Raw genomic sequence first — 114,062 nt, 5'->3', positions numbered from 1 at the left:
GAAGATCTTGAATAACCTCACCACCTTTACCGATCAATGCTCCAATGAATTCACCAGGAATGATTCGGGTAATGATTTTTGGTGCGTAAGACTTCACTTCTGGTCTTGGCTCGGCAATGGTTTCAACTAGCTTGCCCAAAATATGCAATCTTCCATCCTTGGCCTGCATCAAGGCTTTCACCAAGATTTCATAGGAAAGACCTTTTACCTTGATGTCCATTTGGCAAGCGGTGATACCATCTTCGGTACCAGTTACCTTAAAGTCCATATCACCCAAGTGGTCTTCATCGCCTAAGATATCGGACAGTACGGCGAATTTGCCAGACTCCGTATCAGTAATCAATCCCATGGCAATACCAGAAACTGGTTTTTTCAATTGAACACCTGCATCCATCAATGCCATGGTACCGGAACATACGGTTGCCATAGAAGAGGATCCATTGGATTCCAATACTTCGGATACCACACGAACGGTATATGGGCAATCTTCAGGAATCATGCCCTTAAGGGCGCGTTGTGCCAAGTTACCGTGACCAACTTCTCTACGTGAAGTACCTCGGATAGGTCTTGCCTCACCAGTGGAGAAAGGAGGGAAGTTATAGTGTAAATAGAATGTTTCTTCGCCCTCGTAAGATGGCATGTCAATTTGGTTGGCCTCTCTTGAGGTTCCCAAAGTAACGGTGGCCAATGCTTGGGTCTCGCCACGGGTAAAGATAGAAGAACCGTGAACGCTTGGCAAGTAATCAATCTCACACCAGATAGGACGAATGTCAGTGGTCTTACGACCGTCCAAACGAAGTCCTTCTTCCAAGGTTAGATTACGAACGGCCTCTTTTTCGGCCTTGTGGTAGTATTTGGAAACCAAACCACCAATTTCTTCCAATTCTTCTTCGGAGAAAGTAGCTTTGATTTCTTCTTTGATAGCAGCAAAAGCTTCGCTACGCTCTTTTTTGGAAGAACCGGCTTTGGCTACGGCGTATACTTTGTCATAAGCCAAGTCGTATACTTTCTTTTGAAGATCTTCGTCTTCAACTTCAGGTTCGTACTCACGGGTTTCTTTTTTACCGAAAGCTTCGGCCAATCTAACCTGTGCGGCACATTGAACTTTAATGGCTTCGTGGGCAAATTTGATGGCTTCCACCATTTCCTCTTCGGAAATTTCACTCATTTCGCCTTCCACCATCATCACAGAATCTTCGGAAGCACCAATCACCATGTCAATATCGGAGCTTTTCAATTGCTCCATGGTTGGGTTGATGATCAACTCACCATCTACACGACCTACACGAACCTCAGAAATTGGACATTCAAAAGGAAGGTCAGACAATTGGATGGCTGCGGAAGCGGCCAATCCTGCCATGGCATCGGGCATTACATTTTCGTCGTGAGACATCAATTGGATCATCACCTGGGTTTCAGAGTGATAATCTTTTGGGAACAACGGTCTTAATACCCTGTCTACCAAACGCATGGTCAATACCTCACCATCGCTGGGTCTTGCTTCACGCTTAAAGAATCCGCCAGGATAACGTCCTGCAGCGGCAAATTTTTCACGATAATCCACGGTAAGTGGCAAGAAATCCACATCCGAAGCTTGATAATTGGAGACAACTGTACATAGCAACATACATTTGCCTGATTGGACTACTACAGAGCCATGGGCCTGTTTCGCCAATTTTCCGGTTTCAATAGAGATTTCCCTACCGTCACCAAGGTCAATGACCTCTTTAAAAGTTTTTGGAATCATAAGAATTAGTCTTACCCGTTAAAAAAGATACTACGGGCAGTTAAACATTTGGTCTACCGTCATCCGGACGGTCGGGTTGTGTTGTTGTTGTGTTTGCCTCTCGGCACTGACCAATGAAAAACTATTTGAAGCTTTTTGTGTTTGCCCAATCGAATGGGACTTTAAGTCGTTGGAGTTCGTCCAACTAAAACAAAGGGGAAGCCAAAGCCTCCCCATCGTTTTTATTTTCTAATACCAAGTTCCTTGATCAAGGCACGGTATTTTTCAATATCTTTTTTCTTTAGGTAATCCAAAAGACTACGTCTTTTACCTACCAACGCCACCAAAGAACGCTCGGTGTTATAGTCCTTATGGTTTCTTTTTAGGTGACCAGTTAAGTGGTTGATACGGTGCGTGAACAAAGCAATTTGTCCTTCCGTAGAACCGGTGTTGCTCTCAGAGCCGCCGTGTTTTTTAAAAATCTCGGCTTTTACTTCTTTTGTTAAATACATTCCAATATTTATTTAAATGATTTTTATGTATTGATTGACTTTCAATCAGCGTGCAAAGATAAGTCCTTTTTTTGAATTTGAAGGGAAAGTAAACAAAAAAGCCCCGAGTTCGGGGCTTTTCTTATTTTCTGATAGGCTGATTGGTGATCAAGTCTATATATTGGTTTACTTTCTTTTTCAAGTCCCTACGATGGGAAATGAAATCCAAGAACCCATGTTCTTTTAAAAATTCAGCTGTTTGAAAACCTTCGGGAAGGTCTTTCCCAACGGTGTCCTTTACCACCCGTGGTCCGGCAAAACCTATCAAAGCACCTGGTTCCGCAATGTTGATGTCTCCCAACATGGCGTAAGAGGCAGTGGTTCCTCCAGTGGTGGGGTCGGTACATAACGAAATGTAAGGAATTTTAGCTTCGGCCAATTGGGCCAATTTAGCTGAGGTCTTTGCCAATTGCATCAGCGAAAGTGCAGCTTCCATCATACGGGCCCCACCTGATTTCGAAATCATCAAGAATGGGATTTTCCTCTTTTTGGCCTCGTCTATGGCGCGGGAAATTTTTTCTCCCACAACACTACCCATAGATCCACCAATAAAGCCGAAGTCCATACAGGCAATGACAATATCCTTGCCCATGGATTTACCCACAGCGGTACGAACGGCGTCCTTTAATCCTGTTTTTTGTTGAACTGTTTTTAAGCGATCGGAATATTTTTTGGTATCCACAAACTTCAAAGGGTCTTTGGAGGTCATGTTGGCATCGAGTTCTTTGAACTTGTTGTCATCGAACAGGATTTCAAAGTATTCCTTGCTGCCTATCCTAACATGGTAATCATCTTCCGGACTTACATAGAAGTTTTTGGCAAGGTCTTCGGACTCTACTATTTTACCAGTGGGGGATTTATACCATAATCCCTTTGGGGTATCCTTTTTTTGCTCAGTTGTGGTCTGAATTCCTTTTTCCTTTCTTTTAAACCAAGACGACATGCAATCAAAATTAAATTAAACGAAAGTCTTATAAGGTATTTACATTGTTCAAATCTTCGAAGGCCTTTTTCAATCGCTCAGAGAATGTTTTTTCTCCTTCACGCAGCCAAACTCGCGGATCGTAGAACTTTTTGTTGGGTTGATCGTCACCTTCAGGATTTCCTATTTGTGATTGAAGGTAACCTGATTTTTCTTGGACATAGTCCCGAACCCCTTCCAAAAACGCATATTGCAAATCGGTGTCGATGTTCATTTTAATAACACCATATCCTATAGCTTCCCTGATTTCTTCCAAAGTGGAACCAGAACCTCCGTGGAATACAAAATCGATATGGTTTTCCTCCACACCATATTTCTTGGTGATGAACTCTTGGGAGTTTTTCAAGATCTTGGGTGTCAATTTTACGTTCCCTGGCTTGTATACACCGTGTACATTACCAAAGGCAGCGGCTATGGTAAATCTATGGCTTACCTTGGACAATTCTTCGTAAGCATATGCCACTTCTTCGGGCTGGGTATACAATTTGGAGTCATCAACATCACTATTGTCCACACCATCTTCTTCACCTCCAGTAATACCCAACTCAATTTCCAAGGTCATGCCCATTTTGCTCATACGCTCCAAATAGGTCTTGCAAATTTCAATGTTCTCCTCGATGGGTTCTTCCGAAAGGTCAATCATATGCGAGCTGAACAGGGACTTGCCTGTGGCCTTAAAATGTTCTTCACTGGCATCTAAAAGTCCATCTACCCAAGGCAATAGTTTTTTGGCACAGTGGTCTGTGTGAAGAATTACAGTGGCACCGTAGGCTTCGGCCAATTGATGCACATGTTTGGCGCCAGACACGGCTCCTAGAATGGCAGCTCTCTGGTTTTCGTTGGAAAGACCTTTGCCAGCATTGAACTGACCTCCACCGTTGGAAAACTGTATGATAACGGGCGAGTTTAACGAAGCGGCTGTTTCCAATACCGCATTAATGGTGTTGGACCCAATCACGTTAACTGCCGGAAGGGCATACCCGTTTTCTTTGGCGTGGTTAAAAATTGCTTGTACTTCATCACCGGTAGCAACGCCCGGTTTTATGTTGTGGGACATAATTTTTGTTGATTACGTTTATAAGTCAAGTTAGGGCACAAAAGTAATAAAATATTTACTCTAGAAGGGATAATTAATTCCGATGTTAAAAACCGCACTTTTAAGGTTATAGCCACTGAACCAGCGATTGGACCCTTCTTTGGATGGGTCGTAGGTTTTAAATCCGGTATCCAGTCTGAAGACGAAATAGGTGAAATCATAGCGGAGGCCAATCCCGGTTCCTAGGGCAATATCGGCCAATGAGGAGAAGCCATTAAAAATGGCATCGGGATTGTCCTCATCGTCAAAAACATTCCAAATGTTTCCTGCATCGGCAAAAAACGCGCCTTTTACATCACCGGCAATTGGGAAGCGATATTCAACATTCATGGCTAGTTTTAGGTTGGCCTCGTTAAAGTCGTTGAGGTTGTCGGTCTTTCCAGGTCCCAATTCATATGCGTTCCAAGCCCTGTTGTCATTGGAGCCTCCACCAAAATAACTTCTAACAAAGGGAATGTTGTCCGAGTTGCCATAGGGAACAGCAAGTCCTAAAAAAGTCCTGAAGGCAATCACCTTGGAATCATCCACATCCCAGTGGCGGATAAAATCAACCTCTGTTTTGAGATATTGGGAAAAGGGGACACTGAATACCAAAAGTTGGTCGCGGTCATTTTTATTATAAGGAACCACATTGGAAAGCAATGAGAGCAAGTTTCCAGCTCCCTCCAATTTTACCCTAAACTGATAGAAATTGTTATCGTTGATATCAACCCTGCTATTTTTAAAAAAGGTATAGTTTGATGCAAAGATGAGGTTGTTCTCGGTCAAACGTTGTCTCCTTTCCTCAATACGGTTTACCTCACTTCGTTCTTCCTCGTCTAGTGGAACTTGATTGTTCAGCACTGCTTCCACAAATCCATTGGCCCCATCTGGTATGGATAGCCTAAAGGGATCGTCCTCATTATCGACCTCCTCAAAGAAATCCGCAAATTGTAGGTCTTCTTCAAAAGCATCTGCAATATTATCCAGGCTTCTATAGCTGTTTCTATAGACATTGTAAAAATTGCCTTGGTTGGTATTACGAACAAATTCAACATTCAATAGTTCCACATTGTGTTTCAATTGTATTGTTGGTGACCAATTGTAAGACAAAACAGAGTTAAGGGATTGTTTGTCCAATCCCACATTTTGCTGAAAATTGGTACCTGCGGACAATCTACTTTGGGGAAGCATGTAGTACGGAATAATCTTTTCGGTATTGAACGGGAACCATATTCTGGGAAAAGTAATGTTGACATCTCCTCCAAGTTCAGAAGTGAAAGGTTCATCCGAGAACGCAGCGGCATCACTCAGTAAACCTATAGAGCCCCTTGCGGAAATATTTAAGGTTTCGGCACCACCAAACACGTTTCGTGTAATGACCGATGTACTGAAAGCCGTTCCTACCTGTTGAATGTTGGAATGTGTAACATCAAAGTTGAGATTCAAGGAAAATTTTGGTCTTGGCGCCAAATAAATGTTGGAAATAAGTTGGGCTTGGGTAGTATCCGGAATAAACTCTATGTTCGGATATTTGAACGTATTCAGGTTGGTAATCTGCCGGTAGGTTCGGATACGGTCCAAATCCCTATAAATACTATCCTTTTGAAAAAAGATGGCATCGGTCAATGCCTTTGGATTGTACCTGAGCTTGTCCTTGTAGAAAATGGTATAATTGTCGTATTCCATTGACTTTAGGGAGTCTGTTCCACCACCTATCAAATAATCGGCATAGATGTTTATTTTTTTTAGGCGATGGATTCTATATGGACTGTTGACATCGGAACTGTCCGTGGCGCTCCTGAATTTTTTAATGTTCAACTTTACGTCCATTAGTTGGTCATCGGCCAGTTGGGTGGTGTCCCTGAGAATATCATAGCTAATGGAGCTTTCTTGAAAATTATAAACCCCTGAGTTTCTGAAAAGGGTGGTCAAACGCTCCCGTTCCAAATTAAAATTGGCAAGGTCAAATTGATCTCCTTTTTTTACAAGGGTAAGGTCGGAAGATGCATCATAAACAGAATCCAGTTCGGGAGAAGTAATGTTTTTTTGAACGGTATCAATGATAAAAGGTTTCCCTAAATTGAGCTTATAGTCCAATTCGGCTCTTTTTTTCCGTTTGCCCTCAACAATGTCATAGCTCCCAGAATTATTAAAATATCCTTTGCTGCGATAATAGGCCTCCAATCTATTTACGGATTTTTGGGATAGGGCCGTATCAATGACCACAGGAGCTTCGCCAATTCTTTTTAGGAAATCGCTGGCCCCTTTTACAACAAAGGATTCTTGTAGTCGATTCACTTGTTTTTTGGAAAGAAAGTTGTTCAAACGTTTTTCACGCTTTTCTTTTCGGTGAAGCCAATCCTGAAAAGATGAATCTGGGTTTTCCTTGGCCAAATTGTACAGGTTGAGTCGCAATGGATATCCCAATACATTGCTGTTCGGTTTTTGGTAAATAAGACTTCGGATGTCACTGTCAGTTACCTTTTCTTCATCTATATAAATAGAGTTCTTGGTGAGCAGCAATTCATCTTCCCCCACTTTTTTAAGGGTATTACAACCGGCCACAATCAATATAAGCAACAATAACCCTATTTTTGTCCAGTTGGACAATAGACGTAAAGAACCCCTCATAGACGCCAAAAATACACGATTTAGATGGTTACGAAAAACCAAATTAAACTAGTTGTAAACCTAAAGCAAAAAAAGTACCGAACTCAACATGGATTGTTTGTGGTGGAAGGTGAAAAGTTGGTCAATGAGCTTTTGGATGCTGGTATTCAACTGCTTGACCTTTTTGTGGATACAGAAAAAAAGGCAAAACATTTTCAGGAAGCTAAACTGGTTTCAAAAGCAAATATGAAGCAGATGAGCAGTTTGTCCAACCCCAATGGAGTGTTGGGAGTCTTCAAGGTGCCCAGCCCCAAGCCCATTGGTGAAGATGATTGGGTGCTAGCCTTGGATGCTGTCCGCGACCCGGGTAATTTAGGGACCATTATTAGGTTGTGCGATTGGTTTGGCATAAAGTACTTGATTTGCTCTTCGGATACGGTGGACTGCTATAATCCAAAGGTATTACAAGCCACTATGGGGTCTATAGCCCGAGTAAATATCGTTTACACAGATTTGGAAGCGTACTTAAAACAGACATCATTGCCAATGTATGGAGCTTTTATGGATGGTAATTCAATATATCAGCAAAAATTACCCACTAAAGGGATTTTGGTAATGGGTAATGAGGCCAATGGTATTTCCGAAACTATTGGTGGATTGATCACTTCGCAAATTTCCATTCCCCAATATGGGGAAACTACGGCCGAAAGCTTGAATGTAGCCACGGCAACGGCCATATTATTGAATGAGATTAGAAGATAGTTTTTTGAATTTATGGATGATTGTTCTAAGATTCTTGGATTTTTTTGAACCTCACTATCCAACACTATCTCATTTGTTATTCAAAGGTGAAATTAATGAAAATACCACGGGTTCTCATGGCTTCAATGTTACCTGTCCATGGACTGTTGGGGTCGTCATCCGGGACCAATTCATCAGATAAAGCAAAAACACCACGAATGGAAGGTGAAAACTTGAAGTATTCGGTATAAAAATCAATGCCAAAACCCAATTCGTATCCGTAGACATTCTTTTTCATCCGAAACTCACCACTGCTGTTATCGTCCAAACTATCTTCTTTGCTTCCCAAGTTCATTGAAGTATATACGCCTCCTGTGATAAAGGGTTTCCAGTTGCCAATACGTCTGGTACTGGCTTTGATGAGCAATGGAAAACGAATGTAAGTGGAACGCACCTCACGAATGGCATCGGTTTCATTTGCAAAACCAGGAAAACCCAAAGTTCTTGAGGTGTACAAGAGGCCAGGCTCAAAACGGGCATCCAAGAACTCGTTGATGCGCATTTCGCCAATCAAGCCCACATTGAAGCCAATACTTTTGTTCACCAAGATATCCCGGCCAATGTCGTTCTTGTACTCAAATTGAAAATCATATTGATTCAACCCAAGGTAGTATCCCCAGTTCAAAAACTTTTTGTCCTCGTTCTGAAGGTTAAGGATGGGGTCTTCCCTAAACTGGGCCAAGGAAGTTGGGCATGCCAGCACCAGCAGGCCAAACAGAAGAAAGATGTTTTTCATCAAACTATTTTGTAGCGACATAAATGGAAGCTGCTCCAAATGTCTGGGGTTTGTTCTCTATTCCTATAAACCCAATTTTGGCCAAAATATTGTTGAAAGCCTTCCCATGTGGAAAAACAGATGCTGATTCACTGAGGTAGGCATATGCAGAACGGTCTTTGGAAAAGAGTTTTCCTATGGCCGGAAGAATGAACTTGCAATAAAAGGTATACCCTTGTTTAAAGGGTGTTTTGGTGGGCACGGAAGTTTCCAAAATCATTAATGTGCCACTAGGTTTGAGCACCCGATGAATTTCTTGTAGACCTTTTTCGAGATTTTCAAAATTACGTACCCCAAACCCCACAGTCACCGCATCAAAACTTTGATCTTCAAAAGGAAGGTTTTCGCTATCGCCTACCATCATCTCAATGGTATCTTGAAGATTTTTTTCCTTGATTTTGGTCTTTCCTACCTCCAACATGCCGGGAGATATGTCCAATCCGATGATTTTTTCAGCTCCAGTTCCCATCATGGCAATGGCCAAATCCCCAGTTCCCGTGGCAATATCCAAGAGGGTTTTTGGTTTCTTGGCAGCAAGAAGCTTTACCATTCGTTTGCGCCATTTTAGGTCTATTCCAAAGGAAATCACCCGGTTCAATCCGTCATAATCCCCAGAAATAGTATCGAACATTTGCCGTACCTGTTCCTTTTTTCCCAGTTCAGATTCCTTATATGGCGTAACTTTTTTTGACATTTCCTGATTTTGCTGGCAAATATACAATATAGCCTTATGGGAGGTGCACAAAAAAAATTGTGTAATTTTGCCGGGCAACGGGGAACTTTTTCCGTATTATACTAAGAATATGTCTTTTAGGCCACGGTCACTATTCTTTGTGTCACTTACAAGGCACAAATTGAATCGATTTAACAACACATCTTATTTCAATCAATGAAAATCATTATTGCAGGAGCTGGTGAGGTAGGGTTTCATTTGGCAAAACTTTTGTCTTATGAGGCTCAGGACATTACGTTGATTGATACAGATAAGGAAAGCCTAACGTATGCTGATAACCATTTGGATATACGGGTGCTTCGCGGTGATGCCACTTCGGTTCAGGTGCTTCGGGATGCCCAAGTGGATGGTTCGGATTTGGTGATTGCGGTGACGGCTTCCGAAACCACAAACATTACCCTTTGTTTCTTGGCAAAGCAGTTGGGGTGCAAGAGGACCATAGCCCGGATTTCCAATACGGAGTTTATGGACAATCGCGGACTCATTAAATTTGAGGAATTGGGGATTGATGAATTGATTTCCCCGGAGCGATTGGCCGCTATGGAGATACAGTTGATGCTGAACCAATCAGCTTTTAATGACACCTATGAATTCGAAGGCGGATTGTTGACCATGTTTGGGGTAATTTTGCCCAAGACAGCCCCATTTGTTGGAAAAATGGTAAAAGAAGCTGCCCGGATTTTTCCTGAGCTTCACTTTATGCCCATTGCCCTACAGCGTATGGGAACACAGTTTACACTGATTCCGAGGGGGGATACGGTGTTCAAGGAAGGCGATCAAGTGTATTTTATTACTTCGGATAAGGGAGTGGAAGAGTTGTACAAGCTCACTGGGATGCAAAAGCAAGAGATTAAAAATGTGATGATCTTGGGGGGTAGTAAAGTGGGCTTCAAAACCGCTCGGGACCTGTGCAACAAAAAATTCAATGTAAAGCTCATCGAAAAGAGTAAGGAAAAAGCCTTTGATATTGCCGATGAGTTGCCCCATGCCTTGGTCATTAACGGTGATGGCAGAAATGTGGAGCTTCTGGAAGAAGAAAGTTTGGAGTCCATGGATGCCTTTATTGCCGTGACCGGGAATTCCGAGACGAATATCATGTCTTGTCTGGTGGCCAAGAACAAGCGCATTAAAAAGACCATTGCCCTAGTGGAGAACATGGATTATTTTCAGTTGTCCCATTCCATTGGGGTGGATACATTGATCAATAAAAAACTATTGGCCGCCAATAGTATATTCCGATATATCCGAAAAGGGGAGGTGCTGGCATTAACCCGTTTAAATAACCTTAATGCAGAGATTCTGGAATTTGAGGTCAAAGCAACATCACTGGTAAACGGCGAAATCATCAAAGAACTTAATTTTCCAAGGGAAGCCAGTATTGGGGGCGTCATCAGAAATGGAGAAGGAATCATTGCCCTTGGTGATTTTAGAATCACCCAAGGAGACCGTGTGGTGGTCTGTTGTCTTCCCAAGGCCATTCCACGTATAGAAAAGCTGTTCCTGTAATGAAGCTCAATACACGGATCATTGTACACATCATGGGACTGCTGCTGCTTTGCAACGGTTCTTTTATGCTTTTGGCCGCCTTTACGAGCGGGGTCAGTAAGGATGGTGCCACGTTGGACATTACCCTTGCGGCCATTGTGACCATGCTTTTTGGTATGATGGCCATGTTCTACACCCGTGGGCACAAAAAAGAGGTAAAGCGGAAGGAAGGCTATATTATTGTAACATTTGGGTGGGTTGTAATGTCCATTTCGGGAATGTTGCCCTATCTCTTTTCAGGTGCCATCCCCTCTATTACAGATGCCTTTTTTGAGACCATATCTGGATATACCACTACCGGAGCGTCCATTCTTGATGATATAGAGTCCCTGCCCCAAGGAATCCTGCTCTGGAGAAGCCTGACCCACTGGATCGGGGGAATGGGAATTATTGTATTGGCCATTGCCATCCTGCCCCTTTTGGGAATAGGGGGCATGCAGTTGTTTGCTGCCGAAGCACCTGGGCCTGGTGGCGATAAGCTCCATCCCAGAATTACCGATACGGCCAAGCGCTTGTGGTTGATTTACTTTGGCTATACCGTAGCTGAAACGCTATTGTTGAAATTGGCAGGAATGTCATTTTTTGATGCCATCAACCATGCCTTGGCAACCATGTCCACTGGAGGATTTTCTACCAAGAATGCCAGTTTGGCCTACTGGAACAACCAACCTGTAATCCAGTATATTACCATTATTTTTATGTTCTTGGCCGGAAGCAATTTTGTACTCAGCTATTTTGCGTTTACAGGACGGGTACAACGTATCTTAAAGGATGAGGAGTTTAAATACTACTTCAGCTTTGTGGTGATTTTCTCTATTTTGGCCGCTTTGGGCATCTACTTTAAGGGTGATGTACCTGCGTCCGATTTTCATCCCATGGTTTGGGGTGAAGCCGAAAGTGCTTTTAGGCATGCCCTGTTCCAGGTCATAGCTGTGATCACTACCACTGGTTTTGTTACGGCAGACTTTACCTCATGGACCCCATTTTTGACCGTTTTCTTTTTTGGGTTGATGTTCTTGGGAGGTTCCGCGGGATCTACGGCTGGGGGGATTAAAGTGATGCGCCATTTGATCATCATCAAAAATGGAATCTTAGAGTTTAAACGGACCTTGCATCCCAATGCCATTATCCCGGTTCGCTATAATGAAAAAACAGTGACAGAACATATCGTGTACAACGTTATTGCTTTTTTTGTTTTGTACATGCTTTTGTTCATAATAGGTTCTTTGGTATTGGGCTTTTTAGGGTTGGATTTTGTTTCGGCTGTAGGTGGAGCTGCCTCATCCTTGGGGAATGTGGGGCCAGCCTTTGGCGACCTTAACCCTGTGAGCAACTACAACAGTTTGCCACCTGCCGGGAAGTGGTGGTGTGGCTTCTTAATGCTGTTGGGTCGTTTGGAACTTTTTACGGTCTTGATTATCCTCACCCCTTATTTCTGGAAGAAGACATAAAAAAACCTCTTGAAGTTGATACTACAAGAGGCTTTTTATTATTCTATTGTTTTTCTGGATTTGCCACCCTGAATAAGTTTCAGGGTTTCATCTTAGTTTTTCAGATGAATAAGATGCTGAATCAAGTTCAGCATGACGTCAAATTAAACCACTGCCTTGATGCGAGAAATGGCTTCCTTCAATTCTTTTTCTGATGCTGCGTAAGAGATACGGATACAGTTGGGGTTTCCAAAAGCTTCCCCGGTTACCGTGGCCACATTGGCATGTTCCAAAAGGTAAAGGGCAAAATCGGAAGCATTGTTGATGGTGGTCCCGTTCAAAGTTTTTCCAAAGAAAGCTGAAATATCTGGGAACACATAAAAAGCTCCTTCGGGAACGTTGAGGTTAAACCCATCGATTTCTCCCAAAAGTTCCAATACAAGATCCCTTCTTTTGTGGAACTCATCGATCATATACTGGATTTTGCTCACAGGAGCTTCCAAAGCGGTAATGACGGCACGTTGGGCAATGGCATTGGCACCACTGGTCACTTGTCCTTGAAGTTTGGTACATCCTTTGGCAATCCATTCGGGAGCGCCAATATATCCTATTCTCCATCCGGTCATGGCAAAAGCTTTGGAAACACCATTCACGGTAATGGTTCGGTCATACATTCCATCAATGCCAGCTATACTGACATGCCCTCCAGCAAAGTTGATGTGTTCATAAATTTCATCAGAAACCACATAGATATCTGGATGCTTTCTCAAAACTTCAGCCAATCCTTCCAATTCAGCCTGACTGTAAACAGAACCACTGGGGTTGCAAGGTGAACTGAACCAAATCATTCTGGTTTTTGGCGTAATGGCCGCTTCCAGTTGGGCAGGTGTCATTTTAAAATCGGTTTCAATACCGGTCGTTACTTCAACGGGAACACCTTCGGCCAATTTTACAATATCGCTATAGCTTACCCAGTACGGGGCAGGAAGAATTACTTCATCCCCAGGATTTAGAACCACAAGGGCCACATTGAAAAGGGATTGTTTGGCTCCTGTGGACACAACAATTTGGTTGGGTCCGTATTCTAAGTTGTTGTCTCGCTTGAATTTTAATGAAATGGCTTTTTTCAGTTCAGCATAACCATCAACAGGGGTGTAGCTGCTAAAATTGTCATCAATGGCCTGTTTTGCGGCCTCTTTGATAAAATCGGGAATATTGAAGTCCGGTTCACCCAAACTCAACCCAATAATATCCTTTCCTTCATTTCGTAACTCCCTGGCTTTTGCAGCCATGGCCAAAGTTGCTGACGTGGACATGTTCTTGATCCTGTCAGATAAATGGTTGCTCATTGATTTTGCTATTTTACTGGTACTGAAGTGCTGGGTTTTTACCCAGTTCCTTCAAATGTTTGAAGTGCGAAATTATAGCTTTTCTGGTAGTTTTATACTCGTTGTATGGTAAATTAAATTCCTTGGCAGTCTGTTTCACAATTTTGGAAATTTTTGTGTAGTGGATATGACTGATATTGGGGAAGATATGGTGTTCTACCTGATGGTTCAATCCGCCGGTAAACCAATTTACGATTCGGTTTTTTGTGCCAAAATTCACCGTGGTGAAGAGTTGGTGGATGGCCCACGTATTTTTCATGTTTCCACTTTCATCGGGAAGGGGCGTTTCGGCATGATCCACGATATGTGCCAATTGGAAAACAACGCTCAAAATTACACCGGCCACATAGTGCATGATAAAGAAGCCCAAAAGCACTTGCCACCATGTAACACCACCAAAAATCATGGGAAGAATGATCCAAATGGTCAGGTATATGATTTTGGTAATTACCAAAGTACTCCAATTGATTACTGGATTAGGCAGCTTTCCGTAGCTCAACTTGCGTTTCATGTAACGGTACATTTGCTGGAAATCTGTGGTCACGGCCCAGTTGAAGGTCAATAGGCCATATAGGAAAATGGAATAATAGTGTTGAAACTTATGGTGTTTCTTCCATTCGGCATGTTCGGAAAAACGTAGAATTCTTCCAGCTTCCATGTCTTCATCATGCTCATGGATATTGGTATAGGTGTGGTGCAATACATTGTGCTGTACCTGCCAGTTGTATACGTTACCAGCCAAAATATAAATGCTGCTTCCCATGAGTTTGTTGACCCATTTTTTATTGGAATATGCGCCATGGTTGCCATCGTGCATCACATTCATGCCCACGCCGGCCATTCCAACACCCATAACAATGGATAGGATGATGTAGGCCCAAAAGGGAAGGTTAAGGGTTAAAATCAAAAAATAAGGGGTCAAGAATAAGGCAAACATCACTATGGTCTTTAAGTGAAGTTTCCAATTCCCGGTTTTCTTTATTCCATTTTCATTGAAGTACTCGTTAACTCTTTTGTTCAAGGTCCTGAAGAATTGTGCAGAATCCTTTCTTGAAAACCGGATGGTGCTTTTGTCCATAAAAAAAATTTTAGCAAAGGTAACCAAATAGGGCTTTTAGGCCCAACACCTTAACATAAGAACGGTAATTACCTGTTTAAAAGTATTAGATTTGCTAAAATTAACAAACCTTAGATGAACACCGAGTTAATCTACAAATATTTTACGACGCTCACTGATACACAGAAAGAGCATTTTCAAGGTTTGGAGGCGCTATACCAAGATTGGAACAAAAAAATAAATGTGGTTTCCCGAAAGGATATCGATGAACTTTATCTTCGTCATGTGCTTCATTCTCTGGGGATTGCCAAGATTCAGTCGTTTAATGAGGGTGCTCGCATTTTAGATGTTGGTACGGGTGGTGGATTTCCAGGAATTCCGTTGGCCATTCTGTTTCCTGAGGTACAGTTTACCTTGGTGGATGCCATTGGAAAAAAAGTAAAGGTGGTTCAAGAAGTCGTGGAAGGTTTGGGGCTCGAGAATGTAACGGCACACCATTCAAGAGTGGAGGATTTGGACGGACAGTTTGATTTTATTGTCAGCAGGGCTGTTGCGGCCATGCCTACATTTGTGCATTGGACCAGAGGAAAAATCAAGAAAGATTCTGCCCACGAACGCAAAAATGGGATTCTTTACCTTAAAGGAGGTGATTTAGAGGAAGAATTGAAGGAATACAAAACCGTCCAAATCTTTGATTTGGGGGAATACTTTGAAGAAGATTTCTTTGAAACAAAAAAAGTGGTCTATTTACCACAAAAATTCAAGGGGTAGCGTTCAAATGCTCCACATCCTTTCATAGACCAACCTACACTTCCTGCAATAGGTCTTTGCGTTTGACCAAATCCGATCAAACTTATTGGACACATTTTCTACCCATGTATTGATTCGCTTTCTCATGTTGTATGGGATTTATACTACAAAAATACCAAATTACGTTTAGTTTACAATTAATTAACGTTAAATTTACATTTGAAGTATGTCTATACCTTCCAAAAGCGTGTATTTTTAAAACAAACCTTGTTTTATGCAGTTTAAAAGCATTGATAATTAGTGATTTAAGAATAGCCTATTCGTATAGGTATGAGCCTGCTGCTTGACTCATTTTACGATAATCATGCCCAATTTTTGGGACGATTTTGATTTCCCAATTGAACATCGCACCTAATTTTTTGGAATTATTTTGTGATAACTGGTAGGAATATTGCGCTCTCTCCAGACGATGGTAACCTTGTTGGTCTGCTGATTTTGAACGCAACAAAGTACCTCCCGTTTCATTCTCGTTGTCCATTTCTCCAATGAAAAGAATCAATTTTTTGCCAAATGATGCTTTTAGGTCATCAACAGTAAGCGAACTATTCTTAAGACCAAATGGTAATGGAGGCCCAAAGTCAGGCAACGTATAGAAACCTGAATTGGAAGCCAAAATCCGGTCTGCTTTTGAAAAAGGATGGAACAAGACGAACCTGTGAAGGATTTGTCCGCCAGCTGAATGCCCAAAAATATCATAGGAAGTTTGGTTTGATTGAGTTGCTGTAATGGCAAAGTCAAAAATTGCATCAAAATCCTTAAAGAGCCATTTTCTTTTTTCAGGATTTATGTAGTAGACGAGTTTGTCCTCATCCAAAATAGCTTCATTGGTACCCTCAACCCACGATATACATTCGGAAATATTTAGATTCTGGATGATACCACCAAGGTGATAGTCCTCGAATCCGTATTCGCTTTTTGGATACATAGGGGAGAGAACCAGTACATTGTATTTTTCGGAATTTACGATCCAAGCATCCCGGTAAGTATCAGCATTTCTCCCCGCTCCTGGAATCACCAAGATTACTTTTGAATCAGGATTGAAGTTTTTAGGTCTATGATAATACACATTTATTTTACGGGTGTCATCCAAGTTGCCTACTTCCATTTGAAAATAACCAGACCCTTCTTGAATGGGGTCTGTGTTCTGTCCCCGAAGGTTTAGAATCGATATGAAAAAGGCAAAAGCAAGGAAAAATGGGTTTGAATGAATCATGGTATGCATTGGAGTTTAAAAAGTGAGGTGATTATTCTAAAATCCCGATAGTGATCAACCAAGGTTTTATATAAGAGAGAAGGTCATAACGCTCATTGGTTTGGGTGTTGAGAAAGTTGTGGTCTCCGTGCGGAAGGATTACCACTTTAAAGTTGGATTTGTTTAAGCGTTGCAATTCTTCAATTGTGGCATCTACAGGAATTACGGGGTCATTGGTTCCTAAAAACCAAAGTGCATCTGTTTCAAGTTGCTTTAGAATGTTTCTGGGGTCAAATCCCTTTTCACCGTCAAAATGCTTAAGTTTTTTATGGGCCTTGGCGATGGTAATCCCGCTTTCATCCCCATCTCCCGTAAGTTGACTGAAATAGTGTTCTTCACCAGCAGAAATGGAAACGCCTTCCCCAATGATCATAAAATCAATAGCCTTACTTTTTGAAGCTGCCAATGGCATGATCCATCCAGCTTGACTTCCACCCAATAGACCTAGCTTGGCTTTTTGGAGTTCTGGTTTTTCTTTTATCCAGTTTACGCAGGCCAGCACGTCAGAAGCTAAAAGGTTGAACCATGCTTTGCTACGTGCCACAGAGAAAGATTCGTATGTGCCACCAGATTCCCCAACCCCTCTCTTGTCGAAAGCCAATACGGCCATTCCCAACTGTGTTCCCAATCCGGTATAGTAGCTTACGTCATTGTAGGTCGAAGGCGCAGACCCATGAACAACAATCAAGACCCCATTTATACTATCCCGGTTTATGGGAGAGTAATAAGCAGCATTAAGCATTATGGAATCGTTGGGTATCTGAACCTCTTCCATAGCATAGCCTTTATATTGACTTTCTTTTTGAAAGATTAGCTCCATATTGCAAACTGGGCATAATCCGGGATGGAAGTAGCTTTCTTTATGGCAATCGGAGGCACAGGGAGGACATCGATATAGCTTCTCTTGACCAATGATGCACTGCAAAAAACAAACGCCAACGAGGAGAAAAGGAAATAGGCGGTTGAGTATCATAACTTTTTAAATAAGGGTCCATTTTCGGAAAGTGAATATCCAATGATTTTGCCATTCCCGTCTCTTTTGAAAAAAACAGGCTCGTTCCCTGAATCAGAAAACAAATCCCCACTTTCATGCAGGACAGGTTGTAATCCTCCGTCTTTCACAACAGCAAGATTTCCCAGTTTTGGGTCAAATACCAGATTCAGTTCAGTGTCATTCAGGTATTCATAAGTGCCTTCAAAATCCTTATAAAAAGATTGGTCTTTCCTATTGGAATAGGGGTTATCGTCCGATAGGATCAATCCATCGCCCAACTTCCAATTGTCATACTCCATGTAATATGCGGTTCGCTTGGCTGCATTCAGGCCTTGTAGTTTGGCCACTAAATGCAAGGCACCGTCTATTCCGGCAGAAATGCCTGCTGTGGTAATGACATTCCCATTATCCACGAAGCGAACATTCTTTCGTACATCAACTTTTTGGTAGTTCGTTTCAAGCCCATCGAGGGCATTATGAAATGTGGTCGCTGTTTTTCCATCCAAGATGCCAGCTTCTGCCATTACAAAAGCTCCAGTACAAACCGAAAAATGATATTGTACATTTTTCTGCTTTTGAATCCAATCAATGACTTTCGGGTTTTGGGAAGCGGCACTGGAGTTTCCTCCGAAAAAAGCTAAAATGTCAGCTTCTGGTGCATTTTCAACACTGTAGTCAGGTATTATCTTTAAGATACCTTGCGATTTTATGGGCTTTTGGGTGGCCGAGACGGTAAAAACACGGTATCCTGCATAGGCAAAGACTTCCATGGGGCCTGCAAAATCCAACACTTCCACACCATCTTGAAGATAAAAGGCAATGGTTTTGGAATCACTTTTTTTAATAAGCACCATATTACAGTGCGAGCATACGCCAGGGGCATCATGCACTTCTTGGTCACATGTTGCGCCGCAGGGTGGGCAAATGTATTTGGTTTGTGTGGAAAGAGAGGTTTGGGCCATGGCGAAGTAAGAAATTAGAAAACTTGCGAATAGGAAAATTGACCTTTTCATGATAAATGATTTTGGTCAAAATTAGGTCAAAACAAAGGGGGTGTAAAGGACAACTGTCCGCAGTATTGGGACAATCAATCCTTCCAATCGGAAGGGAGGGAGGCGGTGTGTTTTTTTAGAAGAGACCGTAATTGGTTACTGCTTTGCAACCCACAGGATTCTGCGACTGCACTTACTTTTGAGCCAGTTGAAAGGAGTTGGGTGGCCCGTTCCACCCGTAGTTTATCCAAATAGTCACCAATGGTAATGCCTGTGGTTTTTTTAAATAGCCGGGTAAGGTTTCTTGGACTCATGTGAACAGCATCCGCCAAATCCTCTATGGTGCTTTTGATGCTGAGGTTTTTGGCCAGCAGATCTTGAACTTGATGAACCCTTGTATCGATATGGTTCCGATATTGTAGAAAAACACTGAGTTGCGGGTCGTTTTCAGTTCTTCGGAGGTAGATGACTACCTCTTTGGCAATTTTGGCAGTAAATACGGGTCCGAATAGCTCTTCCATCAAAAAAAGAGCTAAATCGATCCCTGAAGAGACCCCTGCACTGGAATATAAGTTCCCATCTTGGACGATCAAGCGGTCTGAAAGTACCTGCGCTTTGGGAAATCTGGATTGAAAGTCTTCCAAATACCTCCAATGGGTAGTGCATTTTTTTCCATCAAAAAGACCGGACATGGCCACCAAATAGGCACCGGTGCAGACAGAACAAATTCGAGCTCTGTTTTTATGCTGTTCCTTTAGCCAATCAAGAAAAACCGCGTATGTTGTCTTGAAATCACTTTTAAGGAACAAATGGGATTCCAGCCCTGGAATAAACAGTAGGTCGTCCGATTTGAGCGTATGGGCATGGAACGGCGTAAGGTTGCCCAAGGATACTCCGGCACTGGAGGTTTGCTCCGAATTGCCTTCAAGGTTCAAATAATAGGTTTCTACTTCAATACCATAGTCCTTGGCTTCATAAAAAAGGTGTGCTGGTCCCGTTAAATCCAGCAGTTGAACTTCGGGAGGCACCAGAAAAAATGCTCGATGTTTAGATTTTTGGTGCATGTTTATGCATAAAGATCATTAACATTGGCTTGGGCAATATCAATAAATAATTGGCTCATTTTCTCGCATACCAAGGAGAAAAACTTCTCTCCTTTCTCTTTGGTGGCCATACTGGGATTGCCAACTCCAGTATCTTTACTGATTTTGGACCATGGTCTTTCGGTCCAGGCCCAACCTTCGGAAAAGGCCTTTATTTTGTTCTTTAGTTCCTCACCATCTCCCCATTCTTGTTTGGGAAGTACCAATTCCGGTGCCAAATGGAGTATAAGGCTGGTTTCCATTTCATCGGCATGATCACCAGGATGATCAAATATCTCTTTTTTTTCTGCCATTCCCGGCCAATGGGTGGTACAAAGGAACATGTTCGGGAACAGTAGGCCCAATTCCCTAATGATGGCTTTCCAGTTGTTGCCGCCGTGGCTGTTTAAAATCATAAACTTACGTATGCCTTGCCTTTCCAAGACGGTGATGACATCCTTTAGGATGGCAAATTGGGTGCTGGGGTTGAGGTTCATGTCCAAATAAATATCGGATTGACCGGTATTTACCCCAAAAGGAATTGTTGGAAGGGCTATTACCTTACAACCTTGTTCCCATGCCAGTCTTGCAGATTCTTCGGCAATGGCCGTGGCTTCAATGGTATCGGTGGAATATGGTAAGTGGTAGTTATGGGCTTCGGTGGCGGCCCAAGGCAGAACGGCCAGATCAAAAGATTCATCTTTTAAATGTTTCCAATTGGTGTCGGCCAATACGTAAGGTCTAGGCATTTTTTAAGGTTTAGAGATATTGGATAAAAAAAGACCGCTATTCCAAATAAGGTATAGCGGCCATGAAATTATGGATTTATTGAGTTACCCCAAAAAAGGATAGCGATAATCTTCAGGAGTTACAAAAGTCTCTTTTATAAGTCGTGGAGACACCCAACGCAACAGGTTTTGCATGGAACCTGCCTTGTCATTGGTTCCAGAAGCTCTTGCTCCTCCAAAAGGCTGTTGTCCTACTACGGCACCTGTAGGTTTGTCGTTGATATAGAAGTTTCCAGCACAATTTTGCAGTGCTTTTGTGGCTTCATCAATGGCATAACGATCTGCTGACAGAACTGCTCCGGTCAATGCATATTCCGAAGTGCCATCCACCAATTCCAACGTTTTGCTCCAATCGGCGTCCTCATAAATATATACTGTCACCACTGGTCCAAAAAGTTCAGTGCACATGGTGGTGTACTTGGGGTCGGTGGTTAAAATAACCGTTGGTTCAATAAAGTAACCCACAGATTTGTCATATCCACCACCTGCAACGATCTCTGCGTTGGAGTCGGCCTTGGCCTGTTCAATATATTTGGCCAATTTATCAAATGAGCCTTCGTGGATCACCGCGGTGATAAAGTTGCTCATATCGGCAGGAGAACCGGGTTTGTTGAAAGAGGCGATATCGGCCTTGACCAAATCCAAAATTTCATTTGCGGTTGATTTTGGCAGGTACACACGTGAGGCTGCACTGCATTTTTGACCTTGGAACTCAAAAGCACCTCGGGTAATGGCGGTGGCCACTTGCTTGGGTTTTGCGGTTGGATGCGCAATGATAAAATCCTTTCCGCCAGTTTCCCCAACAATCCTTGGATAGGTTTTGTAGTTGTGGATGTTGTTTCCTATCTGTTTCCACAATTCTTTGAACACATGGGTGGAACCTGTAAAGTGGATTCCAGAAAAATCAGGACTTGATAGTACGGTGTCCGAAATCATGACCGGATCTCCATAGACCACATTGATGACCCCATCAGGAAGACCTGCCTCCTTGAAGACATCAACAATGACCTTTGCGGAAAAGATTTGACTGTCACTGGGTTTCCAGACCACCACATTGCCCATCATGGCGGCACTTGCAGGCAAATTCCCGGCAATGGCGGTAAAGTTGAATGGGGTTATGGCGTAGATAAAACCTTCAAGCGGTCTGTATTCCACCCGGTTCCAGATACCTTCGGCGGACTCGGGTTGTTCGGAATAGATCTGCGACATGTATTCCACATTGAAACGTAGGAAGTCTACAATTTCACAGGCAGAATCAATTTCGGCTTGAAAAATATTTTTGGATTGTGCCAACATGGTGGCGGCATTCATTTTGGCACGATAAGGGCCGGCAATCAATTCCGCAGCTTTTAAAAAGATGGCGGCACGTTGTTCCCAAGTAAGGTCGGCCCAAGCTTTTCTAGCTTCCAAACAGTTGGATATGGCCTGTTCCACATGCTTTTTTTCTGCTAAATGGTAGTGGCCCACCACATGTTGGTGTTCGTGGGGGGGAGACATGGGTTTGGTATTTCCAGTCTTTATTTCCTCACTACCTATGTAAAGAGGTACCTCAACTTTTCCGTTGTAATAGGCGTTGTACTGTTGCAGTACTTCTTCGCGCTCAGGAGTACCTGGCGCATAACTTTTTATAGGTTCATTGATCGCAGTCGGAACTTGAAAGAATCCTTTTCCCATGATGCTTATTTTAGGAGATTAAAAATTCCACCAAAGGTACTAAAAGGAAAATCGATTTTAAAAACGGGAAGGTCAGTTTACTGCAAAAGGTGCAGAGAACTTGAATGTGGGTACGTCTACTTCAAACTCTTCCGAAGTAGTGAAATTAACCATTTGGTAATGCCCCCGCATGGCGCCAATAGGGGATGCCAATAAGCATCCTGAGCTGTAGGTGTGGGATTTGCCGGGTTTGATGACCGGTTTTCTGCCAATAACGCCTTCGCCGTCAATGGTCTCCAAATCTTTAAGTGCATCAAAAATGTCCCAATGTCTGGCTGTTAATTGAACGGTGTCCTGACTTTGGTTTTCTATGGTGATGGTATAGCCAAAGGCATAGTGCATCTTGTAGTTTTTGAAAAAAGTGCCCTCAAAAGTGGTTTGTACCGATACCTTGATTCCTTTAGTGACTTGAGTGAACATACCCTAATACATAAAAACACTTCCTGTAAACAAAATAATGACCGCAATAAATGCCAATATGGTAAATATAGTGTTCAGAAAGAGATATTTAACAATTGTTTTAAACGTTCCTTGCCCGTAGAACCTTTTCATGGCCATGAACAGATATACGCTGAAAATAGTTATGAACAGCATTGCACTGGACATGTTGAAAATAGCATCTATTACCAAGCTAAGGATGAGCAAGATAAATAATAAAGATTGGTTGTGAAAGCTGAAAATAAGATGATCGGTGTAGGTGTGTTTTTTTCTGATGTACACCAACCAAATGAACACCGTAAACAGTGGTAAAAAGAGAAAAATGACAAAGGGCATCCTAGAAATGGATGAATTCAGGAATGTTCCAGGTCTACTGATAACCTTTAATAAGCTATTTGCCGAATTAAAGGCCATTCTGTTGCCAACGGAAGGTTTAACATTGTATTTGGCCTGTGTTTCGCTAAAACTGAAGAGGGTGTCCCTTTTTATCATTTTGGAAAAAAATCCCACCTTCTCCATAAAATTATTGATTCCGGATTTGCTTTCCAGCGTTGCATAAAACTTAGTGGGGTTGGCCAGGATCAATGAATCCTTACGTTGATCTTCCAGACTAGAAGTCTCGGCAAGGGACTCCAGAATATGCATGCCTTTGATTACTTCATTGGTGCTAACCTTGGAAGAATCCAATTTTTCCAAAACCTTGGCCGTTTCTTCCTTGAGTTTTGTGCTGTCTGTTGTGAAAGTTCCGGACTTGACATTGTAGGATACCGGGGAATTTGAAATAAGATTGCCATCAAACCTTGAAGCCGCCTTATCCAAACTGGAAAATTCATTGTTGAAGGTAAACATCAAAAAATAGATAAAGGCCAAGCTTAGTAAAAAACGGAACGGATTGGTGTAGGAGACCCGTTTCCCCTCAATATAATCTTTAGTGATTTTTCCGGGGCGCCACAATAAGGCCGAAAGTGTTTTTAAGAGTCTGGAGTCATAATTGAACACTCCAGAAAAAAACTCATGGACAAAATCCTTGAGGGTCAGTTTTTTGGTACTGTTGGCTTGTGAGCAATTTGGGCAATATTTATCGCTCATGTCCAAGGGGTGGCCACAATTTAAACACTTGATGCCCCTGAACTGAAGTTCGTACCTGCCTTTGCTGATCAAACTATTTTTCTTGGCCATGCCCTTTTGGGATTTGTAGCTAAGATAATTAATTGCTTATTGTTCTGGAATTTACTGATCCTATACCTATTATACTGTCGTACATGTCGCCAAAATCCCTATAGTAGACCAAGATAAGGTAATTGTTTTCGGTGAAGTGAAAATCTCCGCTAACAAAATTAGGGTCAATAGAGCCATCTGCCCGCTCCACCACATATTTATAATTGTAGAACCCTTGCTTGATGGGCAGTTCCAGTTCCATTTTCCCGCTATCAGCATTAAAGATCATTTTGTTTTCTTCCTCCAATTGGTAATTGTTGAACTTTCCTACTACGTAAACATTGTCCAGGCCTATTTCATTGGAGTAGGGAAGGCTAAAGTGTACCATGGAATACTCTGCTTCGCGGGAAACATCATCGCCCTGTAATGTCCTCACGACAAAATCCCCATTAATATCAGGAAAATAGGTGTAGGGTACGTCATTGCGATATTCATTGGTAAACAGGAGGTGGTGGTACAGGTTCCTAAACTCCACTTTGGAAATGGCAAAGGTGGGAGACCTAAGATCTTTGGTGTCGAAATTTAGATATTCGTTGCCGCCAAAGAAACTGGTTTCTTGGTCATATTTGTAGACCAACTCGGTACCAATGGTAAATTGTGGTTTAATGTTGTACAGGGCCGTGGGCCAAAAATGGTTTTGTAAAATGGCCACTTTGATTTCGTTCTTCGGGTTCACTACTGGAAAACCTGCTGTATTAATGTTGAACTGAACCACCTGCTTTTCATTCAAAAAATTAAAATCCCGGGAGCGTTTTACTGTTCCGCCAACCCTAACGGCATTTCGGTAAACTACAAACCTTCTTGAAAACTGAAGGTCGCCATAACTGTTATAAATCTCAAGGACGTAGTTCCCACTTACCTTCAGCTGAACATTTTCATTGGGAATCGTTAATCTATAATTGGAGTAAGGCTGTAAGGTGTTATAGCTGTTTTCATAATCAATGATGCGTTGGTTGTCCGCACCTGACAAATATTGGGATTTTAGGAGCTGGGAAGGTGTCCAGTCATAATCGCAATGGATAATTTTATAGTAATAGTCCTGCTCCCTGGCGGTAAGGTCATCAAACTCCAAAGTCATGGTTTCACCAAGTTGGATTACCGGGAACTGGTCTTCCGTAGGGCCTCTAAAAATAATGGTCTTGATATTTTCTGGGGGATTTATTTCTTCCTGTACTTGTGCAAAAGCACTTGAGCTAACTAATAAGAAGAACATTGATTTGGTCAAGAAGCGCATGCTAAGCGTGTTTTGGGGTAAAGGTAAACAAAAAGTGTGCCTTGGAAATTTAGTTCGATGTAATCCCATTTTTATGGGCAATAATTATGAAAACTATCCTTTTAGTGCTAAATTTGCCACCGATTTTGATAACAAAAGGTCTACAACAATATGTCTAAAGACATCCGGATTAAGAAAGGGTTGAATATCAACCTTGTCGGGGCAGCAGAGCAGACTACTTCCAAAGCCGTTTTAAGTAACGTATATGCCCTAAACCTAGATGATTTTCATGGTATCACCCCCAAAATGCTCGTAAAGCAAGGGGAAGAAGTAAAGGCGGGAGAACCGCTCTTTTACAACAAAAACAAAGAGGAAATGCACTTTGTTTCACCTGTAAGCGGTGAGTTGGTGGAGATAGTCCGTGGCGCTAGAAGAAGAATCTTGACACTAAAGATTCTTGCTGACAAGAATCAAGAATATGTGCAGAACAAAGTGCCCGATATGGATACGGCCGATGCTTTAGCCATAAAGAGCTTTTTGCTGCAGTGTGGGGGATGGCCCTTCATTAAGCAACGTCCTTTTGACGTAATTGCCGATCCAGATGTAACGCCAAAAGCCATTTTTGTATCGGGATATACCACGGCGCCCTTGGCGGCAGATGTAAATTATGTGCTAAAAGGCAAGGAGCAAGAATTGCAGATGGCCATTACGGCCTTGGGCAAACTTACCCCTGGGAAGATACATGTTACAATAGGAAAGTCAGGGAGGTCTCCATTTGCAGATCTTAATGGAATAGAGCTTCATGAAATATCAGGCCCACATCCAGCAGGATTGGTGGGTACCCAGATCAATAGAATAGATCCAGTGAACAAAGGAGAGGTGGTATGGACAATTTCACCCCAGGATTTGGTTATGTTGGGCGAATTGTTGTTGACGGGAAAATTCAACGCCGAACGTACCATTGCCTTGGCAGGGTCTATCATTAAATCCCCAAAATACTATACAACCAAGATAGGGGCCGAAATATCTACCTTTTTATATGCAAGTGGTGTAAATGAAGATAGATTCAGGTTGATCAATGGGGATGTGCTTACCGGTAGAAAAACCAATACCGAGGGCTATCTAGGATTTTATAACAATACGGTTACAGCCATTCCGGAAGGAGATGATTATGAGTTTTTTGGATGGAACAAGCCTGTGTTCAATAAAATTTCAACAACAAGGGCATTGACTTTCTCATGGTTGCAGCCCAAAAAGAAATATGATTTGAATACCAATACCAATGGCGAGCACAGGGCTTTTGTGGTCACTGGCCAGTATGAAGAGGTGTTCCCATTGGATATTTACCCAATGCAGTTGCTAAAAGCCTGTATGGTTAAGGATTTGGACGAAATGGAGCAGTTGGGACTTTACGAGGTTGCTCCTGAAGACTTCGCATTGACAGAATTTATATGTATCTCAAAACAACCTCACCAACAAATAATCAGGGAAGGTTTGGATTTGTTGCAAAAAGAACTTGGATAATATGGGCTTGAAAGAAAAATTACACACGTTCAGAGTAAAGAATCAGGATAAAAAATGGTTTCCTGTTTTTAGTGGGTTCCATACCTTTTTGTTTACTCCCAATGAAACTACCCACAATGGGACGCACATAAAAGGGGCGGATGACCTAAAGCGTACCATGAACACCGTGGTCATGTCACTTGTTCCCTGTTTGATATTTGGAATGTTCAATACCGGATATCAGCACTATTTGGCATTGGGTGAGATTGAGCCCGTTGCCAATGGGTTCTTTAGTGCGGGTTTTTGGACCATGGACAATTTTCTCCTAGGTCTGTGGAAAGTACTTCCGTTGGTGATTGTTTCCTACGGAGTTGGACTTGCTATTGAGTTCTTGTTCTGCGTGATCAAGAAACATGAGATAGAAGAAGGATATTTGGTCACCGGTATGTTGGTGCCATTGATTGTCCCTGTTGATTTGCCCCTTTGGATGTTGGCCGTGGCCGTAGCCTTTGGTGTGGTCATTGGAAAAGAGGTTTTTGGAGGTACGGGGATGAATATCTTGAACCCGGCGCTTACTATTCGAGCCTTCTTGTTCTTTGCCTATCCTACTTGGATGAGTGGAGACAAAGTTTGGGTGCACGGAGCTGTGGATACCGCAGGTACGGCCGATGCCATTTCCGGAGAGACCGTATTGGGATTCTTGGCACAGGGAAGAACCGCCGAAATGGGGTATTCCCTTTCGGATATGTTCCTTGGATTTATACCGGGTTCCATTGGGGAAACATCAACCCTATTGATTCTTTTGGGAGGACTCTTCTTGGTGTTCTCTAAAATAGCCTCATGGCGTATTATGTTAAGTGCCGTTATAGGTGCTTTGGCCATGGGATTGATCTTTAACGGAATTGTGGAAGCTGGTTGGATACCAGAGTACAGCAAGTTCTATACTTTGATGAGTTTTGAATACTGGCAACACCTATTGGTGGGAGGTTTGGCCTTTGGTATCGTATTTATGGCTACCGATCCCGTCACAGGTTCACAAACCAACCAAGGGAAATGGATCTATGGATTTTTGATAGGTTTCTTGTCCGTGATGATTCGTGTGTTCAACCCAGGGTACCCGGAAGGTGTCTTCTTGGCTATCTTGTTGATGAACGTTTTTGCTCCTACCATTGATCACTACGTGGTACGTGGCAACATTAAGAAACGAATGAAGCGATTGAAAACGGCAACCATTTATCCAAAACCATCGGATGAGGTTGATGCATTAAAAACGGAAACAGCGTAAGTTATGGCAATGAATACGGAAAAAAATAGCTATACGGTAATTTTTGCAGCAATCATGGTGATTGTTGTGGGGTCCATACTTGCCTTTTTGGCAACCGGTCTCAAGCCAAGGATTGATGAGAATGAACGCTTTGAAAAACAACAGAACATCCTCTATGCAATGGGAGTTAACCAGAACGAGGGAGATGGGAGCGTAACTTTTATACCTACAAACGAAGTAGAGGCCGAGTTTTCCAAGTATATTAAAAAACAGTTGGTTGTTCAAGGAGATAAGGTCACTGAAAAAGAAGAAGCCTATTTGATTGATTTGAAAAAGCAACTGAGCGAAATCAAGGCTGGAAATAATGCTGAATTACCTTTACTCATTGGTGAGAAAGATGGTAAGGAATTCTACATCATCCCCATGTACGGAAAAGGACTTTGGGATGCCATTTGGGGTTTCATATCCTTGGATGGGAACATGGTGGTACAAGGCGTTTATTTTGATCATAAAAGTGAAACCCCAGGTCTTGGGGCTAATATTAAGCAGCGTTTCTTTATGGATGATTTTGTTGGAGAATCCATATTGGACGGAAACAGCTATGCAGGGATTGGCGTGGTGAAAGGAAACAACGACCCCCTCAATCAGGATAAGGAAGACAATGAAGTGGATGCATTGGCAGGCGCTACCATTACAGGCAATGGGGTTACTGCGATGATCAAAGAAAGCTTGAAGCTTTACAAACCGTATTTAGAAACCATTAGAAAGAAATAATATGGCGCTACTATCAAAAAAAGATGCAAATCTGATATTGGATCCGTTGGCGGACAACAACCCCATTACCATTCAGGTATTGGGAATATGTTCTGCATTGGCAATCACGGCTGAACTTAAAGCGTCTGTAGTGATGGCTCTTTCAGTACTTTTTGTATTGGGAGTTGGTAACGTGGTAATTTCCTTGTTGCGCAATGTGATTCCGTCAAAAATTAGGATTATTGTGCAATTGGTCGTAGTGGCTACCTTGGTGATCATTGTGGATCAAGTGCTCAAGGCCTTTGCTTATGAACTGAGCAAGACCCTCTCTGTTTTTGTGGGGTTGATTATTACTAACTGTATCATCATGGGCCGATTTGAGGCCTTTGCCTTGGGTAACGGACCATGGAAATCATTTTTAGACGGTATTGGAAATGCCCTCGGATATGGTGTTATTTTGGTTATCGTTGGATTTTTTAGGGAGCTTTTGGGTTCTGGAACCTTGTTTGGGATTCCTGTTTTGGGAGACCCCGTAACAAAAACAGGGCTTTACTCCATTGGATATGAAAACAACGGTTTTATGATTATTCCACCAGCAGCTTTGATCGTGGTAGGAATCATTATCTGGGTACAACGTTCCAGAAATAGGACATTAATAGAAGAAGCATAAATAGGAGAGTATGTTAGAGCATTTAGAACTGTTTTTTAAGTCGATCTTCATAGATAACATGGTATTCGCGGTCTTTTTGGGAATGTGTTCCTACTTGGCCGTATCCAAAAAAGTATCTACAGCCGTAGGTTTGGGAGCTGCCGTAATCTTTGTATTGGGGGTTACCGTTCCCTTGAACTGGTTGTTGGACAAATATTTGTTGCAAGACGGTGCATTGGTTTGGTTGGGCCCTGAGTATGCCGATTATAATCTGGGATTCCTTTCCTTCATCTTGTTTATTGCCACGATTGCTACCATGGTGCAATTGGTGGAAATAGTGGTGGAGAAGTTTTCCCCTTCACTCTATAACTCCTTGGGTATCTTTTTACCGCTGATCGCGGTGAACTGTGCCATCTTGGGAGGGTCTTTGTTTATGCAGACCCGTGAAATCCCCAATTTAGGATTGGCACTCAATTATGGGGTGAGTTCGGGAATTGGATGGTTTTTGGCCATTTTGGCCATCGCCGCCATTCGTGAAAAAATTAGATATTCCAATGTGCCTGCGCCATTGCGTGGATTGGGAATCACGTTCATCATCACTGGATTGATGGGAATTGGTTTCCAGAGCTTTGGAGGTATGTTGACCGGTGACAATGAACCACCTGAACCAACAGAAGCCACAACGGCTAAAGCAGACTCCAAAGAAGAAGAGAAAGAAATTAAAAAGGAGATTGAAGACGAAAAAAGAACAGTTTCCTATAACGACGTTATAAACAAATAAAGATGATATTAGCCGCAAGTACCGGAGGTACTATTCTTATTACCGTAGTAGCATTTCTTGTGTTGTTGTTATTGTTGGTGGCTTTATTGCTGTTCACCAAGGAAAAATTGTCACCTTCCGGTCCTGTGACCATTACCATAAATGGTGAAAAGGAAGTAGAAGTGGCTTCTGGAAGTTCCTTGTTGTCAACACTTGGAAATCAAAAAATATTTTTACCATCAGCTTGTGGTGGAGGTGGAACCTGTATACAGTGTGAGTGCCATGTACTTTCTGGTGGAGGGGAGGCTTTGCCAACCGAAACACCACACTTTTCCAAAAAGGAACTGGAGCATGGCGCACGATTGGCCTGTCAAGTAAAGGTAAAACAGGACATGGAGATTACCATTCCTGAAGAAGTGTTTGGGATTAAAAAATGGAATGCCAAAGTGGTTCGTAACTACAACGTGGCTTCTTTCATTAAGGAGTTTGTAGTTGAAATTCCAGAAGAGATGAACTACAAGGCTGGAGGATATATTCAAATTGAAATTCCGCCTTGTGAGGTTAAGTACTCGGACATTGATATCACTGCACACCCTGCGGAACACGAAACTCCGGATAAATTCCAAAATGAATGGGATAAATTTAACTTGTGGCCCTTGGTGATGAAGAATCCAGAGACAGTGGAAAGAGCCTACTCTATGGCTTCTTACCCTGCTGAGGGACGTGAAATCATGCTGAATGTGCGTATTGCAACCCCGCCATGGGACCGTTCCAAAAATGGATGGATGGATGTGAACCCCGGTGTGGCTTCATCCTACATCTTTAATTTGAAGGAGGGAGATCCTGTTACCATTTCAGGACCATTTGGTGAGTTCTTTATCAACGAGTCTGATGCCGAAATGCTATACGTTGGTGGTGGAGCCGGTATGGCACCGATGCGTTCGCATTTGTACCACTTGTTCAAAACCTTAAAGACAAACAGAAAGGTGACCTACTGGTACGGAGGTCGTTCCAAAAGAGAATTGTTCTATTTGGAACATTTCAAGGAATTGGAGCGCAGCTTCCCCAACTTTAAATTCTACTTGGCCCTTTCTGAGCCTTTGGAAGAAGATAATTGGAAGGTTAAAAAGGATATCAATGATGAAGAGGGCGATGGTTTTGTAGGATTCATTCACAATTGTGTTATCGATAACTATTTGAATCATCATGATGCCCCGGAAGACATTGAACTATATTTCTGTGGACCCCCATTGATGAACAAAGCCGTTCAGAAAATGGGTGAGGATTTTGGTATTCCAGATGAGAATATCCGATTCGATGACTTTGGAGGATAAACAAACTGTCCTTTTCACCTCAAGCGCAGTCGAGAGGTAATTAATTATAAAACCAACCGATGCCCTGGCATCGGTTTTTTTGATTTTATGGGAAGAGAATTAACAGAGCAGGAACTGCACAATCTGGCCATGAATATTGTGGGACGGGAACTGGAAGCCAATGGTTTTGAGTTTATGGCTATCAATAGTGAGCTTAAGAAAAATCCGCAGTATGTCTGCCTCAAAGAAAAAATATTACATTTTATTGTGGTCCGCAATGTGGAGTTTCCAGAGAACCCAAGGCACTATGATGAGGAATTGATGAAAACGGTGAAGGATCATGCCATAAAATTTGAGGCCAGGACGTATTTTGCAGGGGTAGGGCTTTCCAATGCATCAAATAGGGATTTGCCTTTGTACTTGGATGAAGAATATATTGTGGATTATCAAGGATTAATTGAGATAGAATGAGAGGTATATTGTTTTTATTGTTCGGGATAATCCTACTATGGGGATGCGGTTCCGATACATGGATAAAAAATCAAAATAGAGGCAACGCCCTGGGAACTACCTATTCCATTACCTATATTGCAGGGGAGCATTTGGCTTATCAAAAGGAAATTGATTCTGTTTTTCAAGTGTTGAACCAGTCCATGTCCACGTATATTCCAACTTCAGACATTTCAAAAATAAATAATGGGGATTCCACCATTGTAGTGGATCAGATGTTTCAAGAAGTTTTTGAAGTTTCAAGCAAAGTCTACAAGGTTTCTAATGGCTATTTTGACCCCACAATTGGTGTTTTGGCCAATGCATGGGGATTTGGTCCGGGAGAGCAAATCCAGCTCGATAGTCTTAAGGTAGATAGTTTATTGAGCTATGTGGGATGGGACAAAGTACAGTTGAACGGTGATCATACCATCACCAAAAAACATCCGGCCATCCGGTTTGATTTCAATGCGGTGGCCAAGGGATATACCATTGACCGTTTGGGAGCCCTGTTGGATGCCAAGGGGATTCAAGATTATTTGGTGGAAGTTGGGGGCGAAGTGCTTGCCAAGGGCACCAATTTGGTTTCTGGAAAGCAGTGGACCGTGGGGATTGATGACCCCCAAGTGGAAACGGGAAGGTCTCTAAAATTGATCGTGTCCTTGGAAGATAGGGCCATGGCATCCTCGGGAAATTACCGAAAGTTTAGAATAGACCCTGAAACCGGGGAAAAATATGTCCATACCATCAATCCTAAGACAGGTTATACCAAGAATTCTTCCATTTTGGCAACAAGTGTAATCGCTAATACCTGTGCTGTTGCCGATGCCTATGCCACTACCTTTATGGCCATGGATTTGGAAGAATCCAAAGAAGTCTTGAAAAAGCATGACGAATTGGAAGCCTACATTATTTATTTGGACGGAGAGGGAAATACTAAGGAGTTTATGACCGATGGGTTTGGGGCTTTGATCAAGAAATGATCACTTTTTTACAAGGGGAATGATTTCGCCTTGCGCCAATCGGTATTTTTGAACCGCATCAGGAGGTAGGATTTGGGTGTAATCCACTTCTTCAACCGTAAACCCTATGCTTCTTAGCTTATCAAAATAATCCCTGCCATAAATACGCACATGGTCGTACTGCCCAAAAATACGGGCCCGCTCCTTTTTATCAGTAATGGAATCGTCTTCAAAAGTTTTTTCCATTTTTAGGTCTTGGGGAATCTGAAAAATGCCCCATCCACCGACCTTCATAATCCTGTAAAGCTCTTGCATGGCCTTGGTGTCGTTGGGAATGTGTTCCAAGACATGGTTGCATAAAATCACATCAAAAGCATTGTCAGGAAAAGGAAGGTTGCAGATATCGGCCTTTACATCGGCCAAGGGAGAGTTCAAGTCGGTTGTGGTGTAATCGATATTCCTCATTTTTTTGAACCGCTTATAAAAAGCCTGCTCAGGAGCAAAATGTAAAACTTTGAGGGGTTTAGTAAAGAACTCCGTTTCATTTTTGAGGTAAAGCCATAAAAGCCGGTGCCGTTCCAAGGAAAGGGTAGAGGGGGAGAGCACATTTTCCCTTGGAGTTTCATAGCCATAAGGAAGGAATTTACGAAAGCTTTTGCCGTCAATGGGATCGGTGAATTTACTTCCCTTAAGGGAAAAGGCAATCAAGGGCCTTACCCAATAGCTCAATCGAATGAGTAAAGGTCTAGGGATTAGGTTAAGGATGTATTTGAATAGTTTCGACACGAATTTTCACTAATTCATTTTACAATAGTACTCTTTTGTAGGCCAAACTATCTTCCCCGAAGTTTATGATTAAACCCAATTTCATTTTTGATGCGGCCAAGTAATTTAAAGTTTGTTTTACATGGCTACTACTGATTTTTTCTACGGCTTTTAATTCTAGGATTATTTTGTCGTCTACTATGAAATCAGCAAAATAGTGATGTTTTAACTTCTTTCCTTTGTAGATAATGTCAAATTTGACTTCTTTTTTAAAAGGGACACCGTTGGTTTTCAATTCAATTTCCAAAGCATCGCTGTAAACCCCTTCACTAAATCCTTTGCCTAGTTCATTATGGACATCCATACATAAACCGATTACAAAATAGGACTCATTTTTATAAATGATTTGGGACATTTATTTGAGCAATTGGTGAAATTCGTGTCGAGCAAGATAAAGTATTTTATAATACTAATTTCTTGGCCCGGAATTCCTCCTCTTCGTCACTGGAGATTCCCAATGCGTCATAAATATACTGGAATGTGGACAACAGTTCGGGTTTTCCATGAATCAGGGCCACATCATGCTCAAAATGTACACTGGGCTTGCCATCGGCGGTCAAAATGGTCCAGCCGTCGTTCAACTGTTTTATCCTCCGTGTTCCCATGTTGATCATGGGCTCTATGGCAACCACCATACCGTTGACAAATTTTTTGCCACGTCCCCGTTTTCCATAATTGGGCATTTGTGGGTCTTCGTGTAGATCTTTTCCCAATCCATGGCCTACCAACTCACGAACCACACCATACCCATGGTCTTCACAATACTTTTGAATGGCGTATCCCACATCGCCCACACGATTACCTTCTTTGAATTCACGAATACCAACATAGAGGGATTCTTTGGTCACCTTAAGTAACTTTTTGGTTTCCTCGGCCACTTCACCTACTTCAAAAGTGTAGGCATGGTCTCCATAAAACCCATTCTTCTGGGCGCCGCAATCCACCGAAATAACGTCACCTTCCTTAAGAGCTTCGTTATTGGGAATGCCATGGACCACTTGGCTGTTAGGGCTCCAATTGAGGGTATTGGGAAAGTCGTACATCCCCAAAAAGCCAGGTTCCGCACCCTGCTCCCGGATATACTCCTCGGCCATTTTATCCAATTTCAGGGGGTTGGCCCCTGGTTTTATTTCCTTGGCCAACATGCCCAAGGTCCTGGAAACGACCAAGGCACTTTCGCGCATCAATTCAATTTCCTCTGCTGTCTTTATGTGAATCATAGGGGCAAAGATAAACTGAATCTATGGATTTTAAGAAATTCTGGGCTAGACCAATGGTTTTTGTGTCATTAACTCGGGTTGTGGAATGCCTATCATCTTTAAGATGGTCGGGGCAATATCACCCAAAACACCATCCTTGATTTGCTTGATATCGGTGTCTACCAGAATCAAGGGTACGGGATTGGTAGTGTGGGCCGTGTTTGGGCTTCCGTCGGGATTGACCATGGTGTCACAGTTACCGTGGTCCGCAATGACAATGGTGGAGTACCCGTTTTCCAGTCCGGCAGTAACCACGGCCTTGGCACATTCATCCACGGTCTCGCAAGCTTTGATGGCGGCGGACATAACCCCGGTATGGCCCACCATATCTGGATTGGCAAAATTGAGACATACAAAATCGGTCTCACCTTTTTGAAGTTCGGGAATAATGGCATCCCTTATTTCGTATGCACTCATCTCAGGTTGAAGGTCGTAAGTGGCCACTTTTGGGGATGGGCAAAGGAGACGTTGCTCCCCTTCAAATGGTTCCTCTCTTCCTCCATTGAAGAAAAAGGTGACGTGGGGGTATTTTTCCGTTTCCGCAATGCGGATCTGTTTCTTGCCATTTCGGGCGAGTACTTCCCCTAATGTGTCTTTTATATTTTCTTTGTCATAGACCACCTTGATGCCTTTGAACGAATCATCATAATTGGTCATGGTGACATAATATAGGTCCATTTTGTGCATGTTCTGCTCATGGAAATCCTGTTGGCTCAAGGCTTGGGTAAGTTCTCTGCCACGGTCTGTCCTAAAATTGAAGAAGATGATCACATCACCTTCAGCGATTTGGGTCAAAGGCTCACCATTGGCATTGGTCATCACCAAAGGTTTTATGAATTCATCGGTGACGCCTTCGTCATAACTTTCTTGCATGGCCTTGCCAATATCCTGTACTTTTTGGCCTTGGGCATTTACCATGACATCGTAGGCCAGTTTTACCCGCTCCCATCGTTTATCGCGGTCCATGGCATAGTATCTACCCACCACTGTGGCCAGTTGGGTGTTCTTGTCGGAACAGAATTGATCTAGGTCAATCAAAAAACCTTTCCCACTTTTGGGATCTACATCCCGGCCATCGGTAAAGGCGTGTACAAATGATTTCTCTACACCGCTTTCTTGGGCAGCCTTGATGAGTGCTTTTAGATGGTCGATATGACTGTGTACCCCTCCATTGCTGAGCAAGCCCAGAAAGTGAACGGATTTGTTATTGGATTTTGCATAGGAAAAAGCGTCCTGAAGCACTTTTTCATCCTTTAGGGTATCTTCTTTGACGGCCTTGTTGATTTTGGCCAAATCTTGGTATACGATGCGCCCAGCACCCAAGTTCATATGGCCTACTTCACTGTTGCCCATTTGCCCTTCGGGAAGACCTACGTTCATGCCATCCGTGAGCAAATTGGCATTGGGATATTGGGTATATAACGAGTCAATGAAGGGAGTGTTGGCTTGTGCTATGGCCGAAACCTTTGGGTCGGGAGATTTGCCCCAACCATCCAAAATCATAAGAATTACCTTTTTGTCCATACTGCAAAATTGTACCCCAAAAATAAAGTGATTTGCTTTGATGCGCTAGTTTTCAGGTAGTTTTCTGGTTTAGGATTTGATAATTATTCCACCTCAAAAATGAAGACCTGTTAAAATTAAGTTATTTAACTGTTAATGCTGTAACACTTGCCCAACTCGGTAGTCTACTTTTATATAAGTTTATTAGTCATTAATCAAAAACGATTCATCATGAAAAAAACAATCCTATCGCTAGCAGCGGTTTGCATGCTGGCCACAACGGGCGTTTCCGCCGCTGAAACTTCATCAGATTTAACCCTGGATGCAACTATGATCACAGCTGAACCTAGCATATTTTGCAAAGCCATTATGCAAGGTGATGTTGAAACGGTTACAAAAATGATTCAATTGGGCGAAGATGTCAATCAAAAATCTTTGGGGATGACCCCTTTGCATTTTGCTGCCCGTTACAACCAAACCCAGATTTTACAATTGCTCATTGATAATGGTGCCAATGTAAAAGCACGTTCTGACCGCGGTTATACGGCTAAGAAATATGCCGAGATGTCCAATGCCGATGAGGCACTTGCCATTTTGGAAACTGCTATGAAAAAATAGAAAGGAGTTTATTCATCCAATAAAAAGGCCCATCCAATTGGATGGGCCTTTTTGGCTCATTTACCTATATGTGTGTTCCTGTAAAAGAGTATATCTCTGGCTTAGAAATCAAAGCCAGTAAATGCCCTGTACAAAAATGCGTACAAAGCCATAAACAGCATTATACCACAAAAAATGGAGTACCCCTTTAGAAAAAGTACCACAAAGCTTGGTTTGCACTCGTCGAAAGCCTCTTGATAGAGGTGTTTAAAATGTAATAGTGTTCCCATGTGTTCTCTCTTTTATGGGCACAAATAAGAAAAGAACGTTGGTTTGATTTGGGTTAACCCAAAGGTACACAAATCTGATGAATGCCATTTTATTCTCGATGAACGTACAGAATCTATCGACCTGAATATTTTTGAATGGCCTCTTTTATTTTGTCGATGCGGTTCTCAGGGTCTGGATGCGTACTTTGAAATTCGGGCACACGGTTGGGGCCGGCAGCGGCTTTCAGGATTTCCATTACCTTGATCATCTCGTAAGGGTCATAACCGGATTGAATCATAAACAACACGCCCAGTTCATCACTTTCCAGTTCATCGCCCCGTCCATTTTTGAGCAAGGTGTTCTGACCAATGCCACTAACCAAGCTTCCCATGTCACCACCAACGGAAGCTCCTGTTGCCAAGGTTTGCCAAAAACCGCTCTCGGCAATACGTTCAGCGGAATGTCTCCCGATAACGTGGCCAATCTCATGTCCCAAAACTCCTGCCAATTGTGCTTCGTTAAGCTGGGAAAACAGCGCATAGGTGATAAAAATCTGTCCTCCGGGCAAGGCAAAGGCATTAATGGTCCGGTCATCGGCCAATAAATGAAAATTATATTGATAAGGGGTTTCCCGTGCAATGCTACTTTTTACCAATTTGTTGCCTACGGCATCAACTAGGCTTTGCATTCGTTCATCAGGATAAAGACCACCATGCTGCTGGGCCATTTCAGGAGCACTTTGAAGGCCAATGGCAATTTCTTGTTCGGCAGTCATATCTATGTTCTGGACCCTTCCGGTATAGGGGTTTTCTTCTTGATTGCTACAGCGACGGACAAAGGCAAAAGCCACAATGGCCAGTCCAATCAAGATACGGACCCTCCAACTTCCTCTTCTCATGGTGTTAGTGTTCTAGGGGAATTAAGATACAAAAAAAAAGAACTACAATAATTTGGGATTGATGTCCAAAATATTGTCTTGGATATAGCTTCTTACAAATCCGGTAGTGAAGTGTTCGCTGCCCAAAAATTCCTCTTTCTGGAGCATTTTTAAGATATTCAGCTTTCGGTATGCGGTGAGCATAGGGATGGATAGTGGGGCATAGCTGTAATGCCAAGGTTCGTATTTAAACCCTCTTCTCTTGGGTTCGTTGGTGTAGACCAGATAGAACCCAAATTTCTCCGAATTTTCATCCAGCCACAATTTAAAACCTTCAAAAGGACCTCCACTTTCAAATTTTTCGGGGACAAGCACGTCGCCGGTGACTTTGGGATAGCCATCGATGATGTCTATATCGGTTCCCCAGTGGTGCCTGCTGGTACCCGGTATGGTGGAGTATTCAATGATTTTATCAATGGCATCAAGGGAATCCATTCCATCGTCCTCAGTAAAACGCAGGTATTTGCGTTCCCAAATGCCTTCTTGCCGATAAAAATCCCTAAAACTGGAAACCATTTTTATGTCGAAACCATCTGTAAAAGCGGCTTTTTTCATTTCCAGAAAGGAATCACAAGCTTCTTTTCTCAGGTTGATGCCTTCGCCATAGAGTTCTATATTGGCCTTGCCCATCAATTCCTCAATGGAGTAATCGGAAAGGGAAAGGTTGGGGAAAACAGGGGGTAATGCACAGGCCAAACTTGAAACAGATGCTGTTTTAACGAAGGTCCTTCTTTTCATGGAAACGATTTTCGTGCCAATTTAAGAAGTATTTTCAGTCCTGCGAAATAGTCTTGTACCAGAAATGGGAAAAATCAACGGTCTAAAAATAGAAAACCGGTATACTCCAACTGAAGGTCATCCAAGGTAACCAGATAGTAATAAATGCCCTCGGGAAGACCAATATCTTGGCTCATGATCAGACTTCCGGTGTTGGACATGCCGTAAAACTCATCAACATAGTTGATTTTTTCATACACTTTTTGGCCAAAACGGTTAAAGATGAGCAAGCTGTTGTTGGGAGATTCCTCCATTCCGTCTATCACCAATACATCATTCACCCCATCTGCATTTGGACTAAGAAAATAATTGCCTAAAGTAGGGTAATCCACAGCAAAAGTGTCTGTAGGCAAGGGGATGGTGCCAAAAGTTATGACTTCATATTCATTGGGTACAAAGGTCTCGGATACCACAAAGCCGTTGGCAACATCGCCACTGATGGCTGAATTTCCTATGGGTACCCACTGGTTGGATGCTTTGCTCCATCCTACCACAATTATAGACTCCAAAGTGGCATTGGGAATAAGTCCAAGACCGCTTCTCGGGTTCCAGCTGATGGTTACCCTGGCAGGCACATCACTTTGAATGAACCAAAACTCCTGATTCGAAACCGTTCCTATATCCCTGACCTTTTCATTGACATTAAAGCTTTGCGAAATAGAGAATGGATTGGAAGGGTTTTCAAAAAAGTAGGCACAAATGGCAAAAGGAGTATTGGTTTCCGATTCCAAAATCAAGGGACGCAATTGGTTTTGGTCACCTACCGGAAACGAAAAAAGGCTTCTATTGCTCGCTGCGGCAAAGCCGGTTACCTTGGAAGCGTTGCTCTCCCCTGTAAAAAAGCCATTGTCCGTAAAGTTGAGAAAGATGGTCTGATCACTTTTTTGGGTCTGAACGTTGCCCTCCAAAAAATTGACATTGTTCTCTACTAGTACTGTGTTCTGCAAAAGGGCATTATTGGCGACCATAAACTCGGTGTCCCAAAGCCGAAGGGGAATACTTCCCATAACCTGTATCACACCATTGCCATAAAAGCCTACAAGACCTTGATTATGATCAAGGGTGCCTTCGTTGATGACATTGGTATGTAGTCCCAAACCCATATCGCCTCCTCTGGCATGTACACGTAGGTTGCCACTGTTGTACAAGGCAGTCTGTGCTTGGGCGAAGCAGGCCATAAGGAATAGGGGTATGTAGTGGATGGGTTTCATGCTATGGGTTTACAACTATGTATTGCCAATTTGCATTTGCGGCTGTAGGCACAAACCCAGGAGCAATAAACTCATATATCTGTACTGAAAAAGACCCGGCAACTTGATTGGTAAGTTGAATCATTACTGGATTTCCTACGGTGTTTTGTTCTACAGTTAATTGTATAATGGAATTTGCAGCAATAGCTGCATTAAATATAGTGTATGCACCAGCTACCCCAGTTCCAGTTGGGACTTGAGCTGAAAGTGCGATTTCTTCGGCAAAAGTATCTACATAACTCATCGTTGCTGCATCCTGCGGGTCTGTTGGGTCGAGTACGTTTGTGATCCTGCTGTTCCCTGCACTTGGGTCGATTGCGATGACGTCAGCGAGGTCTTGGGCTTCGGTTCCGGTGACGACATATGGGTTTCCGGTTGAACCGTCCCCGGTCACAACATTGATTCCCGCGCCGTTTACCGATGTTTCGGTCCCGTCGGCCGCGTTGTTCGTGATCTCCGTGTCCACGTAGGCCATCGTTGCTGCATCCTGCGGGTCTGTTGGGTCGAGTACGTTTGTGATCCTGCTGTTCCCTGCACTTGGGTCGATTGCGATGACGTCAGCGAGGTCTTGGGCTTCGGTTCCGGTGACGACATATGGGTTTCCGGTTGAACCGTCCCCGGTCACAACATTGATTCCCGCGCCGTTTACCGATGTTTCGGTCCCGTCGGCCGCGTTGTTCGTGATCTCCGTGTCCACGTAGGCCATCGTTGCTGCATCCTGCGGGTCTGTTGGATCGAGTACGTTTGTGATCCTGCTGTTCCCTGCACTTGGGTCGATTGCGATGACGTCAGCGAGGTCTTGGGCTTCGGTTCCGGTGACGACATATGGGTTTCCGGTTGAACCGTCCCCGGTCACAACATTGATTCCCGCGCCGTTTACCGATGTTTCGGTCCCGTCGGCCGCGTTGTTCGTGATCTCCGTGTCCACGTAGGCCATCGTTGCTGCATCCTGCGGGTCTGTTGGATCGAGTACGTTTGTGATCCTGCTGTTCCCTGCACTTGGATCGTTGGCTATTACGTCGGCGAGGTCTTGGGTCTCGGCAAAGGTACTGTTGATTACATAAGGGGTGGCCGCTGTGCCGTTCCCTGTGATGTTGATGTCGGTTCCTGCATTGACGATGGTCTCGGAGCCATCGGCAGCATTGTTCGTGATCTCCGTGTCCACGTAGGCCATCGTTGCGGCATCCTGCGGGTCTGTTGGATCGAGTACGTTTGTGATCCTGCTGTTCCCTGCACTTGGATCGTTGGCTATTACGTCGGCGAGGTCTTGGGTCTCGGCAAAGGTACTGTTGATTACATAAGGGGTGGCCGCTGTGCCGTTCCCTGTGATGTTGATGTCGGTTCCTGCATTGACGATGGTCTCGGAGCCATCGGCAGCATTGTTCGTGATCTCCGTGTCCACATAAGCCTTGGTCGCTGCGTCAGTGGCCACCGTGGGTGTTCCAAGTCCGGTGATTACTGCTCCGTTGGCATTGTTTCCATCAGCAAGCACTTCCTCTATGTTCTGGATTTCGTTAGTAATGTCTAGATCAAGATCATCTGCAATATGATCATTAATTGCAGTTGTGTTGGCAGTTATGTTAGCGGTATTGGTGGCTATATCTGCACTTTCCTCCAAAGCGGAAAGGTCGGCAGAAAAAGTTGTCGTCCCTTCGTTTACGGTAAGTTGATTGGTGGCGGGCGTAAAGATTACCCCTGTAATGTCGTCATCCGCACGTGCGTCTACATAGCTCATGGTGGCAGCATCCTGCGGAGCTGTTGGATTTACCAAATTGGTGATTCGTGCAGCATTGCCCATGCTTACATCAGCAGTAGGAATGCCAAATCCACTTAAGGGAATGTTGGCCTTGTCCAACTTGGGATTGGTCACTGCACCATCCTGTAGTTGTTGTTGGCCAATGATTCCAAATGAAAGGTCCTCCCTTAACACGGTATTGTTGGCAATATTTTCACTGGTGATTTTGTTTACCTCAAAATTGTAGTTGATGCCGTCTGGGGTATCCTCGGATGTTATGACTACGGTACTGTCCCTTGACGTAGGATTGAATAGGGCCAGTGTGCTAAAGGTAATCCTATTGTCTTCACACAAATTAACCCATTCGGTTCCGTTGTAATAATGTAGGCAATCTTCTTCAATGTTATAGACCATGGCCCCATCCAAAGGAACAATGTTGTTCATTTCGGCAGTGGTTACCCTGCTGATCACAAGGGCACCTGTATTGCTTTCCAATTCTAGTATTGAGGCAGGGTGTATGCTTTGCGGGTTGTCGCCAATTTTAACTTGTCCACTAAGGGTGTTGATCATAAGTAGGCCAATGGCCCAGTAGATGATATGCGTCTTCACAGTGTTTGTATTTGAGGATTTCCAAACGTAAACCACAAAACTAAGCCTATGATCGGATTATTGGTACATTTCCCGTCAAAATACGTAGTTCAAGGGTGAACGGATACCGTTTTTGTGCCAAAACCTGTGGTAGAATTAACAAAAGTTTAGAATGCGTTTATTTTTTTATATCGGCTTCAAAGGTTTTCTTTAACTTGAGTTAAATTTTTTTTATGAGAAATGCACTAGTCATCCTGTTTTCATTGTTCCTTTCTGGGCTATCCATGGCACAGGATAACCGCCAAATTTTGCGTGGAAAGGTACTCTACAGAAACAGCAATGTGCCCAATGAGAACGTTATCAATTCCAACACAGGAATGGCTACCATCACCAATGAAGATGGCGAATTTGCCATTTCTGTAAAGGCAGGGGACCAAGTGGTCTTTACAGCAATCAACTATCAGTTGGAAGTGGTGGTGATCACAGAGGAAATTTTACGGAATAACCGATTGGTGGTTGAGGTGAACGAAAAAATCAGGGAATTGGATGAGGTGGTCGTGACTCCGGAAAATCAAGAGAAGTTCCTTGAGGTAAAAAACGATGACTTTAAGGAATATAATTATGAAATAGATCGTAGCACCGAGGTTCAAAATATTGCAGAATCCCAAAGCGTCCGGGGTATGCGGGATGGACTCAACTTTGTCAATATTTTTAAGGCGCTTTTCAAGACCCAACAGACGGAAGGACAGCAAAGGGCGCCCCTTAAGGTCAGTGAGGTGCTAAGACATGTTTATGACGATGAATTTTTTGTGGCCGATCTGCGATTGCCGCAAGATAAGATAGATGCGTTTCTGTTTTACTGCGACGATAAAATTCCTTCGCAGACCCTATTGCGAAAGGAAAATGAGTTTCAACTCATAGATTTTTTGGTTACCCAGAGCAAGGCCTATTTGGCCACCTTGAATGAAGAATGAAAAATATTCTTTTCGTATTCGGATGCCTTTTTGTTCTCTCGGCTTATGCCCAAAATGGAACTTCCAAAGCGTTATTGGGTAGGGTTACCAGTCCAGATGGTGATGTTACTGGGGTGGTGGTGCAGAATATCAGTACGGAGCAGGCCGTGATTACAGATATTGATGGTAATTTCTCTATTACAGTTAGGCGAAATGATACTTTGGTGTTTTCAGCGGTACAGTATCAAAGAAAGGTACTTCCCATTACCGAAGTGCTCTACAATACCAGTTTTGTCATGGTACCCATGGAGGAGTTTGTAAATGAATTACGGGAAGTGGTGGTGCGGCCGTATGATCTTTCCGGGGACCTTAACCAAGATTTGGGAAAACTCACTTTGGAAAAGGACGTGAGTGCCGAAGCCTTGGGGTTGCCCAATGCAAAACGTAAGATACCCACCCAGAGCGAGCGAATGTTACAACAGGCAACAGCCGGGAAATTTAATATAGGAATGATTCTAAGTCCGCCATTGGACCCTATCATCAATGCCATTACGGGACGTACCAAAATGCTGAAGAACCGGGTGAAGGTAGATGCGACCTATGCAAAGACCCAAAAGGTCCAGGATTTTTATGTGGATTCGCTCTTTGTGGCCACCTTAAAAATACCTCAGGAAAAAATAGATGATTTTATGTATTTCTGTGAAGTTGATGAGGTCTTTCAACAGACTGTAGATTCACAGGATAAACTCAAAATCTGGGACTTTATGATCCAAAAGAGCCGTATATACCGAAAGAACAATAATCTGGATTGATATCTTTGCGTCCCTGTGGCATAAAAATTGAGCATACTGTAACACACTCCTAAATCTTGAGTCTAATTACTATACATGATGAATACCAGCATAACAAAAAGAATAATGTTGCCTTTGGTAATGGTACTTTTTTTGTCTTTTATCGCGGCGCACAAATTTTACATTAGTGTAACCAATGTGGTGTATTCTGAAAAGGATGATGCCCTTCAGATAACCAGTCGCATCTTTATAGATGACCTGGACAGGTTGCTAAATGAACGCTATGGTATCAAGGCTAAATTGGCAACACCCAATGAAGCAAAAGTTGCCAATGAGTATATAGAAAAATACTTCCGGACCAAATTTGTGGTGGAGCTCAACGGCGAGCCTGTAGCGTACAATTTTTTAGGAAAAAGCTATGACAATGATGTGGTCATCTGTTATTTGGAGATTGCCAATACCAATTTCGAAGGATTAAAAACACTTTCCGTACAAAACGAGATTCTTACCGATCTTTTTGAAGAACAACAAAATGTGGTCCACCTAAAATGGAAAGGACAAAAAAGAAGTTTTGTGCTCATCAAGGAAAATAATAAAGGAATGTTAAACTTATAACGTATTGTTAAGAGTTGGTTAAAATATCCTATTTTTCACCGTTTTAAAATCAAATTGAAAATGAACAGAGTCAAGTATTATGTGGCTTCATTCTTGTTTCTTTTTGGTGCTGTTACCTTATCGGCCCAAGAAGAGGGAGAAGTGAAGCAGGAGCGACAGCCCGGTCATTATAACCAGAGTAAATTTAAACAGTTGTACGAGGAGTTTGCTACTCCCAATACCTACAGAGCAGCGTCAGGGGCACCGGGACCCGATTATTATCAACAACAAGCAGATTACGTGATCAGTGTGGAACTGGATGACAAAAACGCACGTATTCATGGTGATGAAACCATTACCTATCACAACAACTCCCCGGAAGATTTGGAGTTTCTTTGGGTACAGTTGGACCAGAATGTCAGGGCCAAAGATTCAAAATCACCACTTCGTGACGGAAATGGAGTGAACATTGCCTACACGGCAGATAATTTTACCCAGACCTATATCAATGAGCCATTTGATGGTGGTTTCAATATTGAGCATGTAAAAGATGCCAACGGAAAACCATTGTCCTATACCATAAACCAAACCATGATGCGGTTGAACATTCCGCAACCGCTGAAAAGTGGCGAGAAGATTTCTTTCTCCATCAAATGGTGGTACAACGTACCCGACCATACCGTGAACAGGGCCCGTTCTGGTTTTGAATATTTTGCAAAAGACGGCAACCGTGCTTATGTGATTGCCCAATTCTTTCCAAGAATGGCGGTTTATAGCGATGTGGAAGGATGGCAAAACCATCAGTTCTGGGGAAGTGGGGAATTTGCACTGCCCTTTGGGAATTATGATGTAAGCATTACCGTTCCTGCCGATCACGTCTTGGATGCAACAGGAGAGTTGCAAAACCGCGAAGAGGTGTTCTCCAAAGACATGATGAAGCGCTACAAGGAAGCCAAAAAATCATATGACAAGCCAGTTATTATTGTGACCCAAGAAGAGGCCGAGGCCGCAGAAAAAGGGTTCTCAACCGATAAAAAGACATGGAAATTCAAGGCTACCAATGTTAGGGATTATGCCTTTGCCACTTCCCGAAAGTTTATTTGGGACATGCAGGCCGTAAAAATAGGGGGAAAAGATGTTATGGCTGTTTCCATGTATCCTAAAGAAGGAAATCCTCTTTGGGAAGATATGTCCACCAAGGCGGTGGTACAGACCCTACAGACCTATTCAAAGCATACCTTTGATTATCCATACCATAAAGCTATTTCAGTCCATGCCAAGAACCAAGGAATGGAATACCCCATGATTTGTTGGAACTATGGTCGCCCCAATGAGGACGGTACCTATTCCGATAGGACCAAATTTGGGATGATCAGTGTGATCATCCATGAGGTAGGCCATAACTTTTTCCCAATGATCGTAAATTCCGATGAGCGTCAATGGGGATGGATGGACGAAGGTTTGGACACCTTTATGCAATATTTGGCCGAGCAGGAATTTGGAAGGAACAATCCAAGCGTCATTGCTCCAAATGAGAATTACCCATCAAGAAGAGGTGTTCCCGCAGATATTGTACCCTACATGGGCGGGGACCAAAGCTTTATTGCTCCGATCATGTCCAACCCAGAGAACGTGTACCAATTGGGAGCCAATGCCTATGGTAAACCCGCGACTGCCCTTAATATCCTAAGGGAGACTGTTATGGGTAGGGAGCTTTTTGATCATGCGTTCAAGACCTATGCACAGCGCTGGATGTTTAAACACCCAACGCCGGAGGATTTCTTCCGTACCATGGAAGATGCTTCCGCAGTAGATTTGGATTGGTTCTGGAGAAGTTGGTTCTACACTACCGATTATGTTGATATTGGTGTGAAAGGAGTTAAAAAATACTATGTGAGCAGTGAGCCAACGGCCCAAATGAAAAAGTACATGGCAGACAGAAACCTTACTGAGGCAGATTTGCCACCATTGGTTTACTTGGCCGAAGAGAATAGTGAAGATTTTATGCCAGAACTGAAAGGTAAGGCTCCTTCTGAAACATCACAGAACCTTAAGGAATTTATGATGGACAACATGACAGAGGCTGATAGGGCCAAGGTCAAGGAGCCAAAGTACTTTTATGAGGTTACTTTTGATAAGCCGGGAGGAATACCCATGCCATTGATTGTAGAGTATACCTATGCCGATGGTACCAAGGAAAATATCACCTATCCACCAGAAATTTGGAGAAAGAACGATGCCGAAGTGAAAAGGGTCATCTCCTCACAAAAAGAATTGGTGGGCATTGTTGTGGATCCCAAATTGGAAACTGCTGATATTGATACCACCAATAATGCGTGGCCCATGAAGGACGAAAAATCCGATTTTGATAAGTTCAAAGAGAACATCAAAGGAAAATAATACAAAACTCTTGAAAAGAGCCTCGTGATTTCACGAGGCTTTTTTTATTTTCCCAACAACTTCTGATTATATTTGTTGCATGTATTTTCTATTCATTAGCGGCGGCGAGATTTTTTTCATCCTATTTATAGTGGTGATGGTCTTTGGTGCCGATAAAATCCCCGGAATAGCCAAGGGACTTGGCAAGGGAATGCGTCAACTGCGGGATGCTACAGACGACATTAAGCGTGAAATCCAGAAAAGTGCCGAAAAGCAGGGCATTGATACCGATTTCACCAAGGATATCCGAAACGAGTTGAATGAAGTCAAAAAAAATGTGGATGAAGTTACGGGTTCCATCAAAAGGGGAACCAAGTAATCCATGTTGGAACGACTGCTGGAATGGGATCGGGACACCTTTGTCTTTCTAAATGGTCTAGGCATTGAAAAATATGATGGTTTTTGGACCACTGTAACCAATTTCGTGACCTGGGTTCCGCTCTTTATCCTCTTTATCTTTCTACTGTTCCTCAAATTCTCTAAACGCGAGGCTTTTTTTAAACTATTGACTGTTTTGGGATTGGCCCTTTTTATTACAATTATTACCCATTGGACCAAGGTTTCTGTTGCCAGATTGCGACCCAACAACACTGAAGAGATCAACTTGCTCATACGGATCCTTAAAAGCCCTACTGATTATAGTTTTTTCTCAGGACATGCTTCAAGCTCATTTTCCTTGACGGTATTATTGTTTCTTTTTTTGAGAAAGAAGGTAAGATGGGCCTATCTATTTTTTGTTTGGCCCATACTTTTTACCATGAGCCGTATTTATGTAGGCGTCCATTATCCTATAGATATTATTGTGGGTGCCTTGGTGGGCTTGTTGTCAGGGGTGCTTTTTTATAGCCTGTACCAAAGATTTATTTCACCCTACACAAGGTAAGACCATCCCTTATGGGTAATAATACGGTCTCAACCCTGGGGTCGTTCTTCAGTTTTTCGTTATAGGCAAGTAGGGAAGCCGTTGCTTTGTCGGATGGGTCAAGAGGTTCCACAACTTTTCCCGACCACAGCACATTGTCTGAAAGGATGACACTGCCTGGTTTGGTTTTTTGGATGACTGCTTCAAAGTAGGCATCGTATTCCACTTTGTGGGCATCAATGAACACCAAGTCAAAAGTAAAATCAAGCTTAGGTATAATGGTGAGTGCATCACCTGTATGTTGTATGATCTGGGTAGCATAACCACTTCTTTCAAAGTACCTACGTTGCATATCGTACAGTTCCTCATTGACTTCAATGGTATGTAGTTGACCATCATTTTGAAGTCCTTCGGCCAAACAAAGTGCTGAATAACCGGTATAGGTGCCAATTTCCAGAATATTTTTTGGGGCGATGATTTTTGAAAGCAAACTCAATACCCGTCCTTGAAAATGCCCCGTGATCATACGGGGGCGCACCACCTTCAAGTGGGTTTCACGGGATAGTTCAGCCAAAAGGGCAGGCTCATCTTCAGAATTGGCCACTAGATAATTTTCGAGTGTGGAAGAAAGAAAATGCATGTTTTTATTTTTACAAAAATAGAGAAAGAACTACATTGAAATCCCAGTTTAGAAAAGGAAAACATGTCAGAAAAGAATATACAGATCAGAAGTGCCCGTTTGGGAGATTTGCCCGTGCTTTTGGAGTTTGAACAGGAAATCATAAAAGCGGAACGCCCCTTTGATGTTACCCTCAGGGAGGATCCCATCAGTTATTATGATCTTAAGGCAATGATTTTGGATCAGGAAGCCTCCGTGGTGGTAGCAGAAGTGGATGGGAAAGTAGTGGCTTCGGGCTATGCCATTTCCAAAAAGGCCAGACATTATTTAGATCATGAGTACTATGCCTATTTGGGATTCATGTATACGGATGATGAGTACCGGGGAATGGGCATCAATGCAAAAATTGTGGAGGCCTTGAAAGCTTGGTCCATGGAAAGAGAGTTTAAGGAAATCAGGCTTACGGTGTACAATGATAATCTGCCGGCTATAAAGGCCTATGAAAAAGTGGGCTTTAAAAAGCACATCATTGAAATGCGTTTGGAATGACCCATCCAAAGGAAATCCTGATACAAGTTGTATTTTTGAAACAAATCAAAAGCATAATATGACCTTTAAAAACACCTTGGAATTCGCCCAACGATTGGATGCGGAGGACGTACTCTCTCACTATAGGGAAGAGTTTCATTATCCGCAGGTAAATGGGAAAGATGTCATTTATTTTACAGGCAATTCTTTGGGACTGCAGCCCAAGCGTTCACAAAAATTTGTGGATGAGGTAATGAAAGACTGGCGGGAACTCGCTGTTGAAGGACATTTTTATGCAGATAAACCCTGGTGGGATTATCACGAACGATTGGCCGAAGGTCTTTCCAAAGTAGTGGGGGCAAAACCAGAGGAGGTTTCGGTCATGAACACGCTTACCGTAAATCTACATTTGTTGATGGTGTCTTTTTATCGACCCACAGCCAAAAGGTTCAAGATTATTTGTGAAGAAAAGGCATTTCCTTCCGATCAGTATATGCTGCAAAGTCAGGTCAGATTTCATGGTCTGAATCCCAACGAGGCCATTGTCGAGGTGAAAAAGCGCGATGGGGAACATTCTTGGAGAACCCAAGATATTGTTCAAACCATTGAAGAAGTAGGGGAGGAACTTGCGCTGGTTTTGATGGGTGGCGTAAATTATTACAATGGACAGGTTCTGGACATGAAAGCCATAACAGAGGCTGGAAAGTCCGTTGGAGCTTTTGTAGGATGGGACTTGGCACATGCTGTTGGTAATGTAAAACTCCAACTCCACGAATGGGGGGCCGACTTTGCAGCTTGGTGCAGCTACAAATATATGAACAGTGGTCCAGGAAATGCTTCGGGTATTTTTGTGCACGAAAAATACCTTGGTCAGAAAGATATTCCCCGTTTTGAGGGATGGTGGGGCACCAAAAAAGAGACCCGTTTTTTAATGGAACCCGAGTTTGACCCGATTGCATCCGCGGATGCATGGCAGTTGAGCAATCCACCCATTTTGTCCTTAGCCCCATATTTGGCTTCCTTGGAACTGTTTGATGAAGTGGGTATGGCCACCCTTATTGAAAAACAACAAAAAATAGTGGCTTATTTGGAATTTATCCTTCATGAAATTGATAAGCAGGTGGAAAGTTCGTTTGAAATTATCACCCCCAAGGATAGAGGCTGTCAGCTTTCCGTTTTTCTTCATGGAGAGGGTAGACCTTTGTTTGATTATTTGATGAAAAATGGGGTAATCACAGATTGGAGGGAACCCAACGTCATTAGACTGGCACCGGCACCATTTTACTGCTCTTTTGAGGATATGTACAATTTTGGACAGATTCTAAAGCGTGGCATCCTGCAAAAGTAGATCGCCGTATTTGGACTTTAGATAATTGGAAGGTGTAGTGCCCTGATATTTTTTAAACTGACGGGAAAAATAAGAAGGGTCATTAAAGCCAGATTGATACATAACTTCAGTAATCAGGGTGTTACTTTCATTAAAAAGCTCCACTGCTTTGTTGATTCGAAATTCATTGACAAAATCGATGAAGGTACGCTGGGTCATTTTTTTGAAGAACCGACAAAATGAATTTGGTGTAAGTCCCAATTGAGTTGATATTTCACTCAAAGAAATGGTGCTGGAATAGTGATTGTTCACATACTCAAAAATTTCTTCCAGTCGCTTTATTTCATCCTTTTTAAAATTGTCCAAGGCAAAAGTTTCAAATAGAAGCTCATGGGGTGTTTCCCTTGACAGCTGATCCAATATGAAAAGAAGATTGATCAATTTACTTTGATGATCCAAATCCCCGAACTTTTTAAAATCGGGCCAAAGTTTTTTCTGTATCTCAGAATCAAAAATCAAAACTTGTTTTGACTTTTTTATCAAGGAATTGATTCTTCCCAATTCGGGAAATACCTTGAGTTTTTCATCAATAAACTCTTTCTTGAACTGAACCACAATTTCCAGATTGTCTGAATATTCCCGGTTCCCAAAATCGGCATGGGGAATATTTCCTCCCAAAAAGACCAGAACCCCATTGGTGTAGTATCTTTTTTTGGAACCAATGCGCAATACGCCAGAGCCGTTCTTCACATACACCATTTCATATTCAGGGTGAATGTGCCAACCAGCAGATTCACAATAACTGTCGTTTGAGTAGGCTTCAATCTTTAAGGATGCATTCCTAGCTACATTTATGGACTCCAGTATGGGCTTCATAAAGTAAAATTACCTCAAATTTAAATATTTGAATATAAATTGGAATAAATCATCTTGCTATTGGAATATTATGGGCAAGTTAAATTGATTGGGGATTGGTTACTTTGTATCCACAGTTTGCTATGAAATCACTAGCTCTTATTTTTTCCAACTCAAGATACTTTGCTCCGGCCTGGGTTTTTACCAGTCTTAATATTTGGTTTGGTACATGGGCCATTTATATTCCAACCGTAAAAGAAAAGCTGGGAATAGATAAAGCCGATTTGGGTATTGCCCTATTCTGCTTATCGCTTGGAGTTTTTACCATATTTCCAATGGCATCCAAGATCATCAACAAATTAGGGGTTGGAAAGGCCACATGGATAGGGGTGCTCTGTACAACTTGTGCGGCCATGTTGCCTTTATTGGCTCCAAATTATCATCTTTTGATGGGCAGTCTTTTTCTTTTTGGATCTTGCACTGGGTTTACCGATATTTCGATGAATACCTTGGTCACCGAAATTGAAAAAGAGGATAAGCAAAACTTTATGTCCGCCGCCCACGGTTTTTTTAGTTTAGGTGGAATTTTGGTAGGCTTGGGTAGTTTCCTCATTCCAATAATAGGAAACCCGCTGCTGCATATGGGAGTCACCGTGGTTGTGGTTCTTCTTATAAACGTAGCCTTCTATAAAAAATACGTGCATATTGTAGCGGCGCCGGTAGAGAAGGAGCCCTTCAGCCTAAAGCTGTTCAAACCTTTGCTTTTTCTGGGTATTATAGGTTTTGTTTCTATGGGTAGCGAGGGTGCCATCATAGATTGGAGCGGCCTTTATCTTAAAGAGGTCACTTTGGCCCCAGAAGTACTTATTGGTTCTGGATTTTTGGCATTTTCCAGCACCATGACACTGGGACGCTTTTTAGGGGACGGTATCAGTGCAAAGATAGGGTCTGTAAAAATTGTGGGCATGGGAGCATTGATCGCCATTTCTGGGTACGCAATGGTGCTTTCAGGACAGACGATGCTGGCCATAATCGGTTTTGCATTCAACGGACTCGGATTCTCCGTAATGGTCCCCGAATTGTTTCGAATTGGAGGCAATGTAAGAGGCGTGGATTCTGCGCAAGGGGTTTCTTTTATTGCAGGAACAGGATACGCCGGATTTTTAATTGGCCCTGTGATTTTAGGTTTCATGGCAGAGGAATTCTCCCTTACCCATAGTTTTTATCTCTTACTGGCCTGTGCGGTTCTGGTATTGGGAATTACTTTTTTTCTTTATCAAAACCGGAAGTAGACTTTCTAGTCCTCAATCTTCAATTCCGTAAAGTAGAGATGAAAACTGCCGTCAGCTTTTTTATGGCTTTGTGATATTTGCATACCGTTGATTTTTACGTAATCCTCCCAGGTGGTAACAAGGGAAGGCTCTTCCTGATTGGCCTTGCGGTAGGTCCATTCACGAATAAGGTAATCATCCTTAAAATAAAAATCATAGGCATCCCCTGGGGTATAACCTCCCTCATTGGCATAAACAATCGTCAGTTTTTGCATGGACTCCCCACTAATCGGCGCTTTATCACTTTCTGTGTGCTCAAAAGTATAGCTATTGGCATCCCACATAAGATTAAAAGGAGCCAAAAGCCAATATCTGTCATTAATGAACCCCCCATTTGTTTTTTGGGCGATACTGTCCATGGATTTTCGGTTATAGGATAAAGTATCCGTCCTAGAGATAGCCGTAATCTCATTTTGTTTGGGTTTCCACACCCAACTACGTTCAAAATGGGTGCTGTCCCTATCTACATTGAACATGAAAGTTATTTGCTTCACAGAGCTCCAATTTTGGTATCCGTGGGCTTCGGCAATCAACTCTGGAATACTTCTTTCAGAGGAAACTTCAGTAGTAGGTGATGTCTTTGGTTCGCTTTTGCAGCTTGCCAATACCATTAAAAAGGATAAACTAAGTAAGGTCAATGTCTTCATGTCTGATTTTTAACCAAATATACCACGTTTTTAATGTATCTTGCGCTCCTTTTTTTGGTAAAAAACCATTTCTTAGATCGGCAAAAAAACAAATCAACCTAGGTGTGACTTTTCTAAAAAAACTGTTTCTAATACTTATAAGTAACCCCGACAAGGAATATTTGGAAACGGAAGACCATTATGCCCATCTATCTGATGAGGAATTAGTGAAGCGTATTGTGGCGAGTAACGACCCCTTATTGTTTGAGAGGTTGTACGACCGTTATGCTAAAATGGTGTACAATAAATGTTATGGTTTTGCCAACTCCAGTGATGAAGCGGAAGATCTGACCCAGGATGTTTTTCTACAACTCTTCATTAAGTTGAAGATGTTCAAAGGAAAATCTAAATTTTCAACATGGCTATATTCCTTCACCTACAATTTTTGTGTCAATTACGTCAACCGGAACAAACAGCGGAAGATGAGAGATCAATCCATCCCAGTGGAGGATACGGAATATAAACTTTCTGTAGAGGTCCCAGATGAAAGTCTCTATGAAATGAAGGCGGATAAACTCAAAAAGGCTTTGGAACTCATAGCTCCAGAGGATAAGTCCATTATGTTGTTGAAATATCAGGATGGAGCATCAATAAAGGACCTTGTAGGTATTATGGAGATTGGGGAAAGCGCGGTCAAGATGCGATTGAAGCGAGCAAAGGAGAAACTATTGGAAATCTATAACACCCTACAATAGATGGCAAAGAAAGAAAGGAATCCGTTTAAGCAACTGGAGGCTTCCCTACGGGAGGCACCACCGGGAATGAAGAAAAAGGTGATGAACGACATTGCTGCAGCAAAGTTAATCATGGACATGGCATCCCTATTTTCCATTAATGTGGGGAGCACTTTGCGAAAATTGTTCAGGACACTGGGAGAAAACTAAGACGAACACTATAAAGCTATATGTATGGAAACACTAAGTAATTGGAAAAATGTGACTTTGGACTCACTGTCTTCAATGGGCAAGAATATTGGTGCCGCGCTTCCCAAGATTGTTGGAGCCATTGCCATTCTTATTTTGGGCTGGTTGATTATTAAGATTGTACTTTTTATTCTAAGCAAGATTCTAAAATTGGCCAAAATGGATGCCCTAAGTGAGCGAATCAATGAAATGGACTTGTTGGGCAATGGAAAATTTAAGATTGATATCATTAAAATTACCCTGGGATTTGTAAAGTGGTTGCTGCTTTTGGTGTTCTTTATAGTTGCGGCCGATATTCTTGATTGGGGTATTATATCCACAGAAATAGGAAATCTACTACGTTATTTACCAAGATTGTTCACAGCGCTGGTGTTGTTTACCATAGGACTGTATTTGGGCAGTGTGGTAAAAAATGCCATAAAGAAGTTGTTTGAATCGTTTGAGTTTGGTGGCGGAAAGATCATAAGTGGGCTTATGTTTTATGTGATTGTCATTTTTATGTCGATTACCGCCTTGAACCAAGCTGGGGTGGACACCACCATCATTACCAATAACATTACGCTTATTTTAGGTTCCTTTTTATTGGCATTTGCACTGGGTCTTGGTCTAGGATCAAGGGAAATTGTTACAGACCTATTACGGTCTTTCTACACCCGAAAGAACTATGCTGTTGGGGATAAGATTGCCATCGGGGGGGATGAAGGTACTATTGCAGCCATAGAAAACAACAGTCTTACCCTGGTTACCAAAACAGGAAAATTTGTTATTCCCATTAAAGACGTGGTTTCTCAGAAGGTTGAAATAAAGTCGTAATGGACTTCTTGGAGAAACTGTAACTGTTCAAGCTGTAACTTCCTTGGAATTTGATTATTTTTGAAACTTTCAAGACATAAAAAATGAGTTCAAAAAAAGGAAAAGTTCAAGAATTGATTCAGGAAAAACTTCTGGAAGAGCGTAAAGTGTTCCTATGGGGCATGGTGGATGATGATTCTGCAAAGCATGTCATAGACCGCTTACTCTATTTGGATTTGCAGAACAATAAGGAAATACAACTGATCATCAATAGCCCAGGGGGGTATGTTACCTCTGGATTTGCCATATATGATACCATTAAGCAGATAAAGAGCCCCGTTTCTACGGTGTGTTCAGGTTTGGCCGCTTCTATGGGATCTATTCTACTTTCAGTAGGAGAGAAGGGTAGGAGGTTTATTCAGCCCCATGCCCGTGTTATGATCCATCAACCTAGTGGTGGTGCTCGGGGACAAGCCTCAAATATAGAGATCCAGGCCAAGGAGATTATCAAAACCAAGGAATTGGGTGCCCAGATTTTGGCAGACAATTGTGGCCAGTCTTTCGAGAAAGTGATGAAAGATTTTGATCGTGATTATTGGATGGGTGCAGAAGAATCTGTTGAGTACGGTATAGTGGATGGAATTCTAGAGTAGAATATACATGTAAAAGGGAAAAAGTCCTTCGCAAGTTTTTGTGAAGGACTTTTTGCATATATATGGACGCCTAAGCGGAATATTCTATATATATACGGCAAGAGTGGTACCAAAAGTTTTTAAAGAAGTGTTAAAAATGATTTTCATGACCTCTTTGTTCCTTTTAGTGCCCAAGATTTAAGGGAGTTGCCCAATACACGAATAAGGGTTAAATTCCGTATTTTTGAAGTTTAACCACAACGGGCCTAAAGGGCATTTATGACAAAGACCTCTAAAAATATAGCCATCATCGGTTCCGGATTGGTGGGCTCGCTCTTGGCTGTTTACCTTCGAAAAAAAGGGCATTCAGTTACTGTTTTTGATAGAAGACCAGACATTAGGACCATTGAGTTCTCCGGAAGGTCCATCAATTTGGCCATGAGCAATAGGGGATGGCGCTCCTTGCAAAAAGTTGGTCTAGAAGAACAGATAAAAGAAATTGCCATTCCATTGGATAAACGGGCTATGCATGTGAATGATAAACCGGTTTATTTTCAAAAATATGGGAAAGACGGAGAGGCCATTTGGTCCATTTCCAGAGGTATTCTTAACAAGCGGATGATTGATTTGGCAGAAGATACAGGTGCTGTGTTTAGGTTCAATGAAAAAGTTTGGGACGTAAACTTGCCCGAAGCCAAAATTTATACTGGAGAATCGGAAAAGAGTGAGTGGAAAGAATACCAATACGATATCATATTCGGCTGTGATGGAGCTTTTTCCCGTGTGCGTCACAAAATGCAGCGTCGCAGTAGGTTTGACTACTCCCAAGATTTTTTGGATGTGGGCTATAAGGAACTGACCATTCCGGCCAACGAGGACGGAACCCATAAACTGGATAAAAATTCCTTTCATATTTGGCCTAGGGGAAAGTTTATGCTCATCGCCATGCCTAATATCGATGGTAGTTTTACCTGTACCCTATTTTTACCTTTTGAGGGCGAGGTGTCTTTTGAAAAGATTACCACACCGGAGGAAGCCAAGGCCTTTTTCAAGGAATATTTTCCCAATGTGAAAAAGGAGATTGAAAATCTGTCCCAGGACTTTTTCAAGAACCCTACCAGTGCTATGGTTACCATGAAATGTTACCCGTGGACTTATTGGAACAAAGTGGCTTTGGTGGGTGATTCAGCCCATGCCATTGTACCGTTTTACGGACAGGGTATGAATGCTGGTTTTGAAGATATTTATGTACTCAATGAACTTATGGAAACCCATGGTGATGACTGGGATACCATTTTCTCTGAGTACCAAAAGACCCGAAAGCCCAATGCTGATGCCATTGCGGAACTCAGCTACCGGAACTTTGTTGAAATGAGTAGCAAGACGGCCAATCCCAAATTTTTATTGCAGAAAAAGATTGAGAAATGGTTTGCCAAGAAGCATCCAGAAAAATGGATTCCGGTATATAGCCGGGTAACCTTTTCGGATAGACCCTATGCAGAAGCTTTGGCGATTGGTGATAAGCAGGAAGCGATCATGAAAGAGGTAATGCAGATGCCCAATATCGAGGAGAAATGGGATTCCAAAGGAGTGGAGGAAATGATTATTGGATTATTGGATAATCAGATTTAGTTGTCATTTCAACCGAATGGGAGAAATCTTTTTTCAGCCCATGGATATTGCAAAATCGTTTGTAATACTTTGTGCCAATTGGTAGAATAGGTGTTCAAAAGTTTCCTTTTGCCTTATATGTGCTGATACTGATTGCACGAATTTTCTCGAAGACAGAGCCAGTTCCATGACTCTATGTTTGTCCGGGGTCATTTCGACCGAATGGGAGAAATCTTTTTTCAGCCCATGGATATTGCAAAATCGTTTGTAATACTTTGTGCCAATTGGTAGAATAGATGTTCAAAAGTTTCCTTTTGCCTTTATATATCGACACTAATCGCACGAATTTTCTCGAAGACAGAGCCAGTTCCATGACTTTTATGTTTGTCCGGGGTCATTTCGACCGAATGGGAGAAATCTATTTTAAGAGATGTCCCAATTACTCTGCCCATTTCGAAGGACATAAAAAAGCCACCTTTTAGGTGGCTTGTATTTTTTTATGCAGTACAATTGCTAAAGCTTGGTAAAAAGCTCTTGCATTCTTTCTTGTTCCTCTTCAGCCAACAATGGGTCTACCAAGATTCTTCCGCTGTGCTCATCTGTGATGATTTTTTTGCGTGAAGCAATCTCTACCTGTACCTGTGGTGGAATGGTAAAGAAAGAACCTCCAGAAGCACCACGCTCCACAGGAACAACGGCAAGACCGTTCTTCACATTGTGTCGGATTCTTTTGTAAGCCTGAATCAATCTATCCTCAATTTTTTCCTCGAACTCTTCAGATTTTTTCAAAAGAGCCTTTTCTTCCTTTTCGGTTTCGGCCAAAATAGCGTCCAGCTCACCTTTTTTATGCTTTAGGTGGCCCTCACGTTCGGTCAATTTTTCCTTGGTGTCGGCAATAACCTCTTTTTTCTGCTCAATCTGTGCCTTAAATTCCTTAATGTTCTTTTCGGCCAATTGAATCTCCAATTCTTGGAACTCAACTTCCTTGCTCAAAGAATTGAACTCACGGCTGTTTCGTACATTCTTTTGTTGCTCGGCGTATTTTTTTATTAAAGCTTTGGCCTCCTCGATAAGGTTTTTCTTGGCCGTAATCTCAAAATTGACGGTTTCCACATCGGTCTTGAGTTTGTCCATACGGGTTTTAAGGCCAAGGACCTCGTCCTCTAAATCCTGTACTTCCAAAGGCAATTCGCCCCTAACATTGCGTATCTCGTCAACCCTGGAATCAATAAGCTGTAAATCGTACAGTGCTCTCAGCTTTTCTTCCACGGTGCTTTCTTTTTTATTCGCCATAAATTATAAATACTTGATGGGATTCGTTATACTCTCCGATAAAGAGACTGCAAAATTAGGAATTTTTTTCGTAAGATAATCAACCAATAAATCTTTTGTAAACTGCTCAGTTTCAAAGTGCCCAATATCGGCGATCACAAGTTGACCTTCAGCTTCATAAAATTGATGATATTTTAGGTCCGAAGTAATAAAAATATCTGCCCCTGCCTTTTTTGCCGCTCCAATCGCAAAGGCACCACTTCCTCCCAAAACAGCAACTTTCCTTATCTTTTTTCCCAAGAGTTTTGAATGTCTCACCACAGAAGCATTCATGATTTTTTTCAATCGCTTTAAAAAGGTGTCCTCCTCTATTTCTGATTCAAGTTCACCAACCATGCCCATGCCCAAATCTTGATTTGTATTTTGCAAAATCACTATTTCATATGCCACTTCTTCATAGGGATGTGAGTCAAAAAGTGCTTTTAAAATGCGATTTTCCTTTTCAAAGGAGTAGATTACATTGATTTGAACTTCTTTTTCCAAGTGAACTTCTCCAATTTTACCAACACTCGGATTAGCAGTATCACCCGGTTTAAAACTGCCCACACCTTCAACAGTAAAGCTGCAACTGCTGTATTTTCCTATTTCGCCGGCACCCGCTTCAAAAAGAGCGGATTTTACCCTTTCGGTATCTTCCAATGGGGCATACGTGGTCAATTTCCTGATGGAACCTTTTTTTGGAATAAGAATTTTTGGATTTTGAATGCCCAACACTTCACAAATCTTGGCGTTCACACCCAAATTACTATTGTCCAATGCGGTGTGCATGCTGTAAATGGCAATGTTATGTGTGATGGCCTTCATGACCACCCGTTCCACATAGGTGCGGCCCGTTAGCTTTTTTAATCCGCTGAAAATAATGGGGTGGAAGCTAATAATAAGATTGCAGTTTTTTTCAATGGCCTCATCCACTACATTTTCCAAAGTATCCAAGGTCACAAGGGCACCTTGAACCTCCATGTTGGGATTCCCCACCAATAATCCTACGTTGTCAAAATCCTCAGCATGAGGTAATGGAGCAAGTTCTTCCAGTATTTTTGAGATATCCTGTACGGTCATTTCACATTTCTTAAGTAGGCTAAAGATAAAATATTATATTTTCGTCCCATGGTGCAATTGCTGCGCAAAATAGCGTTTCCTTTTTCCTTGCTCTATGCCTTGGTGGTGCATGTGCGTAATTTGCTGTACGATGTAGGTGTATTCAGTTCAAAATCATTTCAAACACCAACTATTTGTGTGGGCAATCTGAGTGTGGGCGGAACCGGAAAAACTCCCATGGTTGAATATTTGATTCGGACTTTGGAGGGGCATAAGGTGGCGGTTTTGAGTAGGGGATATAAGCGAAAATCCAAAGGATTTGTGTTGGCCGATCAAAACAGTTTGGTTACGGATTTGGGTGATGAACCCTTTCAAATCCATCAAAAGTTTCCTGAGATTTCTGTTGCTGTTGATGCGGACAGAAGAAACGGCCTGACCCAATTGGAGGTACAGGTACAGCCCGAAGTGGTGTTGTTGGATGATGCATTTCAGCATAGGCGTGTAAAACCTAAGTATTCCATTTTGCTTACGGCTTACGGTAATTTATTTGTGGATGATTGGTATCTGCCTACGGGAAATCTTCGGGACAGTAAAAGGGAGTATAGGCGAGCAGATATAATTATTGTTACCAAATGCCCTGAAACATTGACCAAAGCGGAGCGAAAAACAATCTTGCAAAAATTGAAGCCCAAGTCTCACCAGCATGTATTGTTTTCCTCGTTGGCCTATGGCAACCAACTGAAACAAGGCCAGACAGATAATCATGGGTTTGATGAAATAAAGGGAAGAAAAATAGCTTTGGTGACTGGAATTGCTTTTCCAGAACCTTTGGTGAAGTATTTACAATCCCGAGAGTTGTCATTTGAACATTTTGAATTTGGTGACCATCATGATTTTACGAGTGAAGAAATTGCAACGTTCAAAGATTACGAAGTGATTTTGACCACAGAAAAAGACTATGTTCGGTTAGAAGGTCGATTGGAAAATTTATACTATTTGGAAGTTGCCCACAGTTTTGCGGCTGATGACCACGCTATACTTCAAAAGAGCATCAAGGGATTGCTCTAGACCAAACCTTCCATTTTGTTCTTGAAGATATTTTCTCCAATTTTTTGATAGAAGACCTCAGGTTTAAAGGGTTTTGTGACCACATCGTTACAACCTGCCTGATAGAAACTATCCAAACTATCATCCAATGAAATGGCTGTCAGGGCAATAATAGGAGTTTCTTGATCAAACTTCCGAATTTGACGTGTGGCTTCCTCACCACTGATACCAGGCATGTGAATATCCATTAAAATGGCATCATATCTATTGGCCTTGGCATGATCAATGGCTTCGTTTCCATTATTGGCAATATCACAGGTAATCTCTTTTTTGGTGAGCATCTTTTTGGTGATGACCTGATTAATCTTGTTATCCTCAACAATCAAGATATGCAAACCTTTAAAGTTGAATTCTTCTGGGTCAAGTTCGAAGGCAACATCATCCAAGGCTTTCGCATCACACTTAAAGTCCATTTCAAAAAAGAATGAACTACCATGATCAAGTTCGCTTTCCAGATGGATGGTACTTCCAAACAGACCAAGCAAACTTTTTACAATGGTCAATCCTAGACCAGTGCCTCCATATTCCCGGTTGATCTGTATGGAACCTTGCTCAAAACTGTCGAAAATATTTTTCTGTTGATCTTCGGAAATTCCTATACCATTGTCCCTTACCTCAAAATAGAGTTTTACTTGATCTTCTTCTTTCTGCAACAGTTTGGCTATGACTTCTACCTTGCCATTTTTGGTGAATTTTAGAGCATTGCCCACCAAATTCATGAATACTTGGGACAGTTTTATGGGGTCTCCAAGAAGTTGTTGGGGAATAGAGGGGTCATAGTCAAGAATAAGCTTGGTTTTATTCTCGTTGGCGTTTTGTTGAAGCGATTCAACAACATCCGTAAGAATCTTTTGCAATTTGAACTCAATGCTCAAAGGTTCCAATTTATCCGCATCAATTTTATTGATTTGGAGAATATCGTTGATAAAATTCAACAGGTATTCACCGGAGAACTTCAAGGATTTTAAATGCTCTTTTTGGTGTTCGGCAGGGTTTTCCTCCAATAAAAGGTGGGTCAGGCCTGTAACAGCATAAAGTGGTGTCCTGAGTTCATGGGTAACTGTTGAAAGAAAATTGGTTTTTGCTTCCATGGCAGATACTGCAGCATCCCTGGCCAACTCCAACTCTTTGTTTTTGGTGTACAACAGATCATTGGTCTTTAGCTTGATCTGATTGTTTCTGAAAAGGGATACGGCAAGCAACGAAATTATGGTCAAGAATGCCGAGGTGAGTATGGCGGTGATTTCTGAACGGTTTTTGGATTCGCTCAACTCCTCGTTCTTGGCGGTGAGCTTGTTTATTTCGTTCATTTGGTGCTCAAAGCGAATCTTGTCTGCTGTCTTGGCCTCCAACTTTGCTTTTTCTATGGTAAAAACGGAATCTTTTATTTTTTCCAAGGCTTTGTTATAGGTCAGGGCCTCGTTGTACCTTCCAAGAGTTTCATAGATGAAGGAAAGCTCTTCGTTGGCTTTTCTTATTTCTTTGGCAAAACCATGCTTTTGCGCCAATTCAAGTGCTGCCTTGGAGTGAACGATACCCTCATCCAAATCATTCAACTTAACACTTATTTCCGCTAATTGGAGGTTGGCCCTTGTGGCCAAATAAGCTCGTTCCTTATCATCTGAATTGACGATTAGGGCATGGAGGTTCTTTATGGCGTTATCATATTTTTCAATATTGGTAAAGATGCTGGCTTCCAAGAGTAGAATGTTATTACTCAGATTTCTGTTGTTGCTCAACATCCTGGATTCTTCCAATGATTTTAAGGATTGGAAGTTGTTCCCTTCATCGAAAAGAAGTGCTGCATCCAAATAAAGATGAAATGCCTGTCCGTAAGAATATGAAATGTCTTTTAGCAAAATGCTTGCCCTGTCCCAGTAAAATATAGCAGTTTCCTTATCTCCTTCATCCAAAAACAATCGGGAATATTGGTGGTAGGTATCCAGTAAAAGCTTGGCGTCTTCGTTATCTTCAGCAATTTTGGCAGCTTGATCTAAAGTTTCGAGGGCCTTGTCTATTTTGTTCTCATGTCTGTAGACCATGAAATCATCAAAAATAGACTGTATGGTAGCGGTGGAATTGGTATCGGTTTGACCAAAAGATATCGTGGTGCACAACATAATGCACAGTAGAAACAGCATTTTAATGCCTATCCATTTGTGTGGTAAGCTCTTGATCAAACGTAATTCTTCTTTATAAGCAAAACTATTAAATCAATAATTCTGGAGCAATATCCAGTCTCATTGTCGTACCATCCGATAATTTTCACCATTTTGCCAATAACGGAGGTCATCAAAGAATCAAACGTACAAGAATGGCAACTATTGTTTATATCGATGGAAACAATGGGGTCTTCTGTGTAAAAAAGGATGTTTTTGAGTCCATTTTCAGCGTAACTCTTAAAGGTAGCATTAATTTCTTCAATAGAAGTCTCCTTTTTAACATTGAAGGTTATATCAGTCAACGAACCGTTGGGAACAGGTACCCTAATGCCACATCCGCCTATTACATCAGATAATTCAGGGAATATTTTGGTCAATGCCTTGGCTGCACCCGTTGTAGTGGGAATGATGGATTGGGTTGCCGCCCTGGCACGCCTGAGGTCGCGGTGTGGGGCATCGTGCAAACTTTGATCCGAAGTATAGGAATGTATCGTGGTAATGTATGCTTGTTCTATGCCACAAAGCTCGTTTACGACCTTTATCATGGGGGCCGCATTGTTGGTGGTACAAGATGCATTGGAAATGATCTGGTCCTGAGCCTCAATATCGCCTTCATTTACCCCAAGGACCACCATTTTTATAGTATCGTCTTCAGGAGGAACGGATAAAATCACTTTTTTGGCCCCATTTTTTAGGTGAAAGGCCAATTGTTCCTCTTTTTTGAATTTTCCGGTAGCCTCTACCACTAAGTCAACATGGTGTGCTGCCCAATCAATATCTTGTGGATGGCTGTGGTTTAAAACAGCTACTTTTTTTCCATTGACCACGAAGCCATCTTTTTCCGGAGTAACATGGGCATGGAACCCACCATGGATACTATCATATTTTAAGAGATGGGCCAGGGTAGGGGCGCTGGCCAAATCATTGATGGCCACAACGGAAATTTGGGGATGATCCTCCAATAATCTAAATAGGGTTCTGCCAATGCGTCCAAAGCCGTTGATGCCAATGGAAATCTGTTTCATTTGATAGGGATGATTAGATAGGTTTGGAACTAGTGAATATGTTTGTGGGCTTTGTACGAGGAGCGCACAAGCGCACCACTTTCCACATGTCTAAAGCCCATTTCCAAGCCTATTTCCTCATATTTTTTGAATTGCTCCGGCAAAATAAACTCTTTTACGGGCAAATGTTTTTTAGAGGGTTGAAGGTATTGTCCAATTGTTACTACATCCACATTGGCTCTGCGGAGGTCTTTCATTGTTTCAATAACTTCATGTTCTTCTTCGCCCAATCCCAACATGATACCGGATTTGGTTCTATTGGCGCCATTTTTCTTTAGATATTCCAACACGCCCAGACTTCGTTCATACTTTGCCTGTATCCGAACCTCTCGGGTAAGCCTTTTTACGGTTTCCATGTTGTGCGAGATAACTTCTGGAGCCACTTTCAAAATTCGATCCAAATGGGTTTCAATGCCTTGAAAATCTGGAATAAGTGTTTCTAGGGTGGTTTCAGGGTTCATTCTTCGTACTGCCTTAACGGTCTCGGCCCAGATAATGGATCCCATGTCCTTTAAATCATCCCTGTCCACAGAAGTGAGCACGGCGTGCTTAATGTTCATGATCTTTATGGAGCGTGCCACTTTTTCAGGTTCCGCCCAATCCACGGTTTCTGGTCTGCCGGTTTTTACACCGCAAAATCCACAAGAACGGGTACAGATGTTTCCCAAAATCATAAAAGTAGCGGTACCTTCTCCCCAGCATTCGCCCATATTGGGGCAGCTTCCTGAGGTACAGATGGTATGAAGGTCATACTTCTCCACCAATCCGCGTAGCTGGGTATATTTTTTCCCAGTAGGCAATTTTACCCTAAGCCATTTGGGTTTTCCTTTAGGTGGTAGAACGCTTTCGGCTACACTTGTGCTCATACATACAATTTGAAGTACAAAGATACGAAACTGGGAAGTAAACTTTGACTGTAGTGAAGGCTCACTTTTTTTTGATGATCTCTGCCAAAAGCTTTTTGGCCCGTAGAAGTTTAACCTTGATGTTATTCACAGGTTCGTTGAGTTCCTTGGCAATGTCGGCATAACTCAACTCATTAAAGTATCTAAGATTTATTACCTTTTGGTAATGGGGTTTTAATTTTTTGATGTCTTGCAAAAGATTGGCCAAGTTTTGCTCGATAATAAGCTGATCCTCAACCGAGGGACTCTCATCCAATACCTTTTTTACAACATCCCCTTGGGAATCCATATCGTCCAGAAGGCTTCTTTTTCGCTTCCGGATTAAGTCAACATGAAGATTTTTGGAAATGGTGATGAGCCATGTTTTAAATTCATAGGCTTCATCATAGGTGTTTATTTTGTCAAATGCTCTGGAAAAGGTTCTTATGGTGATGTCCTCGGCATCATTTTCATTTTTGGTACGGAGTAATTGAAAACCGTACACATCGTTCCAAAATGTGTCCAAGAGTGCGCTAAAAGCAATTTGGTTTCCTTCTTTTGCTTTTTGGATATTCTCTTTAATGGAATTTTCGGTCTTCTCCAAAAATGTGGATTTGTGTATGCCGGGTAAAAAGTTAACTATTGCGTGGGTACGGTATCTTTTTTGCAATCTTGCTCATCTGGCATTTTTCCACAAAAGCCACAGGCTTCACCTTCTTTGTTCAGGAAAGGGTTTTGGCTTGCACAGGTTCCTGCGAACTTCCCATCCTTCTTCCCCCATATTTTAATTGCAATTCCGGCAAATGCGAGTGCCAAAAGACCTACGGTCAACAATACTAACTTCATGCTCCAACTTTTTTACAAAGGTACAAAATACCTGTATAAACAGGGCTTAAGTTGAGGTTTACTTTGGAGATGTTTTTAGTAATTGATATTGGCCACAATATTATCTACCGATGGAGAGGTATTTCCACCTTCAGGCTCCACGGTAATATAGCTTACGGCCTTGTCTGCATAAGGAAGAGCCAAGAGTTTGTCCTTCTCGTCAAATTGTTTGATGACCCCAAGATTCACCAATTCCCCATTTACCTCGGCCCACATTTGGAAGCATTTGTTCTCAGGTAGGTTGGGTACATTGCTCACATTGATGTAGGAAAGTTTCTTGACAGGATTGATATAGGCAATGGCCTTTAGCTCCTTCCCTTCCCTTTTGCCATTGACGGCATACTTTTTTGTATCTGGGTTATTAAGAACGATGAACTGGTTTCGCATATCCTCCAGCTGGTTCTTCATATTGTCTTCCAGATACTTGATTTTATTGGTGACCAGGGTATTTTCTTCCTGAAGGCTTTTGTTTTGGTTCCAGAAAAAGACGGAAGAGCCAGCAAACAGCATAATGGCAATACTGGCCGCCACAGCATACTTATAGAAGCTTCTACGTACCATTTTTTCCTTCTTGGCACTGGAGACAATAATTTCTTTGAGCCCTTCAGGTGTTTTTCGGGCATACATTTTGGCAAAGGTTTCCAAATTATCCTGAAGCTCATGGTAGGTTTCCCTTACTTCAGGGTACATGGTAATGTACCTTTCTGCCTTTAAGGTCTCTTCTTTTGAGGTATCGCCCAAAAGATATTTTTCCAGTATGTCGGAATCCAGAAATGCTTTGACTTTTTCTTTCATGGCATAAAATTTAGTAAGAGCAGTAGGGTTAATGCCGTGCCGTAAATCTTCCCGAGTTCCCTAAGGCCAATCTTCAATCTTGACTTTATGGTTCCCAAGGGGATATCCAATTCTTCACTTGCTTCCTGTTGCGTCATTCCCTCAAAAAATAGAGCTTCGAGTACAATTCTATATTTCTCTTCTAGCTTTTTAAGGTTATCTTGGATATCCAGATGTTCGGGGCTCATGCCACTCACTCCTAGGTTATATACGTCTGAAACATCTATTTGGACTTCCTTGTCGGCTTTATTGTTTACACTTCTTAATTTATCGATGGCCGTGTTGCGGGTAATTCGGAACAACCATGTAAACAATTTGGCTTTTGAAGCATCATAAGAATCTGCTTTTTTCCAGATTTTTATAAAACTTTCCTGAAGTACATCCTGTGCCAGTTCTTCATCTTTTACCACCTTATAAGCTACACCATAGAGTGTGTCTCCATAGTTCTCGTACAAAAGGGATATGGCCTTGTCGTCCCTTTCTGCCAAGAGTGAAACAATATGTCTTTCAATCAGTGTGCTCATCAAAGAGGGTTTATGGTAAAATTTTTTCCGGGGCTGAAATCTAAAATAGGATTTTCAACGTATATACAACAGCGCTAAGTTAGAAAAAGCATTTTTGGTTGGCGTTTAAAAGAGAACAAGAAAGGCTTTTGCCTGAACGATATACATAATTTTGGTTAGTTTGGTTTGGTATAACCCCTGTTTTTGATTTATCAATGCAGGGGTTATTTTATGATGTTGACTTCGGGCTGAATCTTGATATTGAATTTTTGGGCCACTTCTTTCTGCACAAGTTGTGCCAATCTTAGGATGTCATCTCCAGTGGCACTACCATAGTTTACCAGGACCAAGGCTTGCTTTTCATGTACTCCGGCATCCCCAAATCGTTTTCCTTTATAACCACATTGTTCTATGAGCCAACCGGCAGGAATTTTAAACGCTTCGTCATGCACCTCGTAATGTGGGGCCTCAGGATTTTTTTTGATAAACTTTTCAAAGGCTTTTTTTGATATGACGGGATTCTTGAAGAAACTACCACTGTTTCCCAATACTGCTGGGTCAGGCAATTTGCTTTGTCTTATGGCAATGACCGCATTGGAAACATCCTTTATTGTAGGGTAAACAATGCCATTTTTCTTCAATTCGGCCTCAATGGCACCATAACCGGTGTGCAGTACATGGTCTTTTTTGGTCAGCTTTAAATGTACGGATGTTATAATGTATTGCCCCTTGGCTTCGTTCTTGAAAACAGAATCCCTATACCCAAATTTACAGGCTTCGTTATCAAAACCTACGAGTTCCCCGGTTTTAATTTCCATAGCGGCACAGCTTACAAAAACATCCTTGAGCTCTACCCCATACGCTCCAATATTCTGAATTGGTGCCGTTCCTGTGTTGCCAGGAATCAACGAAAGGTTTTCCAGCCCACCATAACCCTTGTCAAGACTCCATGTTACCAAATCATGCCAGTTTTCACCTGCCATGACCTTGATTTCAACTTCATTCTCGTTTTCTTCAACAATGGAGATGCCTTTTAGGTTGATGTGCATCACCAAAGCGTCAATATCTTTGGTGAGCAGCATATTGCTTCCACCGCTTATAATGAATTTTTTTGGGTAGGCTTTTAGCTCCAATACTTTTTGAAGCTGTACGAGCCCAGTGATTTCAACAAAGTACCTCGCCTTAACATCAATACCAAAGGTGTTGTGGGTTTTTAAGGATATGTTTTCTTGAATGTTCACCTAATTGTTGTACTGCTTAAGGGCTTTGCCCAAAATTTGAACTGCCTTTACAAGTTGGTCTTTTTCCAGCACATAAGCAATCCTGATTTGGTTTTTTCCCAAACCTAGGGTGGCGTAGAACCCTGCTGCAGGGGCTACCATAACAGTATTTCCATCCATTTCAAATTTTTCCAACAGCCATTGGGCAAAATCATCTGCATCCACAACGGGAAGTTCAACCACGCAATAAAAAGCACCCTGGGGAACTGCTACCTTTACTCCCTCAAGCTTTCGGAGTTCAGCTATCAAGATATCCCGGCGTGATGCATATTCAGCAATGACCTCATCAAAATAGGATTGCGGCGTTTCTAATGCCGCTTCACTGGCAATCTGTGCAAATGTGGGAGGGGATAGTCGTGCTTGGGCAAATTTTAAAGCGGTTTGTACAACTTCATTGTTCTTTGAAAGCAAACAACCTATTCTGGCGCCACACATGCTGTAGCGTTTAGAAACAGAATCGACCACAATGGCATTGTTTTCCAAGCCCTCTTCTTGTAATATGGAATAATGTTGCCTGCCCTCATATGCAAACTCACGGTACACCTCATCAGCAATTAGGAACAGATTGTGCTTTTTCACCAATGCGGCCAGTTGCTGTATTTCTTTTTTACTGTACAGGTAGCCTGTTGGATTCCCTGGGTTACAGATCAGAATTGCCTTGGTCTTTTCTGAAATCAGTTTTTCAAAATCTGAAATGGGAGGAAGGGCAAAATTACTTTCTATACTGGATGCAATGGGTACTACATTGACACCCATAGCTGTTGCAAAGCCATTGTAATTGGCATAGAACGGCTCGGGAATTATAATTTCGTCATCCGTGTCCATAATGGTGCCCATGGCAAACGAAAGGGCTTCGGAACCCCCTGTGGTAACAATAATGTCCTTGGCGGTGACATGGATGTCCTTCTTGGCATAATAGGCTGCAATTTTCTCTCGGTAGGTCTCAGAGCCTTCAGTCATGCTGTACGCCAGTACCTCAATATTGTGGTTTCTAACAGCATCCAACGCCACTTTTGGGGTCTTGATGTCCGGTTGCCCAATATTTAGGTGAATAACGTGTGTTCCTCTTTTTTTGGCCGCTTCTGCATAAGGGACCAGTTTACGGATAGGTGAAGCAGGCATGTGCTTTCCTTTTTCAGAGATGCTTGGCATGTACTAATTATTTTAGGCAAAAATGCTAAAACCCACAGTTGAAAGCAACAGATTTGCCCATTATTTATGCAGTTATTTGAATGTTAAATTAAATATATCGTTTCTGATATTTTTGTACATTTAATAAGGATAACCCTTTAGGAATAAGTAAATTGAAAAAAAAACTATACTTTTTTGCGCTTCTTTTTATTGTGGGCCCCCTTTTGGTTTCAGGGCAGAAGTTTAAAATGCCCAGACACCAGAAGTTTCAAAAAGTAAAGTTTGAGCTGATAAACAATCTTATTATCATCCCAATTGAAATAAATGGGTCCGACCTTACCTTTGTTTTGGATTCAGGGGTAAGTAAGCCCATTCTTTTTAACCTTTCCGGTCAAGATTCCATTTCCATTAACAATGTTTCCGAAGTAACTATAAGAGGCTTGGGGGATGGTGAGCCCATGAAAGCATTAAGTTCAATGGGGAATACCTTTAGTTTGGGTGATGTCAAGAACTTTTCGCAGGACTTGTATGTGGTTCTGGACAAGAATATTAATTTTTCCCCATCTGTGGGTATACCCATCCATGGGATTTTGGGGTATGATTTGTTCCGGGACTTTGTTGTGGAAATAAATTATGCATCAAAATACATCAAACTCCATAATCCAGAACTATACGAGTATAAGGAAAGTAAAAAATCCCAAACCCTGCCATTGTCCATTATTAAACGAAAAGCTTATGTGGAGGGTACGGTTTTAATTAAGGATTCTGCGAACATTCCTGTAAAATTACTCGTGGATACCGGTAGTAGTGATGCACTTTGGCTTTTTCATCAACCCGAAAAAGGTTTGGAAATCCCTGAGAAAAACTATGAAGACTATCTGGGAAGAGGCCTTAGTGGCGATATTTTTGGAAAGCGTACCAAGGTCAATGGTGTCAAGATTGGTGATTTTGAACTGAAAAACGCAAAGGCAGCATTCCCATATCGTGAATTTTTTGGGCTGATGGAGAATTTGGGCGATAGAAATGGCTCAGTTGGAGGGGAAATACTAAAGCGGTTCAATTTTGTCTTTGATTATGCCAATGGTTTGGTTACCCTAAAGAAAAATGGAAAGTTCAGGGAACCATTCCAATACAACCTTGCCGGTATAGAACTTCAGCATAATGGATTACGGTACATTGCAGAAAGTATAGCAGGTATAGATGGAGTGGTAAGGGGAGAGAACAGTTCCTCTTTTGGTAATGTGCAAATATTGTTGGAAAACAAGACCCGTTTAAGTCTAGTGCCCGAGATTATAGTTTCCGGGATACGTGCTGGCAGCCCGGCTGCAGAAGCTGGACTTCGGGAAGGAGATGTAATACTGGCAGTAAATGGGAAAAGTATTCATCGGTATAAGCTCCAAGAAATTCTAAAGTTGTTAAATGAAAAGGAGGGAAAGCGTGTTCGAGTACTTATTGAACGATATAACCGAGACCTTCTGTTCTCGTTTGTCCTAAAAAGCGTTTTTGATGATTAAAAAAGCCCCGGAGATTTCCGAGGCTTATCGCTAAAAATAATTTTCTTTTTTCTATTTGGCTCCTTCAGCCTTAACATTACCTTTTATTTTCAGGATTTTGGTAGGAGTGTCAGCATTGGACGTTACCGTAATCGCCTTTCTTATCGGGCCAACCCTGTTGGTATCATATTTAACTTGAATTTGACCAGTTTTACCTGGCAATATGGGATCTTCTGGCTTTTTGGGAATAGTACACCCACAGCTAGACCTTACATTGCTGATTACCAAAGGGGCAGAGCCTGTGTTGGTAAATTCGAACACGCGTACTCCATCGCTTCCTTTGGCAATTTCACCATAATCAATGGTCTCACTTTTAAATTCGATTTTTGCTGTTCCTTCTTGGGCGTAAATTCCTAGGGAAAGAAGACCAACAAACAACAGAAGTACAGTTTTTTTCATTTTTTTTGGTTTTGGGTAGATTTCAAATGTAGCTGATTCGTCAGCTGCATCCAAAATTCTTTTGTTATGTAATAACGTTACTTATTTTTGTTTCGTATTTCAAGATTGGTCTTCATCTAGAGAATAGCATAAAATTAACATGATTGCTTTCCTTGATTTTAACCAATCCATAGCCTTAATTACAAAAACTGTACCGAAAAATGGAGATTCCATCAAAATATGAGCCCAATAGGGTTGAACAGAACTGGTATGACTACTGGATGAAACACGATTTCTTCAGTTCAAAACCAGATGAAAGAGAGCCCTATACCATTGTAATTCCACCGCCCAACGTAACCGGAATACTGCATATGGGACACATGCTCAATAATACCCTGCAGGATGTACTGATCCGTAGGGCAAGACTTTTGGGTAAAAATGCCTGTTGGGTTCCAGGAATGGACCATGCTTCCATTGCCACAGAGGCCAAAGTCGTGGCAAAATTGAAAGAGGAAGGGATTCATAAAGCTGACCTTAGCAGAGAGGAATTCCTAAAACACGCTTGGGATTGGACCAATGAATACGGAGGGGTCATACTTCAGCAATTAAAGAAATTGGGTTGTTCCTGTGATTGGAATCGCACCAAGTTCACCATGGATGACGATATGTCAGCCTCGGTAATCAAGGTTTTTGTGGATCTTTATAATAAAGGTCTCATTTACAGGGGATATCGTATGGTAAATTGGGATCCCGAGGCCAAGACTACCTTGTCTGATGAAGAGGTGATTTATGAAGAGCGACAGGGAAATCTGTATTATTTGGCTTATGCCATTGAAGGTTCTGATGAAAAAGTGACCATTGCCACAACACGCCCTGAAACCATTTTGGGCGATACGGCCATCTGTATCAACCCCAATGATGAACGATACCACCATTTGAAGGGTAAAAAAGCCATTGTGCCCATCTGCGATAGGGTTATCCCAATTATTGAAGATGAATATGTGGATGTGGAGTTTGGTACCGGGTGCCTAAAAGTTACCCCGGCCCATGATGAAAACGATAAAAACCTAGGGGATAAGCACAATCTGGAAGTCGTTGATATCTTCAATGAGGACGCTACCTTGAATTCCTTTGGAATGCATTACGAGGGCAAAGACCGTTTTGTGGTAAGAAAGGAAATTTCCAAAGAACTGGAGGAAAAGGGCTTTTTGGTCAAGACCGAACAACACTTGAACAAAGTAGGGACTTCGGAACGGACCAAGGCCGTGATAGAACCTCGACTTTCCGATCAGTGGTTCCTGAAAATGGAGAAATTGGCAAAACCGGCTCTTGATGGGGTAATGAAGACAGGCGATGTGAAACTGTACCCCCAAAAGTTTGAAAATACCTATCGCCATTGGATGGAGAATATCCGCGATTGGAATATTTCTCGCCAATTATGGTGGGGACAACAGATTCCTGCCTATTATTTTGGCGATGGACAGGACGATTTCGTGGTTGCCGAAACATTGGAAGAGGCATTGTCGTTGGCCCAGGCCAAGAATCCAAAAATCCAGAAATCCGATTTGCGCCAAGACGCCGATGTTTTGGATACCTGGTTTTCGTCATGGTTATGGCCCATCAGTGTTTTTGGGGGAATTTTAGAGCCAGACAATGAAGAGGTAAACTATTATTATCCTACCAGCGACTTGGTCACTGGACCTGATATCATATTCTTTTGGGTGGCCCGTATGATCATGTCTGGATACGAATATCGAGGTGAACGACCTTTTGAGAATGTTTATTTTACGGGCTTGGTTCGGGATAAGCAACGCAGAAAGATGTCCAAACAATTGGGTAACTCTCCCGATGCTCTTAAATTAATAAAAGACTTTGGTGCAGATGGGGTTCGTGTAGGACTTCTGTTGAGTTCAGCCGCAGGTAACGATTTGTTGTTTGATGAGGCACTTTGCCAGCAAGGAGCCAACTTTGCCAATAAGATTTGGAACGCTTTCAGGCTCGTAAAAGGGTGGGAAGTAGCCGATTTACCCCAACCCGAAGCTGCAAAAATTGGTGTGGAGTGGTATACCGCTAAATTTAATCAGACTTTGGTGGAGATTGAAGACCACTTCTCCAAATACCGTATTTCAGATGCCTTGATGTCCACTTATAAACTGGTTTGGGACGATTTCTGTTCTTGGTTGTTGGAAATCGTGAAACCAGCTTACCAGCAGCCTATAGACCAAACAACGTATGATGCCATTATTCATTTGTTTGAAGAAAACTTGAAGTTGTTGCATCCGTTCATGCCATTTTTAACCGAAGAAGTGTGGCAGCATACCGCGGAGCGTACGCCGGAACAAACGTTAATGATATCCAACTGGCCCAAAACCCAAAAAGTGGATACAAAGTTGATTGCTGATTTTGATTTTGCCGCTGAGGTGATTTCGGGTATACGTACCATCCGAAAGGAGAAAAACATTCCGCAAAAAGAAGCCTTGGAGCTTTCTGTACTAAATAGTGAAGGAATAGGGGGGAAGATGGATTCAATCATATCCAAATTGGCCAATGTTTCAGAAATCACAACAATAGCGGATAGTTTGGATGGCGCCTTGAGTTTTCGGGTAAAGAGCAATGAATATTTCATCCCGATTGGCGGAGCCATTGATGTGGAGGAGGAAATCAAAAAAATCAATGAGGAGCTGAAATATACCCGAGGATTTCTGCAATCGGTACAAAAGAAATTGGGGAACGAACGCTTTGTGAACAATGCCCCTGAACAAGTGGTGGCCATTGAACGCAAAAAAGCTGCCGATGCCGAGGCCAAGATCGAGACCTTGGAGAAAAGCTTGGCGAGTTTAGGAAATTCCTAGATTTAGTAGGGACTTTTGCGGTTTCCATCCCAATTTGTCAATCAGTTGGGGATGAGTGTTTTACTTTTTCATATATTTAATACTATGGAATCGTATGCTGCGGCTTTGTTGTATGCCATCCCGTTTTTTGTGGGTCTTGTACTTTTTGAAGTGCTCTACGGGCATTTTAAAAAGAAGCAGATGCACAATGTCATGGATACCGTGAGCAGTCTCAGTTCAGGGCTTACGAATATTGTAAAGGATTCCTTAGGGCTTGGGATTATCATCATTAGTTATCCATTTTTGTTGGAACACTTGGCCCTTACCGAAATCAAGGCCACATGGTTGGTTTGGGTAGTGGCCTTTGTAGCACTTGATTTTGCGGGCTATTGGAACCATAGGCTAAGCCATCACATTAACTTTTTCTGGAACCAACATGTCATCCACCATAGTAGCGAAGAGTTTAATTTGGCCTGTGCCTTGCGTCAGCCCATATCCAATCTGTTGGGGTATTATGCCCTCTTATTGATTCCTGCTGCGCTATTTGGCGTTCCAAACGAAGTTATTGCTGTTTTGGCACCCATACACCTGTTTGCCCAATTCTGGTATCATACCCAGCACATCGGTAAAATGGGTTGGCTGGAATATATTATTGTGACCCCATCGCAACACAGGGTACACCATGCCATCAACAAAGAGTATCTGGATAAGAACCTCGGGCAGATTTTCTGTGTTTGGGATCGTATGTTTGGGACTTTTCAAGAAGAATTGGAAACGGTGCCGCCCCAATATGGTGTTTTAAAACCGGCCCATACATGGAACCCGGTCATCATCAACTTTCAACATTTGTGGCGATTGATCAAGGATGCGTGGCGAACCCAAAGCTATTGGGACAAACTTAGGATTTGGTTTATGCCCACGGGTTGGCGCCCTTCAGATGTTCAAGAAAAGTATCCGGTAAAGGTCATAGAAGATGTTTACAATTTTACAAAGTATAGGCCAGAGGCTTCATTGGCATTAAAAGGCTATGCTGTTTTTCAGATGGTGGCAACCACCATCTTGTTGTTGTTCATGTTTTATAATTATGCTGCTATTGGTTTTGATGGCCTTTTGATTTTTGGAGCTTTTGTTTTTATGGGGGTTTATGGCTATACTACATTGATGGATCGCAAATATTATGCAATTTGGATTGAACTGTTCAGAAGTGTGGCAGGCTTGTCCGTTATATATTGGAGCCAGGATTGGTTTGGAATCAATGCCTATATGTCCATCGGCAGCTTGTTGGTGGCCCTATATTTTTTGATCACCATTGGTGGTGCGGTATACTTCACCTATTTTGAAAAGAGCTATACGGAACCGTTGGTATCCTAAAGTTTTTTAACCTCAGATTCTACCAAAGCAATATATTTTTTCTTAGCTTCTTTAACAGTCATGTTTTGGGCCTGAAAAAGGGCATTTGCCTTAAAAGCATTGATTAGCGGGGTCCTGCTTCCAGGATTGTCAAAGTTCTTGTTGGCCACCTTGAAATAAGCGTAGAGTTTTAACAACAAGTCGGCGGGTAGGGGCTCGGTATACCCGTTTACATAGGCAACTGCTTCTTCAAAGCGGGTATGTAGCTCCTTGTCACTCATCTTGTTTCCGTATTGAAGCGATACAGGTCTTTGCCCCGGTCACTTTCTGCCCAAGCTTAACGGTAATATTGCAATCCAAAGGTAAAAGTAAATCTACGCGGGAACCAAATTTAATGAACCCGGCATCCTGTCCTTGGGTTACTTGTTCGCCTTCCTCGGCATAATTTACAATACGTCTAGCCAAAGCGCCAGCAATTTGACGATAGCCTATCTCACCAAACTTTGGGGTGTGAAGAACCACTGTGGTACGTTCATTTTCCGTACTTGACTTGGGATGCCAAGCCACCAAATATTTGCCGGGATGGTATTTGGAATAGGTAATGGTTCCGCTGGCGGGGTAGCGCGTTACGTGAACGTTTACCGGGGACATAAAAATGGATACCTGTCTTTTTCTTTCTTTAAAGTATTCGGGTTCATCCACTTCCTCGATAACAACCACTTTGCCATCAACAGGGGCAAGAATGTCATCAAAAGTAGGTGTAACCAAGCGCTTGGGGTTTCTAAAGAACTGTAAGATGGCCACAAGGATAACCAAGGCTGCTATCTGTACGGTGTAACGAACCCATTCCACATCAATATAAAATTGAGCGGCCAAGATTGCGGCAACCACAATAAAAAAAGTGATAATAATAATTTTTTGACCCTCTTTATGAAACATAGGAAAAAATGTTAAGTATCAAATAAGCAAAAGGGGCTGCAAATACAAGGCTGTCCAAACGATCCCAAATACCTCCGTGTCCTGGTAGAATGGCTCCGCTGTCCTTTACGCCGGCCACACGCTTAAACTTAGACTCCAAAAGGTCGCCTATACTTCCTGCCACCACAATTACCGTGGCTAGGACCATCCATTGCACAATAGTTAGTTTAGTTTCGTAGAACGACAAAATGTAAGCCGCCACTAGTGCAAAAATAAGACCTCCAATAGAACCTTCAATGGTTTTTTTAGGAGAAACTGAAGGAAATAATTTTGTGCGGCCCAAGGCGCGTCCCACCAAATAAGCAAAAGTATCGTTTACCCAAATCAGGATAAAGATGCCCATAATGAGAAATTGGGCAAAATCATCATTTTTATAAGGGATCATGGTCAGGAAAATGCATCCTCCACCAATATAGAGTACGGCAATGATAAACTTTTGAAGTTCAGTGAATTTTCTCTCCTTTCCAGAAAAAAGAAAGAAGAGCAAAGTGATATCAACCGTGATGGTAAGAAACATCAACAGGGTAATGAGATTATTGTCCTGTATCAAATAGATGTAAGCCCACCACAGGGCCAGATAAGCGGTATAAATATAGTATCCTTTGAGTCTTACAATGCGCTTAAATTCGTACAGGCAGCCCAAGCCAAAGGCCATAAAGAGAAAGTCGAAAGCATCTGAACTTAAAAATACTGCCCCCAACAGAAGCACCACATAGATGATTCCCGTTATGGAACGCCTTAGAATTTCTTTCATGTAATCAGTAGTCTTCTAGGAGTAAAAGATAGACATTTTTTGAGGCACTTCCGTATGACAGAAAATCGTCCTTATTCTCTGGTGTAGGCTGAAAGTGTTTTAGAGTGGTAATGTTATTGGGTATGTTTTTGCGATATTTTTCCTTAATGACTTTTAGTGCTTCGCTGATGGAGTCCACCAACTGACTGGTGGTGGCAAAGACAATGAGGTTGGATGGTAGCTCATCCAACTTTTTTTCCTTGATTTGATTGGAACATACTAAAATGGACCCATTATGCGCCACAAGATGTTCGCAGGTAGTGAAAAAAATCTCACTCTCTTGGCGATTATCCGTGAAAGACACATTTTCTGATGCAAAACGGGTTTCCAAACGGGGGTCTAAGGAGTAAAAAAGATGTTGTTGCCAATTGTTTTCGGAGATAATGCTCTTTAGGGCTTCGGAGACTTCGGCAAAGTCTTCACAATAAATGAACTTGCCACCGTTTTTCTTAAAATAGATAGTAAACTTTTCATCCACGGGAATTTTTAGATCGGGCATATGGTCGCCACGGGTTTCCGCAGTTTCCTTGGAAACCTTTTTGCCTCCTCCAAAAAGTTTGCTAAAAACTCCCATTTATTGTGTCAAGTACATTCTTTTTACCTGTTTTTGGCTTTATTTGGCAGGTTCGGGTTCCAATTCCTCTTCTTCTTTTTCAAAAGGCCTTCTTCCAAATATTTTCTCCAAATCGTCTTTAAAGATAACTTCTTTTTCCAAGAGCCTTTCAGCAAGTTCGGAAAGTTTGTCCTTATTGTCTTCCAATAATTTAATGGCCCTTTGGTACTGCGCTTCGATTATCTTGGATATTTCCAAATCAATTTTCTGGGCAGTTTCTTCACTATATGGTTTAGTAAATCCATACTCATTTTGACCCGAGGAATCATAATAGGTAATATTTCCCAGTTCATCGTTCAAACCATAGATGGTGACCATGGCTCTTGCCTGTTTGGTAACTTTTTCCAAATCGCTCAATGCGCCTGTGGAAATTTTATTGAAAACCACCTTTTCTGCAGCTCTACCTCCCATGGTGGCACACATCTCATCCAACATCTGCTCAGGACGAACAATAAGTCGCTCTTCAGGTAAATACCATGCAGCCCCTAGGGATTGCCCCCTTGGTACGATGGTTACTTTTACCAAAGGTGCAGCATGTTCCAACATCCAGCTCACAGTAGCATGACCAGCTTCGTGAAATGCAATGGTCTTTTTTTCCTCTGGGGTAATGATTTTGTTTTTCTTTTCCAATCCACCCACGATTCGGTCTACGGCATCCAAGAAATCTTGTTTGGTAACCGCTTTCTTTTCTTTTCTTGCAGCGATAAGGGCAGCCTCGTTACATACGTTGGCTATATCGGCACCCGAAAATCCAGGGGTTTGCTTTGCCAAGAAGTCCAAATCAAGGGTTTCCGCAGTTTTGATAGGCCTAAGATGAACTTCAAAAATCTCCTTACGTTCGTTAAGGTCGGGGAGGTCAACATAAATTTGACGATCAAATCGACCTGCACGCATCAAGGCCTTGTCAAGAACATCGGCGCGGTTGGTAGCGGCCAATACAATAACATTGGTGTTGGTGCCAAAACCGTCCATTTCAGTCAAAAGCTGGTTCAGTGTATTTTCGCGTTCATCATTGGAGCCAGTGAAATTGTTTTTTCCACGAGCTCTACCAATGGCATCTATTTCATCGATAAAGATGATGGCTGGTGACTTGTCCTTGGCTTGTTTGAAAAGGTCTCTAACACGAGAAGCCCCTACACCCACGAACATTTCAACAAAGTCTGACCCGGAAAGGGAGAAGAAGGGTACTTTGGCCTCTCCTGCCACAGCCTTGGCCAAAAGGGTCTTACCCGTACCTGGAGGGCCTACCAAAAGTGCACCTTTTGGTATTTTACCACCCAAGGAAGTGTATTTGTCCGGGTTTTTAAGAAACTCCACTATCTCTTGTACCTCTTCTTTGGCACCTTCCAGACCTGCTACATCTTTAAATGAGGTTCTGGTATCTGTTTTTTCATCGAAAAGCTTTGCTTTGGATTTTCCAATGTTGAAAATCTGCCCACCTGCGCCGCCACCTGCGCCGCCGGACATCCTTCGCATCAAGTAAATCCATATGCCGATAATCAAGGCAAACGGCAATAAAGAAAGCAAGAGATCACCCAAGACATTGGATTCGGTATCGAACTCCACTATGGTGTCAAGGTTGTTCTCTTTCTTGATTTCTGTGATTTCGTTCTGGAATATTTGAAGGTCCCCATAATCCAATATGTACTGGGGGACCAAACCTGCAGAAGGGAATAGCGGTTTTTCCGCAACACCTTTGTGAACGTCTTTGTTCATGGCCTCTTCGGTTAGAAAGACCTTCGCCTGACGGGTATTGGTTATGATTATGATTTTTGAAATGTCTCCATTTCGCAAATATTCCTGAAGCTCGGAAGTCGTGGTTTTTTCAGTATTGGAGAAACTACTTCCACCAAAAAATTGGAAGCCGATGATCAATGCTATGACCACGCCATAAATCCACCACGAGCTAAAACGTGGCTTTTTAGGGGTATTTGGATTGTTTTCTTTTGCCATTTTTTAAGAATTGTAACTGCTCTCCACCATGGTAACTTTGGCATCTCCCCAAAGTCCTTCAATATCATAGAATTCCCTGATGTGTTTTTGAAATACATGTACTACAACATTTACATAGTCCATCAATACCCATTCTGCGTTTTCAGAACCTTCAACGTGCCAGGGTTTATCATGGATAGCCTTACTAACAGTTTTCTGTACAGAGGAGACAATTGCGTTTACATGCGTGTTGGAAGTACCATTGCAGATGATAAAATAGTCGCAGACTGTATTTTCGATTTCCCTAAGATCAAGTAGATTTATGTCAACACCTTTAACTTCTTCAATCCCATGTAAAATCAAGGCAATCAGTTCATCTGCACTAGTTTTTGTTTTCTGCATCCAAAAATTTTAGTTTTTACAAAGTTATATTTTTTTTGTTTTCTTAGCCTTAGATTTTAACATATCATAAAGCTACACCACATTGGGAGAACTATCACGGATAATCAAACTTGATGCCACGGATTCCACAAATCAGTATTTAAAAGATCTATTGCAGACAAAAAACGCTGTGGATTCTACGGTTGTGGTGGCCAAGAAACAGCTCAGGGGAAGGGGACAGATGGGCGCTGTTTGGGAATCTGAAGATGGTAAAAATCTAACATTCAGTGTGTTAAAATCATTCGATTTATTGCACGTGGAGCATCAGTTTAATTTGAACCTCATGGTGTCCTTGGCGGTATGCGATGTGCTTAACCAATTTTCCCTGCCCGATGTCAGGGTGAAATGGCCCAACGACATTCTGTCAGGTTCTTCTAAAATATGTGGCATTTTGATAGAAAATATTCTTAAAGGTCAACTTGTCCAACATTCCATTATTGGAATCGGCCTTAATGTTAACCAAACTTCTTTTGATAATTTGGGCAATGCAGCATCCTTAAAAATGATTAGTGGGCGCACTTTTGACTTGGATGAGCTTTTACAAATGATTTTGGAAAGAATCCGAATACGTTTTTTAAACATTCAGGAAAAAACCGTGAATCAACTTCTTCCAGAGTACGAACAGTATTTATTTAGAAAGGACAAACCTTCCACCTTTAAAGATGCCGAAGGAGCAATGTTCATGGGGTTTATCCGTGGGGTTTCAGACACGGGAAAACTTGTCCTTGAATTGGAGGATCGTGTTTTTCAGGAGTTTGATTTGAAAGAAATCTCGTTGCTCTACTGACCAATTTTTTCCAAATTGGAAGAAAGGGTTTGCATAAAATTGGTGATGGGCGATTTGATCATCATGGCCATCATAGCGTTAAATTCGCCTTCAAAACTTAGGCCCACTTCACTTTCATTGTCACCCAAAGCCAAAATATCCCCAGAAAGCGTGAAGGGCAACTTGTCGCTTGCAGCGCCCAAAACCACTTTTTCGTGGGGGACCTGCTCTTTTAAGCGCAAGGTGATTTCTGGCATGCCCTTAAGGGCAAACTTGAAGGTTTTATCATCCAAAACCTCAAACTTGTCAATATTGTCGGGCATCAAGGTCTCAAAATTTTTGATGTCGGAAAGAAAATCAAATACTTCCTTGTTGCTTTTGGCTACCTTTTTTTTAGGGACTTCAATATACATGTTTTGAGGTTATTTCCATTGCTGGGGATTTGTTCTCCACTGCAATAAGGTTTTTAATTGTGATTCTTTAATGTAATGTGTTTCAGAAGCCTGCTCCACAAGGTGGTCATAGTCGGATAAGGTGTGCAGTTCCACGTTTTCTTCTTCAAAATTGGTCGAGGCTACGGGAAATCCGTAAGTAAAAATGGCCACCATGCCCTTTACGTTGGCCCCTTGTTCCTTTAAGGCCCTTACGGCATTGAGGCTACTCTTTCCTGTACTGATCAGGTCTTCTATGACCACTACACTTTGGCCAGATTCCAAATTGCCTTCAATTTGGTTCTGTCTTCCGTGCGATTTGGGTTCCGGTCTAACATAAATAAAGGGGAGTCCCAGTGCTTCGGCAACTAAAATTCCTATTCCAATGGCGCCTGTGGCTACACCGGCAATTACATCGGGTTTACCATATAGGTTTTCCACCTGCTTGGCCATTTCTTCCCTTACAAAATTCCGTATCTCTGGGTAGGAGAGCATGACCCTATTATCACAATAAATTGGAGATTTCCACCCAGAAGCCCATGTAAAGGGATTTTCGGGTTCCAACTTAATTGCATTAATTTGTAAAAGCAGCTCTGCTGTCTTTTTTGCGATTCCCTTATCTAAAACCATTGCGCAAATGTATGAAGTTTTTGTTAATGAATCTCCACTGATTTTAACAAACCAACGCCCTGAAAAGTCCAACGGCAATCTCTTTTCCATGGATGGCAAATCCATCATGAAAGCAATAAACCAGCTTGCCAAGGGAAAGTTAGACAAGGCATATCTGTACCATCCTGATGAGACCAAGATTTTAAAGATTTTTAAGCATAAGATCCCGGTTGTGGTGGCAGGGGGAGGTTTTGTAATCAATCCAAAAGGGAAGCTGCTCTTTATCTACAGGAATGGGAAATGGGATTTGCCCAAGGGAAAGGTTGATAAGGGGGAATCCATTGAAGATGCTGCTTTAAGGGAGGTTGAGGAGGAAACCGGAGTCACCAATTTAACCATTGAAAGGTTTCTGCGAACCACCTATCATATTTTCAGGAGAAATGGGGAGTATCGATTAAAGGAGACCCATTGGTTTGTGATGACCACTCCATTTAAGGGTAAACTGGTGGCCGAAAAATCTGAAGGAATTTCCAAGGTGAAGTGGAAGGGACCAAGGAAAACCGAAAAGGCCCTGAAGAATTCTTATGCAAACATTGAAGTTTTGTTCAAGGATTTTGAATGGCCTATTTAGGAAGAATTCCTGCGGCATCGCTGCCCTTTTCAACACGATATACGGGATAGGTTAGGTAGGCATCCTCCAAATATTTTGATTGTTGAAAGAGCCAATCCAGTTGAGCGTACCAGTTCTCCGAAAATGCTATGTCCAACGCCTTTTTAGCTTCAAAATTTTGACGAAGAATAGAGTCATTTTGCAGCATTTCCAAAGCTACGTCCTCAAAGACATAGGGAGAAAACCCTTCTTTTTGTTGGAGGACGGTATCAAAAAAGTTCCAATTAAAAAAAGAATCCACCGCATGGGGTTCCAAAGTCTCCAAAAGGTACCGTATGCCCATTTGTTGGGTTGGAATAACTACATCACCTGCCCTAAACTGGACTATTTTTGTACACTTTTCCACTTTGGTGTCGTAATGCGGATAATGTCCTTCGTAAGGGCTTTTTCGTGTTTCGTAACCGAGAATTTTATATCCATCAACAGTCAGGGAGGTATCTTTGCCCAGTCTTGAATAGTGGATGTGGTTCGCATCCAGTTTATCTATGATGCTTTGCCAACTTTGATTAATGATATAAGCGTCTGGAATGGTAATGGTATCCAATGGAAGATAATAATCTCGATATACGGTCTCTTTGGTAAAAGGCTTGTTGCGATCATACTTTAAGCGGGGAAGGCCGGTAACTTCGCTCAAGAGGCGCTCTGCTTCATAACCTTTAAACTGTAACAGGGAATGTTGGGTAGTATCCACCTGCCATGAGAAATGATACTCTGTAAGCGCAAGCGTTTTTTCTTGTGCTTCCTTTCTCAGTTTTTTAATGGAGTCATATTCTTTTTCAACAAGTTGTACAAGGCTTTCCATAAGTTGGTAGGTGCCTTCTACCCGTTGGTCATAGGGTTTAAGCATATGGGTTTCCACCATCAGGCCCAAGGTGTTCCATAATGTGGTATAGCCAGTGGAATATCTAGGATGGTCTATAAATTGATTGAAGCCCATTTCTGGAGGAACATTAAAAACATTGACATAGGGAGTTATGTCCCATTTTTTATCTGCCAAGGATTTTTCCAATCCGGGCATAAACTCTTGGTGCAGGTATTTTCCCAAATTTCCGCCCAGTTTGTTGTGTTGCGTAAAAAGGTGTGTCAGCGTGTACTGGTAATCGGCCCCATTGCTCACGTGGTTGTCCACGAATACATCGGGTTTTACCCTATGAAAAATGTTGGCAAAACTTTGTGCGTTTTTGGTGTCCATCTTAATAAAATCCCGATTCAGGTCATAGTTTCGGGCATTTCCGCGGAACCCATATTCCTTGGGGCCGTTTTGGTTGGCTCTTGAAGTGGAATTTCGGTTGAGGGCTCCACCAATATTGTAAACAGGTATGGTGACCAGCACAGTGTTTTTAGGACTTGGTAGCATTTTGGTGGCCAAATCCCTATAGAGTAGCATAGTGGCATCAATGCCGTCACTTTCACCCGGATGTATGCCATTGTTGATAAGGATTATGGCTTTTTCCTTTCGTACATTTTCCAAATTGAAATCTCCATCAGGATTAAAGGTTACCATGTGAAGGGGATAGCCACTGTCCGTTTTGCCAATGGTGTGGATATTGATTTCAGGAAAATCCCGGGCCAATTTCATGTAAAAGGCAATGGTTTCTTGGTATGTGGAAGTTTCCTCGCCTCCAGAAGTTTCAAAAAAAGTTTGGTAAGAGGCTACCTTGTCCTGTTTCTTGGTCTCACAGGACATGAAAAGAATCAGCAGGGTAAAAAAGATAAAGTACTTTGGTACTATGGCACGTTCTTTATTGGTCAACACGGGTAACAACTCTGTTTACAAACATAAATGTACAGAATATTATGGTCATGATGCCAAATCTATGCTCTCCAAGTCAGAAATCTCAATTTTAAAAATAGGTTTGTTCTTGTAGTTGAGACTGTGTGGGCATTTCACCTTAAACTCGTTCCATTTTTGATAATCCAAAGGGTCTATGGAAGACGTGATCATATTAATGGTGATTCGTTCTTGGAGGTCCAATAAAATAAATTCTTCCAAGAAATCCCAGCCGTCCATAATGGGCATGTTTATGTCCAAAAATATTACTTCAGGGATGGTATCTTCAAGCTCAATTCTCTTTTTAAGGGCGTCAATGGCCTCTTTCCCATTTTCAAATATTTGAATGTCATCACAATCACAGATGGGTTTCAGCATTTTTTTGATACCGAAAACTGTTATGGGATCATCATCCACAATGAACAAACTATTGACTTTCTTCATTAAAATACACATTAAATATTGTACCCTTATCTACTTCACTGTTGGCGGTTATGCTACCGCCCATGGCTTCAATTTGATTTCTGATGATGTACAAACCAAGGCCTTTGGCATCCTTATTATTATGAAACGTTTTATATAGCCCAAATATTTTCCCGCCATATCTTTCCATATCTATTCCAAGACCATTGTCCGAAACACTGAACACCACCTCTCTTTCGTGTTTTTTGGCATTTAAGGTGATGATAGGATTGCGTTTTGGGCTCCGATATTTTATCGCGTTTGTAATTAAGTTTATGATAATGCTATTCAGATAAGAACTGTTGGCCGAAACGCATAGCTCTTTATCCACATGATTTACAATTTTTACTTGGTTTTTGTCCAAAAGAGCAGCGAGACTTTGCAGCACTTTGGTAAGACTTTCATGAAGGTTTAGCGGCTTCTTTTCCAAATCCATGTTGGTGTTGATGTCTACCACCTCGTTCAGGTTGTCCAAGGTTTCCAACAGACGATCTGATGCTTGAGAAAGCATTTTTACGATGTTCTCTTTCTCGGTTTCATCTTTTTCGTTGATCAGAAACTCCAATAACATGGAAAAATTGGCAGAATGTGATCTTAAATTGTGGGAAACAATATGGGCAAAATTGATGAGCTTCTTATTCTGTACCGAGGTAATATTGATCAAGTTTCTCAACTGGTCCTCTTTCTTCTTTAACGCAGTAATGTCCATACTGATGCCAATAAGTCCATTTACATTGCCATCATAGTTGAATAGAGGAATCTTTGAAGTCAGGAAATTAGTGGTTTCCCCATTTTTTTTAATGCTGATGGTTTCCTTACCTAAAATTGGCTTCAGTGTGCGGATAACTTCGAGGTCTTCATCACGGGAAATTTTTGCTATTTCAGTGTCATAAAGGTCAAAATCCGACTTCCCAATCAGTTCTTTGGAACTCTTGCCCAAATATTCACATTCCGCCTTGTTCACCAAAATCTTTTTGGAATCCAAATTTTTAACATAGATGTTCAGGGGAATATTATTGATCAAGGTATAGAGAAGTTGTTCGTTTTCCTTGGTCTTTGTTTCGGCCATTACTTTTTCGTGAATGTCCTGAAAGGTTCCAAATACCTTAATGATCTTACCATCCTTAAGAATTGGTTTTCCTGCAGCTTGTACCCATCTTTCCTCTCCTTTGGCGGTAACAATGATAAGCTTTTGACTAAATGGGGTTCCTTTGGTCATAACTTGATGGAAAAGCATGGAAATCTTATTCTGGTAGTAACCTTGCTTGTAAAAACCTATCGCTTCTGAAACTTCAGGGATATATGACATTGGAACATGATGTATCTTCTTGGTCTCTTCACTCCAAAAAAGTTTTTCAGATTCTATATCGTATTCCCAATTTCCAACATTTAAAACTTCGGATTGTGCTTGCAATATGGCATTCACACGTTCCAGTTCCAGTTCCTTTTCCACCAACGTGGTAATGTCATCTGTTTGAACTATGGTTCCCACAAGGTTTTCCTTTTCATCAAACCAAGGGGCAAAAGTACTTTCATACCATTTTTCGTGGGTACTGCCAATTTCATGATGGCGAATGGTGCTGGCCTCACTGTTTTTTAAAAAATCCTGTATATCAATGTTTTCCAATACCTCTTGGAACAAATCAAAAATATTGGTGGTGAAAAATGCCTTGGGGCTAATATTGAAGATGTGGAGCCACGAATCAGAGGCATCTACCAACATGCCATCGTTACCGACAAATGCAGTGGCTCTTGGCAACTGTTTCAGTAGATAATGTTGGGCGATTCTTTCAACTGCTTTCAAAATACGTGGTCGTTAGGGGAACTTCTCGTAGTTAAGAAATTTCTGACCAATTTATAAGTATTGACATTTATCAATAACTATTTGTTGTGAAAAGTTATGAAAATGTGGTTTTTTGAAAAAAAAACAGGGTTTGAAAGCTTTTATGTGTAATTCAACAGGCAAGAAACGGGTAAAAAACTTGCGTTTTTTTGGAAATTAAGACTTAACTACCACAGTATCCGGAACCAAACCGGAATAATCGCCGCCATTTCGGATAACATCCCGAACTATGGACGAACTTATGTAGGATTTGCCTGAAGAAGTCAATAAAAAAACCGTTTCTATTTCGGAAAGCTTTCTATTGGTATGGGCAATGGCTTTTTCAAACTCAAAGTCGGCAGGGTTTCTTAGTCCCCTCAATATAAAATCAGCACCAATTTTCTTGCAGAAGTCAACGGTAAGCCCTTCGTAGGTCAGTACAGTGATCTTGGGCTCATCTTTAAACGCCTCTTTGATGAAAGTGGTGCGTTCCTCCAAGGTGAACATGTATTTTTTTTCCGCATTGATACCTATGGCAATGACCAATTCATCAAAAAGAGTGATCCCTCGCTTAATGATGTCATAATGCCCAAGAGTAAGTGGGTCAAAAGATCCTGGAAAAATTGCGCGCCTCATGACTGGAATGTTTTTTTAAAAATACAGAATTTCTATCGCAATGCTTCTTCAATGGCGCTGGCAAATAATTCTTCCAATGAAATGCCAGCGGTTTTTGCCTGTTGGGGAAGAAGACTTTCCTCAGTAAGCCCTGGAGTGGTGTTTACCTCCAAAAGATGGGGAATATCTCCTATGAAAATAAATTCACTTCGAGTATAGCCCTTTAAATCCAAGGTTCTGTATATAAATTCTGCCAAGTCCCTTACTTTGGTTTCTTGGATTTCCGAAAGCCTTGCGGGGGTTATCTCTTGGGATTTTCCCATGTATTTGGCCTCATAATCAAAAAAATCATTTTCTGAAATAATTTCTGTGATGGGCAGTACAGTAATTTCGCTGTTGTAGGTAATCACCCCAACCGAAACTTCAGTTCCGTCCAGAAAAGATTCAATAATTACCTCACTATCTTCTTTGAAAGCTGCCGTAAGTGCATTTTCCAGTTCTTCTTTTTGATAGACCTTGGATACCCCATAGCTACTGCCCGCTCTATTGGCTTTTACAAAGCAAGGTAGTCCCACTTTGTCTACAATGGCATCTTTGTCAATGGTTTGTCCCTTGTTCAAGTAATAAGAGGTGGCACATTGTACGCCATACGGCTTAAGAGTGCTCAGTAAGTCCCTTTTGTTGAAGGTTAGGGCTGACTGATAGTGATTGCACGAAGTCTGTGGAATCCCCAATAGCTCAAAATAGGCTTGGAGCAGTCCATCTTCACCAGGTGTACCATGAATGGCATTGAAAACACAGTCAAACGTGATCTTTTCCGCAGCGGGTTGAATACTAAAATCCGATTTGTTTACCGGAAACTCCCGGTCGGAATCATCCAAATACACCCATTTTTCCTTCGTAATCACTATACGATAGGAATTGTATTGTTCTCTGTCCAAATATTTGTGGACTACGTTACCGCTCTTTATGGAAATGCCATACTCGCTGGAGTAACCACCCATAATAATGGCAATGTTTTTTTTCATCAGCTTGTCGAATATCGGAGCGCCAAAGTAAAGAAAAAAGCACTGGCTTTCCTATATTTGTCCACATAAGGATTTCACATGAAACATTTTTTTGGTTTTTTGAAAAGCAAGACGTTCCTGATTCAATTGGGCCTTGCGGTAGTGGCTTTGGTGCTCTTGGTGTTTTTAGCATTGCAATGGCTCAAGGGAACAACCAATCATGGTGAGTTTGTGGAGGTACCGGACTTTTCCAGAATGTCGGTCATGGAAATGCGCAAAGCAGTCGAGGAAGCCGGACTACGTTATCAGGTGTTGGATTCATCCAATTATGATCCGGACTACCCAAGGTTTTCCATTTTAGATCAAGACCCTCCCGCTGGAAACAAGGTCAAATCTAACCGAAAAATTTACTTTACGGTAAATCCATCTGGATATAAAAAGGTTAGTGTTCCCGATATCATCCAAGTTACGCAACGCAATGCCACGTCAATGTTAAGAGCCGTTGGACTGGATGTGGAGCGGGTCACTTACATTGATGAGTTGGGAAAGGACATGGTCTACAATATGAAGCACAAAGGAAAGTATGTTAAACCTGGGGATAAGTTACCCAAAACTTCCAAGGTTGAGCTTATCTGCGGTAACGGAACCATTCCCGGAAGTGCTCAAGTACGGGCAGATTCAGAGTGATCATGGATACTTCGGACAATCAGGAACTTTCTCAAGAAGACCTCTTTGAGCATTACAGGTTTGTAGCCTCAAAAGGACAGGATCCTCTTCGTGTGGACAAGTTTTTGATGAATTTCATTGAGAATGCCACAAGAAACAAGATTCAACAGGCAGCTAAACAAGGCCATATCTGGGTAAATGGTACCATTGTTAAGCAAAATTACAAAGTAAAGGCAGGGGACGAGGTCAAGGTAATGTTTGAACACCCGCCTTATGAATTTCTCCTTACCCCAGAAGACATTCCGTTGGATATTGTTTATGAAGATGATGCCCTTTTGGTGGTGAACAAGCCGGCCGGTATGGTGGTACATCCCGGTCATGGCAATTATTCCGGGACCCTGATCAACGCCTTGGTCCATCATTTTGATAACCTCCCCAACAATAGTTCGGAACGCCCTGGATTGGTGCACCGTATCGATAAAGATACCTCAGGGTTATTGGTCATTGCCAAGACAGACTTGGCCATGACACATTTGGCGCAACAGTTTTTTGAAAAGTCAAGCGAACGGGAATATGTGGCTTTGGTCTGGGGCAATGTGGAAGAAGATGAGGGCACTGTGGAGGGGCATATTGGCCGGAATCCAAAGAATCGCCTTCAAATGGTGGTTTTCCCAGAAGGTGATGAAGGAAAAGAAGCGGTGACCCATTACAAGGTTCTGGAGCGTTTGGGCTATGTTACCTTGATTTCATGCAAACTGGAAACAGGTAGGACCCATCAGATACGGGTCCATATGAAATATATTGGCCATACTTTGTTCAACGATGAACGTTATGGAGGAGATAAAATTTTGAAAGGAACCACTTTTACCAAATACAAACAGTTTGTGGAAAACGCATTCAAGACCCTTCCTAGACAGGCACTACACGCCAAGACTTTGGGGTTTGAACACCCAACCACAGGTGAGTTTATGCGCTTCAGTTCCGAATTGCCCCAGGATATGGTGAATTGTATTGAAAAATGGCGGGGATATGCCAAACACCATGAATCATAGGTTGCGTCAATATTAAGATTGATAAACCTCATGGGGTAAGCGTTTGAAAAAGGAAAATCCTCGTTATTTTTACAGAAAATTGATGCCCATGAAAATTGTTATTTCCCCGGCCAAGTCACTTGATTTTAATACGGCTTTGCCCACCTCCAAATATACACAGGCCCAATTTTTGGAGCAATCCGAAAAGTTGAATGCGGTTCTGAAAAAGAAAAAGCCAAAGGCCTTATCCCAATTGATGTCCATTTCAGATAAGCTGGCCGAGTTGAACTGGGAACGCAACCAACAATTTTCACCTCCGTTCTCCCCGGAAAACGCCAGACCGGCGGTATACGCTTTCAATGGGGATGTCTATCAAGGATTGGATATTTATACCCTTCCCGAGAAAAAGCTGGATACACTGCAGGATACCTTGAGGATTCTTTCAGGACTCTATGGGGTTTTAAGACCTTTGGATTTGATTCAACCTTATAGGTTGGAAATGGGAACCCAGTTGAAAGTAGGCCGAAAAAAGAACCTGTACGAGTTCTGGAAAAAAGAGCTTACCGATCACTTGAACGGTGAATTGGAAGATGATGAGCTGTTCATCAATCTGGCCAGTAATGAGTATTTTGGCGCCGTGGATGAAAAGAAACTCAAGGTGCCGGTCATCACCCCAATCTTTAAAGATTGGAAAAACGACAAGCTAAAGGTCATTAGCTTTTTTGCCAAAAAAGCCCGAGGTTCCATGGTGCGGTATATCATCGACAGCGATGCAAAAACCTTGGAAGACCTCAAAGGTTTTGATTATGATGGCTATACGTTCAGTGCAGAGCACACCCTAAAGGAAAACGAGCCCGTATTTGTGAGATAAGGTTTGTGAGGCCTTGAAAAATTCCTTTTTTTTGGATGGTACATCTCCATGTGTTAAGTTTATGGAGCACATCTCCTAAATTGTGATACACCTAAATTTAATCCCAAGGTTTGGCATTTATCACGACCTTTGGGAATTCAATCAAATTAAATAGAAAAACACCGAAACTACATGCAGCAGTCCAAACGGTTAGAAGAATTTAAAAAATCGGTTACCAACAAGTTCAATATCTACAACAGCCTCTTTCTGAGCCTGCCCTATAAAGATGTGGAAAATGTGGGGATGCTTATTCCGCTCCTGTTGGATCAATGTGAAAAGGGATTGAAAGCAGGAAAGGATCCCCAAGAAATCTTGGAGGTCTTTTTTACCAATTTTGCTGGAATCAAGGATGAGCAGGAGCGATTGGATTTGATGTTCCGTATCATCCAATACGTGGAGCGACAGGTAGTATTGTACGATAGTGTTGAGGATTCTGCTTTTCCAGAGCTCCAGAAATACAGCAATTCGTTGACCATTAAGGATTATTTTGAGTTGGTCAATCGGACAAAGAATTGGGACAAGGCTTCCAAAAAGCTTTCCACGTTCAGTGCCAGGATAGTACTTACGGCACACCCAACGCAGTTTTATACCCCTGCAGTTTTGGATATTATTGCGGAATTGCGGTCGCTCATAGACAATGACCGGATTTACGATATTGATGTGACTTTGCAGCAATTGGGTCTTACCTCTTTGGTGAATGCCAAGAAACCCACTCCTTTGGATGAGGCCAAGAACATCATATACATTTTACGGAACACCTATTACGATGCGGTTGGGGAGCTATACCAATATGTGAAACGTAACATTAGGGATGCCGAATTTGAGAATTACAATATTATCAAACTGGGCTTTTGGCCCGGTGGTGACCGTGATGGAAACCCGTATGTGACCGCGGACATTACCCGCAAGGTTGCTGATGAGTTAAGGCTCACCTTAATGAAGTGTTATTACAATGAATTAAAGGATCTAAGAAAAAAACTGACATTCAAAGGACTTCAAGAAGATATCAACCAGCTTAGTGAAAAGCTGTACAATGCCATGTTCAATGCCGATGTGCACATTGGCTATGAAGAGATCATACAAAGTCTTTACAGTATCAGGGAAAAGTTGGTAGCAGACTACCACGAACTGTATTTGGATCGTTTGGACCATTTGATTGATAAGGTACACATCTTCAAGACGCATTTTGCCACTTTGGACATCCGTCAGGATCATAGCAAACACAAATTGGTCATAGAAACCATCTTGAAACAGCAGGGCGCTATCAAGGATAATCTTGAAGAGCTTCGGGAAGAGGAATTGGTACAGTGGTTGCTTCACAAAGACTTGCAGCTTAACCCCAATGACTACGACGAGGAGATTGTAAAAGATACCATTCTAAATATCCAACAGTTGAAGGATATCCAGCAGAAAAATGGGGAAGAAGGCTGTAATCGATATATTATCAGTAACTCGGAGGATATTTTTGCCGTCTTGTTCGTGTTTGGCCTGTTCCGATGGAGCGGTTGGGATGAAAAGGACATCACTTTTGATATCATCCCCCTATTCGAGACCATGAAAGGAATGGAAGCTTCGGAAGAGGTGATGCAGACCTTGTTCCATATCCCAAAATATAGGGAGCATTTGGAGCGAAGAAATGAGACCCATACCATTATGTTGGGCTTTTCGGACGGTACAAAGGATGGGGGTTACCTCAAGGCCAACTGGTCCATACTAAAGACCAAGGAAACCTTGAGTAAGGTTTGTAAGAAGAATGGGATCAAAGCCATTTTCTTTGATGGTAGGGGAGGGCCACCAGCGCGTGGAGGAGGAAAGACCCACAGGTTCTATGCCGCCCAGACCAAGGATGTGGCCAACCATGAAATTCAACTTACCATCCAGGGTCAGACCATAACCAGTACCTATGGTACCAAAGAGCAGTTCAAGCACAATTCCGAACAATTGCTCACCGCTGGTCTCCGTAACAACCTTTTCGGAAAGGAACATACCATTACGGCGGCGCAGCGCAAATTGATAGAGGAGCTTTCAGAATTGAGTTTCGCCAAATATGATGCGTTGAAACAGCATGAAAAGTTCATTCCGTATTTGGAACACCGTAGTACTTTAAAATATTATACCAAGGCTAACATTGGTAGTAGACCGGGCAAGCGAGGGAATAAAAAACAACTCACGTTATCCGATTTGCGTGCCATCTCTTTTGTGGGATCATGGAGCCAATTGAAACAAAACGTCCCCGGGTATTTTGGATTGGGAACGGCCATCCAAAAGCTCAAGCAGGAAGGCAAGCTCGGCGAAATCAAAAAATTGTACAAGGAAGTGCCCTTCTTTAGGGCGCTGATGCACAATAGTATGATGTCCTTGGCCAAAACCAATTTTGACCTGACCAGCTACATGAAGGAAGATCCTGAGTTTGGTGCGTTTTGGGATATTTTGCACAGCGAATTTCAATTATCGCAAAAAATGCTGCTTCAGATTTCAGGACAAAAGATTTTGATGGAGGACGAGGAAGTTTCGAGGGAATCCGTGAAGATCAGGGAAAAGATTGTACTCCCTTTGTTGGTCATTCAACAAAATGCCTTGTACCATATTACCCAAAACTCGGAATTCAAGGAGTTGTACGAAAAGATAGTGACCAGATCACTGTACGGTAATATTAATGCCAGTAGGAACTCGGCCTAAGGATTAACCCTTTTTTTGAGTTCAAAATATGGAGTATTGAGTTCAAAGTCATTTCTGCATACACACCCCTATGAGCCTTTCCTATTTCCAGAGGCCACCAAACTGATAGTGGGGACCTTGCCCCCGCCAAGATTTACCACGGGTGAGTTAAAGCCAGAGGATGTAGACTTTTGCTACGGGAGCTGCAATGGAATGTTGTGGCCCATTTTGGACCGGATTTTCAATTTGGGACTCAAGTATGAAACCACCGCAGAGGCTGTTGAACAGCGTAAAACCTTTTTGTTGGAACAGAGAATAGGGGTCTGTGATATTGTCCATAGTGCGGAACGGGAAAAAATAGATGCCTCGGATTTGGGGATGCAGAATGTGGTACTTCGCGATTTATTAGGGTACTTGAAGGAATATCCCAATATTGAAACCCTTTTGTTTACAGGAGGAAATAGCAAAAATGGCCCCGAATACTTTTTCAGGAGACTATTGAAAGAACATAATTTGAAATTGAAAGTTATTTCCAATGAGGTGCCAAGAATCCATGAGTTGGAATTGCCTCTCACCACAAGTTCATTGTCAGTTCGAGCGCAGTCGAGAACTATTAAGACGGTTTCCCTCACCGCACCTTCAGGGGCGGCTAACCGAGCTGTGGGCAGTCTGCCCCTGTACAAAGAACTCAAAAGCAAGAACCCCGAATTCAATACGGTTGATTTCAGGGTAATGCAGTATAGGGAGTTTTTTAGTCCATCTTAGTGGTAAGGATTCCGTAAAAGGTTTTTATGCCATATGCCAACTGCCCAATTTTTAAGTTCTCATTGGGACTGTGCTGGTTGTTGTCCGGGTTTACCATGGGAACAATGAATGCAGGAATCTTTAATTCGTTGATGAACGGTGCAATAGGGACAGTTCCTCCCGTGGTCCGGATTTGAATGACATCCTTTCCAAAAGTATCTCTCATGGTTTTCACCAAAAATTGGCCATATGGGTTGTCCAAATCAGTTCGGAAGGCGTCTGTGACACTTTCCTCGGTTACGGTGACCACTTTTTCATGGGCCATTCGCTCTGCCTTGGTCGGTACATGGTCCAAAACCTGATACCCTTGTTGGGCAATATGGTCCTTCACCAATTTTTTAAGACGGTTGCCATCTGTTTCCACCACCAATCGAAGGTCAAGCTCCGCTGTGGCACTTTCCGGCACAATGGTACGTGCCTTTTCCCCAATCCAACCCGACCCCATCCCGCGGATGTTCAAAGAAGGATATTGTAGGGCTTCTTGGTAAAAACTACCTACTTGTTCGGCAGATTTGAACTGTAGTTTGTCCGATATCTCCGCATCACTGTCCGGTACACTCTTTAATATGGCCATGGTGGGCTCATCTATGGAAATGCCATCATAATACCCTGAAATGGTCACTTTGCCATCCGCATCTTTCATACTGGCCAACAACTGGGCCAACTGAAACCCTGGATTGGGGGCATAATTCCCATAATGGCCACTATGTTGTGGCTTTACCGGGCCATAGGTAGTTAGGGTAAGTGTGGTTATGCCGCGACATCCAAAGACAACAGTAGGGTCTCCCGATGGATGTACAGGGCCGTCGGCAATGACCAAAAAGTCGGCCTCCAACAATTCACGGTATTGCTTTACCGCTTTGGGCAAAGGTTGACTGCTTTTTTCTTCCTCACCATCCAGAATGACCTTGACGTTAAATGGAATTTCAGCCCCTTCTTTTTTAAGCAGGTCAATGGTATTCAACAACATAACAATGGGTGATTTGTCATCCGATGTGGAACGCCCGAAAAGTCGCCAGTCATAGTTGATGTCATCATTCAACTCGTCAAAAGAAACCGTTTTGAACCCATCCCCATCCGGGGCCTTTAGCACAACTTGGTACGGATTGGGTTGGTCCCATTTGGAAGGGTCTACGGACTGCCCATCAAAATGCATATAGATGAGCATGGTGGGTTTGTTGTCCTCAACAGGCAGAGCTGCAAAGAACAAGGGCATATTTTCCGTTTCCAGTACGGCGGTATTGAAGCCACGTTCACTGAATTTTCGTTTGAGCCAAAGGACATTATCCTCAATATCATCGGCATTGAGGGCATCATTGGGAATAGCAATAAATTCCCTAAGCTCTGTAATGGCATGGGCTACTTGACTTTTTATGGCTACTTCATCTTGGGCAAAAATAGAAAAGGTGCATATGGTGAAAAGGAAAAAGACAGCTTTTTTCATAGTGATTTTCAGGTTGTTTTTTGAACACGAAAATTAACGAATTTGATTTACAAAATCACTTATATGATCCACTCCATTTTGGGTCAAGTGTTTGATGAAGGCCGAACCAATAATCGCTCCTTTGGTGTTTTTTGTGGCCTGATCAAAGGTTTCTGCATTGCTGATGCCAAAGCCCACAATTTGGGGATTGTTCAGTTCCATTGCAGCGACACGGTCAAAATATTGGGTCTGTTCAGCTCCAAAACCCGATTTGGCCCCAGTTGTACTGGCAGAACTGACCATATAAATAAATCCGTCCGAAGCCTTGTCAATGGCCCTGATCCGTACTTCACTGGTTTGGGGGGTGATCAAAAACACATTGATCAATCCATATTTTTTAAAGATGGTCTCGTATTCCTCTTGGTATACATCCAACGGTAGGTCGGGCAAAATAAGCCCATCAATACCTATGTCCTTACATTTTTGGCAAAAGGCCTCCACGCCGTATTGAAATATTGGATTGAAATAGCCCATGATGATCAAGGGAATGGAAACGGTTTCCCTTATATCCTTGAGTTGCTCAAAGAGTAGTTCGGTATGCATGCCATTTTTAAGGGCAATGGTTGAACTTTCCTGAATGGTAGGGCCATCCGCCAAGGGATCGCTAAAGGGCAATCCAATTTCAATAAGGTCCACTCCGTTTTTCTCCAGATCCTCGATGATTTTCACGGTATCATCCAGTTTGGGATAACCTGCAGTGAAATAGATGGAGAGAATCTTTTTATCCTCTTGTAGTTTTTGTTTGATTCTGTTCATAAAATGAGATTTGAGATGTGAGACATAAGATTGTGAAAATAGGTCTTGGTTCTACTGTCTATCATCTAAAGTCCAAAATAATCTATGTAATTCTGTAGGTCCTTATCGCCTCGTCCAGATAGGTTTACCACCACAACATCATCTTCTTTGAACTTCCTATCCTCAAAAATGGCGAGTGCGTGGGATGACTCGATAGCAGGAATGATACCTTCCAGCTCACAGAGCCCCAATCCTGCCTTCATGGCCTCATCATCGGTAATGGAAATAAACTCACCTCTTCCCGAAACATATAAATGGGCATGCAGAGGTCCAACACCCGGATAGTCCAGTCCAGCGGAAATGGAATACGGTTCGGTGATTTGTCCATCCGGTGTTTGCATCAGCAAGGTCTTACTGCCATGGATGATGCCCGCTTTGCCAAGTGCTGAGGTAGCGGCACTCTCTCCCGAATGGATACCTTTCCCGGCGGCCTCAACGGCAATGATACCTACCTCGGGTTCATCCAAGTAATGATAGAAAGCTCCCGCAGCATTACTTCCACCGCCCACACAGGCCACTACATAATCGGGATTTTTACGGCCTTCTTTTTCCAAAAGTTGGGATTTGATTTCTTCCGAAATCACGGACTGAAACCGGGCCACCATGTCTGGGTAGGGGTGGGGTCCCACCACCGAACCGATAATGTAATGGGTATCCACCGGGTTGTTGATCCAATCGCGGATGGCTTCGTTGGTAGCATCCTTAAGGGTTCTACTACCCGATAGAGCCGGACGCACCTCGGCCCCCAACATTTTCATACGGGCCACATTGGGTGCTTGCCGGGCAATATCGATTTCACCCATATACACCACACACTTGATGCCCATAAGGGCACAGACGGTGGCCGTTGCCACCCCATGCTGACCAGCGCCGGTCTCGGCAATGATTCGGTTTTTGCCCAATTTTTTGGCCATCAAAATCTGGCCAATGGTGTTGTTGACCTTGTGTGCCCCAGTATGGCAAAGGTCTTCCCGTTTCAGGTAGATTTTGGTGTTGTATTTTTCGGAAAGTCGTTTGGCAAAATAGAGTGGAGTGGGCCGGCCCACATAATCCTTCAACAAGTGATGGAATTCTTCCTGAAAGGAAGGCTCCGCCATGATACGGAGATAGTTTTGCCGGAGTTCCTCGCAATTGGGGTAGAGCATTTCTGGGATATAGGCACCCCCAAACTCACCATAATAGCCCCTTTCATCAGCGTGATAGCTCATATCAATTTACAATTATCAGTTATCAATTCTCAATTACCCGTTTTAGGCAATTGTTTATTTGGTTAAAATTCAGAAAGTGATTCTTGAAACACTTTCAATGTTGTGATATCTTTTCGTCCGGGTTCCAATTCAAATCTACTGTTTACATCGATGGCGTAACAGTATGTGGAGGCCGTACTGTTCATGAATTCTTTCAATTTTTCCACGGATTCCAAACCAATGCCCCCACTTAAAAAGAAGGGTTTGGTAGATGGATAGTTTTCCAAGATGGACCACTCAAAGGTATAACCGTTTCCACCGGGTAGTTTGCCTTTGGTGTCGAACAAGAAATAATCGCATACCCCTTCGTAATCTTTCAAAACGGAGAAATCAAAATTGTCCTTGATAGAAAAAACCTTGATAATCTCCATCCCGTCACCCCGAACTTGTTTCGGGGTCTCATCCTTATGTGATGCTGAAACCAGTTCAGCATGACGTAAAGCATCACAAAATTCCACACTTTCCTTGCCATGCAGTTGTACGGCATCCAATTGGTATTGTACGACTTTTTCCAAAACTTCATCCAAAGAGGCATCCACAAAAACCCCTACTTTTTTGATGGATTTGGGCAAGTTTGGCATTTCACCTTCAAAGGCGCGCGAGGAAGGTTCCCAAAAAATGAAGCCCAGATAGTCGGGTTGCAATTGGGACACCTCTAGGGGGTTTTGGTTCATGCCGCAGACCTTTAGTTTCATAGTTTACTTTTTTTGTCATTCCGATATGAGCGAAGTGATTGAGGAATCTCAAATCAGATTTCTCACTTTGATTTCGACTGTGCTCAATCTGACAGTTCGAAATGACTTTATCTATTTAATTCATTTATAAATTTATTAGCACTCTCTCCAGGATCATCCGTTTTCATGAAATTCTCCCCGATCAAGAAACCTTGGTAACCATAGGTTTGCAGGTCCTTTATGGCTTCCACCGAACTGATACCGCTTTCAGAAACCTTTACAAAATCGTTGGGAATCTGCTCCGAAAGGGATTTGCTGGTCTCCAAGCTTACTTCAAAGGTTTTTAGGTTCCGATTGTTTACCCCAAGCATGTCCAGACTGGGCATGATGGATTTTTGCAGCTCCTCTTCATTGTGTACTTCCAAGAGCACATCCAAGCCCAAACTTTTTGCCATTTCCGAAAAGGTTTTGATCTCTTCCCGGTCCAAAATGGCCGCAATCAGCAAAATAACATCGGCACCATGGGCTTTGGCCTCCAAAATCTGGTATTGGTCAATAATGAACTCTTTGCGAAGCAGGGGCATGTTCACCGAAGCACGGGCCAAGATCAAATCGTCCAAGGAGCCCCCAAAATATTTGCCATCGGTCAAAACCGACATGCCGCATACACCTGCCGTTTCATACCCCATGGCCACATCCTGTACATTTAAACCTTGATTGATGACCGATTTGGAGGGTGAACGGCGCTTGTGTTCCGCAATGATGCCGGTGGCGCTGTTTCTCAAGGCAGCGGCCAAGGAGACGGAGGTATGTTCCATCAATACGGATTGCTCCAATTGTGAAGGAGTGATCAACGATTTTTTCAAATCGACCTCCTTGTGTTTATCGGCTACTATTTTATCTAGAATGTTCATAAGTTGTTATTTGTCATTTCGAAATGAACGAAGCGATTGAGAAATCTTTTTTGTAGAGATGTCTCACATTCGTTCGACATGACAGCTAGTTTTTACTCAATTCCTGCAATTTTTTCAAAGCTTCCAATCCCTTGCCGCCCAACAGAGCTTCTTTGGCTTTTTCAAAACCGGCCTTTGGGGTACTATTTTCCACGGTGGCGATGGCCACTCCTGCATTGGCGCAGACCACATTGTTCTGTGCTTCGGTGCCTTTGCCGTGCAATACATCCAAAAATATCTGTGCCGATGCAGCAATGTCCTCACCTCCGGTGATCTCTGATTGCGAAATTTTGGTCACACCAAAATCCGCAGGGGTCAACATGCTTTCTGAATTGTTTGAAATGGTTTTGGTGTCCCCAGTCAAGGAAATCTCATCATACCCATCCAAGGCATGCAACACCGTGAATTTTTTATCGGTGTTCTGGTAGAGGTAGCCATACATTCGGGCCAACTCCAAATTGAACACACCCACCATCTGGTTTTTAGGGAAAGCGGGGTTTACCATGGGCCCCAACATGTTGAAAAAGGTCTTTACGGCCAGTTCCCTTCGGATGGGGGCCACATTTTTCATGGCGGGGTGGAACAAAGGGGCGTGCAGCACACAAATACCCGCTTCCTCAATGGATTTCTTCAAGAAATCAGCCTCATTACTGAACTTGATTCCCAAGAATTCCATCACATTGCTGCTCCCACATTTTGAGGAAACCCCATAATTGCCATGCTTGGTCACTTTTACTCCGGCTCCGGCTGTTACAAACGAAGCCAGTGTGGAGATATTGAAGGTGTCCTTACCATCACCACCCGTTCCACAAAGGTCAATGGGGTCGTAATCGGATAGATCCACGGCCAAGCAAAGCTCCAAGAGGGCGTCCCGGAAGCCTTCCAGTTCTTCAATGGTGATGCTTCGCATCATATATACGGTAAGAAATGCCGCAATTTGAGAGGTGTTGTAATCGCCTTTGGCAATGTTCACCAAAATCTGTTTGGCCTCTTCCTTGGGCAGTATCTCGTGATTGATAAGTTTATTTAATGTCTCTTTCATTCTTTTAGTATTTAGATATTAGAAGTGAGTATTGGGATGCTTCTCACTACTAAAATCCCATATCTCAAATCTATTTGCTATCCAACCAATTTTTTAGCATTTGTTTTCCTTCTGGGGTGAGTACGGATTCTGGGTGAAACTGTACGGCGGTCACATCGTATTTTTTATGACGAAGCGACATGATCTGTCCATTTTCATCCACCGATGTGGTTTCCAGTTCCTCGGGTAGATTGGGGTCCACTACCCAAGAATGATACCTCCCTACTTGGAGTTCTTTGGGCAATCCTGTGTAAATAGGGTCATCTTGGGTCACCGTGATGGTGGTGGCCACTCCGTGGTACACTTGATCGAGGTTGATCAAGCTCCCTCCAAACACTTCACCAATGGCTTGTTGCCCCAGACACACCCCAAAAATTCGTTTCGTAGGGGCGTAGGTCTTGATAATTTCCTTGAGCAGTCCGGCTTCATCTGGAATCCCGGGCCCAGGGGACAATACTATAAGGTCAAAGGGTTCCACTTCATCCAAAGTAAGCTGGTCGTTCCGTTTTACAGTGACCTCACAATCCAAATCTTCCAGATAATGCACCAAGTTATAGGTGAAGCTATCGTAATTGTCAATCATTAAAATCTTTCTTCCCATGATCAGATGGTTTCTGCAATTTCAAGGGCTTTGTTCAATGCGCCCAATTTGTTATAGGTCTCCTGTAGTTCGTCGTCGGGGTTGGAAGCTGCTACCAATCCTGCCCCAGCTTGATAGTGCAGTTCATGGTTTTTGCTCAAAAAGGTGCGGATCATGATGGCATGGTTAAAATTGCCCTTGAAATCCATAAAGCCAATGGCACCACCATAATAGGCCCTACTTGTTTTTTCATATTTTTCAATGAGTTGCATGGCCATATGCTTGGGCGCACCGCTCAAGGTCCCCGCAGGGAAGGTATCGGCCACCACTTTCATGGTAGTGATGTCCTGTTTTTTTTCCGCAGTGACCTTCGATACCAAGTGGATCACATGGGAGAAATATTGCACCTCTCGATACGTGTCCACATTTACGGTATTTCCATTGCGGCTGAGGTCGTTCCGGGCCAAGTCTACCAGCATCACATGTTCGCTGTTCTCCTTATCGTCCTGGGCCAATTGTTTGGCCAGTTCGGCATCTTTTTCATCATTTCCGGTACGTTTGTAGGTGCCGGCAATAGGATGGATTTCGGCTTTTCCGTCCTTTACGATCAATTGTGCTTCGGGCGAGCTGCCAAAGATCTTAAAGTTGCCATAATCAAAATAGAAAAGGTACGGGGAGGGGTTGATGGAGCGTAGGGCCCGATATACATTGAATTCGTCCCCTTTGAATTTTTGGGTGAACCTTCGGGACAAAACCAATTGGAACACATCCCCACGCTGACAGTGCTTTTTGGCCAGCTCCACATGTTCTTTGTACTCCTCGTCCTTTAGGTTGGATTTGGGTTCGCCCTCTTTGGTGAAATTGTAGGAAGCAAAGTTCCGAACATTAAAAAGTTGTTCTATTTCGTCCACATTGCTTTGGGTGTTGTAACAATGGGCAAAAAGATAGGCTTCGTTCTTAAAATGGTTTATGGCAATGATGTTCTGATATACGGCGTAGTAAATATCCGGTATACTGACGGAATCCTCTTTTTTAGAAACTTTCACATCCTCAAAATAGCGGACCGCATCGTAGGCCATATAGCCAAAAAGGCCATTATTGATAAACTTGAACCCGTTTTGGGTCACCGAAAATTGCTGTCCGAAGTGGTGTATCACCTCGGTGACATCGGTTTCGGGTGTGATCGGGGTAATATCTTTGGAACCGTCAGGAAACCTTTGGGTTATGGTTTCATTTTCCACTTTGATGTAGGCAATGGGATTGCAGCAGATATATGAAAAACTGTTGTCGTTGGCATGGTAATCGCTACTTTCCAAAAGGATGCTGTTGGGGAACTTGTCCCGAATTTTCAGGTAGACGCTCACCGGGGTAATGGTGTCTGCCAGGATTTTTTTGTAATGGGTTTTTAAAGTATACTTCATTTTCATTTCTATTTCCACAGAGGTGGAAAGCTATTTTTGGTTAATTAAAGAAATAGGTTAAATCTTCCCAATTTGGATTAAAATCGTTTATCAGATTTATTTTCCAGTTCCTATTCCACTTTTTTAATTGTTTCTCTCTTCTGATGGCTGGCATTGGAAAATTGAATTTTTCGTAATACACCAATGTTTTAAGCTTATATCTGCTCGCAAACTTGCTTCCAACACCATGTTTATGTCTGTACATTCTCTTTTTTAAATCATTTGTGTAGCCTATATAAATAGTTCCCATTTTCTTGTTTGATATGATATAGACATAAAAACTCATTTTCAATTATTAAGATTTCCGCCTTCGCGGAAACTAAAACCAATGTCTTAAAAAAGAAAAAGGCCTGTCGTGATGACAAGCCTCTTGTATGGTTATAATGGGGACTTAGCTCACGACTTTCGAAGTAAGTTGATCCACCACCAAGTATTTGCAATTCTGTGATTCATTGCTTCAAATATAGAAAGGAAAATTTAACCGGCAAACAAAGATTTGTTTTAAAATTGGAAATCCCGTCCAAGACAGTCTTAAACGGGATTCCCACACACTAAACATGAGCTGATTACATCTGCAAATCAACTACCAAATCAAATTCATCATAAATCAATTTGTCCTTTGCTGTGCCAATAAGACCAGAGCTGTACTTGATGTCGTACTTGGTCCTATCTACTTTCAAAGTGGCAGTGGCTTTGCTTCCATAAACAGATACATCAAAAGTAACAGGCTTTGTAATGCCTTTTATGGTTAGGTCACCAGTAACTTCATAGCTATTTTTTCCCGAGGATTTTACTTTGGTGAACACTAATTTTGATGTTGGATTATTTTCAGTGGAAAAGAAATCAGCCGAACTTAAGTGTCCGTCCAATTTGTTCTTATAGTCGCCTTCCAGGTCAGTGGTATTTATAGAGGTCATGTCCACTACAAACTCACCGCCTACCAGTTTGTCGCCGTCAAATTCCAAGGCACCGGATTGCAATTTTACGGTCCCGGTATGGGAACCGGCAACTTTATAGGCTTTCCAGGTTACATTGCTTTCTTCGGCCTTAACGGTTTTGGTTTCCTTTTCAATGGGGTTTGCCATTGCGGATGCACCGATGATTGTGGTCAATACCAAGCTTAAAACTGTCTTTTTCATGATTGTGTTTAATTTTTGTTTTTAAATGTTACGATTATATATGGGTGAATAATTCCTCTTTTGATTTTCTGACCTTTGGCAAATGTTGGGTTTCATCCTCTTGGGATCGGTAGCCTACTGCCAATACTACAGCCGCATTTAGATTTTTATCTGTAAGGCCCAAGATTCTGTTGTATTCTTCCGGTTGAAAACCTTCCATGGGACAGGTGTCTATTTGCAGTTCCGCAGCAGCCTGCAAGGCGTTGCCTAAAGCGATGTACACTTGTTTTCCCGCCCAGCTGGCTTTCACATCGGTGGGTAGGCCCAACAAGTTGGATTTCATCATCTCTGCATAGCCATTGAGGCCATCCAAAGGAATATCCCTTGTATCACTCAGATTGGTAATGAAATCATCTACCAACTCCTCGCCAAAATCCGTTGCATGGGCAAACACGATAAGGTGCGATGCATCCGTGATTTGAGTCTGGTTCCAAGAAACGGGTTTTAGTTTTTCCCTGATTTCGGGATCGGTGATCACAAATACGTGATACGGTTGCAAACCATAGGAAGAGGCACTCAAACGCGTTGCTTCCAATAGTGTCTCAAGATCTTGATGCGATATTTTTTTTGATGCATCAAATTTTTTGGTGGCGTACCGCCATGTTCTATGTTCTAAAATGTTGTTCATTGTATTAAAATTTATCCAATAAGAGGTTTAATTGTTCCAATTCTTGTTTTGAGAAATGTTGAACGATTTCATTTTCGGTCTCGGCCACTACTTTATCCATTTGGGTTAAAGCTTGGGAACCACTTTCGGTAATCAAAATTTCGACCTTGCGTCGGTTTGATGGACACACGCAGCGATCAACATATCCCTTGGCCAAAAGTTTGTCAACCAACCGGGTGGTATTGCTCATCTTGGTCACCATCCGTTCGTTTAGTGTGGACAAGTTGGCCGGCTTGCCTTTCTGTCCTCTAAGAATGCGCAACACGTTAAATTGTTGGAGCGAAACCTCAAAAGGCTTTAAAGCATTTCCCACATGTTCATAGATTTTGTTGTGAATCAGGGTGATGTGAATCAACGTTCGCGTCTCCAACGGCATTTTCTTGGCTGTCTTTATGATTTCCTCAACATTCATGTATAAACAATATTTGTATATACAAATGTATGTTGATTTTTTGTTTCTACCTTTGACTAGACAGATAAATTTTTGTTAAAACAGAAATGAAGGCAGTTACAATTTGTAAATTTAATAGGTTAAAAGTCAGATAATGAAGAACTTGGTATTGATGATTGTATTGGTGTTGTCTATTGCTCTGGGGTGTGGAAACAAAACGGAAAAAGGGTCCGCAGAAAATCTTTCTGAGCCACAGGATTATGCGCTGGTGCAAACTAACAAGAATGAGGATGTAAAATTCCCTGTCTATGATTTTGAAGAGTTTGAACCACTTTTACATAAAGATGATGGTAAGACCTATATTATAAACTTTTGGGCTACCTGGTGCAAACCCTGTATAGTGGAGCTGCCTTATTTTGAACGAATCAATGCAGAGCAAAAAGATAACAATGTGGAAGTGTTGTTGGTCAGTTTGGATATGCCCAATATGTGGAAGTCCAGATTGGAGCCTTTTGTGGAAAAGAAAGGCTTAAAATCCAAAGTGGTCATTTTGGACGATCCCAAACAAAACGAATGGATCCCCAAAGTATCTGAAGAGTGGGGAGGAGGCATACCGGCTACCTTAATATATAATAAGGAGAAAAGAAACTTTTATGAAAAAGGTTTCACCTACGAGGAATTAAATGAAGAGTTGAACAAATTCTTAAACTAAATGTCATGGGAACAATTAAGATTTTTGGATGGTTTGTATTGATTCTGTCCTTGGGAGCCTTTACAGTATCTTCCAACCTTGATGTTGATGGATATGGGATTGGTGACGTTGCAACAGATTTTTCGCTCAAGAACATAGATGGAAACATGGTCTCCCTCTCAGATTTTGATGACGCCAAGGGCTATTTGGTCATTTTCACTTGTAATACCTGCCCATATTCAGTAGCTTACGAAGATCGGATAAATGCCCTTGACGCCAAGTACAAACCTAAAGGATTTCCTGTAATTGCCATCAACCCAAATGATCCGGCAGCCAAACCGGGTGATAGTTTTGAGAAAATGAAGGCCCGTGCTGCGGAAAAGAATTTTTCATTCCCCTACTTGTTTGATGAAGGCCAAACCATATACCCTCAATACGGCGCCACACGAACACCACATGTTTTTTTACTGGAAAAAACAGACCGTGGTAATGTGGTGAAGTATATTGGTGCCATTGACGACAACTATCGTGATGCGTCCCAGGTAGAGGAAAAATTTGTTGAGAATGCGGTGGATGCCCTGTTGGCTGGAAAGGAAATCAAAACCAAGACCACAAAGGCCATTGGATGCGGTATTCAATAAAACCAAACAAAATTTATAGTATTGAAATCCGGAGTAACGCTTCGGATTTTTATTTTTGCAGAATCTAAACCTATAGCAATTATGGATTTATCACAAGAAGAGTGGACAGAGCAATTGGAAAATGATGACAATGCCGTTATTTTGGATGTCAGGACCCCAGAAGAAATTGAAGAAGGGTATATTCCAAATGCCATCAAAATAGACATTTATTTAGGTCAGGAGTTTATTGATGAGCTTGAGGAATTGGACAAATCCAAGAATTACTACGTTTATTGTAGATCGGGTAACCGAAGCGGACAGGCCTGCGCGATTATGAACAGTATTGGCTTTGAAAACACCTATAATCTTGAAGGAGGATTCATGAATTGGGAAGGTGAGGTGGCCGAGTAACCAAGGCTGACAAAATCACCTTTTTTTAGATTATCCCAAAAATGTTGGCCAATTTAGTATATTGTCGGCATGAAGGAAGACTTGCTCCATTTTATATGGGGGCAAAAAAAGCTTCATGGAAGACAACTTACCTCAACTGCCAACGAAGCCATATACATTAAGGCCCCGGGAGTCCCAAATCAGTATGCAGGTCCAGATTTTTTCAATGCCAGAGTGGAAATCGGTTCGCAAACCTGGGTGGGCAATGTGGAAATCCATCTGAAATCCTCGGATTGGTATGCCCATCATCATGAGATTGACCCAAACTATGACAATGTTATTCTACATGTGGTTTGGGAAGACGATGTTTCCATTTTTCGGAAAGATGGGTCGCCAATTTGTACTTTGGAGGTTAAAAATTATATATCTGCTGGGTTGCTGAGTCGGTATAGGAATCTATTGGAAAATGCAAGACCGAAATTTATCAATTGTGAAAAGGATTTTAGCGGAATTGATACTTTCTTGGTAGAAAATTGGCTCCATAGGCTCTATATTGAACGCCTAGAACAAAAATCCAATTTCATTTTTGAACTTCTTCAAAAGTCCAACAGCGATTGGGAAGGGGTGCTGTTTACCCTATTGGCCAAGAATTTTGGGACCAAGGTCAATGGTAAATATTTTCTGGAGCAAGCCCAAAAGCTGGATTTTTCCATAGTCAGAAAAGCAAGTGGTGAATGGTGGCAACTTGAAAGCCTGCTATTTGGGCACTTTGGACTTTTGCACATGGATGATTTCCCGGACCAATATTATTTGCATCTCAAAAAGGAGTATCAATATCTGACCAGAAAATTTGGCTTGTCATCAGCTTTGGGAAAGCCTGATTTTTATGGATTGCGTCCTGCCAATTTTCCTACCATAAGAATATCACAATTGGCGCATCTTTACGTAAAACAGCAGCATCTTTTCTCCCATCTCATGGAGCTTGAAGATTTGCAGGATTTTTATAAGAGCTTCCATATAGGTGTAGCCACCTACTGGGAAAACCATTATACCTTTGGTAAAGAATCCAAGAAGAGTCAAAAAAGGCTTTCCAAAAGTTTTATCGATTTGTTGGTCATAAACACCGTGGTCCCCCTCAAATTTTGTCATGCAAAACATATGGGCAAAGATGTGAACGATGAGCTAATTTCTTTGATTTCACAAATTGGAAAGGAAAAAAACACCATTGTAGATGGATTCACAAGTTTAGGTAGCTCCACTGAAAATGCACTTGAAAGTCAGGCCAAAATTCAACTACACACCCAATACTGCTCAAAAAATAAATGTCTTCAATGCGCATTGGGCGTCCATTTATTGAACAGAAATACATAATTTTAGCCATGGCTTTATTCTACGATACGCTGTACTATTTCCAAAAAAGGGGTTTTGAGGTCTGCAGGCGCATAGCGGAACGCTTGGGCATTCGTGCCAGAGTGGTGCGTACCACTTTTATATATCTCACCTTTGTTACCTTGGGATTTGGTTTTGCCCTCTACCTCTTTATTGCATTTTGGTTAAAGATCAAGGATTTGGTCTACACCAAGAGAACCTCGGTTTTTGATCTGTAAAATATGATACGACTCCTGCGCTCAAAAATAGTATTGGCCCTGTCTTTAATGGTGTTGGTTCTATTGTTCGGCGTAGTGGGCTATCGGTTAATATCAGATTATACTTGGATTGAAGCCCTCTACATGACCATAATCACGGTTACAACTGTTGGGTTTTCAGAAGTGAGGCCCTTGGATGCCGATGCAAAGATTTTTACTGTAATTTTAATTGTGACCAGTGTTTTTATTTTTGCTTTTGCCATATCGGTGGTCACGGAATATATTTTGGGAAGAAGCTCCTTGGAGCTGTTAAAAAAGAAAAAAGTGAGAAAACAGATAGAAAGTCTCTCAAAACATGTAGTGGTCTGCGGTTTTGGTAGAAATGGCATGCAGGCGGCAGAAAAGCTGATGGCTTACAACAAACCTTTTGTGGTAATAGAACGGGACAAGGAAGTTATTGAGCGTTACGAAAATGAGATCTTGTTCGTGGAAGGCGATGCCAATGAGGACGATATCTTATTGCAAGCAGGCATAGAAAAGGCCCAATACCTAATCACCGCCGTGCCCGATGATGCTGCCAACCTGTTCATTGTACTTTCTGCCCGGCAATTGAACAAACAACTCTTCATTATAAGTAGGGCTTCCCAGGTGACCTCGTTAAAAAAATTGGAGTTTGCGGGAGCGGACAAGGTAATCATGCCCGATAAGATAGGGGGAGACCATATGGCATCGCTGGTGGTCATGCCCGATTTGATCACTTTTATGGATAAACTATCCGTGGAAGGCGAACATACCACCAATTTGGAAGAAGTGGAGATCGAGGAGTTTACCAACCAAATGGATTGCAGTTCCATACGTGATTTGGATCTGCGCAGAAAAACAGGTTGCACTATAATAGGGTACATAGCTCCCGATGGTGAATATATCATCAACCCAGAAGCAGATGTGGTGCTTCAACCCAAAAGCAAGGTGATTGTATTGGGTAGGCCGGAACAAATACGAAAACTCAACCAAATGTTTCGAATAGGATAGTTAAAAGATCATTAAATTTTTCTGCGTAAATTTTTTTTATGATATTGCCCGAATTACATCAAATCAAATAATCAAAAACTCATTTATGAAGTATAAACTTCTTTCAGTTTTAACCTTATTGTTGCCACTATCAACTTTTGCACAAGAAGCTACAAAGAAAGGCTTGGATGAGCGTGTAAACGACGCATTCATGCCTTTTGCTGTTTGGTGGGAAGGATTCGTCCTTACATCGATACCAGTAGGACAGTACAACGTGCCCATTGTTCTTATTTTGTTGGTTTTTGGAGCGACATTTTTTACAATTTATTTCAAATTCCCCAACATTTTAAAGTTTCCGTTGGCCATCAACGTGGTGCGGGGCAAATATGAGGAAGTTGAAATGTACGGTCTTGAAAAAGTGGAATTGCACATGACTGATGATGGTGATATCCCAGATACCATTCGCGATGAAAGCGAAGAAGGGGAGGTAAGCCATTTTCAGGCACTGGCAACTGCGGTTTCAGGAACAGTCGGCTTAGGAAACATAGCTGGTGTTGCCGTAGCTATTGCACTTGGTGGTCCCGGGGCTACCTTTTGGATGATTATCTGTGGATTAATAGGGATGTCAACCAAATTTGTGGAATGTACTCTTGGGGTAAAATACAGGGATGTTGACGATAATGGAGTGGTTCATGGTGGTCCTATGTACTACTTGTCAAGAGGTCTTGAGAAAAAGGGGCTTAAAAGCCTAGGGAAAATATTGGCTGTCATTTTTGCCATATTGTGCGTTGGTGCCTCGTTCGGAGGTGGAAACGCATTTCAATCCAACCAAGCTGCGGTACAGTTGTCCACCATGTTTAATTTAGAAGGTGGAGCAGTTGGTGTGGTCATAGGGATTGTATTGGCTGTTTTGGTAGGAATTGTGATTATTGGGGGTATCAAAAAGATTGCTAGTGTAACCGAAAAGATAGTTCCGTTTATGGCTGTAATCTATGTCATTGCTTCTTTGATCATCATTTTTGCCAACATCAAGTATATTGGAGATGCATTTTCAATGATTTTTGCTGGAGCATTTACACCAGAAGCAGGTCTGGGGGGTATTTTGGGAGTAATCATAGTTGGATTTCAACGAGCGGCTTTTTCCAATGAGGCAGGTGCTGGTTCTGCATCTATTGCCCACTCCGCGGTGAAAACCAAGTATGCAGCTTCTGAAGGATTGGTGGCACTTATGGAACCTTTTATTGATACGGTTGTTATCTGTACAATGACCGCTTTGGTGATTATCTTTTTTAATATGGATGCTGGGGCTTTCGATTATGGAAATGCAGTTGGAAGTACAGTTTTGATCAATGAGTCCGGTACTTATATTGGAGGCGTGGATTTGACCTCAATGGCCTATGATTCTGTAATACCTGGATTTAGATATGTGCTTACTATTGCTATCGTCTTGTTTGCCTTCTCTACTATGATTTCATGGTCTTACTATGGACTCCAATCCTGGAAGTATCTCTTTGGAAGGGGCAAGACCGCGGATATAGCTTACAAAATACTGTTCTTGTTATTCGTGGTGATTGGAGCTGCGGCCACTTTGGATGCGGTCATTAAATTCTCCGATGCCATGATTTTGGCACTTGTATTCCCAAATATGGTGGGGCTACTTATCCTGTTCCCAAGGGTGAAGGATGAATTAAAAAGATATACGAAGGCCATTAATAAGGTCTACTGATACTATTTCAATTGGAAAAAAAGGGATTCCACTTCCGGTTCAACAAGCAAGAACGAAGTGGAATCTTTTTTTTGTTGCTAATTATTTTTATCCTTCAAGGGATATTTTTCTACATAAAAGCGAAACCGTTTAACGGCAATACAAGGGTTGCGATCAATACCGATGCCCAATCCAGACTGGATAGCTTAAAGCAGGAAAGTCAAATCAGCACCTTGAAAATTTTTCCGTTCAATCCAAATTATATCACCGACCACAAAGGGTATGTCTTGGGAATGTCGTCAAAAGAATTGGATAAATTATTTGCCTTCCGGGCCAAGGGAAGGTTTGTGAATTCGGCGCAAGAGTTTCAACAAGTGACCCAAGTTTCAGATTCCCTGTTGGAAACCATGTCGCCATACTTTAAGTTTCCCAATTGGGATAAAAAGGATGATTCGAAAAAGCGCTTTCATCCTATTGAAGAGAAACCTGTTGAGGTTACTGACCTTAACAGGGCAACTCCTGAAGAATTGATGGACGTAAATGGTATAGGGCCAAAACTTTCACAGAGAATTGTCAAGTTTCGGGACAGGCTGGGTGGATTTTTGGTCACTGAACAGCTTTATGATGTATATGGCTTGGAGCCGGAAGTGGTACAGCGTGCCATGGAGCGTTTTCAAGTGCATCAACCGCCCGCCGTCAAAAAAATCAGCATAAACACCGCCACAGTGGAAGAATTGTCAAAACTGGTCTATATAACTACTGATATGGCCCATGCCATTGTTCGGTATCGGGAGGAGAACGGGGCATTTGGTGCATTGGACGAATTAAGCAACCTAAAGGTATTGCCTGCGGAAAGGATTGGGAGAATTAAGCTATATTTGACCCTATAAAATTGCACGAATGGTTACAGATACCTTGTATACTATGAACTTTGATTATTCGGAGACCCAAAAAATGGTTGCTGAGTCTGCCCGGGAATTTGCCCAGCAGTATATTTTTCCCCATGTCATGGAATGGGACGAAGCCCAAACTTTTCCTATTGAGGTTTTTAAAAAAGCTGGCGAAATGGGATTTATGGGGATTTTGGTTCCAGAGGAATTGGGAGGTTCTGGACTGGGATATCATGAATATATTGCCATTTTGGAAGAAATTTCCAAAGTCGACCCGTCTATTGGCTTGTCGGTAGCAGCTCATAATTCCCTATGTACCAACCATATCTTGAGTTTTGGTGACGAAGAGCAAAAACAAAGGTGGATTCCTAAATTGGCAACTGCCGAATGGTTGGGAGCTTGGGGACTAACGGAACACAATACAGGTTCTGATGCCGGTGGTATGAACACCACGGCAGTGAAAGATGGAGATCATTGGATTTTAAATGGTTCCAAAAATTTTATTACCCATGGAAAGAGTGGTGATATTGCCGTAGTGATAGCACGTACTGGAGAAAAAGGGGATAGCCATGGAATGACAGCCTTTGTTGTGGAAAAGGGAACCAAAGGATTCACCAGTGGTAAAAAAGAAGACAAGTTGGGAATGCGGGCAAGTGAAACCGCAGAACTTATATTTTCAGATTGTAGGATACCCGATGCAAACAGGTTGGGAGCAGTAGGGGATGGTTTTATCCAATCCATGAAGGTGTTGGATGGAGGAAGGATTTCCATTGGAGCACTATCCTTGGGAGTGGCCAAAGGTGCATATGAGGCTGCTTTGAAGTATTCCAAAGAACGAACTCAGTTTGGCAAGCCTATTTGTGAATTTCAAGGTATATCCTTTAAATTGGCAGATATGGCCACGGAAATTGAGGCTTCGGAACTATTGCTCCATAAAGCAGCGTTCCTGAAAAATGAGGGTCGGCCTATGACCAAACTCGGGGCCATGTGCAAAATGTACGCATCGGAAGTGTGTGTCAAAGTGGCCAATGAGGCGGTTCAAATCCATGGAGGTTATGGATATACCAAAGATTTCCCAGTGGAGAAGTTTTATCGTGACTCCAAGCTTTGTACCATAGGGGAAGGTACCACGGAAATCCAAAAAGTGGTGATTTCCAGAAATATTCTAAAGTAATTTGTTTGTTAAATAGTATTTAGGTGTATATTTGCACTCCAGAATTATAAAAGAAAGGAGGTTGTAGCCCATGTTAATTATACCAGTAAAAGAAGGAGAAAACATCGATAGAGCTTTAAAGCGTTTCAAGCGTAAGTTTGATAAGACAGGGACCATGCGTCAGTTGAGAAGCAGACAGCAGTTCACTAAACCTTCCGTGCAGCGTAGAGCTGAGATCCAGAAAGCACAGTACATTCAAGGCTTGAGGGACCAAGAGGAAGTATAGGCTCTTGAATAGAACATATAAAGTATCCCGTTTCATTTTTGGAACGGGATTTTTTGTTTTTAGGGACTTCGCAAATGTATTTGGTATACCTTTGAGGTATGTCTGTTGGAGCTTTCACATCCTATCTACGTTTGGAAAAGAATTATTCCGAACATACGGTCAAGGCTTATGAACGGGATATTGAAGAATTTTCCATGTTTTGTAAGCAAGATCATCAAGTGGAATCCATAGACTCCATGGACTACCCCATTATCAGAAATTGGATTGTATCCTTATCCAATACAGGGCTATCCAACAGGTCTATCAACAGAAAAATATCCTCACTCCAAGCCTATTACAAGTTTTTAATGAAAATAG

At 42.2% G+C, this 114,062-nt stretch carries 116 protein-coding genes (2 of these 116 only partly in view); 49 read left to right on the top strand and 67 right to left on the bottom strand.

Annotated elements, in window-relative coordinates; all coding sequences use genetic code 11:
* The 5 genes from ACP14V_RS12600 to ACP14V_RS12580 all read right to left on the bottom strand — a co-directional run.
* On the bottom strand, positions 1-1,747 hold the 5' portion of the coding sequence (locus ACP14V_RS12600) for a polyribonucleotide nucleotidyltransferase (protein WP_272608260.1). It extends 491 nt beyond the left edge of the window; only the first 1,747 of its 2,238 coding nucleotides appear in the window; it begins with the start codon at positions 1,745-1,747; its stop codon lies beyond the left edge, outside the window.
* 221 nt (positions 1,748-1,968) lie between these two features.
* Complete coding sequence (gene rpsO, locus ACP14V_RS12595; protein WP_136566442.1) at positions 1,969-2,238, bottom strand: 30S ribosomal protein S15; 270 nt, start codon at positions 2,236-2,238, stop codon at positions 1,969-1,971.
* A 121-nt stretch (positions 2,239-2,359) separates the two neighbouring features.
* On the bottom strand, positions 2,360-3,220 hold the full coding sequence (gene accD / locus ACP14V_RS12590; RefSeq protein ID WP_272608259.1) for an acetyl-CoA carboxylase, carboxyltransferase subunit beta: 861 nt from the start codon (positions 3,218-3,220) through the stop codon (positions 2,360-2,362).
* Positions 3,221-3,248: 28 nt separating this feature from the next.
* Positions 3,249-4,316, bottom strand: a complete 1,068-nt coding sequence (fbaA, locus tag ACP14V_RS12585; RefSeq protein WP_136566440.1) for a class II fructose-bisphosphate aldolase — start codon at positions 4,314-4,316, stop codon at positions 3,249-3,251.
* 60 nt (positions 4,317-4,376) lie between these two features.
* A complete protein-coding gene (locus ACP14V_RS12580) occupies positions 4,377-6,917 on the bottom strand; it encodes a BamA/TamA family outer membrane protein (protein WP_313791634.1) in 2,541 nt (846 codons plus the stop codon).
* 75 nt (positions 6,918-6,992) lie between these two features.
* On the opposite strand from ACP14V_RS12580, the gene ACP14V_RS12575 reads away from it, so the two are divergent.
* Positions 6,993-7,709: a TrmH family RNA methyltransferase gene (locus ACP14V_RS12575; RefSeq protein ID WP_272608258.1), complete on the top strand. Its 717-nt coding sequence runs from the start codon at positions 6,993-6,995 to the stop codon at positions 7,707-7,709.
* A 76-nt stretch (positions 7,710-7,785) separates the two neighbouring features.
* Here the strand turns inward: ACP14V_RS12575 and ACP14V_RS12570 are convergent, their stop codons facing one another.
* Together ACP14V_RS12570 and ubiE are read right to left on the bottom strand one after the other, a co-directional pair.
* Positions 7,786-8,484 carry a porin family protein gene (locus ACP14V_RS12570; protein WP_272608257.1) on the bottom strand — a complete coding sequence of 233 codons (699 nt, stop codon included), beginning with the start codon at positions 8,482-8,484 and terminating at the stop codon, positions 7,786-7,788.
* A gap of 4 nt (positions 8,485-8,488) precedes the next feature.
* Positions 8,489-9,217 (bottom strand): bifunctional demethylmenaquinone methyltransferase/2-methoxy-6-polyprenyl-1,4-benzoquinol methylase UbiE, encoded by a 729-nt coding sequence (ubiE, locus tag ACP14V_RS12565; protein WP_272608256.1) that lies wholly within the window; start codon positions 9,215-9,217, stop codon positions 8,489-8,491.
* Between the two features lie 195 nt (positions 9,218-9,412).
* Here ubiE and trkA point away from each other — a divergent pair, with 195 nt between their 5' ends.
* Together trkA and ACP14V_RS12555 are read left to right on the top strand one after the other, a co-directional pair.
* Positions 9,413-10,762, top strand: a complete 1,350-nt coding sequence (gene trkA / locus ACP14V_RS12560; RefSeq protein WP_272608255.1) for a Trk system potassium transporter TrkA — start codon at positions 9,413-9,415, stop codon at positions 10,760-10,762.
* A complete protein-coding gene (locus tag ACP14V_RS12555) occupies positions 10,762-12,252 on the top strand; it encodes a TrkH family potassium uptake protein (protein WP_272608254.1) in 1,491 nt (496 codons plus the stop codon). Before trkA ends, ACP14V_RS12555 begins: the two co-directional genes overlap by 1 nt.
* A 143-nt stretch (positions 12,253-12,395) precedes the next feature.
* On the opposite strand, the gene ACP14V_RS12550 is transcribed toward ACP14V_RS12555, so the two are convergent.
* Entirely contained in the window at positions 12,396-13,580 is a 1,185-nt protein-coding gene (locus ACP14V_RS12550) for a pyridoxal phosphate-dependent aminotransferase (RefSeq protein WP_272608253.1), read from the bottom strand.
* 13 nt (positions 13,581-13,593) lie between these two features.
* Positions 13,594-14,697, bottom strand: coding sequence for a fatty acid desaturase family protein (locus tag ACP14V_RS12545; protein WP_272608252.1), 1,104 nt, complete (start codon positions 14,695-14,697; stop codon positions 13,594-13,596).
* Positions 14,698-14,811: 114 nt separating this feature from the next.
* Between ACP14V_RS12545 and rsmG the strand changes: the two genes are divergently transcribed.
* Positions 14,812-15,447 carry a 16S rRNA (guanine(527)-N(7))-methyltransferase RsmG gene (rsmG, locus tag ACP14V_RS12540; protein ID WP_136566432.1) on the top strand — a complete coding sequence of 212 codons (636 nt, stop codon included), beginning with the start codon at positions 14,812-14,814 and terminating at the stop codon, positions 15,445-15,447.
* Between the two features lie 295 nt (positions 15,448-15,742).
* Here the strand turns inward: rsmG and ACP14V_RS12535 are convergent, their stop codons facing one another.
* The 9 genes from ACP14V_RS12535 to ACP14V_RS12495 form a co-directional block, all read right to left on the bottom strand.
* Complete coding sequence (locus ACP14V_RS12535; protein ID WP_272608251.1) at positions 15,743-16,699, bottom strand: hypothetical protein; 957 nt, start codon at positions 16,697-16,699, stop codon at positions 15,743-15,745.
* 31 nt (positions 16,700-16,730) lie between these two features.
* Positions 16,731-17,558 carry an alpha/beta hydrolase family protein gene (locus ACP14V_RS12530; RefSeq protein ID WP_272608250.1) on the bottom strand — a complete coding sequence of 276 codons (828 nt, stop codon included), beginning with the start codon at positions 17,556-17,558 and terminating at the stop codon, positions 16,731-16,733.
* A 149-nt stretch (positions 17,559-17,707) separates the two neighbouring features.
* On the bottom strand, positions 17,708-18,745 hold the full coding sequence (locus ACP14V_RS12525) for a DJ-1/PfpI family protein (protein WP_272608249.1): 1,038 nt from the start codon (positions 18,743-18,745) through the stop codon (positions 17,708-17,710).
* 74 nt (positions 18,746-18,819) lie between these two features.
* On the bottom strand, positions 18,820-19,788 hold the full coding sequence (locus ACP14V_RS12520; protein WP_272608248.1) for a GlxA family transcriptional regulator: 969 nt from the start codon (positions 19,786-19,788) through the stop codon (positions 18,820-18,822).
* A gap of 2 nt (positions 19,789-19,790) precedes the next feature.
* Positions 19,791-20,555, bottom strand: coding sequence for a creatininase family protein (locus ACP14V_RS12515; RefSeq protein ID WP_272608247.1), 765 nt, complete (start codon positions 20,553-20,555; stop codon positions 19,791-19,793).
* Positions 20,556-20,639: 84 nt separating this feature from the next.
* Complete coding sequence (gene pruA, locus ACP14V_RS12510; RefSeq protein WP_272608246.1) at positions 20,640-22,268, bottom strand: L-glutamate gamma-semialdehyde dehydrogenase; 1,629 nt, start codon at positions 22,266-22,268, stop codon at positions 20,640-20,642.
* A gap of 72 nt (positions 22,269-22,340) precedes the next feature.
* A complete protein-coding gene (apaG, locus tag ACP14V_RS12505) occupies positions 22,341-22,727 on the bottom strand; it encodes a Co2+/Mg2+ efflux protein ApaG (protein WP_272608245.1) in 387 nt (128 codons plus the stop codon).
* 3 nt (positions 22,728-22,730) lie between these two features.
* A complete protein-coding gene (locus ACP14V_RS12500) occupies positions 22,731-23,924 on the bottom strand; it encodes a DUF3667 domain-containing protein (RefSeq protein ID WP_272608244.1) in 1,194 nt (397 codons plus the stop codon).
* A gap of 28 nt (positions 23,925-23,952) precedes the next feature.
* The gene (locus ACP14V_RS12495) at positions 23,953-25,197 is read right to left on the bottom strand and encodes a type IX secretion system plug protein domain-containing protein (RefSeq protein ID WP_272608243.1); all 1,245 of its coding nucleotides are present in this window, start codon (positions 25,195-25,197) and stop codon (positions 23,953-23,955) included.
* Positions 25,198-25,347: 150 nt separating this feature from the next.
* Between ACP14V_RS12495 and ACP14V_RS12490 the strand changes: the two genes are divergently transcribed.
* The 8 genes from ACP14V_RS12490 (at position 25,348) to ACP14V_RS12455 (ending at position 32,890) form a co-directional block, all read left to right on the top strand.
* Positions 25,348-26,700: a Na(+)-translocating NADH-quinone reductase subunit A gene (locus ACP14V_RS12490; RefSeq protein ID WP_272608242.1), complete on the top strand. Its 1,353-nt coding sequence runs from the start codon at positions 25,348-25,350 to the stop codon at positions 26,698-26,700.
* A 1-nt stretch (position 26,701) separates the two neighbouring features.
* Positions 26,702-27,964 carry an NADH:ubiquinone reductase (Na(+)-transporting) subunit B gene (locus ACP14V_RS12485; RefSeq protein ID WP_136566421.1) on the top strand — a complete coding sequence of 421 codons (1,263 nt, stop codon included), beginning with the start codon at positions 26,702-26,704 and terminating at the stop codon, positions 27,962-27,964.
* Positions 27,965-27,967: 3 nt separating this feature from the next.
* Positions 27,968-28,717 carry a Na(+)-translocating NADH-quinone reductase subunit C gene (locus ACP14V_RS12480; RefSeq protein ID WP_272608241.1) on the top strand — a complete coding sequence of 250 codons (750 nt, stop codon included), beginning with the start codon at positions 27,968-27,970 and terminating at the stop codon, positions 28,715-28,717.
* A gap of 1 nt (position 28,718) precedes the next feature.
* The gene (locus ACP14V_RS12475) at positions 28,719-29,366 is read left to right on the top strand and encodes an NADH:ubiquinone reductase (Na(+)-transporting) subunit D (RefSeq protein WP_136566419.1); all 648 of its coding nucleotides are present in this window, start codon (positions 28,719-28,721) and stop codon (positions 29,364-29,366) included.
* Positions 29,367-29,376: 10 nt separating this feature from the next.
* Positions 29,377-30,126: an NADH:ubiquinone reductase (Na(+)-transporting) subunit E gene (gene nqrE, locus ACP14V_RS12470; RefSeq protein WP_136566418.1), complete on the top strand. Its 750-nt coding sequence runs from the start codon at positions 29,377-29,379 to the stop codon at positions 30,124-30,126.
* A 2-nt stretch (positions 30,127-30,128) separates the two neighbouring features.
* Complete coding sequence (nqrF, locus tag ACP14V_RS12465) at positions 30,129-31,439, top strand: NADH:ubiquinone reductase (Na(+)-transporting) subunit F (RefSeq protein ID WP_136566417.1); 1,311 nt, start codon at positions 30,129-30,131, stop codon at positions 31,437-31,439.
* Positions 31,440-31,526: 87 nt separating this feature from the next.
* A complete protein-coding gene (locus ACP14V_RS12460) occupies positions 31,527-31,889 on the top strand; it encodes a Na(+)-translocating NADH-quinone reductase subunit F (RefSeq protein WP_136566416.1) in 363 nt (120 codons plus the stop codon).
* A complete protein-coding gene (locus ACP14V_RS12455; RefSeq protein WP_272608240.1) occupies positions 31,886-32,890 on the top strand; it encodes an FAD:protein FMN transferase in 1,005 nt (334 codons plus the stop codon). Before ACP14V_RS12460 ends, ACP14V_RS12455 begins: the two co-directional genes overlap by 4 nt.
* On the opposite strand, the gene ACP14V_RS12450 is transcribed toward ACP14V_RS12455, so the two are convergent.
* From ACP14V_RS12450 to gpmI, 4 genes are read right to left on the bottom strand one after another with little or no spacing between them, the layout of a single operon-like run.
* The gene (locus tag ACP14V_RS12450; RefSeq protein ID WP_272608239.1) at positions 32,891-33,655 is read right to left on the bottom strand and encodes a class I SAM-dependent methyltransferase; all 765 of its coding nucleotides are present in this window, start codon (positions 33,653-33,655) and stop codon (positions 32,891-32,893) included.
* A 19-nt stretch (positions 33,656-33,674) separates the two neighbouring features.
* Positions 33,675-34,049, bottom strand: a complete 375-nt coding sequence (locus tag ACP14V_RS12445) for a GxxExxY protein (RefSeq protein WP_272608238.1) — start codon at positions 34,047-34,049, stop codon at positions 33,675-33,677.
* A gap of 46 nt (positions 34,050-34,095) precedes the next feature.
* Positions 34,096-34,914: a type I methionyl aminopeptidase gene (map, locus tag ACP14V_RS12440; RefSeq protein WP_272608237.1), complete on the bottom strand. Its 819-nt coding sequence runs from the start codon at positions 34,912-34,914 to the stop codon at positions 34,096-34,098.
* Between the two features lie 45 nt (positions 34,915-34,959).
* Positions 34,960-36,477, bottom strand: coding sequence for a 2,3-bisphosphoglycerate-independent phosphoglycerate mutase (gpmI, locus tag ACP14V_RS12435; RefSeq protein ID WP_272608235.1), 1,518 nt, complete (start codon positions 36,475-36,477; stop codon positions 34,960-34,962).
* A gap of 210 nt (positions 36,478-36,687) precedes the next feature.
* On the opposite strand from gpmI, the gene ACP14V_RS12430 reads away from it, so the two are divergent.
* A complete protein-coding gene (locus ACP14V_RS12430) occupies positions 36,688-37,074 on the top strand; it encodes an ankyrin repeat domain-containing protein (protein WP_136566410.1) in 387 nt (128 codons plus the stop codon).
* Between the two features lie 101 nt (positions 37,075-37,175).
* Here the strand turns inward: ACP14V_RS12430 and ACP14V_RS12425 are convergent, their stop codons facing one another.
* From ACP14V_RS12425 to ACP14V_RS12405, 5 genes are all read right to left on the bottom strand, one after another.
* Positions 37,176-37,343 carry a DUF6747 family protein gene (locus tag ACP14V_RS12425; protein WP_313790958.1) on the bottom strand — a complete coding sequence of 56 codons (168 nt, stop codon included), beginning with the start codon at positions 37,341-37,343 and terminating at the stop codon, positions 37,176-37,178.
* A 113-nt stretch (positions 37,344-37,456) separates the two neighbouring features.
* Positions 37,457-38,221, bottom strand: a complete 765-nt coding sequence (locus tag ACP14V_RS12420) for a M48 family metalloprotease (protein ID WP_272608233.1) — start codon at positions 38,219-38,221, stop codon at positions 37,457-37,459.
* A gap of 42 nt (positions 38,222-38,263) precedes the next feature.
* Positions 38,264-38,998: a M15 family metallopeptidase gene (locus ACP14V_RS12415; protein WP_272608230.1), complete on the bottom strand. Its 735-nt coding sequence runs from the start codon at positions 38,996-38,998 to the stop codon at positions 38,264-38,266.
* 74 nt (positions 38,999-39,072) lie between these two features.
* On the bottom strand, positions 39,073-40,248 hold the full coding sequence (locus tag ACP14V_RS12410) for a gliding motility-associated C-terminal domain-containing protein (RefSeq protein WP_272608228.1): 1,176 nt from the start codon (positions 40,246-40,248) through the stop codon (positions 39,073-39,075).
* A 1-nt stretch (position 40,249) separates the two neighbouring features.
* Positions 40,250-42,631, bottom strand: coding sequence for a beta strand repeat-containing protein (locus tag ACP14V_RS12405; protein ID WP_424987432.1), 2,382 nt, complete (start codon positions 42,629-42,631; stop codon positions 40,250-40,252).
* A gap of 212 nt (positions 42,632-42,843) precedes the next feature.
* On the opposite strand from ACP14V_RS12405, the gene ACP14V_RS12400 reads away from it, so the two are divergent.
* From ACP14V_RS12400 to ACP14V_RS12375, 6 genes are all read left to right on the top strand, one after another.
* Positions 42,844-43,584 carry a carboxypeptidase-like regulatory domain-containing protein gene (locus ACP14V_RS12400; protein WP_272608224.1) on the top strand — a complete coding sequence of 247 codons (741 nt, stop codon included), beginning with the start codon at positions 42,844-42,846 and terminating at the stop codon, positions 43,582-43,584.
* The gene (locus ACP14V_RS12395; RefSeq protein ID WP_272608222.1) at positions 43,581-44,375 is read left to right on the top strand and encodes a carboxypeptidase-like regulatory domain-containing protein; all 795 of its coding nucleotides are present in this window, start codon (positions 43,581-43,583) and stop codon (positions 44,373-44,375) included. Before ACP14V_RS12400 ends, ACP14V_RS12395 begins: the two co-directional genes overlap by 4 nt.
* Positions 44,376-44,450: 75 nt before the next feature.
* Entirely contained in the window at positions 44,451-44,969 is a 519-nt protein-coding gene (locus tag ACP14V_RS12390) for a DUF6702 family protein (protein WP_272608221.1), read from the top strand.
* A gap of 60 nt (positions 44,970-45,029) precedes the next feature.
* Complete coding sequence (locus tag ACP14V_RS12385; protein WP_136566402.1) at positions 45,030-47,348, top strand: M1 family metallopeptidase; 2,319 nt, start codon at positions 45,030-45,032, stop codon at positions 47,346-47,348.
* A 79-nt stretch (positions 47,349-47,427) separates the two neighbouring features.
* Positions 47,428-47,706 (top strand): Sec-independent protein translocase subunit TatA/TatB, encoded by a 279-nt coding sequence (locus ACP14V_RS12380; RefSeq protein WP_136566401.1) that lies wholly within the window; start codon positions 47,428-47,430, stop codon positions 47,704-47,706.
* A 3-nt stretch (positions 47,707-47,709) separates the two neighbouring features.
* On the top strand, positions 47,710-48,270 hold the full coding sequence (locus ACP14V_RS12375) for a phosphatase PAP2 family protein (protein WP_272608219.1): 561 nt from the start codon (positions 47,710-47,712) through the stop codon (positions 48,268-48,270).
* Here ACP14V_RS12375 and ACP14V_RS12370 read toward each other — a convergent pair.
* On the bottom strand, positions 48,248-48,889 hold the full coding sequence (locus ACP14V_RS12370) for an O-methyltransferase (protein WP_272608217.1): 642 nt from the start codon (positions 48,887-48,889) through the stop codon (positions 48,248-48,250). The two genes, ACP14V_RS12375 and ACP14V_RS12370, sit on opposite strands and share 23 nt — an antisense overlap.
* Positions 48,890-48,952: 63 nt before the next feature.
* Between ACP14V_RS12370 and ACP14V_RS12365 the strand changes: the two genes are divergently transcribed.
* Both ACP14V_RS12365 and kynU read left to right on the top strand, forming a co-directional pair.
* Complete coding sequence (locus ACP14V_RS12365; protein ID WP_136566398.1) at positions 48,953-49,417, top strand: GNAT family N-acetyltransferase; 465 nt, start codon at positions 48,953-48,955, stop codon at positions 49,415-49,417.
* A 58-nt stretch (positions 49,418-49,475) separates the two neighbouring features.
* The gene (kynU, locus tag ACP14V_RS12360; protein WP_272608214.1) at positions 49,476-50,744 is read left to right on the top strand and encodes a kynureninase; all 1,269 of its coding nucleotides are present in this window, start codon (positions 49,476-49,478) and stop codon (positions 50,742-50,744) included.
* On the opposite strand, the gene ACP14V_RS12355 is transcribed toward kynU, so the two are convergent.
* Complete coding sequence (locus ACP14V_RS12355; protein WP_272608213.1) at positions 50,718-51,599, bottom strand: AraC family transcriptional regulator; 882 nt, start codon at positions 51,597-51,599, stop codon at positions 50,718-50,720. The genes kynU and ACP14V_RS12355 overlap by 27 nt on opposite strands.
* 122 nt (positions 51,600-51,721) lie before the next feature.
* Here ACP14V_RS12355 and ACP14V_RS12350 point away from each other — a divergent pair, with 122 nt between their 5' ends.
* The gene (locus tag ACP14V_RS12350) at positions 51,722-52,870 is read left to right on the top strand and encodes an MFS transporter (RefSeq protein WP_272608212.1); all 1,149 of its coding nucleotides are present in this window, start codon (positions 51,722-51,724) and stop codon (positions 52,868-52,870) included.
* A 5-nt stretch (positions 52,871-52,875) separates the two neighbouring features.
* Here the strand turns inward: ACP14V_RS12350 and ACP14V_RS12345 are convergent, their stop codons facing one another.
* Positions 52,876-53,556, bottom strand: a complete 681-nt coding sequence (locus ACP14V_RS12345; RefSeq protein WP_272608210.1) for a hypothetical protein — start codon at positions 53,554-53,556, stop codon at positions 52,876-52,878.
* Between the two features lie 104 nt (positions 53,557-53,660).
* On the opposite strand from ACP14V_RS12345, the gene ACP14V_RS12340 reads away from it, so the two are divergent.
* The 5 genes from ACP14V_RS12340 (at position 53,661) to ACP14V_RS12320 (ending at position 57,574) form a co-directional block, all read left to right on the top strand.
* Positions 53,661-54,290 (top strand): RNA polymerase sigma factor, encoded by a 630-nt coding sequence (locus tag ACP14V_RS12340; RefSeq protein WP_136566393.1) that lies wholly within the window; start codon positions 53,661-53,663, stop codon positions 54,288-54,290.
* On the top strand, positions 54,291-54,479 hold the full coding sequence (locus ACP14V_RS12335; protein WP_136566392.1) for a hypothetical protein: 189 nt from the start codon (positions 54,291-54,293) through the stop codon (positions 54,477-54,479). It abuts the gene before it with no gap.
* Between the two features lie 24 nt (positions 54,480-54,503).
* The gene (locus tag ACP14V_RS12330) at positions 54,504-55,331 is read left to right on the top strand and encodes a mechanosensitive ion channel family protein (protein ID WP_136566391.1); all 828 of its coding nucleotides are present in this window, start codon (positions 54,504-54,506) and stop codon (positions 55,329-55,331) included.
* A gap of 83 nt (positions 55,332-55,414) precedes the next feature.
* On the top strand, positions 55,415-55,963 hold the full coding sequence (locus ACP14V_RS12325) for a ClpP family protease (RefSeq protein WP_129656070.1): 549 nt from the start codon (positions 55,415-55,417) through the stop codon (positions 55,961-55,963).
* A 258-nt stretch (positions 55,964-56,221) separates the two neighbouring features.
* Positions 56,222-57,574 (top strand): FAD-dependent oxidoreductase, encoded by a 1,353-nt coding sequence (locus ACP14V_RS12320; RefSeq protein ID WP_272608205.1) that lies wholly within the window; start codon positions 56,222-56,224, stop codon positions 57,572-57,574.
* 492 nt (positions 57,575-58,066) lie between these two features.
* Here ACP14V_RS12320 and ACP14V_RS12315 read toward each other — a convergent pair whose 3' ends face one another.
* Both ACP14V_RS12315 and ACP14V_RS12310 read right to left on the bottom strand, forming a co-directional pair.
* Positions 58,067-58,846 carry a zinc ribbon domain-containing protein gene (locus ACP14V_RS12315; RefSeq protein WP_136566389.1) on the bottom strand — a complete coding sequence of 260 codons (780 nt, stop codon included), beginning with the start codon at positions 58,844-58,846 and terminating at the stop codon, positions 58,067-58,069.
* Positions 58,847-58,849: 3 nt separating this feature from the next.
* On the bottom strand, positions 58,850-59,944 hold the full coding sequence (locus tag ACP14V_RS12310) for a Nif3-like dinuclear metal center hexameric protein (RefSeq protein WP_272608203.1): 1,095 nt from the start codon (positions 59,942-59,944) through the stop codon (positions 58,850-58,852).
* Positions 59,945-59,992: 48 nt separating this feature from the next.
* Between ACP14V_RS12310 and lpxK the strand changes: the two genes are divergently transcribed.
* Positions 59,993-60,991 (top strand): tetraacyldisaccharide 4'-kinase, encoded by a 999-nt coding sequence (lpxK, locus tag ACP14V_RS12305; protein ID WP_272608202.1) that lies wholly within the window; start codon positions 59,993-59,995, stop codon positions 60,989-60,991.
* On the opposite strand, the gene ACP14V_RS12300 is transcribed toward lpxK, so the two are convergent.
* From ACP14V_RS12300 to ACP14V_RS12260, 9 genes are all read right to left on the bottom strand, one after another.
* On the bottom strand, positions 60,988-63,210 hold the full coding sequence (locus tag ACP14V_RS12300; protein ID WP_424987424.1) for a response regulator: 2,223 nt from the start codon (positions 63,208-63,210) through the stop codon (positions 60,988-60,990). The two genes, lpxK and ACP14V_RS12300, sit on opposite strands and share 4 nt — an antisense overlap.
* The gene (gap, locus tag ACP14V_RS12295) at positions 63,207-64,217 is read right to left on the bottom strand and encodes a type I glyceraldehyde-3-phosphate dehydrogenase (protein ID WP_136566385.1); all 1,011 of its coding nucleotides are present in this window, start codon (positions 64,215-64,217) and stop codon (positions 63,207-63,209) included. Before gap ends, ACP14V_RS12300 begins: the two co-directional genes overlap by 4 nt.
* A 29-nt stretch (positions 64,218-64,246) precedes the next feature.
* Complete coding sequence (gene lipA, locus ACP14V_RS12290) at positions 64,247-65,122, bottom strand: lipoyl synthase (protein ID WP_272608198.1); 876 nt, start codon at positions 65,120-65,122, stop codon at positions 64,247-64,249.
* A 61-nt stretch (positions 65,123-65,183) separates the two neighbouring features.
* Complete coding sequence (locus ACP14V_RS12285) at positions 65,184-65,744, bottom strand: RNA polymerase sigma factor (RefSeq protein ID WP_136566383.1); 561 nt, start codon at positions 65,742-65,744, stop codon at positions 65,184-65,186.
* Between the two features lie 35 nt (positions 65,745-65,779).
* Entirely contained in the window at positions 65,780-65,986 is a 207-nt protein-coding gene (locus ACP14V_RS12280; protein WP_136566382.1) for a membrane or secreted protein, read from the bottom strand.
* 75 nt (positions 65,987-66,061) lie between these two features.
* Positions 66,062-66,820: an anti-sigma factor gene (locus ACP14V_RS12275; RefSeq protein WP_272608196.1), complete on the bottom strand. Its 759-nt coding sequence runs from the start codon at positions 66,818-66,820 to the stop codon at positions 66,062-66,064.
* Positions 66,817-67,383, bottom strand: coding sequence for an RNA polymerase sigma factor (locus ACP14V_RS12270; protein ID WP_272608194.1), 567 nt, complete (start codon positions 67,381-67,383; stop codon positions 66,817-66,819). The genes ACP14V_RS12275 and ACP14V_RS12270 overlap by 4 nt, the downstream gene beginning before the upstream one ends.
* Positions 67,384-67,586: 203 nt before the next feature.
* Positions 67,587-68,603, bottom strand: a complete 1,017-nt coding sequence (gene murB / locus ACP14V_RS12265; protein WP_272608193.1) for a UDP-N-acetylmuramate dehydrogenase — start codon at positions 68,601-68,603, stop codon at positions 67,587-67,589.
* Positions 68,604-69,794: a pyridoxal phosphate-dependent aminotransferase gene (locus ACP14V_RS12260; protein ID WP_424987419.1), complete on the bottom strand. Its 1,191-nt coding sequence runs from the start codon at positions 69,792-69,794 to the stop codon at positions 68,604-68,606. It abuts the gene before it with no gap.
* Between the two features lie 152 nt (positions 69,795-69,946).
* Here ACP14V_RS12260 and ACP14V_RS12255 point away from each other — a divergent pair, with 152 nt between their 5' ends.
* Positions 69,947-71,287 carry an aspartyl protease family protein gene (locus tag ACP14V_RS12255; protein WP_272608190.1) on the top strand — a complete coding sequence of 447 codons (1,341 nt, stop codon included), beginning with the start codon at positions 69,947-69,949 and terminating at the stop codon, positions 71,285-71,287.
* 51 nt (positions 71,288-71,338) lie between these two features.
* Here the strand turns inward: ACP14V_RS12255 and ACP14V_RS12250 are convergent, their stop codons facing one another.
* The gene (locus tag ACP14V_RS12250; RefSeq protein ID WP_136566376.1) at positions 71,339-71,725 is read right to left on the bottom strand and encodes a DUF1573 domain-containing protein; all 387 of its coding nucleotides are present in this window, start codon (positions 71,723-71,725) and stop codon (positions 71,339-71,341) included.
* A 200-nt stretch (positions 71,726-71,925) separates the two neighbouring features.
* Here ACP14V_RS12250 and ACP14V_RS12245 point away from each other — a divergent pair, with 200 nt between their 5' ends.
* Complete coding sequence (locus ACP14V_RS12245) at positions 71,926-74,556, top strand: valine--tRNA ligase (protein ID WP_272608188.1); 2,631 nt, start codon at positions 71,926-71,928, stop codon at positions 74,554-74,556.
* Positions 74,557-74,640: 84 nt separating this feature from the next.
* The gene (locus tag ACP14V_RS12240; RefSeq protein ID WP_272608186.1) at positions 74,641-75,906 is read left to right on the top strand and encodes a sterol desaturase family protein; all 1,266 of its coding nucleotides are present in this window, start codon (positions 74,641-74,643) and stop codon (positions 75,904-75,906) included.
* On the opposite strand, the gene ACP14V_RS12235 is transcribed toward ACP14V_RS12240, so the two are convergent.
* From ACP14V_RS12235 to rsfS, 6 genes are read right to left on the bottom strand one after another with little or no spacing between them, the layout of a single operon-like run.
* Positions 75,903-76,166, bottom strand: coding sequence for an acyl-CoA-binding protein (locus ACP14V_RS12235; RefSeq protein ID WP_272608185.1), 264 nt, complete (start codon positions 76,164-76,166; stop codon positions 75,903-75,905). The genes ACP14V_RS12240 and ACP14V_RS12235 overlap by 4 nt on opposite strands.
* Positions 76,159-76,824 carry a phosphatidylserine decarboxylase family protein gene (locus ACP14V_RS12230; protein ID WP_272608183.1) on the bottom strand — a complete coding sequence of 222 codons (666 nt, stop codon included), beginning with the start codon at positions 76,822-76,824 and terminating at the stop codon, positions 76,159-76,161. The genes ACP14V_RS12235 and ACP14V_RS12230 overlap by 8 nt, the downstream gene beginning before the upstream one ends.
* Positions 76,814-77,617, bottom strand: coding sequence for a phosphatidate cytidylyltransferase (locus ACP14V_RS12225; RefSeq protein ID WP_272608181.1), 804 nt, complete (start codon positions 77,615-77,617; stop codon positions 76,814-76,816). Before ACP14V_RS12225 ends, ACP14V_RS12230 begins: the two co-directional genes overlap by 11 nt.
* A gap of 4 nt (positions 77,618-77,621) precedes the next feature.
* Positions 77,622-78,230, bottom strand: coding sequence for an LUD domain-containing protein (locus tag ACP14V_RS12220; protein WP_272608179.1), 609 nt, complete (start codon positions 78,228-78,230; stop codon positions 77,622-77,624).
* A gap of 39 nt (positions 78,231-78,269) precedes the next feature.
* Complete coding sequence (gene ftsH, locus ACP14V_RS12215; RefSeq protein WP_136566370.1) at positions 78,270-80,222, bottom strand: ATP-dependent zinc metalloprotease FtsH; 1,953 nt, start codon at positions 80,220-80,222, stop codon at positions 78,270-78,272.
* A 3-nt stretch (positions 80,223-80,225) separates the two neighbouring features.
* The gene (gene rsfS / locus ACP14V_RS12210) at positions 80,226-80,603 is read right to left on the bottom strand and encodes a ribosome silencing factor (RefSeq protein WP_136566369.1); all 378 of its coding nucleotides are present in this window, start codon (positions 80,601-80,603) and stop codon (positions 80,226-80,228) included.
* 82 nt (positions 80,604-80,685) lie between these two features.
* Between rsfS and ACP14V_RS12205 the strand changes: the two genes are divergently transcribed.
* On the top strand, positions 80,686-81,429 hold the full coding sequence (locus ACP14V_RS12205) for a biotin--[acetyl-CoA-carboxylase] ligase (RefSeq protein WP_136566368.1): 744 nt from the start codon (positions 80,686-80,688) through the stop codon (positions 81,427-81,429).
* Here ACP14V_RS12205 and ACP14V_RS12200 read toward each other — a convergent pair.
* Both ACP14V_RS12200 and pyrE read right to left on the bottom strand, forming a co-directional pair.
* Positions 81,423-81,821: an SRPBCC family protein gene (locus ACP14V_RS12200; protein WP_272608174.1), complete on the bottom strand. Its 399-nt coding sequence runs from the start codon at positions 81,819-81,821 to the stop codon at positions 81,423-81,425. The genes ACP14V_RS12205 and ACP14V_RS12200 overlap by 7 nt on opposite strands.
* A gap of 9 nt (positions 81,822-81,830) precedes the next feature.
* On the bottom strand, positions 81,831-82,469 hold the full coding sequence (gene pyrE / locus ACP14V_RS12195) for an orotate phosphoribosyltransferase (protein ID WP_136566366.1): 639 nt from the start codon (positions 82,467-82,469) through the stop codon (positions 81,831-81,833).
* A 7-nt stretch (positions 82,470-82,476) separates the two neighbouring features.
* Between pyrE and ACP14V_RS12190 the strand changes: the two genes are divergently transcribed.
* A complete protein-coding gene (locus tag ACP14V_RS12190) occupies positions 82,477-83,079 on the top strand; it encodes an NUDIX hydrolase (protein ID WP_272608172.1) in 603 nt (200 codons plus the stop codon).
* On the opposite strand, the gene ACP14V_RS12185 is transcribed toward ACP14V_RS12190, so the two are convergent.
* The 5 genes from ACP14V_RS12185 to ACP14V_RS12165 form a co-directional block, all read right to left on the bottom strand.
* Entirely contained in the window at positions 83,072-84,805 is a 1,734-nt protein-coding gene (locus ACP14V_RS12185) for a M14 family metallopeptidase (RefSeq protein WP_272609298.1), read from the bottom strand. The genes ACP14V_RS12190 and ACP14V_RS12185 overlap by 8 nt on opposite strands.
* Before the next feature lie 114 nt (positions 84,806-84,919).
* On the bottom strand, positions 84,920-85,333 hold the full coding sequence (locus tag ACP14V_RS12180; protein ID WP_272608171.1) for a response regulator: 414 nt from the start codon (positions 85,331-85,333) through the stop codon (positions 84,920-84,922).
* Positions 85,317-87,155, bottom strand: coding sequence for a PAS domain-containing sensor histidine kinase (locus ACP14V_RS12175; protein ID WP_272608170.1), 1,839 nt, complete (start codon positions 87,153-87,155; stop codon positions 85,317-85,319). Before ACP14V_RS12175 ends, ACP14V_RS12180 begins: the two co-directional genes overlap by 17 nt.
* 195 nt (positions 87,156-87,350) lie before the next feature.
* Complete coding sequence (gene coaD / locus ACP14V_RS12170) at positions 87,351-87,809, bottom strand: pantetheine-phosphate adenylyltransferase (RefSeq protein WP_136566362.1); 459 nt, start codon at positions 87,807-87,809, stop codon at positions 87,351-87,353.
* A 32-nt stretch (positions 87,810-87,841) separates the two neighbouring features.
* Positions 87,842-88,816 carry a D-alanine--D-alanine ligase gene (locus ACP14V_RS12165; protein ID WP_272608168.1) on the bottom strand — a complete coding sequence of 325 codons (975 nt, stop codon included), beginning with the start codon at positions 88,814-88,816 and terminating at the stop codon, positions 87,842-87,844.
* 78 nt (positions 88,817-88,894) lie between these two features.
* On the opposite strand from ACP14V_RS12165, the gene ACP14V_RS12160 reads away from it, so the two are divergent.
* The 5 genes from ACP14V_RS12160 (at position 88,895) to ACP14V_RS12140 (ending at position 94,825) form a co-directional block, all read left to right on the top strand.
* The gene (locus ACP14V_RS12160) at positions 88,895-89,482 is read left to right on the top strand and encodes a PASTA domain-containing protein (RefSeq protein ID WP_136566360.1); all 588 of its coding nucleotides are present in this window, start codon (positions 88,895-88,897) and stop codon (positions 89,480-89,482) included.
* Between the two features lie 2 nt (positions 89,483-89,484).
* Positions 89,485-90,513, top strand: coding sequence for an RluA family pseudouridine synthase (locus ACP14V_RS12155; RefSeq protein ID WP_424987411.1), 1,029 nt, complete (start codon positions 89,485-89,487; stop codon positions 90,511-90,513).
* An 88-nt stretch (positions 90,514-90,601) separates the two neighbouring features.
* Positions 90,602-91,363, top strand: a complete 762-nt coding sequence (yaaA, locus tag ACP14V_RS12150) for a peroxide stress protein YaaA (RefSeq protein WP_272608164.1) — start codon at positions 90,602-90,604, stop codon at positions 91,361-91,363.
* A gap of 171 nt (positions 91,364-91,534) precedes the next feature.
* Complete coding sequence (locus tag ACP14V_RS12145; RefSeq protein WP_272608162.1) at positions 91,535-94,081, top strand: phosphoenolpyruvate carboxylase; 2,547 nt, start codon at positions 91,535-91,537, stop codon at positions 94,079-94,081.
* Positions 94,082-94,117: 36 nt separating this feature from the next.
* The gene (locus ACP14V_RS12140) at positions 94,118-94,825 is read left to right on the top strand and encodes a uracil-DNA glycosylase family protein (protein WP_272608160.1); all 708 of its coding nucleotides are present in this window, start codon (positions 94,118-94,120) and stop codon (positions 94,823-94,825) included.
* Here the strand turns inward: ACP14V_RS12140 and ACP14V_RS12135 are convergent.
* From ACP14V_RS12135 to ACP14V_RS12080, 12 genes are all read right to left on the bottom strand, one after another.
* The gene (locus ACP14V_RS12135) at positions 94,812-96,308 is read right to left on the bottom strand and encodes a M20/M25/M40 family metallo-hydrolase (protein WP_272608159.1); all 1,497 of its coding nucleotides are present in this window, start codon (positions 96,306-96,308) and stop codon (positions 94,812-94,814) included. The genes ACP14V_RS12140 and ACP14V_RS12135 overlap by 14 nt on opposite strands.
* A 33-nt stretch (positions 96,309-96,341) precedes the next feature.
* Entirely contained in the window at positions 96,342-97,103 is a 762-nt protein-coding gene (gene trpA, locus ACP14V_RS12130; RefSeq protein WP_272608158.1) for a tryptophan synthase subunit alpha, read from the bottom strand.
* A 65-nt stretch (positions 97,104-97,168) separates the two neighbouring features.
* Complete coding sequence (gene trpB, locus ACP14V_RS12125) at positions 97,169-98,350, bottom strand: tryptophan synthase subunit beta (RefSeq protein ID WP_272608156.1); 1,182 nt, start codon at positions 98,348-98,350, stop codon at positions 97,169-97,171.
* A gap of 62 nt (positions 98,351-98,412) precedes the next feature.
* The gene (locus ACP14V_RS12120; RefSeq protein WP_272608154.1) at positions 98,413-99,084 is read right to left on the bottom strand and encodes a phosphoribosylanthranilate isomerase; all 672 of its coding nucleotides are present in this window, start codon (positions 99,082-99,084) and stop codon (positions 98,413-98,415) included.
* A 107-nt stretch (positions 99,085-99,191) separates the two neighbouring features.
* Positions 99,192-99,977, bottom strand: a complete 786-nt coding sequence (gene trpC, locus ACP14V_RS12115; protein WP_272608152.1) for an indole-3-glycerol phosphate synthase TrpC — start codon at positions 99,975-99,977, stop codon at positions 99,192-99,194.
* An 85-nt stretch (positions 99,978-100,062) separates the two neighbouring features.
* Positions 100,063-101,058, bottom strand: a complete 996-nt coding sequence (trpD, locus tag ACP14V_RS12110) for an anthranilate phosphoribosyltransferase (protein ID WP_272608150.1) — start codon at positions 101,056-101,058, stop codon at positions 100,063-100,065.
* A 70-nt stretch (positions 101,059-101,128) separates the two neighbouring features.
* Complete coding sequence (locus ACP14V_RS12105; RefSeq protein ID WP_272608148.1) at positions 101,129-101,698, bottom strand: anthranilate synthase component II; 570 nt, start codon at positions 101,696-101,698, stop codon at positions 101,129-101,131.
* A gap of 2 nt (positions 101,699-101,700) precedes the next feature.
* Positions 101,701-103,098 carry an anthranilate synthase component I family protein gene (locus ACP14V_RS12100; protein WP_272608147.1) on the bottom strand — a complete coding sequence of 466 codons (1,398 nt, stop codon included), beginning with the start codon at positions 103,096-103,098 and terminating at the stop codon, positions 101,701-101,703.
* 40 nt (positions 103,099-103,138) lie between these two features.
* The gene (locus ACP14V_RS12095; protein ID WP_272608146.1) at positions 103,139-103,423 is read right to left on the bottom strand and encodes a GIY-YIG nuclease family protein; all 285 of its coding nucleotides are present in this window, start codon (positions 103,421-103,423) and stop codon (positions 103,139-103,141) included.
* Between the two features lie 280 nt (positions 103,424-103,703).
* A complete protein-coding gene (locus ACP14V_RS12090; protein ID WP_272608145.1) occupies positions 103,704-104,276 on the bottom strand; it encodes a YceI family protein in 573 nt (190 codons plus the stop codon).
* A gap of 34 nt (positions 104,277-104,310) precedes the next feature.
* Positions 104,311-104,943, bottom strand: a complete 633-nt coding sequence (locus ACP14V_RS12085) for an NAD(P)H-dependent oxidoreductase (RefSeq protein ID WP_272608143.1) — start codon at positions 104,941-104,943, stop codon at positions 104,311-104,313.
* A 4-nt stretch (positions 104,944-104,947) separates the two neighbouring features.
* Complete coding sequence (locus ACP14V_RS12080; protein WP_272608141.1) at positions 104,948-105,394, bottom strand: MarR family winged helix-turn-helix transcriptional regulator; 447 nt, start codon at positions 105,392-105,394, stop codon at positions 104,948-104,950.
* A 133-nt stretch (positions 105,395-105,527) separates the two neighbouring features.
* Between ACP14V_RS12080 and ACP14V_RS12075 the strand changes: the two genes are divergently transcribed.
* The 11 genes from ACP14V_RS12075 to ACP14V_RS12025 all read left to right on the top strand — a co-directional run.
* Positions 105,528-106,085 carry a TlpA disulfide reductase family protein gene (locus ACP14V_RS12075; protein WP_272608139.1) on the top strand — a complete coding sequence of 186 codons (558 nt, stop codon included), beginning with the start codon at positions 105,528-105,530 and terminating at the stop codon, positions 106,083-106,085.
* Positions 106,086-106,090: 5 nt separating this feature from the next.
* Positions 106,091-106,705: a thioredoxin family protein gene (locus ACP14V_RS12070; protein WP_272608137.1), complete on the top strand. Its 615-nt coding sequence runs from the start codon at positions 106,091-106,093 to the stop codon at positions 106,703-106,705.
* Between the two features lie 78 nt (positions 106,706-106,783).
* On the top strand, positions 106,784-107,095 hold the full coding sequence (locus ACP14V_RS12065; protein ID WP_136566604.1) for a rhodanese-like domain-containing protein: 312 nt from the start codon (positions 106,784-106,786) through the stop codon (positions 107,093-107,095).
* A gap of 69 nt (positions 107,096-107,164) precedes the next feature.
* The gene (locus ACP14V_RS12060) at positions 107,165-108,445 is read left to right on the top strand and encodes a DUF2851 family protein (protein ID WP_272608135.1); all 1,281 of its coding nucleotides are present in this window, start codon (positions 107,165-107,167) and stop codon (positions 108,443-108,445) included.
* 8 nt (positions 108,446-108,453) lie between these two features.
* On the top strand, positions 108,454-108,681 hold the full coding sequence (locus ACP14V_RS12055; protein WP_116217522.1) for a PspC domain-containing protein: 228 nt from the start codon (positions 108,454-108,456) through the stop codon (positions 108,679-108,681).
* Between the two features lie 3 nt (positions 108,682-108,684).
* Positions 108,685-109,692: a potassium channel family protein gene (locus tag ACP14V_RS12050; RefSeq protein WP_272608131.1), complete on the top strand. Its 1,008-nt coding sequence runs from the start codon at positions 108,685-108,687 to the stop codon at positions 109,690-109,692.
* 85 nt (positions 109,693-109,777) lie between these two features.
* Positions 109,778-111,397, top strand: coding sequence for an alanine/glycine:cation symporter family protein (locus tag ACP14V_RS12045; RefSeq protein ID WP_272608130.1), 1,620 nt, complete (start codon positions 109,778-109,780; stop codon positions 111,395-111,397).
* 11 nt (positions 111,398-111,408) lie between these two features.
* Positions 111,409-112,266, top strand: a complete 858-nt coding sequence (locus ACP14V_RS12040; RefSeq protein ID WP_272608128.1) for a ComEA family DNA-binding protein — start codon at positions 111,409-111,411, stop codon at positions 112,264-112,266.
* A 34-nt stretch (positions 112,267-112,300) separates the two neighbouring features.
* Positions 112,301-113,440 carry an acyl-CoA dehydrogenase family protein gene (locus tag ACP14V_RS12035; protein WP_272609297.1) on the top strand — a complete coding sequence of 380 codons (1,140 nt, stop codon included), beginning with the start codon at positions 112,301-112,303 and terminating at the stop codon, positions 113,438-113,440.
* A gap of 70 nt (positions 113,441-113,510) precedes the next feature.
* Complete coding sequence (rpsU, locus tag ACP14V_RS12030) at positions 113,511-113,705, top strand: 30S ribosomal protein S21 (protein ID WP_119642038.1); 195 nt, start codon at positions 113,511-113,513, stop codon at positions 113,703-113,705.
* Between the two features lie 98 nt (positions 113,706-113,803).
* Positions 113,804-114,062: the 5' end (the start) of a tyrosine-type recombinase/integrase gene (locus ACP14V_RS12025; RefSeq protein ID WP_272608125.1), read on the top strand. Its footprint extends 632 nt past the window's final position; 259 of the gene's 891 nt are visible here — the first part of the coding sequence; it begins with the start codon at positions 113,804-113,806; the stop codon falls past the right edge of the window.

This window comes from Flagellimonas alvinocaridis, from assembly GCF_965248585.1.
Taxonomy (GTDB): Bacteria; Bacteroidota; Bacteroidia; order Flavobacteriales; family Flavobacteriaceae; genus Flagellimonas; species Flagellimonas alvinocaridis.
Note: the sequence above shows the minus strand (reverse complement) of the source record. Positions and strands in the feature narration are given on the sequence as shown.

Excerpts from the sequence above, each read along its gene's own strand:
- ACP14V_RS12355 (WP_272608213.1), bottom strand. The coding sequence starts at position 51,599 with ATGAAGCCCATACTGGAGTCCATAAATGTAGCTAGGAATGCATCCTTA.
- nqrF (WP_136566417.1), top strand. The coding sequence starts at position 30,129 with ATGATATTAGCCGCAAGTACCGGAGGTACTATTCTTATTACCGTAGTA.
- rpsO (WP_136566442.1), bottom strand. The coding sequence starts at position 2,238 with ATGTATTTAACAAAAGAAGTAAAAGCCGAGATTTTTAAAAAACACGGC.
- nqrE (WP_136566418.1), top strand. The coding sequence starts at position 29,377 with ATGTTAGAGCATTTAGAACTGTTTTTTAAGTCGATCTTCATAGATAAC.
- ACP14V_RS12220 (WP_272608179.1), bottom strand. The coding sequence starts at position 78,230 with ATGGGAGTTTTTAGCAAACTTTTTGGAGGAGGCAAAAAGGTTTCCAAG.
- ACP14V_RS12185 (WP_272609298.1), bottom strand. The coding sequence starts at position 84,805 with ATGTCCTGTGAGACCAAGAAACAGGACAAGGTAGCCTCTTACCAAACT.
- ACP14V_RS12395 (WP_272608222.1), top strand. The coding sequence starts at position 43,581 with ATGAAAAATATTCTTTTCGTATTCGGATGCCTTTTTGTTCTCTCGGCT.
- ACP14V_RS12075 (WP_272608139.1), top strand. The coding sequence starts at position 105,528 with ATGAAGAACTTGGTATTGATGATTGTATTGGTGTTGTCTATTGCTCTG.
- ACP14V_RS12420 (WP_272608233.1), bottom strand. The coding sequence starts at position 38,221 with ATGAGAAGAGGAAGTTGGAGGGTCCGTATCTTGATTGGACTGGCCATT.
- ACP14V_RS12575 (WP_272608258.1), top strand. The coding sequence starts at position 6,993 with ATGGTTACGAAAAACCAAATTAAACTAGTTGTAAACCTAAAGCAAAAA.
- ACP14V_RS12570 (WP_272608257.1), bottom strand. The coding sequence starts at position 8,484 with ATGAAAAACATCTTTCTTCTGTTTGGCCTGCTGGTGCTGGCATGCCCA.
- ACP14V_RS12385 (WP_136566402.1), top strand. The coding sequence starts at position 45,030 with ATGAACAGAGTCAAGTATTATGTGGCTTCATTCTTGTTTCTTTTTGGT.
- ACP14V_RS12250 (WP_136566376.1), bottom strand. The coding sequence starts at position 71,725 with ATGAAAAAAACTGTACTTCTGTTGTTTGTTGGTCTTCTTTCCCTAGGA.
- ACP14V_RS12165 (WP_272608168.1), bottom strand. The coding sequence starts at position 88,816 with ATGAAAAAAAACATTGCCATTATTATGGGTGGTTACTCCAGCGAGTAT.
- ACP14V_RS12345 (WP_272608210.1), bottom strand. The coding sequence starts at position 53,556 with ATGAAGACATTGACCTTACTTAGTTTATCCTTTTTAATGGTATTGGCA.
- ACP14V_RS12380 (WP_136566401.1), top strand. The coding sequence starts at position 47,428 with ATGTATTTTCTATTCATTAGCGGCGGCGAGATTTTTTTCATCCTATTT.
- ACP14V_RS12275 (WP_272608196.1), bottom strand. The coding sequence starts at position 66,820 with ATGAAAGAAAAAGTCAAAGCATTTCTGGATTCCGACATACTGGAAAAA.
- ACP14V_RS12080 (WP_272608141.1), bottom strand. The coding sequence starts at position 105,394 with ATGAATGTTGAGGAAATCATAAAGACAGCCAAGAAAATGCCGTTGGAG.
- rsfS (WP_136566369.1), bottom strand. The coding sequence starts at position 80,603 with ATGCAGAAAACAAAAACTAGTGCAGATGAACTGATTGCCTTGATTTTA.
- ACP14V_RS12155 (WP_424987411.1), top strand. The coding sequence starts at position 89,485 with ATGGATACTTCGGACAATCAGGAACTTTCTCAAGAAGACCTCTTTGAG.
- trpC (WP_272608152.1), bottom strand. The coding sequence starts at position 99,977 with ATGAACATTCTAGATAAAATAGTAGCCGATAAACACAAGGAGGTCGAT.
- ACP14V_RS12090 (WP_272608145.1), bottom strand. The coding sequence starts at position 104,276 with ATGAAAAAGACAGTTTTAAGCTTGGTATTGACCACAATCATCGGTGCA.
- ACP14V_RS12445 (WP_272608238.1), bottom strand. The coding sequence starts at position 34,049 with ATGTCCCAAATCATTTATAAAAATGAGTCCTATTTTGTAATCGGTTTA.
- ACP14V_RS12145 (WP_272608162.1), top strand. The coding sequence starts at position 91,535 with ATGCAGCAGTCCAAACGGTTAGAAGAATTTAAAAAATCGGTTACCAAC.
- ACP14V_RS12535 (WP_272608251.1), bottom strand. The coding sequence starts at position 16,699 with ATGATTCATTCAAACCCATTTTTCCTTGCTTTTGCCTTTTTCATATCG.
- ftsH (WP_136566370.1), bottom strand. The coding sequence starts at position 80,222 with ATGGCAAAAGAAAACAATCCAAATACCCCTAAAAAGCCACGTTTTAGC.
- pyrE (WP_136566366.1), bottom strand. The coding sequence starts at position 82,469 with ATGGTTTTAGATAAGGGAATCGCAAAAAAGACAGCAGAGCTGCTTTTA.
- ACP14V_RS12460 (WP_136566416.1), top strand. The coding sequence starts at position 31,527 with ATGGGAAGAGAATTAACAGAGCAGGAACTGCACAATCTGGCCATGAAT.
- map (WP_272608237.1), bottom strand. The coding sequence starts at position 34,914 with ATGATTCACATAAAGACAGCAGAGGAAATTGAATTGATGCGCGAAAGT.
- ACP14V_RS12475 (WP_136566419.1), top strand. The coding sequence starts at position 28,719 with ATGGCGCTACTATCAAAAAAAGATGCAAATCTGATATTGGATCCGTTG.
- ACP14V_RS12520 (WP_272608248.1), bottom strand. The coding sequence starts at position 19,788 with ATGCACCAAAAATCTAAACATCGAGCATTTTTTCTGGTGCCTCCCGAA.
- gap (WP_136566385.1), bottom strand. The coding sequence starts at position 64,217 with ATGAAACAGATTTCCATTGGCATCAACGGCTTTGGACGCATTGGCAGA.
- ACP14V_RS12430 (WP_136566410.1), top strand. The coding sequence starts at position 36,688 with ATGAAAAAAACAATCCTATCGCTAGCAGCGGTTTGCATGCTGGCCACA.
- ACP14V_RS12315 (WP_136566389.1), bottom strand. The coding sequence starts at position 58,846 with ATGGCGAATAAAAAAGAAAGCACCGTGGAAGAAAAGCTGAGAGCACTG.
- ACP14V_RS12555 (WP_272608254.1), top strand. The coding sequence starts at position 10,762 with ATGAAGCTCAATACACGGATCATTGTACACATCATGGGACTGCTGCTG.
- ACP14V_RS12455 (WP_272608240.1), top strand. The coding sequence starts at position 31,886 with ATGAGAGGTATATTGTTTTTATTGTTCGGGATAATCCTACTATGGGGA.
- ACP14V_RS12500 (WP_272608244.1), bottom strand. The coding sequence starts at position 23,924 with ATGGCCAAGAAAAATAGTTTGATCAGCAAAGGCAGGTACGAACTTCAG.
- ACP14V_RS12550 (WP_272608253.1), bottom strand. The coding sequence starts at position 13,580 with ATGAGCAACCATTTATCTGACAGGATCAAGAACATGTCCACGTCAGCA.
- rsmG (WP_136566432.1), top strand. The coding sequence starts at position 14,812 with ATGAACACCGAGTTAATCTACAAATATTTTACGACGCTCACTGATACA.
- ACP14V_RS12370 (WP_272608217.1), bottom strand. The coding sequence starts at position 48,889 with ATGCATTTTCTTTCTTCCACACTCGAAAATTATCTAGTGGCCAATTCT.
- ACP14V_RS12060 (WP_272608135.1), top strand. The coding sequence starts at position 107,165 with ATGAAGGAAGACTTGCTCCATTTTATATGGGGGCAAAAAAAGCTTCAT.
- ACP14V_RS12320 (WP_272608205.1), top strand. The coding sequence starts at position 56,222 with ATGACAAAGACCTCTAAAAATATAGCCATCATCGGTTCCGGATTGGTG.
- ACP14V_RS12410 (WP_272608228.1), bottom strand. The coding sequence starts at position 40,248 with ATGAAACCCATCCACTACATACCCCTATTCCTTATGGCCTGCTTCGCC.
- ACP14V_RS12545 (WP_272608252.1), bottom strand. The coding sequence starts at position 14,697 with ATGGACAAAAGCACCATCCGGTTTTCAAGAAAGGATTCTGCACAATTC.
- lipA (WP_272608198.1), bottom strand. The coding sequence starts at position 65,122 with ATGAGCACAAGTGTAGCCGAAAGCGTTCTACCACCTAAAGGAAAACCC.
- ACP14V_RS12310 (WP_272608203.1), bottom strand. The coding sequence starts at position 59,944 with ATGACCGTACAGGATATCTCAAAAATACTGGAAGAACTTGCTCCATTA.
- ACP14V_RS12400 (WP_272608224.1), top strand. The coding sequence starts at position 42,844 with ATGAGAAATGCACTAGTCATCCTGTTTTCATTGTTCCTTTCTGGGCTA.
- gpmI (WP_272608235.1), bottom strand. The coding sequence starts at position 36,477 with ATGGACAAAAAGGTAATTCTTATGATTTTGGATGGTTGGGGCAAATCT.
- ACP14V_RS12245 (WP_272608188.1), top strand. The coding sequence starts at position 71,926 with ATGGAGATTCCATCAAAATATGAGCCCAATAGGGTTGAACAGAACTGG.
- ACP14V_RS12415 (WP_272608230.1), bottom strand. The coding sequence starts at position 38,998 with ATGAAAAGAAGGACCTTCGTTAAAACAGCATCTGTTTCAAGTTTGGCC.
- ACP14V_RS12045 (WP_272608130.1), top strand. The coding sequence starts at position 109,778 with ATGAAGTATAAACTTCTTTCAGTTTTAACCTTATTGTTGCCACTATCA.
- apaG (WP_272608245.1), bottom strand. The coding sequence starts at position 22,727 with ATGTTCACTCAAGTCACTAAAGGAATCAAGGTATCGGTACAAACCACT.
- trpA (WP_272608158.1), bottom strand. The coding sequence starts at position 97,103 with ATGAACAGAATCAAACAAAAACTACAAGAGGATAAAAAGATTCTCTCC.
- accD (WP_272608259.1), bottom strand. The coding sequence starts at position 3,220 with ATGTCGTCTTGGTTTAAAAGAAAGGAAAAAGGAATTCAGACCACAACT.
- ACP14V_RS12240 (WP_272608186.1), top strand. The coding sequence starts at position 74,641 with ATGGAATCGTATGCTGCGGCTTTGTTGTATGCCATCCCGTTTTTTGTG.
- ACP14V_RS12365 (WP_136566398.1), top strand. The coding sequence starts at position 48,953 with ATGTCAGAAAAGAATATACAGATCAGAAGTGCCCGTTTGGGAGATTTG.
- ACP14V_RS12325 (WP_129656070.1), top strand. The coding sequence starts at position 55,415 with ATGAGTTCAAAAAAAGGAAAAGTTCAAGAATTGATTCAGGAAAAACTT.
- ACP14V_RS12335 (WP_136566392.1), top strand. The coding sequence starts at position 54,291 with ATGGCAAAGAAAGAAAGGAATCCGTTTAAGCAACTGGAGGCTTCCCTA.
- rpsU (WP_119642038.1), top strand. The coding sequence starts at position 113,511 with ATGTTAATTATACCAGTAAAAGAAGGAGAAAACATCGATAGAGCTTTA.
- ACP14V_RS12495 (WP_272608243.1), bottom strand. The coding sequence starts at position 25,197 with ATGCGCTTCTTGACCAAATCAATGTTCTTCTTATTAGTTAGCTCAAGT.
- ACP14V_RS12375 (WP_272608219.1), top strand. The coding sequence starts at position 47,710 with ATGTTGGAACGACTGCTGGAATGGGATCGGGACACCTTTGTCTTTCTA.
- ACP14V_RS12485 (WP_136566421.1), top strand. The coding sequence starts at position 26,702 with ATGGGCTTGAAAGAAAAATTACACACGTTCAGAGTAAAGAATCAGGAT.
- ACP14V_RS12525 (WP_272608249.1), bottom strand. The coding sequence starts at position 18,745 with ATGAAAAGGTCAATTTTCCTATTCGCAAGTTTTCTAATTTCTTACTTC.
- ACP14V_RS12530 (WP_272608250.1), bottom strand. The coding sequence starts at position 17,558 with ATGGAGCTAATCTTTCAAAAAGAAAGTCAATATAAAGGCTATGCTATG.
- ubiE (WP_272608256.1), bottom strand. The coding sequence starts at position 9,217 with ATGTCAAAAAAAGTTACGCCATATAAGGAATCTGAACTGGGAAAAAAG.
- ACP14V_RS12390 (WP_272608221.1), top strand. The coding sequence starts at position 44,451 with ATGATGAATACCAGCATAACAAAAAGAATAATGTTGCCTTTGGTAATG.
- ACP14V_RS12085 (WP_272608143.1), bottom strand. The coding sequence starts at position 104,943 with ATGAACAACATTTTAGAACATAGAACATGGCGGTACGCCACCAAAAAA.
- ACP14V_RS12120 (WP_272608154.1), bottom strand. The coding sequence starts at position 99,084 with ATGAAACTAAAGGTCTGCGGCATGAACCAAAACCCCCTAGAGGTGTCC.
- ACP14V_RS12515 (WP_272608247.1), bottom strand. The coding sequence starts at position 20,555 with ATGCCTAGACCTTACGTATTGGCCGACACCAATTGGAAACATTTAAAA.
- ACP14V_RS12135 (WP_272608159.1), bottom strand. The coding sequence starts at position 96,308 with ATGAAAAAAGCTGTCTTTTTCCTTTTCACCATATGCACCTTTTCTATT.
- pruA (WP_272608246.1), bottom strand. The coding sequence starts at position 22,268 with ATGGGAAAAGGATTCTTTCAAGTTCCGACTGCGATCAATGAACCTATA.
- ACP14V_RS12490 (WP_272608242.1), top strand. The coding sequence starts at position 25,348 with ATGTCTAAAGACATCCGGATTAAGAAAGGGTTGAATATCAACCTTGTC.
- ACP14V_RS12105 (WP_272608148.1), bottom strand. The coding sequence starts at position 101,698 with ATGGGAAGAAAGATTTTAATGATTGACAATTACGATAGCTTCACCTAT.
- ACP14V_RS12160 (WP_136566360.1), top strand. The coding sequence starts at position 88,895 with ATGAAACATTTTTTTGGTTTTTTGAAAAGCAAGACGTTCCTGATTCAA.
- ACP14V_RS12280 (WP_136566382.1), bottom strand. The coding sequence starts at position 65,986 with ATGAAGTTAGTATTGTTGACCGTAGGTCTTTTGGCACTCGCATTTGCC.
- ACP14V_RS12035 (WP_272609297.1), top strand. The coding sequence starts at position 112,301 with ATGAACTTTGATTATTCGGAGACCCAAAAAATGGTTGCTGAGTCTGCC.
- lpxK (WP_272608202.1), top strand. The coding sequence starts at position 59,993 with ATGGTGCAATTGCTGCGCAAAATAGCGTTTCCTTTTTCCTTGCTCTAT.
- ACP14V_RS12350 (WP_272608212.1), top strand. The coding sequence starts at position 51,722 with ATGAAATCACTAGCTCTTATTTTTTCCAACTCAAGATACTTTGCTCCG.
- coaD (WP_136566362.1), bottom strand. The coding sequence starts at position 87,809 with ATGAGGCGCGCAATTTTTCCAGGATCTTTTGACCCACTTACTCTTGGG.
- ACP14V_RS12050 (WP_272608131.1), top strand. The coding sequence starts at position 108,685 with ATGATACGACTCCTGCGCTCAAAAATAGTATTGGCCCTGTCTTTAATG.
- fbaA (WP_136566440.1), bottom strand. The coding sequence starts at position 4,316 with ATGTCCCACAACATAAAACCGGGCGTTGCTACCGGTGATGAAGTACAA.
- ACP14V_RS12055 (WP_116217522.1), top strand. The coding sequence starts at position 108,454 with ATGGCTTTATTCTACGATACGCTGTACTATTTCCAAAAAAGGGGTTTT.
- ACP14V_RS12230 (WP_272608183.1), bottom strand. The coding sequence starts at position 76,824 with ATGTTTCATAAAGAGGGTCAAAAAATTATTATTATCACTTTTTTTATT.
- ACP14V_RS12190 (WP_272608172.1), top strand. The coding sequence starts at position 82,477 with ATGTATGAAGTTTTTGTTAATGAATCTCCACTGATTTTAACAAACCAA.
- ACP14V_RS12425 (WP_313790958.1), bottom strand. The coding sequence starts at position 37,343 with ATGGGAACACTATTACATTTTAAACACCTCTATCAAGAGGCTTTCGAC.
- ACP14V_RS12095 (WP_272608146.1), bottom strand. The coding sequence starts at position 103,423 with ATGAGTTTTTATGTCTATATCATATCAAACAAGAAAATGGGAACTATT.
- ACP14V_RS12330 (WP_136566391.1), top strand. The coding sequence starts at position 54,504 with ATGGAAACACTAAGTAATTGGAAAAATGTGACTTTGGACTCACTGTCT.
- ACP14V_RS12200 (WP_272608174.1), bottom strand. The coding sequence starts at position 81,821 with ATGTATATTGAAGTCCCTAAAAAAAAGGTAGCCAAAAGCAACAAGGAA.
- trpB (WP_272608156.1), bottom strand. The coding sequence starts at position 98,350 with ATGAGCTATCACGCTGATGAAAGGGGCTATTATGGTGAGTTTGGGGGT.
- ACP14V_RS12260 (WP_424987419.1), bottom strand. The coding sequence starts at position 69,794 with ATGCCAAGCATCTCTGAAAAAGGAAAGCACATGCCTGCTTCACCTATC.
- ACP14V_RS12180 (WP_272608171.1), bottom strand. The coding sequence starts at position 85,333 with ATGAAGAAAGTCAATAGTTTGTTCATTGTGGATGATGATCCCATAACA.
- ACP14V_RS12070 (WP_272608137.1), top strand. The coding sequence starts at position 106,091 with ATGGGAACAATTAAGATTTTTGGATGGTTTGTATTGATTCTGTCCTTG.
- trpD (WP_272608150.1), bottom strand. The coding sequence starts at position 101,058 with ATGAAAGAGACATTAAATAAACTTATCAATCACGAGATACTGCCCAAG.
- trkA (WP_272608255.1), top strand. The coding sequence starts at position 9,413 with ATGAAAATCATTATTGCAGGAGCTGGTGAGGTAGGGTTTCATTTGGCA.
- ACP14V_RS12225 (WP_272608181.1), bottom strand. The coding sequence starts at position 77,617 with ATGAAAGAAATTCTAAGGCGTTCCATAACGGGAATCATCTATGTGGTG.
- ACP14V_RS12270 (WP_272608194.1), bottom strand. The coding sequence starts at position 67,383 with ATGAGCACACTGATTGAAAGACATATTGTTTCACTCTTGGCAGAAAGG.
- yaaA (WP_272608164.1), top strand. The coding sequence starts at position 90,602 with ATGAAAATTGTTATTTCCCCGGCCAAGTCACTTGATTTTAATACGGCT.
- ACP14V_RS12235 (WP_272608185.1), bottom strand. The coding sequence starts at position 76,166 with ATGAGTGACAAGGAGCTACATACCCGCTTTGAAGAAGCAGTTGCCTAT.
- kynU (WP_272608214.1), top strand. The coding sequence starts at position 49,476 with ATGACCTTTAAAAACACCTTGGAATTCGCCCAACGATTGGATGCGGAG.
- ACP14V_RS12480 (WP_272608241.1), top strand. The coding sequence starts at position 27,968 with ATGGCAATGAATACGGAAAAAAATAGCTATACGGTAATTTTTGCAGCA.
- ACP14V_RS12100 (WP_272608147.1), bottom strand. The coding sequence starts at position 103,098 with ATGAAGTATACTTTAAAAACCCATTACAAAAAAATCCTGGCAGACACC.